Origin of the sequence: Edaphobacter aggregans DSM 19364 (assembly GCF_000745965.1) — a bacterium.
GTDB classification, from domain to species: domain Bacteria; phylum Acidobacteriota; class Terriglobia; order Terriglobales; family Acidobacteriaceae; genus Edaphobacter; species Edaphobacter aggregans.
In genome coordinates this window covers 57,672-173,014 of record NZ_KN050788.1, presented here as the reverse complement: position 1 = coordinate 173,014, position 115,343 = coordinate 57,672, and the positions used below count along the sequence as shown (strand labels likewise).

At 61.8% G+C, this 115,343-nt stretch carries 99 protein-coding genes and 2 tRNA genes (2 of these 101 cut by a window edge); 55 read left to right on the top strand and 46 right to left on the bottom strand.

Annotation, left to right across the window (positions count from 1 at the left end; genetic code table 11):
- Positions 1–164, bottom strand: partial view of a hypothetical protein gene (locus Q363_RS32505; RefSeq protein WP_035358972.1) — the 5' portion only. 103 nt of this gene lie to the left of the window's left edge; 164 of the gene's 267 nt are visible here — the first part of the coding sequence; the start codon lies at positions 162–164; its stop codon lies off the left edge, out of view.
- Positions 165–321: 157 nt separating this feature from the next.
- Here Q363_RS32505 and Q363_RS32500 point away from each other — a divergent pair.
- From Q363_RS32500 to Q363_RS32490, 3 genes are all read left to right on the top strand, one after another.
- A tRNA-Leu gene (locus tag Q363_RS32500) sits at positions 322–408 on the top strand.
- A 105-nt stretch (positions 409–513) separates the two neighbouring features.
- Positions 514–1,326 carry an indole-3-glycerol phosphate synthase TrpC gene (trpC, locus tag Q363_RS32495; RefSeq protein WP_342667480.1) on the top strand — a complete coding sequence of 271 codons (813 nt, stop codon included), beginning with the start codon at positions 514–516 and terminating at the stop codon, positions 1,324–1,326.
- Positions 1,327–1,330: 4 nt separating this feature from the next.
- A complete protein-coding gene (locus tag Q363_RS32490) occupies positions 1,331–1,996 on the top strand; it encodes a phosphoribosylanthranilate isomerase (protein ID WP_035358970.1) in 666 nt (221 codons plus the stop codon).
- A gap of 65 nt (positions 1,997–2,061) precedes the next feature.
- Here Q363_RS32490 and Q363_RS41755 read toward each other — a convergent pair whose 3' ends face one another.
- From Q363_RS41755 to Q363_RS32470, 5 genes are all read right to left on the bottom strand, one after another.
- The gene (locus Q363_RS41755) at positions 2,062–2,217 is read right to left on the bottom strand and encodes a hypothetical protein (protein WP_157468126.1); all 156 of its coding nucleotides are present in this window, start codon (positions 2,215–2,217) and stop codon (positions 2,062–2,064) included.
- 68 nt (positions 2,218–2,285) lie between these two features.
- Positions 2,286–4,400 carry a prolyl oligopeptidase family serine peptidase gene (locus Q363_RS32485; RefSeq protein ID WP_035358969.1) on the bottom strand — a complete coding sequence of 705 codons (2,115 nt, stop codon included), beginning with the start codon at positions 4,398–4,400 and terminating at the stop codon, positions 2,286–2,288.
- A gap of 190 nt (positions 4,401–4,590) precedes the next feature.
- Positions 4,591–5,022, bottom strand: coding sequence for a YXWGXW repeat-containing protein (locus Q363_RS39775; RefSeq protein ID WP_084080994.1), 432 nt, complete (start codon positions 5,020–5,022; stop codon positions 4,591–4,593).
- Between the two features lie 266 nt (positions 5,023–5,288).
- On the bottom strand, positions 5,289–5,636 hold the full coding sequence (locus Q363_RS32475; RefSeq protein WP_051979648.1) for a YXWGXW repeat-containing protein: 348 nt from the start codon (positions 5,634–5,636) through the stop codon (positions 5,289–5,291).
- Between the two features lie 221 nt (positions 5,637–5,857).
- Entirely contained in the window at positions 5,858–6,250 is a 393-nt protein-coding gene (locus Q363_RS32470; RefSeq protein WP_035358966.1) for a LysM peptidoglycan-binding domain-containing protein, read from the bottom strand.
- Between the two features lie 271 nt (positions 6,251–6,521).
- Here Q363_RS32470 and Q363_RS32465 point away from each other — a divergent pair, with 271 nt between their 5' ends.
- The gene (locus Q363_RS32465) at positions 6,522–6,920 is read left to right on the top strand and encodes a RidA family protein (RefSeq protein ID WP_035358965.1); all 399 of its coding nucleotides are present in this window, start codon (positions 6,522–6,524) and stop codon (positions 6,918–6,920) included.
- A 142-nt stretch (positions 6,921–7,062) separates the two neighbouring features.
- Complete coding sequence (gene msrB / locus Q363_RS32460) at positions 7,063–7,491, top strand: peptide-methionine (R)-S-oxide reductase MsrB (RefSeq protein ID WP_035358964.1); 429 nt, start codon at positions 7,063–7,065, stop codon at positions 7,489–7,491.
- Positions 7,492–7,696: 205 nt separating this feature from the next.
- On the opposite strand, the gene rpmB is transcribed toward msrB, so the two are convergent.
- The gene (gene rpmB, locus Q363_RS32455; protein ID WP_035358963.1) at positions 7,697–7,885 is read right to left on the bottom strand and encodes a 50S ribosomal protein L28; all 189 of its coding nucleotides are present in this window, start codon (positions 7,883–7,885) and stop codon (positions 7,697–7,699) included.
- A 108-nt stretch (positions 7,886–7,993) separates the two neighbouring features.
- Positions 7,994–8,070 (bottom strand) — tRNA-Val (locus Q363_RS32450).
- 387 nt (positions 8,071–8,457) lie between these two features.
- On the opposite strand from Q363_RS32450, the gene Q363_RS32445 reads away from it, so the two are divergent.
- Positions 8,458–8,979, top strand: a complete 522-nt coding sequence (locus Q363_RS32445) for a CDP-alcohol phosphatidyltransferase family protein (RefSeq protein WP_051979670.1) — start codon at positions 8,458–8,460, stop codon at positions 8,977–8,979.
- Between the two features lie 77 nt (positions 8,980–9,056).
- On the opposite strand, the gene Q363_RS32440 is transcribed toward Q363_RS32445, so the two are convergent.
- Positions 9,057–9,242: a hypothetical protein gene (locus tag Q363_RS32440; protein ID WP_035358960.1), complete on the bottom strand. Its 186-nt coding sequence runs from the start codon at positions 9,240–9,242 to the stop codon at positions 9,057–9,059.
- 116 nt (positions 9,243–9,358) lie between these two features.
- Between Q363_RS32440 and Q363_RS41750 the strand changes: the two genes are divergently transcribed.
- Together Q363_RS41750 and Q363_RS41745 are read left to right on the top strand one after the other, a co-directional pair.
- The gene (locus tag Q363_RS41750) at positions 9,359–9,496 is read left to right on the top strand and encodes a hypothetical protein (RefSeq protein WP_157468124.1); all 138 of its coding nucleotides are present in this window, start codon (positions 9,359–9,361) and stop codon (positions 9,494–9,496) included.
- Complete coding sequence (locus Q363_RS41745; protein ID WP_157468121.1) at positions 9,475–9,750, top strand: hypothetical protein; 276 nt, start codon at positions 9,475–9,477, stop codon at positions 9,748–9,750. Before Q363_RS41750 ends, Q363_RS41745 begins: the two co-directional genes overlap by 22 nt.
- A gap of 519 nt (positions 9,751–10,269) precedes the next feature.
- Here the strand turns inward: Q363_RS41745 and hscB are convergent.
- The 4 genes from hscB to Q363_RS32410 form a co-directional block, all read right to left on the bottom strand.
- Positions 10,270–10,878, bottom strand: coding sequence for a Fe-S protein assembly co-chaperone HscB (hscB, locus tag Q363_RS32425; RefSeq protein ID WP_035359091.1), 609 nt, complete (start codon positions 10,876–10,878; stop codon positions 10,270–10,272).
- Between the two features lie 174 nt (positions 10,879–11,052).
- The gene (miaA, locus tag Q363_RS32420) at positions 11,053–12,006 is read right to left on the bottom strand and encodes a tRNA (adenosine(37)-N6)-dimethylallyltransferase MiaA (RefSeq protein ID WP_035358956.1); all 954 of its coding nucleotides are present in this window, start codon (positions 12,004–12,006) and stop codon (positions 11,053–11,055) included.
- Positions 11,988–12,167 carry a hypothetical protein gene (locus Q363_RS32415; protein WP_035358953.1) on the bottom strand — a complete coding sequence of 60 codons (180 nt, stop codon included), beginning with the start codon at positions 12,165–12,167 and terminating at the stop codon, positions 11,988–11,990. Before Q363_RS32415 ends, miaA begins: the two co-directional genes overlap by 19 nt.
- Positions 12,168–12,176: 9 nt before the next feature.
- Positions 12,177–13,259, bottom strand: coding sequence for a TonB family protein (locus Q363_RS32410; protein WP_245632624.1), 1,083 nt, complete (start codon positions 13,257–13,259; stop codon positions 12,177–12,179).
- A 133-nt stretch (positions 13,260–13,392) separates the two neighbouring features.
- Here Q363_RS32410 and Q363_RS32405 point away from each other — a divergent pair, with 133 nt between their 5' ends.
- The gene (locus tag Q363_RS32405) at positions 13,393–13,929 is read left to right on the top strand and encodes a MogA/MoaB family molybdenum cofactor biosynthesis protein (protein WP_051979647.1); all 537 of its coding nucleotides are present in this window, start codon (positions 13,393–13,395) and stop codon (positions 13,927–13,929) included.
- Between the two features lie 10 nt (positions 13,930–13,939).
- Positions 13,940–14,596: a YqaA family protein gene (locus tag Q363_RS32400; RefSeq protein ID WP_035358950.1), complete on the top strand. Its 657-nt coding sequence runs from the start codon at positions 13,940–13,942 to the stop codon at positions 14,594–14,596.
- A gap of 77 nt (positions 14,597–14,673) precedes the next feature.
- Here the strand turns inward: Q363_RS32400 and Q363_RS32395 are convergent, their stop codons facing one another.
- Together Q363_RS32395 and Q363_RS32390 are read right to left on the bottom strand one after the other, a co-directional pair.
- Positions 14,674–15,225 (bottom strand): DUF6580 family putative transport protein, encoded by a 552-nt coding sequence (locus tag Q363_RS32395; protein ID WP_035358947.1) that lies wholly within the window; start codon positions 15,223–15,225, stop codon positions 14,674–14,676.
- Between the two features lie 46 nt (positions 15,226–15,271).
- Positions 15,272–16,348, bottom strand: a complete 1,077-nt coding sequence (locus tag Q363_RS32390) for a metal-dependent hydrolase (RefSeq protein WP_035358945.1) — start codon at positions 16,346–16,348, stop codon at positions 15,272–15,274.
- 49 nt (positions 16,349–16,397) lie between these two features.
- On the opposite strand from Q363_RS32390, the gene Q363_RS37200 reads away from it, so the two are divergent.
- Both Q363_RS37200 and ligA read left to right on the top strand, forming a co-directional pair.
- The gene (locus tag Q363_RS37200) at positions 16,398–16,829 is read left to right on the top strand and encodes a hypothetical protein (RefSeq protein WP_157468118.1); all 432 of its coding nucleotides are present in this window, start codon (positions 16,398–16,400) and stop codon (positions 16,827–16,829) included.
- Between the two features lie 30 nt (positions 16,830–16,859).
- Positions 16,860–18,980, top strand: coding sequence for an NAD-dependent DNA ligase LigA (gene ligA / locus Q363_RS32380; protein WP_035358944.1), 2,121 nt, complete (start codon positions 16,860–16,862; stop codon positions 18,978–18,980).
- 786 nt (positions 18,981–19,766) lie between these two features.
- Here the strand turns inward: ligA and Q363_RS32370 are convergent.
- Together Q363_RS32370 and Q363_RS32365 are read right to left on the bottom strand one after the other, a co-directional pair.
- The gene (locus Q363_RS32370) at positions 19,767–20,645 is read right to left on the bottom strand and encodes an aldo/keto reductase (protein ID WP_035358941.1); all 879 of its coding nucleotides are present in this window, start codon (positions 20,643–20,645) and stop codon (positions 19,767–19,769) included.
- Positions 20,646–20,817: 172 nt separating this feature from the next.
- A complete protein-coding gene (locus Q363_RS32365; protein ID WP_035358939.1) occupies positions 20,818–21,744 on the bottom strand; it encodes an MBL fold metallo-hydrolase in 927 nt (308 codons plus the stop codon).
- A gap of 131 nt (positions 21,745–21,875) precedes the next feature.
- On the opposite strand from Q363_RS32365, the gene Q363_RS32360 reads away from it, so the two are divergent.
- From Q363_RS32360 to Q363_RS37195, 3 genes are all read left to right on the top strand, one after another.
- Positions 21,876–22,934 carry a YihY/virulence factor BrkB family protein gene (locus tag Q363_RS32360; protein WP_064742769.1) on the top strand — a complete coding sequence of 353 codons (1,059 nt, stop codon included), beginning with the start codon at positions 21,876–21,878 and terminating at the stop codon, positions 22,932–22,934.
- 109 nt (positions 22,935–23,043) lie between these two features.
- The gene (locus tag Q363_RS32355; RefSeq protein ID WP_035358937.1) at positions 23,044–24,489 is read left to right on the top strand and encodes a sodium:solute symporter family protein; all 1,446 of its coding nucleotides are present in this window, start codon (positions 23,044–23,046) and stop codon (positions 24,487–24,489) included.
- 172 nt (positions 24,490–24,661) lie between these two features.
- Complete coding sequence (locus Q363_RS37195; protein WP_169747229.1) at positions 24,662–25,951, top strand: GGDEF domain-containing protein; 1,290 nt, start codon at positions 24,662–24,664, stop codon at positions 25,949–25,951.
- Here the strand turns inward: Q363_RS37195 and Q363_RS32345 are convergent.
- On the bottom strand, positions 25,948–26,148 hold the full coding sequence (locus tag Q363_RS32345; RefSeq protein WP_035359086.1) for a hypothetical protein: 201 nt from the start codon (positions 26,146–26,148) through the stop codon (positions 25,948–25,950). The two genes, Q363_RS37195 and Q363_RS32345, sit on opposite strands and share 4 nt — an antisense overlap.
- Before the next feature lie 94 nt (positions 26,149–26,242).
- On the opposite strand from Q363_RS32345, the gene trxB reads away from it, so the two are divergent.
- Positions 26,243–27,196: a thioredoxin-disulfide reductase gene (trxB, locus tag Q363_RS32340; protein ID WP_035359085.1), complete on the top strand. Its 954-nt coding sequence runs from the start codon at positions 26,243–26,245 to the stop codon at positions 27,194–27,196.
- A gap of 27 nt (positions 27,197–27,223) precedes the next feature.
- Here trxB and Q363_RS32335 read toward each other — a convergent pair whose 3' ends face one another.
- From Q363_RS32335 to Q363_RS32325, 3 genes are all read right to left on the bottom strand, one after another.
- A complete protein-coding gene (locus Q363_RS32335) occupies positions 27,224–27,742 on the bottom strand; it encodes a GNAT family N-acetyltransferase (protein ID WP_035358935.1) in 519 nt (172 codons plus the stop codon).
- A complete protein-coding gene (locus Q363_RS32330) occupies positions 27,742–28,029 on the bottom strand; it encodes a type II toxin-antitoxin system TacA family antitoxin (RefSeq protein WP_035359084.1) in 288 nt (95 codons plus the stop codon). The genes Q363_RS32335 and Q363_RS32330 overlap by 1 nt, the downstream gene beginning before the upstream one ends.
- A gap of 70 nt (positions 28,030–28,099) precedes the next feature.
- Positions 28,100–28,429: a DMT family protein gene (locus Q363_RS32325; RefSeq protein ID WP_035358933.1), complete on the bottom strand. Its 330-nt coding sequence runs from the start codon at positions 28,427–28,429 to the stop codon at positions 28,100–28,102.
- Positions 28,430–28,481: 52 nt separating this feature from the next.
- On the opposite strand from Q363_RS32325, the gene Q363_RS32320 reads away from it, so the two are divergent.
- Together Q363_RS32320 and Q363_RS32315 are read left to right on the top strand one after the other, a co-directional pair.
- Positions 28,482–29,177 (top strand): YggS family pyridoxal phosphate-dependent enzyme, encoded by a 696-nt coding sequence (locus tag Q363_RS32320; RefSeq protein WP_035358931.1) that lies wholly within the window; start codon positions 28,482–28,484, stop codon positions 29,175–29,177.
- 89 nt (positions 29,178–29,266) lie between these two features.
- On the top strand, positions 29,267–29,575 hold the full coding sequence (locus tag Q363_RS32315; RefSeq protein WP_035359083.1) for a DUF167 domain-containing protein: 309 nt from the start codon (positions 29,267–29,269) through the stop codon (positions 29,573–29,575).
- 233 nt (positions 29,576–29,808) lie between these two features.
- On the opposite strand, the gene Q363_RS32310 is transcribed toward Q363_RS32315, so the two are convergent.
- Positions 29,809–31,074, bottom strand: coding sequence for a glycoside hydrolase family 28 protein (locus Q363_RS32310; RefSeq protein WP_035358929.1), 1,266 nt, complete (start codon positions 31,072–31,074; stop codon positions 29,809–29,811).
- Between the two features lie 112 nt (positions 31,075–31,186).
- Between Q363_RS32310 and Q363_RS32305 the strand changes: the two genes are divergently transcribed.
- The 4 genes from Q363_RS32305 to Q363_RS32290 all read left to right on the top strand — a co-directional run bounded on the left by Q363_RS32305 (position 31,187) and on the right by Q363_RS32290 (position 36,956).
- Complete coding sequence (locus Q363_RS32305; RefSeq protein ID WP_035358927.1) at positions 31,187–33,031, top strand: M2 family metallopeptidase; 1,845 nt, start codon at positions 31,187–31,189, stop codon at positions 33,029–33,031.
- Positions 33,032–33,153: 122 nt separating this feature from the next.
- Positions 33,154–34,656, top strand: a complete 1,503-nt coding sequence (gene glpK, locus Q363_RS32300) for a glycerol kinase GlpK (protein WP_035358925.1) — start codon at positions 33,154–33,156, stop codon at positions 34,654–34,656.
- Entirely contained in the window at positions 34,653–36,212 is a 1,560-nt protein-coding gene (locus Q363_RS45790) for a glycerol-3-phosphate dehydrogenase/oxidase (RefSeq protein WP_035358923.1), read from the top strand. The genes glpK and Q363_RS45790 overlap by 4 nt, the downstream gene beginning before the upstream one ends.
- 6 nt (positions 36,213–36,218) lie before the next feature.
- Positions 36,219–36,956: an MIP/aquaporin family protein gene (locus Q363_RS32290; protein WP_035358921.1), complete on the top strand. Its 738-nt coding sequence runs from the start codon at positions 36,219–36,221 to the stop codon at positions 36,954–36,956.
- A gap of 467 nt (positions 36,957–37,423) precedes the next feature.
- Here Q363_RS32290 and Q363_RS32285 read toward each other — a convergent pair whose 3' ends face one another.
- The 6 genes from Q363_RS32285 to Q363_RS32265 form a co-directional block, all read right to left on the bottom strand.
- The gene (locus tag Q363_RS32285; RefSeq protein ID WP_211256479.1) at positions 37,424–37,723 is read right to left on the bottom strand and encodes a MoaD/ThiS family protein; all 300 of its coding nucleotides are present in this window, start codon (positions 37,721–37,723) and stop codon (positions 37,424–37,426) included.
- Positions 37,720–38,835, bottom strand: a complete 1,116-nt coding sequence (locus Q363_RS32280) for a WD40/YVTN/BNR-like repeat-containing protein (RefSeq protein WP_035358919.1) — start codon at positions 38,833–38,835, stop codon at positions 37,720–37,722. Before Q363_RS32280 ends, Q363_RS32285 begins: the two co-directional genes overlap by 4 nt.
- A gap of 30 nt (positions 38,836–38,865) precedes the next feature.
- Positions 38,866–39,885 (bottom strand): LacI family DNA-binding transcriptional regulator, encoded by a 1,020-nt coding sequence (locus Q363_RS32275; RefSeq protein WP_035358917.1) that lies wholly within the window; start codon positions 39,883–39,885, stop codon positions 38,866–38,868.
- Between the two features lie 63 nt (positions 39,886–39,948).
- Positions 39,949–41,247 (bottom strand): EamA family transporter, encoded by a 1,299-nt coding sequence (locus tag Q363_RS32270; RefSeq protein WP_245632623.1) that lies wholly within the window; start codon positions 41,245–41,247, stop codon positions 39,949–39,951.
- Positions 41,248–41,297: 50 nt separating this feature from the next.
- The gene (locus tag Q363_RS41740; RefSeq protein WP_157468113.1) at positions 41,298–41,432 is read right to left on the bottom strand and encodes a translocated intimin receptor Tir; all 135 of its coding nucleotides are present in this window, start codon (positions 41,430–41,432) and stop codon (positions 41,298–41,300) included.
- Between the two features lie 46 nt (positions 41,433–41,478).
- Entirely contained in the window at positions 41,479–43,137 is a 1,659-nt protein-coding gene (locus Q363_RS32265) for a mechanosensitive ion channel family protein (RefSeq protein ID WP_245632622.1), read from the bottom strand.
- 225 nt (positions 43,138–43,362) lie between these two features.
- Here Q363_RS32265 and Q363_RS32260 point away from each other — a divergent pair, with 225 nt between their 5' ends.
- From Q363_RS32260 to Q363_RS32235, 6 genes are all read left to right on the top strand, one after another.
- Entirely contained in the window at positions 43,363–43,935 is a 573-nt protein-coding gene (locus Q363_RS32260; RefSeq protein WP_035358913.1) for an RNA polymerase sigma factor, read from the top strand.
- Positions 43,932–44,717 (top strand): anti-sigma factor, encoded by a 786-nt coding sequence (locus Q363_RS32255; RefSeq protein WP_035358911.1) that lies wholly within the window; start codon positions 43,932–43,934, stop codon positions 44,715–44,717. Before Q363_RS32260 ends, Q363_RS32255 begins: the two co-directional genes overlap by 4 nt.
- A complete protein-coding gene (locus Q363_RS32250) occupies positions 44,717–45,964 on the top strand; it encodes a HEAT repeat domain-containing protein (RefSeq protein ID WP_035358909.1) in 1,248 nt (415 codons plus the stop codon). The genes Q363_RS32255 and Q363_RS32250 overlap by 1 nt, the downstream gene beginning before the upstream one ends.
- Positions 45,965–45,992: 28 nt before the next feature.
- Positions 45,993–47,042, top strand: a complete 1,050-nt coding sequence (locus tag Q363_RS32245; protein WP_035358908.1) for a HEAT repeat domain-containing protein — start codon at positions 45,993–45,995, stop codon at positions 47,040–47,042.
- A 135-nt stretch (positions 47,043–47,177) separates the two neighbouring features.
- Positions 47,178–50,501: an alpha-mannosidase gene (locus Q363_RS32240; RefSeq protein WP_245632621.1), complete on the top strand. Its 3,324-nt coding sequence runs from the start codon at positions 47,178–47,180 to the stop codon at positions 50,499–50,501.
- Between the two features lie 99 nt (positions 50,502–50,600).
- Positions 50,601–50,954: a cupin domain-containing protein gene (locus Q363_RS32235; protein WP_035358906.1), complete on the top strand. Its 354-nt coding sequence runs from the start codon at positions 50,601–50,603 to the stop codon at positions 50,952–50,954.
- 58 nt (positions 50,955–51,012) lie between these two features.
- Here the strand turns inward: Q363_RS32235 and Q363_RS32230 are convergent, their stop codons facing one another.
- The 4 genes from Q363_RS32230 to Q363_RS32215 form a co-directional block, all read right to left on the bottom strand.
- Positions 51,013–52,461 (bottom strand): APC family permease, encoded by a 1,449-nt coding sequence (locus Q363_RS32230; protein WP_051979643.1) that lies wholly within the window; start codon positions 52,459–52,461, stop codon positions 51,013–51,015.
- Complete coding sequence (argH, locus tag Q363_RS32225; RefSeq protein WP_035358904.1) at positions 52,451–53,941, bottom strand: argininosuccinate lyase; 1,491 nt, start codon at positions 53,939–53,941, stop codon at positions 52,451–52,453. The genes Q363_RS32230 and argH overlap by 11 nt, the downstream gene beginning before the upstream one ends.
- Positions 53,942–54,021: 80 nt before the next feature.
- On the bottom strand, positions 54,022–56,946 hold the full coding sequence (locus tag Q363_RS32220; RefSeq protein WP_084080991.1) for a TonB-dependent receptor: 2,925 nt from the start codon (positions 56,944–56,946) through the stop codon (positions 54,022–54,024).
- Between the two features lie 184 nt (positions 56,947–57,130).
- Positions 57,131–58,333 (bottom strand): ROK family protein, encoded by a 1,203-nt coding sequence (locus Q363_RS32215; RefSeq protein ID WP_425387826.1) that lies wholly within the window; start codon positions 58,331–58,333, stop codon positions 57,131–57,133.
- A 161-nt stretch (positions 58,334–58,494) separates the two neighbouring features.
- On the opposite strand from Q363_RS32215, the gene Q363_RS32210 reads away from it, so the two are divergent.
- Complete coding sequence (locus Q363_RS32210) at positions 58,495–61,362, top strand: PIG-L family deacetylase (RefSeq protein ID WP_051979642.1); 2,868 nt, start codon at positions 58,495–58,497, stop codon at positions 61,360–61,362.
- Positions 61,363–61,649: 287 nt separating this feature from the next.
- Complete coding sequence (locus Q363_RS32205) at positions 61,650–62,777, top strand: SIS domain-containing protein (RefSeq protein WP_035358901.1); 1,128 nt, start codon at positions 61,650–61,652, stop codon at positions 62,775–62,777.
- A gap of 261 nt (positions 62,778–63,038) precedes the next feature.
- Here Q363_RS32205 and Q363_RS32200 read toward each other — a convergent pair whose 3' ends face one another.
- On the bottom strand, positions 63,039–63,584 hold the full coding sequence (locus tag Q363_RS32200) for a DinB family protein (protein ID WP_035358899.1): 546 nt from the start codon (positions 63,582–63,584) through the stop codon (positions 63,039–63,041).
- A 334-nt stretch (positions 63,585–63,918) separates the two neighbouring features.
- On the opposite strand from Q363_RS32200, the gene bla reads away from it, so the two are divergent.
- The 4 genes from bla to Q363_RS32180 all read left to right on the top strand — a co-directional run bounded on the left by bla (position 63,919) and on the right by Q363_RS32180 (position 70,963).
- Positions 63,919–64,800 carry a subclass B3 metallo-beta-lactamase gene (gene bla, locus Q363_RS32195; protein ID WP_035359076.1) on the top strand — a complete coding sequence of 294 codons (882 nt, stop codon included), beginning with the start codon at positions 63,919–63,921 and terminating at the stop codon, positions 64,798–64,800.
- 150 nt (positions 64,801–64,950) lie between these two features.
- Complete coding sequence (locus Q363_RS32190; protein ID WP_035358898.1) at positions 64,951–65,814, top strand: inositol oxygenase family protein; 864 nt, start codon at positions 64,951–64,953, stop codon at positions 65,812–65,814.
- A gap of 519 nt (positions 65,815–66,333) precedes the next feature.
- Positions 66,334–69,687 (top strand): TonB-dependent receptor, encoded by a 3,354-nt coding sequence (locus Q363_RS32185; protein ID WP_035359075.1) that lies wholly within the window; start codon positions 66,334–66,336, stop codon positions 69,685–69,687.
- A gap of 127 nt (positions 69,688–69,814) precedes the next feature.
- Entirely contained in the window at positions 69,815–70,963 is a 1,149-nt protein-coding gene (locus Q363_RS32180) for a phosphatidylinositol-specific phospholipase C1-like protein (RefSeq protein ID WP_035359074.1), read from the top strand.
- A 117-nt stretch (positions 70,964–71,080) separates the two neighbouring features.
- Here Q363_RS32180 and Q363_RS32175 read toward each other — a convergent pair whose 3' ends face one another.
- The 4 genes from Q363_RS32175 to Q363_RS32160 all read right to left on the bottom strand — a co-directional run bounded on the left by Q363_RS32175 (position 71,081) and on the right by Q363_RS32160 (position 75,564).
- Positions 71,081–71,833 (bottom strand): LytR/AlgR family response regulator transcription factor, encoded by a 753-nt coding sequence (locus Q363_RS32175; RefSeq protein WP_035358897.1) that lies wholly within the window; start codon positions 71,831–71,833, stop codon positions 71,081–71,083.
- Entirely contained in the window at positions 71,833–72,936 is a 1,104-nt protein-coding gene (locus Q363_RS32170; RefSeq protein WP_035358896.1) for a sensor histidine kinase, read from the bottom strand. The genes Q363_RS32175 and Q363_RS32170 overlap by 1 nt, the downstream gene beginning before the upstream one ends.
- Before the next feature lie 73 nt (positions 72,937–73,009).
- Entirely contained in the window at positions 73,010–74,167 is a 1,158-nt protein-coding gene (locus Q363_RS32165; RefSeq protein WP_035358894.1) for a tetratricopeptide repeat protein, read from the bottom strand.
- Between the two features lie 260 nt (positions 74,168–74,427).
- On the bottom strand, positions 74,428–75,564 hold the full coding sequence (locus Q363_RS32160) for a cellulase family glycosylhydrolase (RefSeq protein ID WP_035358892.1): 1,137 nt from the start codon (positions 75,562–75,564) through the stop codon (positions 74,428–74,430).
- A gap of 163 nt (positions 75,565–75,727) precedes the next feature.
- On the opposite strand from Q363_RS32160, the gene Q363_RS32155 reads away from it, so the two are divergent.
- From Q363_RS32155 to Q363_RS32145, 3 genes are read left to right on the top strand one after another with little or no spacing between them, the layout of a single operon-like run.
- Positions 75,728–76,786 carry a galactitol-1-phosphate 5-dehydrogenase gene (locus Q363_RS32155; protein WP_245632619.1) on the top strand — a complete coding sequence of 353 codons (1,059 nt, stop codon included), beginning with the start codon at positions 75,728–75,730 and terminating at the stop codon, positions 76,784–76,786.
- Positions 76,783–77,595, top strand: coding sequence for an SDR family NAD(P)-dependent oxidoreductase (locus tag Q363_RS32150; protein ID WP_035358891.1), 813 nt, complete (start codon positions 76,783–76,785; stop codon positions 77,593–77,595). The genes Q363_RS32155 and Q363_RS32150 overlap by 4 nt, the downstream gene beginning before the upstream one ends.
- 14 nt (positions 77,596–77,609) lie before the next feature.
- Positions 77,610–78,656 carry a ComEC/Rec2 family competence protein gene (locus Q363_RS32145; RefSeq protein ID WP_245632618.1) on the top strand — a complete coding sequence of 349 codons (1,047 nt, stop codon included), beginning with the start codon at positions 77,610–77,612 and terminating at the stop codon, positions 78,654–78,656.
- On the opposite strand, the gene Q363_RS32140 is transcribed toward Q363_RS32145, so the two are convergent.
- Positions 78,653–79,972 (bottom strand): MFS transporter, encoded by a 1,320-nt coding sequence (locus tag Q363_RS32140; protein ID WP_245632617.1) that lies wholly within the window; start codon positions 79,970–79,972, stop codon positions 78,653–78,655. The genes Q363_RS32145 and Q363_RS32140 overlap by 4 nt on opposite strands.
- A gap of 224 nt (positions 79,973–80,196) precedes the next feature.
- Here Q363_RS32140 and Q363_RS32135 point away from each other — a divergent pair, with 224 nt between their 5' ends.
- On the top strand, positions 80,197–81,015 hold the full coding sequence (locus tag Q363_RS32135; protein WP_245632616.1) for an IclR family transcriptional regulator: 819 nt from the start codon (positions 80,197–80,199) through the stop codon (positions 81,013–81,015).
- 56 nt (positions 81,016–81,071) lie between these two features.
- Here Q363_RS32135 and Q363_RS32130 read toward each other — a convergent pair whose 3' ends face one another.
- Positions 81,072–82,433 (bottom strand): alpha-L-fucosidase, encoded by a 1,362-nt coding sequence (locus tag Q363_RS32130; protein WP_245632615.1) that lies wholly within the window; start codon positions 82,431–82,433, stop codon positions 81,072–81,074.
- A gap of 312 nt (positions 82,434–82,745) precedes the next feature.
- Between Q363_RS32130 and Q363_RS32125 the strand changes: the two genes are divergently transcribed.
- The 14 genes from Q363_RS32125 (at position 82,746) to Q363_RS32060 (ending at position 101,406) form a co-directional block, all read left to right on the top strand.
- Positions 82,746–84,071 (top strand): enolase C-terminal domain-like protein, encoded by a 1,326-nt coding sequence (locus Q363_RS32125; protein WP_211256478.1) that lies wholly within the window; start codon positions 82,746–82,748, stop codon positions 84,069–84,071.
- Positions 84,068–85,645: a hypothetical protein gene (locus tag Q363_RS32120; protein WP_051979639.1), complete on the top strand. Its 1,578-nt coding sequence runs from the start codon at positions 84,068–84,070 to the stop codon at positions 85,643–85,645. Before Q363_RS32125 ends, Q363_RS32120 begins: the two co-directional genes overlap by 4 nt.
- A 693-nt stretch (positions 85,646–86,338) precedes the next feature.
- Positions 86,339–87,598: an HlyD family secretion protein gene (locus Q363_RS32115; RefSeq protein ID WP_035358886.1), complete on the top strand. Its 1,260-nt coding sequence runs from the start codon at positions 86,339–86,341 to the stop codon at positions 87,596–87,598.
- 32 nt (positions 87,599–87,630) lie between these two features.
- Positions 87,631–88,341 carry an ABC transporter ATP-binding protein gene (locus tag Q363_RS32110; protein ID WP_035358884.1) on the top strand — a complete coding sequence of 237 codons (711 nt, stop codon included), beginning with the start codon at positions 87,631–87,633 and terminating at the stop codon, positions 88,339–88,341.
- Positions 88,342–88,343: 2 nt separating this feature from the next.
- Positions 88,344–88,730, top strand: a complete 387-nt coding sequence (locus tag Q363_RS32105; protein WP_035358883.1) for a hypothetical protein — start codon at positions 88,344–88,346, stop codon at positions 88,728–88,730.
- Between the two features lie 43 nt (positions 88,731–88,773).
- The gene (locus tag Q363_RS32100; RefSeq protein ID WP_245632614.1) at positions 88,774–91,326 is read left to right on the top strand and encodes an ABC transporter permease; all 2,553 of its coding nucleotides are present in this window, start codon (positions 88,774–88,776) and stop codon (positions 91,324–91,326) included.
- Between the two features lie 9 nt (positions 91,327–91,335).
- Complete coding sequence (locus Q363_RS32095) at positions 91,336–92,043, top strand: ABC transporter ATP-binding protein (RefSeq protein ID WP_035358882.1); 708 nt, start codon at positions 91,336–91,338, stop codon at positions 92,041–92,043.
- Positions 92,040–93,941, top strand: coding sequence for a TolC family protein (locus Q363_RS32090; protein ID WP_035358880.1), 1,902 nt, complete (start codon positions 92,040–92,042; stop codon positions 93,939–93,941). Before Q363_RS32095 ends, Q363_RS32090 begins: the two co-directional genes overlap by 4 nt.
- Before the next feature lie 14 nt (positions 93,942–93,955).
- Positions 93,956–95,359, top strand: coding sequence for a sigma-54-dependent transcriptional regulator (locus Q363_RS32085; RefSeq protein ID WP_051979638.1), 1,404 nt, complete (start codon positions 93,956–93,958; stop codon positions 95,357–95,359).
- The gene (locus tag Q363_RS32080; protein WP_051979637.1) at positions 95,349–96,764 is read left to right on the top strand and encodes a sensor histidine kinase; all 1,416 of its coding nucleotides are present in this window, start codon (positions 95,349–95,351) and stop codon (positions 96,762–96,764) included. Before Q363_RS32085 ends, Q363_RS32080 begins: the two co-directional genes overlap by 11 nt.
- Positions 96,765–97,109: 345 nt before the next feature.
- The gene (locus Q363_RS32075; RefSeq protein WP_084080989.1) at positions 97,110–97,763 is read left to right on the top strand and encodes a (2Fe-2S)-binding protein; all 654 of its coding nucleotides are present in this window, start codon (positions 97,110–97,112) and stop codon (positions 97,761–97,763) included.
- Position 97,764: 1 nt separating this feature from the next.
- The gene (locus Q363_RS32070) at positions 97,765–100,164 is read left to right on the top strand and encodes a xanthine dehydrogenase family protein molybdopterin-binding subunit (RefSeq protein ID WP_084080988.1); all 2,400 of its coding nucleotides are present in this window, start codon (positions 97,765–97,767) and stop codon (positions 100,162–100,164) included.
- Positions 100,161–101,165, top strand: a complete 1,005-nt coding sequence (locus Q363_RS32065) for an FAD binding domain-containing protein (protein WP_035358879.1) — start codon at positions 100,161–100,163, stop codon at positions 101,163–101,165. The genes Q363_RS32070 and Q363_RS32065 overlap by 4 nt, the downstream gene beginning before the upstream one ends.
- A 10-nt stretch (positions 101,166–101,175) precedes the next feature.
- Positions 101,176–101,406, top strand: a complete 231-nt coding sequence (locus tag Q363_RS32060; protein ID WP_035358877.1) for a hypothetical protein — start codon at positions 101,176–101,178, stop codon at positions 101,404–101,406.
- A gap of 2 nt (positions 101,407–101,408) precedes the next feature.
- On the opposite strand, the gene Q363_RS32055 is transcribed toward Q363_RS32060, so the two are convergent.
- Positions 101,409–102,662: a dipeptidase gene (locus Q363_RS32055; protein ID WP_035358875.1), complete on the bottom strand. Its 1,254-nt coding sequence runs from the start codon at positions 102,660–102,662 to the stop codon at positions 101,409–101,411.
- 195 nt (positions 102,663–102,857) lie between these two features.
- Here Q363_RS32055 and Q363_RS32050 point away from each other — a divergent pair, with 195 nt between their 5' ends.
- Together Q363_RS32050 and Q363_RS32045 are read left to right on the top strand one after the other, a co-directional pair.
- Positions 102,858–104,069: a hypothetical protein gene (locus tag Q363_RS32050; RefSeq protein WP_035358873.1), complete on the top strand. Its 1,212-nt coding sequence runs from the start codon at positions 102,858–102,860 to the stop codon at positions 104,067–104,069.
- The gene (locus Q363_RS32045; protein ID WP_035358872.1) at positions 104,069–105,523 is read left to right on the top strand and encodes a hypothetical protein; all 1,455 of its coding nucleotides are present in this window, start codon (positions 104,069–104,071) and stop codon (positions 105,521–105,523) included. The genes Q363_RS32050 and Q363_RS32045 overlap by 1 nt, the downstream gene beginning before the upstream one ends.
- Before the next feature lie 337 nt (positions 105,524–105,860).
- Here the strand turns inward: Q363_RS32045 and Q363_RS32040 are convergent, their stop codons facing one another.
- Positions 105,861–106,862 carry a sigma-54 interaction domain-containing protein gene (locus Q363_RS32040; protein ID WP_051979636.1) on the bottom strand — a complete coding sequence of 334 codons (1,002 nt, stop codon included), beginning with the start codon at positions 106,860–106,862 and terminating at the stop codon, positions 105,861–105,863.
- A gap of 37 nt (positions 106,863–106,899) precedes the next feature.
- On the bottom strand, positions 106,900–107,298 hold the full coding sequence (locus Q363_RS32035; RefSeq protein ID WP_245632639.1) for a response regulator transcription factor: 399 nt from the start codon (positions 107,296–107,298) through the stop codon (positions 106,900–106,902).
- 485 nt (positions 107,299–107,783) lie between these two features.
- On the opposite strand from Q363_RS32035, the gene Q363_RS37190 reads away from it, so the two are divergent.
- The gene (locus Q363_RS37190; RefSeq protein ID WP_051979635.1) at positions 107,784–108,452 is read left to right on the top strand and encodes an RNA polymerase sigma factor; all 669 of its coding nucleotides are present in this window, start codon (positions 107,784–107,786) and stop codon (positions 108,450–108,452) included.
- Between the two features lie 231 nt (positions 108,453–108,683).
- Here Q363_RS37190 and Q363_RS32025 read toward each other — a convergent pair whose 3' ends face one another.
- The 4 genes from Q363_RS32025 to Q363_RS32005 form a co-directional block, all read right to left on the bottom strand.
- Positions 108,684–109,172 (bottom strand): hypothetical protein, encoded by a 489-nt coding sequence (locus Q363_RS32025; RefSeq protein ID WP_245632613.1) that lies wholly within the window; start codon positions 109,170–109,172, stop codon positions 108,684–108,686.
- Positions 109,173–109,910: 738 nt separating this feature from the next.
- Positions 109,911–112,352 carry a phosphoketolase family protein gene (locus Q363_RS32015; protein ID WP_084080986.1) on the bottom strand — a complete coding sequence of 814 codons (2,442 nt, stop codon included), beginning with the start codon at positions 112,350–112,352 and terminating at the stop codon, positions 109,911–109,913.
- Positions 112,353–112,410: 58 nt separating this feature from the next.
- The gene (locus Q363_RS32010; RefSeq protein WP_035358868.1) at positions 112,411–113,616 is read right to left on the bottom strand and encodes an acetate/propionate family kinase; all 1,206 of its coding nucleotides are present in this window, start codon (positions 113,614–113,616) and stop codon (positions 112,411–112,413) included.
- 24 nt (positions 113,617–113,640) lie between these two features.
- Positions 113,641–115,343, bottom strand: partial view of a mechanosensitive ion channel family protein gene (locus Q363_RS32005; protein ID WP_035358867.1) — the 3' portion only. 79 nt of this gene lie beyond the right edge of the window; 1,703 of the gene's 1,782 nt are visible here — the last part of the coding sequence; the start codon falls outside the window, past its right edge; it ends in the stop codon at positions 113,641–113,643.

Sequence of the window (115,343 nt, the reverse complement as noted above, 5' to 3'; positions counted from 1 at the left end):
TCCTTGAGACCGACGGTTCCGAGCAGATAGCTGGTCTGGGCGATGATCTCGAGCGCATTGCTCAGCTCGTGGGCGAGCTTGCGAATCTCGACGGCCACGTCTTCGGGGATCGACTCCGTGGTGACGGTTTTGGAGACAGGCTGGACCTTGAGGGATTCATCCATGGCGGCTATTCTCGGGGCTTCACTGGTGTAGAGACGCTGGCGATGAGGAATAAGTCTAGATCGCCGCTGCTGAATTGACACTGGGGACTGTTTTTGAAAGACTAAAGACTCGCGGTTGCGGTGTTCGGCCTCGATGGGCAGGGCGTGTACGACCGTTGCCGAAGTGGCGGAATTGGCAGACGCGCATGGTTCAGGTCCATGTACTCGCAAGGGTGTGGGGGTTCGAGTCCCCCCTTCGGCACCAAAGTTTCTCAGATGTCAGTGAGCACCTCGGCGAGGTGCTCATTTTATTTGTCAACGAGATCCGCCTGCAGCGGACTCGAACCAGGCCCAGTAGCGAGGCCGTAGAATGAGAGACATGCCGACGCAGCTCGATCAGATTCTTGCCCACACGCTGTTGCAGGTGAATGCTCGCAAGGCGGTGGCCGACTTCGCTGCGCTGGAGCGCAAGGCGGTGAACCACACTCCGCGTGGGTTCGCAGCGCGGCTGCGCGAGGTGGGGCGCACGGGGCCTGCGATCATCTCGGAGATCAAGAAGGCTTCGCCTTCGAAGGGGCTTATCCGCAGCGACTTCTATCCGGCCGCGCTGGCAAAGGCGTTTGAGGAGTCCGGAGCGGCGGCGCTCTCGGTGCTGACGGACGAGGAGTTCTTTCAGGGTTCGCTGGCGGACCTCGAAGCGGCTTCCGCCGCGGTGAGCATTCCGTGCCTGCGCAAGGACTTTATCCTTGACCCGTTTCAGGTGCTGGAGGCTCGTGCGGCGGGCGCGGATGCGATTCTGCTGATCGTGGCTGCCCATAGCGACGATGCTTTGAGCGATCTTCGCGACGAGGCGCTGAGTATGGGGCTGGACGTGTTGTGCGAGGTCCATTCGCGTGAGGAACTGGAGCGCGCGATTGCGCTTGGCTTCGAGCTGATCGGCGTCAACAGCCGCGACCTTCGCACCTTTGTGGTGCGGTCGGAGTTGCTGTTTGAGATCGCCGCGTGGATGCCAGCCGAGGTCACGATGGTGGCCGAGAGCGGGCTTCGCTCCGCGCTGGAGATCGCGAAGCTGCGGGCCGCCGGTTACGATGCCTTCTTGATCGGCGAGGCTCTGATGCGCCAGCCTGATCCTGCGGCGGCGCTGGCGCTGCTGCTCGACCGCGAGTACTCGAAAGAGCGCTGACGCGATGTGGATCAAGATCTGCGGCAACACCAACCTTGAGGACGTGCAGCTGGCGGTTGAGCTGGGCGCAGATGCGCTGGGCTTCGTCTTCGCCGAGAGCAGGCGGCAGGTTACGGCGGAGCAGGTCGCTCGCATCTCGCCGCATCTTCCGAGCAACGTCGAGCGCGTCGGGGTCTTTGACAGCCGCGATGCAGAGGAGATCGCCGGGATCGTTCGCGAGGCTGGCCTTACTGCAGTGCAGCTGCACAGCGGACTCGATCTTGGGCTTGCGGGCAGGCTCCGCGAGCTGCTGGGCGACGGCACAGGATTGATTCAGACCTTGCATTGGACGGTGGGAGCGGACAACGGCGACCCGCTCGGCTTTGGCCTTCGGAGAATTGCAAGCGCCGGGCTGATGGACCGAGTGCTGATCGATTCGCGTGTGGGAGTGGCTGGCGGTGGTACAGGAGTGGCGTTCGACTGGAGGGCGGCGCGTGCAGTGCTTGTGGAGAATGCAGGTGATCTTCGCGTGATCGCGGCTGGGGGGCTGCGGCCGGAGAACGTTGCGGAGGCGATCCGAAAGCTGAGGCCGTGGGGTGTGGATGTCGTGAGTGGGGTTGAGACTGCGCCAGGCCGGAAGGATCCGGAGAGGCTGGCTGCGTTTCTCCGGATCGCCCGGTCTCAGCCGTGAGATGAGAAGGGCCTCCTATTGTGCAGAGGCCCGTCTATTCATACCAGAGAGAGAAGCAAGGATCGCTAGCGCTGACGCGCCTGCGGAATATGCAGATGAGCTTTCGGCGTGCGATTGCGAATCACCTGGGAGTGCATGCGCGGCTTTGTCGGTCTGGGTCTGGCCGAAGCCAGTACTGGGCTGAAAGCCAGCGCAATCAAGATGGAAGCCTTCAGTCTCATTGACCGGTCGTCCTCCTGTTGCATCTATACGACGCAGAGAAGCCGCGGTCGGATTCAATATCGAATTGTCAGGTACGCGATCTTCCCAACTCCTTGAGCAAGAAGCTGAACTGGTCGATGGCGAGCTCGACGCGTTTGGAGAGTGGTGTTCCGGCGCCGTGGCCGGCGCGGGTTTCGATGCGGATGAGCACGGGGTTCGAGCCAGACTGCATGGACTGCATGGCGGCGGCGAACTTGAAGCTGTGCGCCGGGAAGACGCGGTCGTCGTGATCGGCGGTGGTGATGAGCGTTGGGGGATAGGCGACGCCGGGCTTCAGGTTGTGCAGCGGAGAATAGCGATAGATCGCGTTGAACTCTTCTTCGTTCTCGCTGGGCGCGCCGTAGTCGGACTTCCACGCCCAACCGATGGTGAACTTGTCGAAGCGCAGCATGTCCATGACGCCGACCGACGGCAGAACGGCGCCGAAGAGGTCGGGACGCTGAATCTCGCAGGCAGCGACGAGCAGGCCTCCGTTGCTTCCTCCGGAGATGGCGAGCTTCGCGGGTGACGTGTAGCTGCTGGCGATGAGCCACTCGGCCGCGGCGATGAAGTCGTCGAAGACGTTCTGCTTGGTGAGCTTTGTTCCGGCCTGATGCCATGCCTCGCCGTACTCGCCGCCGCCGCGCAGGCTGGGCTGCGCGTAGAGGCCGCCCATCTCCATCCACAGCAGGTTGGACGAAGAGAACTCGGGGCGCAGGGAGATGTTGAAGCCGCCGTAGCCGTAGAGCAGCGTCGGGTTGGCGCCGTCGAGCTTCAGGCCACGTTTGTGGCTGAGGAACATGGGCACGCGCGTGCCGTCTTTGCTGGTGTAGAAGACCTGCTCCGTCTCGTACTGCGCGGGGTCGAACTTCAGCTTCGGCTGGCGGTAGAGGGTCGACCGGCGCGTCTTCATGTCGAGCCGGTAGACGGTGGCGGGCGTGGTGAAGTTGGTGAACTGATAGAAGGTCTCGGTGTCGGTGCGCTTGCCGGCGAAGCCTGCTGCGGTGCCGATGCCGGGAAGCGTGAGGCGCTCGCTGAGCACGCCTTCGCGCGTGTGCAACTCGACCATGCTCTGCGCGTCGGCAAGGTAGTTGGCGACCAGGGTGTCGTCGATCATGCTGACGCTGTCGAGGTTGTTCGCGCTCTCGGGGATGATGGTCTTCCAGTGTTCGCGCTCCGGGTGCGCGAGGTCGACTTCGACGACGCGGCCGTTGGGCGCGTTGAGCGTGGTCTGGATCCAGAAGCGCGTGCCATCGTTGTCGATGGGCGAGTAGAGCGCGTCGGCGACGGTGGAGATGTGCACGATGGGAGCGTCCGGATGCGCGAGGTCCTTTACGGCGAGCTCGTTGTTGGGGCTCGAGCCTTTGGTCTGGTAGAGGAGCAGGTAGCGTCCGTCGTCGGTGACTGCGGCGCCGACGTTCATCTCCTTGTCGTCGGGACGATCGAAGATGAGCTTGTCCTCGCTCTGCGGCGTGCCCAGTTTGTGAAAGAAGATCTTGTGGAAGTAGTTCGTCGCCTTGAGGGCATCGGATGCGGGGGCGTCGTAGCCCTCGTAGAAGAATCCGGAGCCGTCCTTGAGCCAGGAGGCGGAGCTGAACTTCGACCATTCGATAACGTCGGGGAGGTCCTGGCCGGTGGCGACCTCGCGGACGTGCCACTTGACCCAGTCGGAGCCGGCGTCGGCGATGGAGTAGGCGGCGAGGCGGCCGTCGTCGGAGATGCTGAGGCCGCTGATGGCGATGGTGCCGTCGGCCGACATGGTGTTGGGGTCGAGCAGGACGCTGGGCTCGCCAGTGAGGCCCTCCTGCCAGTAGACGACGTTTTGGTTCTGGAGGCCGGTGTTGTGCGAGTAGAAGTAGCGCGTGCCGCGGCGGAAGGGCGCGGTGTAGCGCTCGAAGTTAACGAGGTCCATCAGGCGGGCGTTCATGTGATCGCGGCCGGGCACGCTGTCGAGCACGCTGCGGGTGAGCTTGTTCTCTTCGTCGATCCAGACCTTCACGTCGGGGGAGTCGACGTCCTCCATCCAGCGGTAGGGGTCGCTGACCTTTGTGCCGAAGTAGTCGTCGACCTGATCGACGGTGTGGGCCTTCGGGTAGGTGAGGGGAGCGGCCTCGACTGCGGCGAGATCGGCGGAGGTCAGAGCAGGGGATGTCACTGGTTTCATGAATCGCATCTTTCGCGGTCCCGCGGGGAGTGGGTCCTGATTCGGACTATAACGCAGCTTGAGAGCGAGCGTTTTTTGGGCGCAGCAAAGAGGCCCGGCGCAGGGCCAGGCCTCTTTGTCGATACTCTGCGTTAGACCCGGGAGTGTCGAGCGCAGAGTTTTGTTGCGCTGCTAGCGCTAGGCCGGACGGCTAGTCATGGTCGTGGTGCCCGTGTCCGTGGTCATGATCTTCGTGATGTCCGTGGTCCTTGTAGTGTCCGTAGGCGTGGCCCGGGGGGCCATGAAACTCGCGCGGCGGCGGGCCGTGAAACTCACGCGGACCCCAGCCTCCCTCGTAGTAGCGCCAGCCTGGGCCCTCATGAACCCAGCGCGCAGGACGCCACGGGGCACCCTCATAGGGAGGGCGTGCCCAGTAGCCCCTGCGCCAGGCGTAGTGGCCGCCATAGGGGGCCCAATAGCCCGGGGTCCAGACGTAACCGACGGCGGGTATCGGCGGGGGAGCTTCGTATTGGATAGGCGGCGGCGGCGTGCCGATGGTGACGCCGATCGAAACCTGGCTGAATGCGGGAGCAGTAAGAGTAGAAGCGGCGAGAATGCTACCAAGGACCCATCTTGCGTTCATAGATCTCCTAAACATTTTGTTCCGGGCTTCGGCGCAGACCTGTATGCCTCCGGAACGTTTGCCGGCGACTGGCCGATCGGGAAAAAACTCCAGGAAGACGGCCCAAAGTTTCCGTTCCCGATGCGTCCAGACGCCGTTTTCACGTCTGCAAGAGGTTTCTTTGCAAGTGGTTGGCCAAACTGGGGAGAAGTGCGGCTCTGAATCAGAGCCAGGAGGGAGGCGGCCCGGTTTCAGCGAGAGCCGCCTTTCTCTGGCAGGGAAGATTCTCAGTGGTGGGGGTGTTTGTCCCAGTAATGATCGTTGTGATCTTCATGGGTCCAATAGCCTTCGTGGACGTGCCAGCCATCCGGGTAGTGGTCGTAGTGCGGGTGTGCCCAATAGGCGCCTGCATAGGGTGGACGTCGCCATTCGCCGTGTCTCCACATCCAGCGGCCGCCCTCGGCGGCCCAGTAGCCATCAGCCCATACGTAGCCGGGGCCGGGCATCGGTGTCGGAGCCTCATAGCGGAGAGGAGGAGGCGGAGTTCCAATGGTGACTCCAAAGGAGACTTGCCCAAGCGCGGGGAGCGCTAGGGACGACGCCAAGATACTTCCGAGCAGCAATTTCGTTTTCATTCTTTTCTCCGTTTGGCTAACAGATGTTTTGTTGTGGGTTGTTTGTTGTTGGTGCGATGTGAGTGATCAACTCCTCCTGGCTGTAGAGAGTGCTGGTGTGCCGATAAAGTTGCGGTCGTTTTGAGGCCACTCAAACCTCGCAAGACGCATCGCGGAGGCGCAAAAATAACAAGCCGTGACCCATGAGGGGTCACGGCGCGGAGGAGTGCGACGAGAGGGATCTAGCCGAGCGGCGGAACGTTGATCTGCGCGCCGGCCTGGATGCGATCGGGATTCGCAATGCCGTTGGCCTGCGCGATCTCGTTGTACTTGTTCGGCGTGCCGTAGAAGAGCTTGCTGATCTTCGACAGGCTGTCGCCGGACTGGATGGTGTAGGGCTGCCCAGGGGGGCCTACGGTGACGATCTCGTGCTTGAGATCGGAGTAGGTGGGATCGACCTGCTTGATCGCATCCCAGACGCGGTTGGCGATTACCTGCGAGGGCACGGTGGCCTTGAGGTGGAGCTGCGCGCCTGCGAGATCGATGCCGTCGATCCGGGCTCCGAACTCGGCAAAACTGTTGATGGTGGCGATGACCGGGCTGTACTTCTGCTTCAACTGTTCAAGATCAGCCATGTTGCTTCTCCTTGTTGCCGGTCCTTACGGGCCGGGGGTGGTTTTCGTGCGCTTTTGGGCGCGGGACACAGGGCTTGCGGTGCTGCGCTACGAGGCCCGTTCTGTTGACCTTGGTGGATATTGCCTGCCGCAATCATGGTCTCGGCGCAGGCCCGTGTGTTCGCTGACGAGAAATATTCTGGTCCTCCACTAGGAGTCTCTGCGGTTGGTTCGGGTTGCCGCAAGGGTTTCGCGGCCCCGAAGTGATTCGGTTCGGATAGACTGGGCTTCTATGAGCGATAAAAAAGTAGCAGTTGCGACCAATGAGGCCCCCGCGGCCATAGGGCCTTACTCGCAGGCGGTGCAGGTCGGGGATATGGTGTTTGCCTCGGGGCAAGTGGCGATCGATCCGGCGACCGGGCAGCTGGTTCCGGGGGGCGTTACGGAGCAGACGGTTCGGGTGCTGGAGAACGTGAAGGCCGTGCTGGCGGAGGCCGGGCTCGACCTGATGCATGTGGTGAAGACGACGGTGTTCCTGAAGAGCATGGGCGACTTCGCCGCGATGAATGCGGTGTATGAGAGCTACCTGGCTCCGGCGGGCGTGGTTCCTCCGGCGCGGTCGACGGTTGCCGTTGCCGGGCTGCCGAAGGATGCGCTGGTGGAGATCGAGGTTGTGGCCAAGGAGTGCTAGTTTGGCGCAGTGGGCTAGCTCAGCGGCTGTTACGGCTGAAGGCTCTGCGACGGCTGAGTGCTTCTGTTTACGGCTGAGTGTTCCTGTGACCGCTGCATTCTCCGGGCATCTAATCGGGATGGAAGAGACGAGAGGAGATGCTATGGCTGAGACGGTGAGGCCGGCGAAGGTTCGCAAGACTGAGGCGGAGTGGCGTGAGCTGCTGACCCCGGAGCAGTTTCAGGTGATGCGCGAGAAGGGCACCGAGCGCGCGTTTACGGGCACGCTGTTGAACAATCATGAGACAGGTGTCTACCACTGCGGGGCGTGCAATGCGCCGCTGTTTACTTCGGACAAGAAGTTCGACTCCGGGAGCGGCTGGCCTAGCTTCTGGCTGCCGGTGTCGGCGGAGGCGGTTGAGGCACATGAGGACAACTCGCACGGCATGCGGCGGATTGAGGTGACTTGCGCTGCGTGTGGGGCGCACCTGGGGCATGTGTTCCCGGATGGGCCGAAGCCTACGGGGATGCGGTATTGCATCAACAGTGCTTCGCTGGCGTTTGAGAAGAAAGACGGCAGCGAGTCGGTCTGAGGTCCAGGGCTCCGAGGTCATTCGGGCGTTGCGGGCGAAATGCGGGGGTTCTTCGCCTTCGGCTCAGAATGACGCCTCCATGGAGGCTCGGGGAGCGATTTGATGCTTGGGCAGCAATTTGTAGAAACAGGAAAAGCCCCAGTCCGCGTTGGTGCGGCTGGGGCGGTCTTGTTTCTGGGCTGTGGGCGTGATCCTGCCCAGGGGGTTAGCCCTTGACGATCTTGCCGGTCTTGATGCAGCTGGTGCAGACGCGGACGCGCTTGGAGGCGCCGTCGACGACGGCCTTGACGGACTGCAGGTTGACGTTCCAGCGACGCCGGGTGGTGTTGTGGGCGTGCGAGATGTTGTTGCCGAACTGCGGGCCCTTGCCGCAGAGATCACATTTCTGAGCCATGACTTACTCCAATCTTTTGTCGCAGAGCTTCCGTCTGGGGTTCCGTCCGGTTGGGGTTTGGAACCTCTTCTGCGGGGCTGATTTTTATTCTGTGCCCGGCTGCGGAAGTGGTAGGCACGAGCGGATTCGAACCGCTGACCTCTACCGTGTCAAGGTAGCGCTCTAACCAACTGAGCTACGCGCCTATGGTGCGTCTGTCTAGTGTAATCGGAAGGTGCGGTTTGGGGCAACCTTGGGGATGGTTGTTTCGGACGTTGACAGCCCGTGCCCTCCCGTTGCTTTCGTGGCGCTCCAGGAACAATGCAGGTTCTTCGACTGCGCGGCTTCGCCGCTTCGCTCAGGATGACACTTTTGGAGGGGTATGGCATCCGGTTGGTTTCTGTGGCTGCACGGACGAAGTGCGGGGGTTCCTCCCCTTCGACTCGTTCTGCTCGCTCAGGGTCGGAATGACGCCTCTCAAATTTGTGGCTTCGAATTGCTCCTCCTCCTAAAGGGGTTGTCGGTTAGGATGGACTGACCTTCCTGTGGCTTTGCTGACTCAAGTTCGTGCTGCGCCGAATCTGCTAACGCTGATGCGGCTGTTTATCCTGCCGTTTCTTGTGATCACGATTCTGGATGAGAGCTACTGGGTTGCGTTTGGGCTGTTTCTGCTGGCCGGGTTAAGCGACATGCTGGATGGGCTGCTGGCGCGGTGGCTGAAGCAGAAGACGACGCTTGGCCTTTACCTGGACCCCATTGCGGACAAGCTGCTGCTGAGCACGCTGTTTATCGTTCTGACCCACCAGGGGCTGATTCCGCGGTACGTGACGGTGCTGGTGTTCAGCAGGGATCTGGGGATTCTGCTGATTTCTACGCTGCTGTTTGCGACCGGGACGCTGCGGGATTTCCGGCCGAGCCTGCTGGGCAAGCTGAACACGGTGGTGCAGGTGGTGGGCATCGTCTCCGTGATGCTGGAGCGGCTTTGGCCGACGGCCTGGCTGGGCGCGATCACGAGCGGGCTGCTGCGGGTGATCGCAGTGCTGGCCCCGGTGTCGGCGGCGCAGTATGCGTGGATTGTGTTCCGGCGGATTAATGCGCCTACGGCGGCTGCCTGATCGAGAGATCGAGGCGCTCCGGCGAAATGCAGGGGTTCTTCGCCTTCGGCTCAGAATGACGTCATTTGAGGAGAAGTTCAGCGCTTCTTTTTGGTGGTGACGATGTGTTGTTCTTCGTCTTGGTCCTCGGTCTGTTCTTCGATGGCGATGTCGGTGAACTCGGCGGAGTCAAAGATCTCGCCGCAGGACTGGCACTCGACGAACTCCGCGTCCTCGTCGCGGGAGACGATCTTTACGATGGGGTGTTTGCAGTGGGTGGTCATTGGTCGCGGTATGGGTGGAATGGAATGGTTGGATTCTGCCGTGACCTCTCCGGGTTGTCAACCCATGCGGGCAAGTTGGGGGCGTATGCGCGTGAACCTCGGCCTTGAGTTCTTGGATGACGGCGGGGGCTGGGCTGGGGACTGGCTTTGGGGCCGGGGTGAGATTCTCCGGGGCGAAGCAGGAGCGGGGAATGACGATGCCGGACGAGGTGCGGACCGGGGGAGGGGCGGCGTGGCCGGTGGGCTGGGTGTGAGGGTTGGCCTGGGTGCTCGCGAGGCTCTGTTCGCGTTCGCGGAGCTTGCGCTCGCGGTCGAAGAGGTCGTCCTGCGCGCGGCGGATGTCCTGCCATTGCTCTTTGTAGGTCTTGAGGGCTTCGGCGGGCGGGGCGAGGAGGCCGTGCTCGGGGTGGGGGACGACCTCTTCGAGGGGCTGCTCGGGGAGGGGCTGGGCGTGGGAGGGGAGGTTTTTGTGGGGCGGGAGGTTGTGCTGGCGATCTGGAGGCCGTAGAGAAGGAGGCCGGCGCGGCGGGGGTCGAGCTGGTGGAGGCGATGCGCTGAAGGATGAGGCCGATGGAGAGCTGGATGGAGGCGCGGTCCTCGGGAAGGGGGAGCTGGACGGTGGAGCGGCGGGCCTGGCGTGTGCGCGGGGACTGGGCGGGGCGGCGGGTGGTGTGGTGGTAGTAGCAGAACTCCTCGTGGCGGAGCGAGGCGGAGCCGCAGCGGCGTCCGTCGACGAAGATGTGGCGGCAGCGAAGGCGCTTGGACTGTTCGGTGGTGATCTGGTCTTGCATAGTGAGTCCCCTCCCGGGGTTTGTGTGCAAAGTATTAGAAATAAAATGGTTAGGTCCGTACTTTCGTACGGACCCGGCTCAAAAGCGAAAGCCCGGCTCTTGGGCCGGGCTTTTTTGTTTCTATAAGTTTAAGACTAGCAGGGGGTGTCAAGTTTTTGGGTGTGGAAAAGGGGGTTTGGAGTAGTGGGAGCGCGGGGTTTGTGGAGTGCGTTGGATTTCTTTTGGGGGTGTCGGCTCTACTCCAAAGCCTCGTTCACATCACGGGCCAGGTTCCTGAGATAGCTTCGCTTGTTGAGCAGAGCCACCATTGCATCCCGGGCCGACGCCTTTCCCGCCTCGTCGCCGTCATCGATCGCCAGGTCCCAGCGGGCCCAGAGGCCCTCAAGCTCCGCCTGCGTCTCGACCATCCGGGCGTCGAAGGCGTCCTTTGCTGTCATCAGGTCGCGCCGCAGTTCGGGCTCGTCCTCGCCCATCTGCTTTGCCATGCGCATCTCCTGGAGCTGCATGTTCAGCTCGAAGACCTCCTCGAGCAGCTCTGGAGGGACGACCTGTTTCTTTTCAACGCCGGTGGCTCGGGCCTGGTCCGTCGCGGCCTTGGACTGTTCCTCGAGCTCCACGCCCTCGAGCTTCAGCAGATACTGCGTGCGCAGGATGGGATCCTTGAGCGCGCGATAGGCGTCGTTCAGCAGCGACGACTGCCGCAGCGCCGCCTCCTGCTCCGCTGCCGGCCGCGAGGCAAACCGGTCCGGATGCAGCTTGCGGCTCATCGTATAAAACTGTTTTTCGAGCGCCGCTGTGTCGATCGCAAGCTTTTGTGGAAGGGAAAACACCTCGAAGTAGTTCATCACCACCATTATCCCGTATTGAGGGTGCTGAAAAAGTGGCCCACGAGGGAAAAGCGCGACCTCAGCGGCTAAAGCCGCACTCATAATAAGGTAGTTACGGCACGGCTGAAGAGGGTGCCCTTAAGCAAAACAGAGTTTTCAGCATCCTCGTATTCGTTCTTCCGGATTTTCGCCTTATCCCGGATTTCCGGGGCGAAGATGCTCGGCGACCAGGCTCTCCGCCTCCGTCGCGACGGCGTCGTCGCCGCCGAGCCCGGCAAGCCAGTGCATCTCCGGCTCGCGGCGGAACCACGTCAGCTGGCGTTTGGCGTAGTTGCGATGCCCCTGCTGCGCCGCCGCAACGGCCTCTTCGCGAGTCATCTCGCCTGCGAGAACCGCCGCCGCCTGCGCGTACCCCAAGGAGCCCAGCGCCCGGCACTCGCGCCCGTAGCGCTCGATCAGCCGCGAGGTCTCCTCGATCAGCCCGCGGTCGAACATCGCCGCCGCCCGCTGGTTGATCCGGTCATACAGGAGCGCCCGCGGCGGATTGAGCCCGAGCCGTAGAATCCTGTAGCCAGAGAGCCGGTCGCGCCCGCGCTTCCACTGCTCCGTCATCGGAGCCTCGGCCAGCGAGACCTCGATGGCGCGGATTACCTTCGGGAGATCGTTCGGATGGATCGCCTCGGCCGCCCTGGCGTCCAGCCGCGTGAGCACGCGATGCAGATGTCCGGCTCCCTTCCGCTCCGCGAGTTCACGCAGGCGCTCGCGCAGCTCAGGCCGCGAGGGCGGCGCGGGAAACAGCCCGTCGATCAGCGCGCGCAGATACAGGCCCGTTCCGCCGGCGACAATCGGAAGTCTTCCTCGCTCCGTGATGCTGCTAAGGGCCTCGCGAGCGAGCCTGCTGTAGTCGCCCGCCGTGACCTGCTCGTCCGGCGAGGCCACGTCGATCAGGTGATGTGGAACGATCGCCCGCTCCTCGACGGTTGGCTTCGCGGTGCCGATCTCCATCTCGCGATAGACCGCAACCGAGTCGCAACTGACGATCTCGCCGTCGAATCGCTTCGCTAGCCGGATCGCCAGCGCTGTCTTGCCGCTTGCGGTTGGTCCGGCAAGCACAACCAGCGAGGCGCTTACCACAGCCGCCACCATCGCGGCGTAAAGTCGTTGCTGACTCCGGCGCGGAGGATGACGAACAGCAGCACCGCAAAGGCCAGCAACATCAGCCCGCGAATCTGGCGCTTGCGCTCCTGCTGGAGAGCTTCAGCGTGATTCTCACGACCGGACTGCGGCGAGCGTTGCAACCCAGCCATCGGCCAAATCTACTCCGGCCTCTTGTTGACGAGGTAGTGGATGCGTAGCTCGAGGTTCGGCCCGTGGAACTCCTTGGGCAGCGGAGGGAACTGGCCGACGCCCGTGATTGAGCCCCACGCGGCGCGGTCCAGTGCCTGGTCCTGCGTTGAGCCGTCCAGGTTCATCGAGCCGATGCGCCCGTCGGGAAGGATGGAGAAGCGGATCAGCGTCTCGCCGGACTTGTTCAGGGGCGGACGCGCCTCCTCCGGGATCAGCGGAAGCCAGGTGTTATAGATCTCCCGAAGGATCCTGCGCAGGTAGGGGTTGAAGTCGACCCCCATCGTGTCGGACAGGATATCGACTCCGGTGTTCAGGCCTTCGTGGGCGACCGGGATGTTCGCGCCGTAGTCGCCGCCCTGGCCGCGGTTCTGTGCCGCGGCCTGCGCGGCCTGGCGAATCGCATCGCCCGCCGACATGCTCTGGTTGCCGAAGTTGGGCCGCGTCGGAGCCGGGCGCGGAGCGTCAATCGTAGCCTGCTGCTGCTGCTGCGGAGGATGCTGGGGCAGAGGCTGCGGTGCAGGCGGCGGCTGCTGCGGCTGCGCGGGCTGCGGAGCCGGCGGCTGAGGCGTCGGCGCAGACGCGCCCGGAGCGCCAGCCTTGCGCATCGCCTGCAACTTCTCAAGCGTCTTTCTATCAATCGTCGGCTTTGCTGTCTGCTGCCTGCGGTCCTTGTCGCTGATGACGTCCGTCGGCTTCTTCGGAAGCTGCTTGCCGATGTCGTTCGGCATGTCGAGGTAGGTCAGCTCCTTGTCCCTCTGCTTGAGGACGTCGGCGGGATTGATGAGCCGCGGCTGGTGGAAGACGACCTGCGGGCCGTACAGGACGAACCAGGCGATGGCCAGCCAGATGATGATGGAGATGTAAACCGACTCGCGAAACCTTGCGCGTGCGCGCTCGTCATCGAGCGCATCGAGGAGGTGGATGAGCTCATGCTCCTCGAGGTCGCCGTAGCGGTTCGTGCGCACACGGACTGGAGGAGTCGGCGGCGCGGCGTTCGGCGGGGTCTCGAGGGAAGGCATCGGGTTATCTGTCTGACGGCTGGTGGGTGCCAAAGTTTCGCTTCAACAGGGAGAAGTTAAACCCGGTCTGTTGCCCCGAGTCCGAGTCGACCCTCGTTTATTTTCTCATCTTTTCCGGAGGTGAAGGGCGGTTCTGTATGGGACGAAGGTCGTAGACTGACCTTGTATGGGTACGGGATTTGGAGCCAAGATTCGGGCGGTCGTCATCACGGTCAGCGACGGCTGCTTCCATGGCAAGCGCGAGGACCGGTCGGGGCCGGCGGTCGCGGACCTGCTGGAACAGGCGGGGGTGACGTCCATCGCCTCCGCGGTCGTCCCCGACGAGGTTGAGGCGATTGCTGCGGCACTACGGCGCGGCGCCGAGGCTGCGGAACTGGTGATTACAACGGGAGGAACGGGCCTGGCTCCGCGCGACGTGACCCCGGAGGCGACCCGGCTGGTCTGCGAGCGGCTTGTGGAGGGCCTGGCCGAGCGGATGCGCTCCGAAGGACTGCGACAGACCCCGTTCGCGGCGCTGAGCAGAGCCGTGTGCGGAACGGTCGGGAGGACGCTGATCGTCAATCTCCCGGGGAGTCCGGCGGGCGTGCAGAGCTCGCTCGAGGCGATTCTGCCCGTGTTGCCTCATGCGCTGGACCTGCTGGCGGGAATCACAGCCCATGGGGCAGATGTTCATTCGGCAGGAACAATCGCAAAGGTAGAATAGAAACGACCCCGTGAAACCTCCTCTTTCTGCTGTACTTCACAAATGGGAAGTTGCGCTGTTTGCGCTGCTGAAGCCGTTCGGTGCCTGGGGCATCGGGGCTCTGGCGGTGATCGACTCGGCGGCGATTCCCATTCCGATCGACGCTCTGCTGATCGACTACGTCGTCCACGATCACGCGAAGTTCGTGCTGTACTGCTTCATGGCTGGGCTCGGCTCCGCGGTAGGAAGCCTGCTGCCGTTCTACCTGGGACGCGCTGGCGGCGAGCTCTTCCTGCTGAAGCGGATCAACCGCAAACGCTATGAGCAGCTGCGCGACCGCTTCGAACGGCAGGAGTTCCTTGCCATCATGATTCCGGCGATGATGCCGCCGCCGATGCCGGTGAAGCTGTTTGAGTTCGCCGCGGGAGTCTTCGAGATGAAGACCGTCTGGTTCTTCTCGGCGATCCTGGTGGGAAAGTTCATTCGCTTCATGATCTGGGCCGTCATCACGATCCTCTTCGGACCGGCGATCTTCCATACGGTGATCCAGACGGTGCGCGCTCACATGGGATACGTCATGGGCATCGGGGGAATCCTTGCTGTGCTGCTCGGCGTATGGGTGGTGCGCAAGCTCTTCGACCGCCGGCGTGGAACCCGGTTCCCGCTTGAGGAAGACGCGCAACGCTGAAGACACCTCGATCGGTGAGCACAAAGAGGAAGGGCTGCGAGAGTGCTCGCAGCCCTTCTTGTCTCTTGTTGTCGGAACTAAGCGGGACGCTGGCTGTGACGGGCCTCGCGCAGGGTTGCCGAGAGGTCGCGCGCCAGAACCGGAAGCCCGAAGAGCGCTCCCGCGGTGACGGCCGTCGATATGACGTCGTTGGCGTAGAACGGGATGGCCGCGACGTAGCAGGCAAAGAGCCCCGCAGCGGTGTGGGGATACATCGAGCTGCCGGCCCAGACGGCGAAGTTGCTGAGCACGAAGAACGAGGTGGAGCTTGCGAGAACGGCTCCCGCGACGCGCAGCGCCGAGGTCTTGCCCGAGAGCACCTGGTTGCCAAATAGGCAGACCGCCGCGTACCAGAACCAGGTGACGAGGTAGTCGCTGGCGTGGAAGGCGTAGCCGAAGACCTGCGTGGTCAGGTAGTAGTCGGTCGCCATCAGAGCAAGGACGGCAGGAATCGTCTGCCAGCGGCTGCGGCGTGAGCCGAAGTAGAGCAGGCCTCCGCCGATCGCGGTGAAGCCCACGCTGGTGGTGTGGAAGCCGTACGGAAGAAGGCGGCTCAGGATGGCGAGAAGAAGTATGAGATAGGCAGCCATAGGGGACCTCAGTGATTTCTTATTTTAGCTGAACGGCGTGTAAAAGCTAGGGTTGAATGCGGCCGTCCATCTCCATGTGGTCGACGCGGCGGTCGTCGTTGACGAAGACGGCTCCGGAGAGCGGCGCTCTGTCAGGCGACGGGTCGCGGCCGAGCAGCGGCGTGGCATAGAGGAAGCGCAGGTCGCGAAACCGGACTTCGGTGAGGCCATCGGAGTTGGGTCCGCTGTCGGTGACGATCGGGTACTGCGACCAGTCGAGATAGACGTGGCCGAGCCAGCTGCGCTTTGCGACCAGCGCGGCGAGCGTGGTGGGGGGCTTGTAGAAGACGTCGGCCTGCGGGCTGGAGGTGATCTCGCCCGTGTGGGTGTTGACGGCGGAGATCTGGTAGAGGAGCGGAGTCTCGACGATGGTCTGCCAGCGGAAGGGGTTGATGGGGTAGGGATTGGCGGTGACGCGGACGATATCGACGGCGTTGCCGCTCGTATTCTCGCGTGCAAGCTCAATGGCCTTATTGCGCTCGATGATTCGCCAGCCCCACAGCGCGACGATTCCAGCCAATGCGGCGATGGCCCAGCCGCGTCCGCGATAGAGCGGCTTACGCGCGCCGACCTCGCTGCCGACGAGACTGAAGAGCGCTGGTGCGAGCAGCGCGGCGAGGAGCAGGACGAATATCACCGGCTCGAAGATGAAGACGAACGAACCCGCGTACCAGCGCGGATTGAAGGGGAAGAACGGTCGCACGCCATAGTTGTTCGTCCAGTCGAGAAGCAGGTGGGAGGCCACGGCGACGAAGGAGAACAGGTAGAGTCTCGCCCAGTGGACGGGCGCGGGTATCTGACCGGCGGGATGTGAGCGCGTTGAACGCAGGCGATGGCCGAACCAGCGATGGATGAGCCAGATGACTCCTGTGACGACGGCGGCCACGATCGGCAGGCCGATGAGCGTGTGGGTCCAGCCGCGGTGGTGCTCGAAGGCCGCAACCGGGCCTTGAAAGCCCCAGAGCACATCGATGTCCGGGGTTTCGGCGGCGAGCGTCATGGCAAGCGTGGCGTAGGCGGCTTTGCGGTTGAAGCCGGCGCGGGAGAGGACTGCGCCGGTCATGAAGTGCGTCACTGGGTCCATGCGGTTCCAGCATATCGTGCCATCAACGTCGATGGCCTATGCTGGAACCATGCCCACACTTCCAGTCACAGAGCCGGAGATCGATGAATTTATTGCGGCCTTTGAAGGCTGTACCTTGCCCAAGAGCGAGTGGACGCATGCGGCGCACCTGCTTACAGGCGCCTGCTACGTGCATGAGCTTGGGCGAGAGGCCGCTCTGGCGAAGATGCGGGAGTGGGTGCGGCGGTATAACGAGTCCGTGGGCGGGAAGAACACTGAGACCAGTGGCTATCACGAGACCATCACGGCGATGTGGATTCGCCTGCTCGACGGACTGAGACGCGAGGCCGGGGCGATGGATCGCGCGGAGTTTGCGGCCCTTGCCGTGGAGCGCTTCGCGTCGCGTCGCGACGTCTTTCGCGACTACTACGACTTCGACGTGGTGGGCTCGACCGAAGCTCGGATGCGCTGGATGGAGCCGACGCTGAAGGCGTTCGAGTAGCGGCGCGGGCCGCTCTCTATAATCGTCGCTATGTCGACGAAGCAGACGGCAGAGGAACCTACGAAACAGGTCGAGGCGTTGCGCGAGGAGATTCGCCATCACGAGCATCTCTACTACGTGCTCGATGCGCCCGAGATCACGGACGCGCAGTACGACGCGCTGATGAACCGGCTGAAGAAGCTGGAACAGGATCATCCGGAGTTGGTGACTCCGGACTCGCCAACGCAGCGCGTTGGAGGCAAGCCGCGCGAGGGGTTCCCGAAGGTAGCGCACTCGCGGCCGATGCTGTCGCTCGATAACGCTTACAACGACGAGGAGCTGCGCGCGTGGGAGCAGAGGGTTCGCGGCGCGCTGGCGGCTTCGGAGACGGTGCGCTATGTCTGCGAGCTGAAGCTCGACGGGCTCTCGATGGCGTTGCAGTACGGTGCGGGAGCGCATGGTTCGTCGCAGCTGGAGCGCGGATTGACGCGCGGCAATGGAACGATCGGCGAGGACGTGACGACGAACGTCAGGACGATCCGATCGGTTCCGCTGAGCGTTGCCGCGACGAAGTTGAAGACGGCGAAGATGCCGCAGAGCTTCGAGGTTCGCGGCGAGGTGGTGCTTCCGCAGGCGGCGTTCGTGAAGATGAACGAGGAGCGCGTGGCCGCGGGAATGACGGCGGCGGCGAATCCGCGGAACGCTGCGGCGGGGACGATACGGACGCTCGAGCCGAACATCGTGGCGCAGCGGCGGCTGGACTTCTACGCGTACTTGCTGCTGCGGGATGGTGAACCGCTGCTGGCGCATCACTCGGAGTCGCTGAAGGCGCTGGATGAGGCGGGCTTCCGCGTGAATAAGTACTGGCGCGTGACTAAAAACATTGACGAGGTGCTGAAGTTCATCGCCGATGCGGAGCCGATGCGCGAGACGCTCGGCTACGAGATCGATGGTGTGGTGATCAAGGTCGATTCGATGGCGCAGCAGCGGCGGCTTGGGTTTACGGGCAAGGCTCCGCGATGGGCGATTGCTTACAAGTTCGCGGCGCGCGCGGGCATTACGAGGCTGGAGGATGTGCTGTTCCAGGTGGGACGGACAGGCAAGTTAACGCCGGTGGCTGCGCTTGCGCCGGTGTTTATCGGCGGAACGACGGTGACGCGGGCGACGCTGCACAATGCCGATGAGATCGAGCGGCTGGGCGTGAAGATTGGCGACTACGTGCAGGTGGAGCGCGGCGGCGACGTGATCCCGAAGATCGTTGAGGTGGTCGAGGACAAGGAGCATCCTCGGGGACATGGGAAGATCGTCTTCCCGGAGAAGTGTCCTCGCTGCGGAACTGCGCTGGTGCGCGAGGAGGGCGAGGTTGACTGGAGGTGCGTCAACGCTAGCTGTCCGGCTCGGCTGGCTGAGGAGCTGCGGCACTTTGCTTCGCGCGGCGTGATGAACATCGAAGGGCTGGGCGAGGCTCTGGTTGGGCAGCTGCTGGGGCATTCGCTTATCGAGATTAGCGCTGCAGCAGTTGACGGCGATGAGGAGACGACTGCGGAGGCGCCGACGCGCGAGGCGCTGGTGCACTCGATTGCGGATATCTATGAGTTGAACAAAGACGATCTGCTGAAGCTGGAGCGGATCGGCGAGAAGTCGGCCGATTCGCTGCTGGAGCAGATCGAGCGGTCGAAGAAGGCTCCGCTGAATCGCGTTCTGCTTGGGTTGGGCATTCGCTTTGTGGGCGAGCGGACGGCGCAGCTGCTGGCGTCGCACTTCGGGTCGATGGACGCGATCATGGAGGCGTCCGCCGAGGAGCTGGAGGCGGTAAACGAGGTCGGGCCGAAGGTCGCGGAGGCGATTGTGGAGTTCTTTGCTGCGAAGCGCAATCGCGAGCTGGTGGAGCGGCTGCGCAAGGCTGGGTTGACGTTTACGGCGGAGAAGAAGGTGACTTCGTCCGAGTTGGAAGGGTTGACGTTTGTGCTGACCGGGACGCTGCCGAACCTTACTCGCGAGGAGGCCAAGGAGAGGATCGAGGCTGCGGGCGGCAAGGTTTCGGGTAGTGTGAGCAAGAAGACTAGTTACGTGGTTGCGGGCGAGGAGGCCGGGTCGAAGCTCGACAAGGCGCAGTCGCTGGGGGTGAAGGTGCTGGACGAGGCCGGGTTGCTGGAGATGCTGGGGCGGTGACCCCTCCCCTCGAAAAGTATGCAAAGTATTGATTTAAGATAATTTATCGTGGAACTTCGGGCTGCGCCTCCGGGCAGGGTATTGAAAACAAATAGCTTGAATCGCGTTGCTTTTCAAAGTATTCATTCAAAAAAGTTTAGCCGTCATCGAGAAAAAGCTCCGGTTGAAGACCCGGAGCTTTTTTGTATCTGGTTCTATTTTATCGGCTTGAGTGGAATTAATCGGCACCTCCGGGTTCGGAGGTTAGTCGCTTGTTTTGTTCGGTTTGCATGGTTTTTGGGAATGGAGAGGGCTTGACAATTTTTTTGGGTGCCCTAGTGGGTCGGTGGGTCGGTTCCTCCAGCGCGTTCGACCGCGCTCGGGACGGAGTATTAGCCGCCTTCGCGGTTGGCTTGATGGCCGGGCTGAAGCCCGGCCCTACCTTAGAGGCAAAAGCAAAGGCGGCAAAGCAGATGCAAAAGCAAAAGCAAAAGCCAATGCGGGGGTTCTTCGCTTCGCTCAGAATGAGGAGCAAAAGCAAAGGCAAAGACAACGTGACGAGCAAAAGCAAAAGCAAAAGCAAAGGCAAAGGCAAAGACAACGGCAAAAGCAACCGCAGGTCCTTCGACTCTGCGCTGCGCGCTTCGCTCAGGATGACGCGGTCGGAGGCTGAGCGCTTCGCTCGAGGGGACAGCTTCGCTTGAGGTCGCAGCTTCGCTCGAGGTCGTAGCGTCGCTCGAGGTCGCAGCTGCGCTCGCAATGACCCCTTGCTGAAGCAGGTGGCTCGACGATGCCGCCCGTTAGGAGCTACTTTGCGGAGTCTTCGATCTCCTTCCACTCGGCGGCGCTTAGCTGTACGTCTGCTGCGGCGATGTTCTCTTCGAGGTGTTCGATGGAGGTGGTGCCGGGGATGGGCAGCATCACGGGGGAGTGGTGGAGGAGCCAGGCGAGCGAGAGCTGGGAGACGGTCGCTTTGTGGCGTTTGGCTGCGGTGTCGAGCTTTCCGCCGGGCTGGGCGAGCTTGCCGGAGGCGACGGGGAACCAGGGGATGAAGGCGATGTTGTGCTTCTCGCAGTACTGGAGGACGTCCTCGTGCTGGCGGTCGGAGAGGTTGTACTGGTTCTGGACGCTGACGATGTCGATGACCTTGCGGGCCTGGTCGATCTCGTGAGGCTTGACCTCGCTGAGGCCGACGTGGCGGATCTTGCCCTGCTCCTGGAGGCGCTTGATGACGCCGAGGGACTCTTCGACGGGGACCTTGGGGTCGATGCGGTGGAGCTGCCAGAGGTCGAGGCGCTCGAGCTTGAGGAGGCGGAGGCTCATCTCGACCTGCTGGTGGAGGTACTCGGGACGGCCGACGGGGAGCCAGCGGTCGGGGCCCTGGCGGGTGAGGCCGGCCTTGGTGGCGATGACGACGCCTTTGGCGTAGTAGGGGGCGAGGGCCTCGCCGATGAGGCGCTCAGAGACCTCGGGGCCGTAGGAGTCGGCGGTGTCGATGAAGTTTACGCCTAGTTCGACGGCGCGGCGGAGGACTTTCCTGGCGGCTTCGAGGTCCTTGGGCTCGCCCCAGATGCCTTTGCCGGTGATGCGCATGGCTCCGTAACCGAGGCGGTGGATGGGGAGATCGCCGCCGAGCTTGAAGGTTCCGCTGGACGCTGCGTTAACGGGAGAGGTCCTGGTTGTCATGGGGGATTGGATGCAGCGGAGTGGGTTGGGGATTGTGAAGGGGTGGTTGGTGCGGGGGGAGGCAGGCATGCCCCAGGGGAGACCCGATGCTAAAGCATCGGGCTACCAGCCCAGGCCTACTTCGGAAGCAAGAGCAGTACGTTCGGGGCTTTGCTCGAGTGATTCCAGGGGCTCAATAGGGGGAGGATGGAGGGAGGCGGAGGGTTCCGCCCTCTTCGAGGACGTGGAGTTGGTCGGCGATGCCGAGGCGGTGGGCCTCGGCGTGGAGGCGCTGGATAGGCTCTTCCATGGGCTCGCGGCCCAGGGGGAAGGTTCCGTAGTGCATGGGGACCATCCAGCGGGCGCGGGTCTCGACGAAGGCCTGGACGGCCTCTTCAGGGCTGGTGTGGACGGTGCGGTAGGCGTCGGGGAAGTAGGCTCCGATGGGAAGGAGCGCGACGTGGGGGGCGAGGCGCTGGCCGATCTCGGTGAAGCCGTCGAAGTAGGCGGTGTCGCCGGAGTGATAGACGGAGTGCTGGGGTGAGGCGATGACGTAGCCGCCGTAGCCGCGATGGGTGTCGTTGAACATGCGGGCTCCCCAGTGGCGGCAGGGGGTCATGGTGATGCGGAGGCCGCCGAGGTCGATCTGCTGCCACCACTTCATGGAGTGGTGGCGGCGGAAGCCGAGGTGGGAGACGAGGTCCTCGACGCCGCGAGGGATGACGACCTCGGGGGCTCGGCCGCGGAGCCGGCGGGCGGCTCGGATGACGCGGCGGAGTGAGGGGATGTTGAGGTGGTCCATGTGGGCGTGGGTGATGAGGACCAGGTCGATGGGGGGCATCTGCTCGACGAGGAGGCCAGGGCGACGCTGGCGGCGGAGGACGACGAGGCGAGTGGCGAAGACGGGGTCGACGAGGATGTTGCGGGCGCCGATCTGGAGGAAGAAGGAGGAGTGGCCGATGAAGGTGACGCCAAGCTCAGAGGGAGAGACGAGTTCGGCGGGGCGCGGCTGGCCGGTGATGGGGTTCTGGTGGCTCTCCTGGACGACGCGGAGAAGTTGGCCAACCTTCCGTACGGGGAAGGGTCTTCGCTCCCAAAGTCTTCTTACAGGGCTTGCCATCGGTCGCACACTCATTGTAGATGCGTGAGGGGGTGCCCGGGAATGAAGACTGTGAGAATCGTTTCGGCATCTTAACCCCTTTGGAGCAGGTTGCCGTGAGTCGACGCAGGCCCCCGGAAGGAGCACCGATCGTGCCCTCGGACCACAGACTCGATCATCCTTCGGATACGCGGCAGCAGAGGGTCTGGGACTACGTGTCGCAGTCGCCGCTGCGTTCGCTGTGGGATTTGCAGGGAGTTCCGGTAAAAGTGGTGGCGGCTCGGACCTGGCGGGCAATGCTGGCGGACAATCTGCTGGGGCGGGCGGCGGAGTTGGCGTTCTATTTTCTGTTTGCGCTTTTTCCGACGCTGTTCAGCGCGAGCTCGATCCTGGGGCTGGCGGCGAGGTCGGCATCGACGATCTATATGCGACTGCTGGAGTACTTGGCGCTGGTCGTTCCGACCTCGGCCCTGGGGGCGGTGCTGACGACGTTTGAGGAGACGACGGCGCATGCGACGACGGGGAAGCTGACGTTCGGGCTGATTGCGGCGGTGTGGTCGGCGTCGGTGGGGGTTTCGGCGATCCAGGATTCGCTGAACATGGTGTACAAGGTGCGGGACCCGCGATCGTATTTTCACGCGCGGATCTCGGCGATCGGGCTGACGATCGTGTTGTCTGCGCTGGCGACGCTGACGCTGGCGGTGATGCTGGGCGGGGATGTGTTCGCGGTGTTTACGCGGGCGCGGATCGAGAGCCCTTTTGCAGCTGCGGTGGTTGCGATGACGGGCCGCGTGGTGGCGTGGATTGCTGCGACGGGATTGCTGGCGCTGTGTTTTGCAGTGATCTACTACTGGGCCCCAGGGGTGAGGAAGAGATGCTGGAGATGGCTGACGCCGGGCGGGGCGGTGGGCATCTTCGGCTGGCTGTTCGCTTCGCTGCTGCTGAGGGTGTACCTGCACTTCTTCAACTTCTATTCGTTGACGTATGGGTCGCTGGGGGCGGTGATCATTCTGCTGACGTGGTTTTACCTAACGGGGTTCATGATGCTGCTGGGGGCGGAGATCAACAGCGAGATTGAGGCGGCGGAGGCGGAGATGAAGCTGGCGGGGCGGACGCCTTCGGCGAGCGAGCCGGCGAATGTTCCGGACGTTAATGTTGCGCCATCGCCTGCTGAGCTGCCACCGTCTTCTTCGTCCATGCCTCGTAGGTGAGACGGTCTTTGTTGGCCTGCCAGTCGGGGTCGGGGAGGACGGTGAGCTGGGCGCGGGTGAGAGGTCAGGGGAGGTCCATGGGCAACAGGCTACAATCTGTTGACGCCCCATGAATCTTTACGCCGCTGTTATCGCCGTTATCGTTCTTGTTCTGCTTACTGTTTCGCTGGCACGTCTGGGCAAGGTGAAGACCAAGGCCGACTACCTGGTGGCCGGGCGCTCACTGCCTGCTTTTGTGTTGGTCTTTACGCTGCTGTCGTCGTGGATCGGATCGGGCTCGCTGCTGGGTGGAGCGGAGAACGCGTACAAGCATGGCTTTGTGGCGCTGTGGCAGGCGGGAGGAGGCTGGGCGGGACTGCTGCTGATCTACTTCATCGCTCCGCGGGCGAGGAAGTTTGCGCAGTACACAATTCCCGATCTGCTGGAGACGCGGTACAACCAGACGGCGCGGGTGCTGGGTGTGATCGCGATTCTGCTGACGTACACGGCGATTACGAGCTACCAGTTCATCGGCGGGGGAGACATTCTGCACCTGATCTTTCCGGATGTGATCACGCCGATTCTGGGGCGCTACATTCTGGCGGCGTTCGTGATTGTGTTCACGGCGATTGCGGGAATGTCTTCGGTGGCGTACATGGATCTTTTCATCGGGCTGCTGGCGACGGGGACGATGTGCCTGGCGCTGCCGGTGCTGATCCACAGGGCCGGGGGGTGGGGCGCGGTTCATGCGGCGCTGCCGGCGTCGCACTTTACGGTGTTCGACGACCTGGGCTTTATGAAGTCCCTGGAGCTGTTTCTGCCGACGTGTTTGCTGCTGCTGGGGAACCAGTCGATGTATCAGAAGTTCTTCTCGGCGAAGTCGGAGAAGGATGCACGGCGGGCAGTGGTGGGGTGGATTATCGGCACGGTGATTCTGGAGACGGTGATTGTGGCGATCGCGGTGACGGGGTCGGCGCTGTTTCCTACGGGCGAGGTGAGCAAGGCTCCGCGGGAGATTCTGGCTTACTGCGGACTGCATGGGTTTGGAGATAGCTCAGCGCCGCTGCGGCTGCTGGGGGCGCTGCTGATGGGGGCGATCTTCGCGAAGATCATCTCGACGGCGAATAACTGGCTGTTCTCGCCGGCGACGAACCTGGTGAACGATATCTATGCGCGGTACATCAATCCGGAGGCTTCGAACAAGAAGATTCTGATTGTGAGCCGGTTGATGGTGGTGCTGCTGGGGCTGTGGGCGCTGTTTCAGTCGCTCGGGACGGAGTCGGTGTTGAAGAAGGCGCTGTATGCGTACACGATCTACTCGGCTGCGCTGACGCCGGTGATTCTGGCGGCGTTCTTCTGGAAGCGAGCGACGGCAGCGGCGGCGGTGGCGAGTATCGCCGTGGGGACAGCGGTGACGGTGTCGTGGGAGTGGGTTGCGCCGCATCTGCCGCTGGCGCTGGGCGAGCGGGACGCGATCTTTCCGGCGCTGGTTGCGTCACTGATCTGCCTGTTTGCGGTGAGCCGGGTGACCTCCGCGCCGCGGCGGGAGCAGCTGGAGCAGCTGGAAAAGGCCTGATGGTTGCGCAGATTCCCGAGATGGGAATGCCGTTGCGCAGAATTGACGTCCAGCCGACAATCGTTCGCACTCCCGTAATGTTGTTGCTGCACGATCAATGTTTCTGGAATTAACAGCCACGGAGCGCTGAGATTCTGACGACGAACGCACGATGCCGCCCGGGTGCTGTGAGATGAACATCCAGCTCCTTCCTGATCTGGCCGCGATGGCCACACTGCTTACGATTCTGTACTTCCTGAGGCGACGCCATCTGCAGGAGGGCGTGGGGCTTTGGATCGTCGGACTTGTCTTTATCTTTCTCGAGGCGATCGCGCACTTCCTCTACATGCCTTCGGGGCCGCGTCATCTGCCGATGCACGTGGTGGCGCTCGATTCGTATCTGGCGGCGGGGGCTATCTTTCTGCTGGCGGCGGCGCGGGGACTGTTCCCGCAGCGGCTGACGCTGATTTACCTGCTGGTGAACACAGCTCCGCTTGCGGCGATTGAGACGATCTATGGGCTGGACCTGCGCAATCGAGCGCTGTATCACCTTGTGGCGGCCTGCGGGCTGGCGCTCGGGCTGGTGACCCCATTCTTTCTCTGCAGTACAGTGCGACTGCGAAAGGCGTGGTGGCTGGTGCTGGTTCAGGCGGCGATCTGGATTCCGGTGTGGAGCTTCGCCTCGAACCAGATGTTCCGGGACACGGCGTACTATTCGCTGTTTGTGATGTACCTGACGGCTGCTGTTGTGTTTCAGCTCAGCCTGCCAAAGAAGAGCCTGGGAAAGATCTCCATTGTTGCGGGCTTCACACTGTGGTCGCTGGTGTTTCTGGCGCACTCGTGGGTGTCGAACAACCCGCAGTATGTCGGCGTGGCCGCGGCGGTGTGGGACTGGCAGAAGTTTCTGGTGACGATTGGGATGCTGCTTGTGATGCTGGAGCGGCAGGTCTCCTGCAACGAGTGGAATGCTCTGCATGACCAGCTGACGGGACTGCCGAATCGAAGGCTGTTCGAGGACCGGCTGGAGCAGGCGCTGGAGCACTCGCGGCGCAACGGGACTCGCACGGCGTTAACAATGATCGACCTAAATGGCTTCAAGAGCATCAACGATCAGCAGGGGCACGACACGGGCGACCGCCTGCTGGAGCACATCGCAAACAATCTTCGCCACGCAGTGCGGTCGCCGGATACGCTGGCGCGGCTGGGCGGGGACGAGTTCATCATTATTGCCACTGACCTGCCGAGCGAGATGCCGGCCTCGTTGCTGGTTGAGGCGAGCACGGCGAGGGTGAGGGATGCTCTGAAGAAGCCGCTTCAGGTTGGCGGCAGGAGTCTTTCGGTGAGTGGAAGCGTCGGGGTGGCCATCTTCCCGGACGATACGACCGATGAGGTGCTGCTGCGGCGGCTGGCGGACCAGCGGATGTATCAGCAGAAGCGGCAGATTCCGCTTCCGCTGGGAGACGCCGCCTCTCTCGGGTTCTAGATCTCGGGGTAGAAGTCGAAGAAGGCGTCGAGGCTCATCTTGAGCTGGGCCTCGATCTGCTCGCGGGAGCCCTCGAGGACGTGCATGGTGACGTGGGCCTGGTTGCCGTTTTTGAGCTCGATGGGGGCGTCGCCTACGCTGGCGATCTCGTCGGCAGGGAGAAGGCGCATTCCGTAGACAAGGGTTAGGTTGGCCATGGTTTGATTGTAGATGGGCCGAGGAAGGCCTGAAGAGGAGACTGGCACGATGAATCCTTTTGAACGGCCACGCATTTACACTATTGAGACTGATATGAGTGAAAACACGACGCGCGATACTGTCATCCTCGGCTCCGGATGCGCGGGGCTGACTGCGGCTATTTACACGGCACGGGCGAACCTGAAGCCGCTGGTGCTGGAGGGCCATGAGCCGGGCGGGCAACTTTCGATTACGACGCTGGTGGAGAACTTTCCCGGCTGGCCGGAGGGGATCCAGGGGCCGGAGCTGATCGAGAACATGAAGAAGCAGGCGGTGCGGTTCGGCGCGGAGCTGAAGATGGCGCACCTGCACTCGATCGACCTGACGAAGCACCCATATGAGCTGAACATCGGCAAAGAGACGATCCGCACGCGGACGCTGATTATCGCCTCGGGCGCGAGTGCGCGGTGGCTGAATCTGCCGAGCGAGCAGGCGCTGATCGGCCATGGCGTGAGCTCGTGCGCGACGTGCGATGGGTTCTTTTTTTCGGGCAAGGAGATTGCGGTGATCGGGGGCGGCGACTCGGCGATGGAGGAGGCGCTGTTTCTGACGCGGTTTGCGACGAAGGTGACGCTGATCAATCGCAGCGAGAAGTTTCGCGCGTCGAAGATCATGCTGGAGCGGGCGATGGCGCATCCGCAGATCGAGTTCATGACGAGCACGGTGGTGGAAGAGGTGCTCGGCGTGGAAGATAAGGATGTGAAGGGGCTGAAGCTGAAGAACAGGGCGACGGGCAAGGAGTCGACGCTGCCGGTGTCGGCGATGTTTCTGGGGATTGGGCATGAGCCGAATGCGAAGGCGTTCACGGGACTGCTGGATCTCGATCCGGATGGCTACATTCTGACGAAGAACAATGTCTTCACGACGAAGGACGGCGAGATTATTCCGGGCGTGTTTGCTTGCGGGGATATTCAGGACCGGCGGTATCGGCAGGCGATTACGGCGGCGGGTTCGGGATGCATGGCTGCGCTTGAGGTGGAGAAGTATCTGGAGGAGCACGGGCGGTAAGTGCTCGTGCGTTGGATGCGGCAAGCATCATTCAAACATTTTTTCGATCGTCTTCATGGGTAAAAACATTCGTCCGGGTTGTTCGTGGAAGTCTTTGAACTGATGTTTGCGATAGAAGTCCCGAACCCCTTCTTTCGCGTCCAATACGACGGCCCACGAAGCGATTTGCCTCGAGTTTTCCAGCGAGAGATGCAGCGCATGCATGAGGAGCAAGGTTCCCAGATGTTTGCCTTGAAGTTTCAGGTCGACCGCCATTCGCCCAAGCAAGGTCACTCCGATAGGACTTCGTGACGGCAGCTTTTTTCCAAACCGTGTTGGCAGTTCCTGGTTCAGGATAGAAAGCGCAGAAAGTGTATAGAACCCGGCGATGTTCACCCCATCGCTAGTCAGAACAAAGGGAGCGGCAGTTCCTCTATCCCGATCCTGAGCCATCTGTTTTTGCAGATAGTTGTCCAACGCCTCGACGCCACAGGAGAAATCCTCGCGCCGATGGGATCCGTTGAGAGCTTCGATCCAATATTCGGTGGAAAACGCAACCTTCGTCACTACTTCCGGACCCACTTCTTGTAGGCGGCGGCTGCAGCCTTCACGCGCAGATTTGGCTCAGGAGGGTTCAGGCACGCTTCAACAAATCGCCTTGAGGCTTCCGCATTCAATATCCATGTCTCGTTCTGTTCGATGGTCTTCACTGCAGCTTCATCGGCCGCCTGAACGAGAAAATCGGAGAACGAAAGCCCCCGATAGTGTGCTGCGCGCTCAATTCGAGCTTTTTGTTCGGGCCGCAGCCGAGCCTCCGCCCGTTCCGTCTTCGCTTTTCTTGCGATGGTTGCCATCTGCGCCTCCAAATGTACGGCAGGTTTCCGTAAAAATAAACTATACCCTTCTCCGCGAATCAGCTCTTTGTCAGAACTTGTGGAACATGAAGAAGGCTCCGGCGACGAGGCAACAGAAGGCTACGGCGTGGTTCCAATGGAGTTTGTCGCCGAAGTAGTAGACGGAGAAGACTCCGAAGACCGAGAGGGTGATGACCTCCTGGATGACCTTGAGCTGGTCGGGGGTGAAGGTGCGGACGCCGATGCGGTTGGCGGGGACCTGGAGGCAGTACTCGAAGAAGGCGATGGACCAGCTGACGAGGATGACCTTCCAGAGGGAGACCTCCTTGTACTTGAGGTGGCCGTACCAGGCGAAGGTCATGAAGATGTTCGAGGCGGTGAGCAGAAGGATGGTGCGCATGAGTTTGGGGGAGGTCTCCGAAGAATGGCCGATGCCATAAGATTTATGTTAAATGACGATTGCAGAGAACATTGCTCGACTGAAAGAAGAGATGGCAGCGGCCTGCCGCAGGGCGGGTCGCGATGAGCGCGAGGTGGCGCTGATGGCGGTGAGCAAGGTGCATCCGGTTGAGGCGATTCTGGAGGCGTATGCGGCGGGGCAGCATCTGTTTGGCGAGAACAAGGTGCAGGAGTTCGAGGGGAAGCGTCCGCGGCTTGTGGGGCTGGAGGCGGCGGAGTTTCACCTGATTGGGCCGCTGCAGTCGAACAAGACGAACAAGGCGGCGGAGCTTTTTGATGCGGTGGATGCGGTGGACTCGCTGAAGATCGCGGAGCGGTTGGAGAGGGCGGCGAAGGCGCTGGGGAAGCGGCTTCCGGTGCTGATTGAGGTGAAGCTGTCGCATGAGGAGTCGAAGCATGGCTTGGGGCCGGAGGAGCTGCCGGCGCTGCTGGATGGGATGCGTGGGTTCGAAGCGGTGGAGGCTGTGGGGTTGATGACGGTGCCTCCGTGGTCGGAGGATGCGGAAGTGGCGCGGCCTTACTTTCGCGAGTTGCGACGGCTGCGGGATGAGGCGGTGAAGGCGCATCCGAAGTTGGTCGGGCTTTCGATGGGGATGTCGAATGACTTTGCGGTGGCGATTGAAGAGGGAAGCACCTGTGTGAGGGTGGGGACGGCGATCTTTGGGAGGCGGGTTTATGCGGGGGCGTGAGGGGTTTGTGGCAGCGCGAGCGAAATGCAGGTCCTTCGACTGCGCGCTACGCGCTCCGCTCAGGATGACAGTGTTTGGGTGAGTGGGATATGAGTGAAGCGGCGGAGTTCGTGCGGGATGTTGCGGATGGATGCACGGTGAGCGTGCGGGTGCAGCCGGGGGCTCGTAAGGACGCGGTAGTGGGGCTGCATGGCGGGGCGGTGAAGATTGCGCTGAGTGCTCCTCCGGTGGATGGGAAGGCGAACGAGGCGCTGATTGCGTTTGTCGCGGAGAAGGTGGGGCTGCCGCGGGCTCGGGTGTCGCTGGTGAGTGGGGCCGCGAACAGGAGCAAGGTGTTGCGTGTTACGGGGAAGAGTGCGGCTGAGGTGCGGGCGGCGCTGTTGGAGGAACTCGCCTAAGGCGGATCGCGCTGGTGCGCGATGGCCCACCTTAGCGACGATAAGACCGTCGCGAAGATGGGGCACCCGGCATCCGACGTGGGCGGATTGTTTTTGCGCCTCGCGACTGCGAGGGTGGCCTGTGTGGCGAAATACAGGGGGTTCTCCACTGCGCAACGGACGATGAGACCGTCCGTTGCTCCGGTCGAAATGACGTCTTCAAAAGAGCGACGAAGTGACGCCTGTTCAAAGAGCTATTTGATGTCTATAGCAGCGGCAGGGCCTTTGGTTATGGCTTCGCCGTTGGCGATGACGAGGTGGACGTCGGAGCCGGAGACGTTGGCGTAGGCGATGGTCATGCCCTTTTCGGCGGCGATGTTGATGTTTTTCAGGACGACGTTCTTCACCGGCGATTCGGGCAGGCCGACGATGACGCCTGCGGTGCCGCTCTTGACGGAGTTCACGTTCTCGATGGTGATGTCGTGGAAGAAGGGTGTGAGGCGGGTGATGGGGGCGGCGGCTACGTCGCCTTCAGGCAGCACCTTGGGGTAGTACTCGCTGATGAGGATGGCGGTCTTTACGTCCTCCATGGTGATGTCCTTGAAGGAGATGTTGAAGACATGGTTGCCGCGGTCGCGGTTGGCCTTGATACGTATGGCCTGGTCGGTGCCCTTGAAGTGGATGCGCTCGGCGTGGATGTTGTTGGCGCCGCCGGCGATCTCGGAGCCGATGGAGAGGCCGTGGCCGTGCATGAAGTCGCAGTCAGTGATGGTGATGTTGGTGCTGGGGGAGTCGGGGCCAGGAGAGTTGATGATGCCGCTCTTGATGGCGATGTTGTCGTCGCCTACGTCGGCGTAGACGTGGTCGATGATCATGTTGGAGGAGCTGAAGGGATCGATGGCGTCGGTGTTGGGCGAGTGCTGCGGCGCGAGGATGCGGACGTTACGGATGACGGTGTCGTCAGTGTAGTAAGGCACGACCTGCCAGGATGGCGAGTTCTGGATGGTGACTCCTTCGATGCGGACATGTTTGCAGTGGTCGAAGACGACGAGGCGTGGGCGGAAGTCGACGGCGCCGACGACCCCGGCGTTCTTGGTCTTGCGGGCCTCCTCCCACCAGGACTCGCCGTTGCCGTCGATGGTGCCCGGGCCGGTTATAGCGATGTTCTCGGCGTTGGTGGCGCTGACGAGCGACTGGGTGCCGGCCGCGCGGAACTCGGTCTTCTTGGGATAGTCGGCGTGGTCGGGCGAGCCGAGGAGAGTCGTGCCCTTGGCGAGGTCGAGCGTGACGTTGCTCTTGAGGACAATCGGGCCGGAGACGAAGACTCCACCGGAGAGTTGCACGGTGCCTCCACCGACCTTGGCACAGTCGTCGATGGCGGACTGGATGGCGGCGGTGTTCTTCGTCGTACCGTCGGGCTTTGCGCCGTAAGTGCGCGCTTCGCAGACCTTGGCGGCGGCGGGGAGCGAGGCGGCGAGAAGCAGAGCGGCGGCAAGCGAGAGTGCAGTGGTGGGTTTCATGAGGTCCTTCCGGGGTGTTTTCGGTTCGGAGGAATAGTAACGAAAATTGGTCAGAGCCCACCCACCTTAATGTTGCCGAGAGCTGGAACGGGATTCTGTGTAAACTCCGGCCATGAAGAGATTGCGTGTTGTCTTGTGTCTGTCGTTGATGCCGGTGTGTATGTTTGCGCAGAGGCATGCGGGTCCTCCGACGGTTGAAGAGGCGAGGGCGTTTCTGGATCGCGCCAATGCGGAGCTGCTGGCGTTGGGGAATGAGGCGGCGCGGGCGGGGTGGGTGCAGGCGACCTACATCACCGACGACACGGAGGCTCTGGCGGCGAAGGCGAATGAGCGGCTGCTGACGAAGACGAACGAGCTGGTGATTGCTTCGCGGCGGTTTCAGGGGCTGAAGATGCCGCCGGAGATGGAGCGGCAGTTCAAGCTGCTGCGGCTGAACGGATCGCCGACGGACCCGAAGCTGGTCGCGGAGCTGACGCAGGTGAACACGGCTCTGGACGGGATGTATGGCAAGGGGAAGTTCTGTCCGCCGGGGAAGAGCGGCGAGGACTGCCTGGGGATCGAGCAGATCGACGTGCTGATGGCGAAGTCGCGTGACCCGAAGGAGCTGGAGCAGTTGTGGGAGGGCTGGCACGAGATCTCACCGCCGATGCGGGCGAAGTATGCGCGGCTGGTGGAGCTGTCGAACCAGGGCGCGAAGGAGTTCGGCTTCAAGGACACGGGCGATCTGTGGCGCTCAGGGTATGACATGACTCCGGCGGAGTTTTCGGCAGAGCTGGAGCGCACATGGGCGCAGCTGGAGCCTCTGTACAAGGAGCTGCATGCGTATGTGCGGTTCAAGTTGATCCAGAAGTATGGTGCGGCTGCGGAGAGGCCGGACGGGATGATTCCTGCGCATCTGCTGGGGAATATGTGGGCGCAGGAGTGGGGGAATGTATACGACATTGTGGCTCCGGCGCCGACGGGGAGCTACACGATGTACGACCTGGAGGCTGCGCTGAAGCAGCAGATCGGGCCGGTGTCGGAGCTTGAGGCGGGCAAGAAGATGGCGAAGTATGGCGAGGGTTTCTTTACTTCGCTGGGCTTCGACCCGCTGCCGGCGACCTTCTGGGAGAGGTCGCAGTTCATCAAGCCACGTGATCGCGATGTGGTGTGCCATGCGAGTGCGTGGGATGTGGACAACGACCAGGATCTACGCATCAAGATGTGCATCAAGGTGAATGCGGACGACTTCACGACGGTGCATCACGAGGAGGGGCATAATTTTTATCAGCGGGCATATCACAAGCAGCCATTTATCTTCCGGGGCGGCGCGAACGACGGGTTTCATGAGGCGATTGGGGACTCGATCGCGCTGTCGATTACTCCGGATTATCTGCAGCAGCTGAAGCTGATCGATACGGCTCCTCCGGTGGAAGCGGACATTCCTCTGCAGTTGCGCACGGCGCTGGACAAGATTGCGTTTCTTCCGTTTGGGCTGCTGATTGATAAGTGGCGGTGGGAGGTCTTCAGCGGGGAGGTGAAGCCGGCGGACTACAACAAGGCGTGGTGGGAGCTGCGGGAGAAGTATCAGGGGGTGGCTCCGCCGATTGCGCGGACGGATGCTGAGTTCGATCCGGGAGCGAAGTATCACATTCCGGCGAATGTTCCGTATGCCCGGTACTTCTTGGCACGGATCTATCAGTTTCAGTTCTACAAGGCGATGTGCGATGCGTCGGGGTACAAGGGGCCGCTGAACCGGTGCAGCTTCTACGGAAGCAAGGAGGCCGGCGCGAAGCTGAACGCGATGCTGGAGGCGGGGCAGTCGAAGCCATGGCAGGAGACGCTGAAGACGATGACGGGCGAGGATCACCTGGATGCGGGACCGATGCTGGAGTACTTCGCTCCGCTGTACCAGTGGCTGAAGCAGCAGAATGCTGCGAACAAGGTGAATGTGGGTTGGACGGCTGGTAAGCCGTAGTGCTGTTGCGTTAACTCGAAGCGGACGGCGTTGGTTTTTAGCCCACTGTTAGCGGTAAATCCGATTACATTGGCTAGTGGCTCTGTGGCGTGTTTTTGCTGCAGCGATGAGGAGGCGGCCTGGTGGCGAAGCGATTCATTCTGGCTCTGGATCAGGGGACGACGAGTTCGCGGGCGATGGTGGTGGATGAGGCGGGCTCGGTGGTGTCGATTGCGCACCGTCCGTTCAAGCAGATCTTTCCTGAGCCGGGATGGGTGGAGCACTCGCCGACGGAGATATGGTCGTCGCAGAGCGGCGTTGCGACGGAGGCGCTGGCGAAGGCCGATCTGACGGGCAGGGACCTGGTTGCGGTCGGGATTACGAATCAGCGTGAGACGACGGTGGTTTGGGACCGTGAGACGGGCGAGCCGGTGTACAACGCGATCGTGTGGCAGGACCGGCGGACGGCGGCGTTCTGCGATGCGCTGCGCGAGAGCGAGGGCGCGGCGATTCAGGCGAAGACGGGGCTGATTCCTGATGCGTACTTCTCGGGGAGTAAGGTCAACTGGATTCTGGAGAACGTTGCAGGAGCGCGTGCGCGCGCGGAGGCAGGCAAGCTGGCGTTCGGCACTGTGGATAGCTGGCTGATCTGGAAGCTGACACACGGTAAGCGGCATGTGACGGATGTTACGAACGCTTCGCGCACCATGCTGTTCAACATCCACACGATGGAGTGGGATGAGGATCTGCTGCAGCTGATGAAGGTGCCGCGGTCGATGCTTCCGGAGGTGGTGGCTTCGAGCGGTGAGTGCGGCGTGAGCGAGGGGTTGATTGCGGGAGTTCCGATTGCGGGGATCGCGGGTGATCAGCAAGCGGCGCTATTCGGGCAGATGTGTACCTCTCCGGGGATGGCGAAGTGCACGTATGGCACGGGCGCGTTCATGCTGATGAACACGGGCACCCAGCCGATGGCTTCGAAGAACCGGCTGCTGACGACGGTGGCCTGGAAGGTTGGCGGCACGGTGGAGTATGCGCTTGAGGGCTCGATGCTGATGGCGGGAGCTGTGGTGCAGTGGCTGCGCGATGAGCTGCAGTTAATTCGCAGATCGGCAGATGTGGAGAAGCTGGCGGCGACGGTGGAGAGCTCGAATGGCGTGGTGATGGTTCCGGCGTTTGCGGGGCTGGGCGCGCCGCATTGGGACCAGTATGCGCGGGGCGCACTGGTGGGGATGACACGCGGGACCTCGCGGGCGCATATTGCAAGGGCGGCGCTTGAGGGGATCGCGCTGCAGGCGACCGATGTGCTGGAGGCGATGCAGGCGGACTCGGGGCTGCCGCTGGCGCAGTTGCGTGTTGACGGCGGCGCCGCTGCGAATAATCTGCTGATGCAGATTCAGGCCGATGTGCTGGGCATCGAAGTCGTGAGGCCGAAGAACGCGGAGGCTACGGTGATGGGGGCCGCTTATCTTGCGGGGCTGGCGGTTGGGTATTGGCCGGACAAGGAGACGATTGCGCTGCAGTGGCAGGTGGATCAGGTGTTCAGGCCGGCGATGGAGAAGGCTGCTCGCGATAAGGTGCGGACGACGTGGAAGAGAGCGCTGGGGCGCGCGCGGGACTGGACGCGCGAGGAGGAGGTTGAGGGTTGAGCGAACGCGCTGGGATTCTGCGCAGGCTGGGCGAGCAGGCGGAGTGGGACGTGCTCGTGATTGGCGGAGGCGCGACCGGTTTGGGCGCGGCGGTGGAGGCTGCGTCGCGTGGCTACAGGACCGTGCTGGTGGAGCGCGCGGACTTCGCCAAGGGGACTTCGAGCCGGAGCACGAAGCTGGTGCATGGCGGCGTGCGTTATCTGGAGCAGATGAACATCACGCTGGTGCTCGATGCGCTGAAGGAGCGCGGGCACATGCTGGAGAACGCTCCGCATATCGTGCACAACCTTTCGTTTGTGGTTCCGATCTTCGACTACTTCGGGCTGCCTTACTACGGCTTCGGGTTGAAGGTGTATGAGTGGCTGTCTGGCAAGCTGTCGTTTGGCGAGTCTCGGATGCTGTCGCCGGAGAAGACGCGGGAGATGCTGCCTGGGGTTGCGGCAAGCGGGCTGCGCGGCGGCGTGCTGTATCACGACGGACAGTTCGATGATGCAAGATATGGGGTCTCGCTGCTGCGGACGTTCGAGGAGCTTGGCGGCGTTGCGATCAACTACGTCGAGGCGACGGGGCTGATCGAGCGCAGTGGGAAGCTCGTCGGAGTTCAGGTGCGCGATTTGGAGGGTGACGCCAGGTTCGAGCTGCTGGCGAAGGTGACGATCAACGCAGCGGGCGCCTTCTCGGAACAGATTCTGGTGATGGATGGCGACCGCGAGACGCTGCTGTCGGTGAGCCAGGGATCGCACTTCGTTCTGCCGCGTGATTTTCTTCCGGGCGCGAACGCGATGATGATTCCGAAGACCTCGGACGGACGTGTGCTTTTTGCGATTCCGTGGCACGGGGCGACGGTTGTGGGGACTACGGACGAGGCGGTGGAGCGCGCGTCGGCGGAGCCGCGGGCGATGGAGGTGGAGCGGCGGTTTCTGATGCAGCATATTGCGAAGTATCTCGGACGAAGACCGGAGATCGGCGAGGTTCTGAGCGTGTGGTCGGGGCTGCGGCCGCTGGTTCGCAAGGGCGGAGGCGCGACGTCGAAGCTGTCGCGGGATCATACGATTCTGGTCCGGCCGTCGGGGCTGGTGACGATTACGGGCGGCAAGTGGACGACGTACCGGCGCATGGGCGAGGACGTGATCAACCGCGCGGCCGAGATCGGCGGATTGAAGCAGGAGCCTTCGCGGACGCGGGCGCTGCGGCTGCATGGATGGACCCGCGAGGTTGCGGCGGTCGAGTCCGAGAGGGTGTATGGATCGGATCTTCCGCTGATCGAGCGGCTTTCGCAGCAGGACGCTTCGCTGAACGAGTTGTTGCATCCGCGGCTTCCGTATCGGATGCGCGAGGTGGTCTGGGCGGCTCGGCAGGAGATGGCGCGGACGGTTGAGGATGTGCTGGCGCGACGGCTGCGGGCGCTGTTTCTGGATGCTCGGGCGGCGATCGAGGCGGCGCCGAAGGTGGCGGATGTTCTGGCGCGGGAGCTTGGACGTAGCGAGGAGTGGAAGGCTCGGGATCTCGAGAACTTCTATTCCGTTGCGCGTGGTTATGTGTACGAGGGTGAGTGAGGTTGCATGGTCGATTGGTCTCCGGTGATTGGTGAGTTGGTGGGAACGTTTGTGCTGATTGTGCTGGGCAACGGTGTGGTTGCCGGCACGCTTTTGAATAAGTCGAAGGCGCAGGGGGCCGGGTGGATCTCGATTACGGCGGGCTGGGGGCTGGCGGTGTTTGCGGGCGTTGCGGTGAGCGCGGCGCTGGGCGATCCGGACGGGCATCTGAACCCGGCGGTAACGGTGGCCTCGGTGATGATGTCAGGCCATGCGGAGCGGCTGCTGACGTATCTTCCGGCGCAGGTGCTGGGGGCGTTTCTGGGCGCGGCGGCGGTTTGGATGCAGTATCGGCCGCACTGGGAGCTGACCGAGGATCGGGGGGCGAAGTTTGCTTGTTTTGCTACGGCTCCGGCGGTGTATTCGCCGGTCTGGAACCTCTTCAGCGAGGTGCTGGGGACGTTTGTGCTGGTTCTGGTGGCGACGGCGTTGTTTTCACGGCGCGTGTCGCCGGCGGGCGTGGCGTCGGGGATGGGACCGACGCTGGTGGGGGCGCTGGTTTGGGGCATCGGGCTGTCGCTGGGCGGAACGACTGGGTACGCGATCAATCCGGCGCGCGATTTGGGGCCTCGGCTGGCTCATTCGGTGCTGCCGATTGCGGGTAAGGGAGAGTCCGGGTGGGGGTATGCCTGGATTCCTATCCTCGGGCCGCTGGTGGGCGCTGTCCTGGCGGCGACGGTGATTCGGGCTTTGGGAGCGACGTAGTCCCCTCCCTAAAAAAGTGTGCAAAGTATTCAATACATGAAGGTTAGGTTGGTACCTTGATTTTGGTTGTAATGCAAGGTATTGAAAATGAATACTTTGCGTCGATGATTTGGTAAGGTATTCATTCTGTTTGGTTTTGGAAAAGAAAAGCTCCGGCCTGTGACCGGAGCTTTTCTTGTTTCTAGTTCTATTTTATCGGATGGGTGGAAATTGATCGGCAGTTTTTGCTTGGGATGTTAGTGCCTTGGTTTGTTCGGTTTGGCAGGATTTCTGGAGGTTTGGGGGCTTGACATCAGGATTTCGGGGGGAAACGCGACCTCAGCGGCTAAAGCCGTGTTCGAAACAGGACACTTACGGCACGGCTGAAGCCGTGCCCTTAAGCAAGACGATTTTTCAGCACCCTAATAAGTCAGGCTCAAAATTAGCGCACGTGGGCCCACTGCCGCACACAGCCATAGGGGAAGGGCTCACCCGCCCGCCACCGCCCCAATCACCAGCAGAGGCTCCTTGCCCTCAGCCACAACGTCCGGCAGCGGAGCGTCCACCGGCTCGTGCGAAAGGTCCTGCTCACACGCAAAAAACCGCAGGAACGCCCTCCGCTCCCGCGTCACATGGTCGCGGATCGTCCCACCCAGCATCGGGTAGTCTCGCTCGACGCCGTCCATCACCGACCGGATCGTCGCCAGACCGTCCACCTCCACGCGCACCTCGCCCTCCACCCGGGCCAGAGCGCGAAGGTGCGCCGGAAGCAGTACCCGCACCGTCACGGCAGCGTCTGCGCCTCCACCGAGAGCACCGCCGGAAGATCGTGTACGATCGCCGTCCAGCTATCGCCTCCATCGCGAGAGGCGTACACCTGGCCACCCGTCGTTCCGAAATAAACTCCGCAGTTATCGAGTTGATCGATGGACATCGCGTCGCGCAGCACGTTGACGTAGCAGTTCTCCTGCGGAAGCCCCTTCGTCAGCGGCTCCCACTCGTTGCCGCCCGACCGGCTGCGATACACCCGCAGCTTCCCCTCCGGAGGAAAGTGCTCCCCATCGCTCTTGATCGGGACCACGTAGATCGTCTCCGGCTCATGCGCGTGCACGTCGATCACGAATCCGAAGTCCGTCGGAAGGTTCCCGCTCACCTCGGTCCACAGATCGCCCGCATTGTCCGACCGCATCACGTCCCAGTGCTTCTGCATGAACAGGGTCCCGGGACGCGAGGGATGCATCGCGATGTGGTGGACGCAGTGGCCGACCTCGGCCGTCGGGTCCGGAATATGCTCCGACCGCAGGCCCTGGTTGATTGGCTTCCAGGTCGCGCCGCCGTCGTCGGTGCGGAACGCCCCCGCCGACGAGATGGCGATATACATCCGCTGCGCATCGCTCGGGTCCAGGATGATCGTGTGCAGGCACATCCCTCCCGCTCCCGGAGCCCAGTGTGGCCCCGAACCATGCTTTCTCAGCCCCGAAAGCTCCTCCCAGTTCGCGCCGGCATCGGTCGAGCGGAACAGCGCAGCGTCCTCGACGCCCGCATACACGGTCTCCGAATCGGTCAGCGAGGGCTCCAGGTGCCAGGCCCGCTTGAACTCCCACGGGTGCGGCGTCCCGTCGTACCACTGGTGCGTCCCCGGCACCCCGTCGTAAGCAAACTTGTTCCCCACTGGGTTCCACGTCGCGCCACCGTCGTCGGAGCGCTGTACGACCTGCCCGAACCAGCCGCTCGTCTGAGACGCGTAGATCCGGTTCGGCTCCACGGGAGACCCCTTCATGTGGTAGATCTCCCAGCCCGCGAAGTGGGGGCCACTGACCTCCCAGCTCTCCCGCTTGCCGTCCGAGGTTAAGAGAAACGCGCCCTTGCGCGTGCCAACCAGCAGCCTGACCTTGCTCATCGTTGGAATCCTCCAGTTGCTCCCGCGGAACTAACGTGCCTTTCTCGCACCGGTCGACGCCCGCTCAACCAGCGTAGGCGGCACCAGAATACTCCTCGGCGGTTGCTCCGGCTTGCCGGCAAGCTCGAGCGCCAGTTCGCCTGCAATCCGTCCCAGCTCCGCCGTGCCGTGATCGATCGAACTCAACGGAACGCGCAGATAATCGTTATATCGCATGTTGCCGCATCCGATGAATGCGATGTCCTCCGGGACACGCAGCCCGGCCTCAAGCGTTGCCTCGATGGCTCCGATGGCGGTCGGATCGTTGTAGCAGAACACCGCATCCGGCCGCTGATCCAGCTTCAGCAGCTTCTGCATCGCCTTGTGACCCGTCGCGACGCCGGCCTCTTCCAGGTGGTCGCACGGAACGACGTAGTTCTCCGGTGCCGGGAGCCGATGCTCCGCCAGCATGTTCTTATAGCCGCGCAGGCGGTCGTGCGCAGGACTGGTGCTCTGCCCGGCGATGTGCGCGATGCGTTTGTGTCCTCTCTCAATCAGGTGGCGCGTGGCCATCTCTCCCACCAGCACATCGTCCGAACCGACGAAGTGAGCCGCCAGGTGAGGGAAGTTGCGGTCGAACAGCAGGTATGGCGTCCGCTCATCTCCCAGCTCGTAGAAGTTGCGCAGACTCGGCTGGCACGACGCGATCAGCAGAACATCGATGCCGCGGCGCAGCAGCGTGCGGATCTCCTGCCGCTCAATCTCCGGGTCCTCCTCCGAGGAGGCCAGAATCAGCGCCCGGTTACTCGCACGAAGCACGCCGCCCAGCGACTTGGCGAACTCGGCGAAGAACGGATGCACCAGATCCGGAACAACCAGCCCGACCGTATACGTCTTGCCGCTCGCCAGCCCCCGGGCCAGCATGTTGGGCTGATAGTTCAGCTCCTTCATGCGCTTCAGAACGCGTTTGCGAGTCTCCTCGCCAATGTCGCTGTTCCCCCGCAGTACCTTCGACACGGTAACCACCGAGACCCCAAGATCGCGCGCAATGTCCTTCAGCCTGACTGCCATATAGAAAGCATCATCCTATAGCCAACGCCGGTCCGGAGGAACAATCTCCTCCGGGGAGGCGGGTTAGCAGAATCTCGTTCTACGCCATAGACTCCATCCGCCGGCAATAAGACTCAACAGCAGCACAACCGCAAGCGCGGCGACCCATCGCATATTCATCTCAAGCGGTGGCACCACAGCGTGCACGCCAAGCCAGATAAAGACCCCGGTAGCCGTCGCCACAATAGCGTAGTCCCACCAGCGGCGTTTCTCGTTGCCTCCAAACTCGTCCCCGGCCTGGGCGGCGAGCGTGCGGTTGTAGTCCAGGCGGTAGCGCTCGCACTCGCGCAGCACGGCCTCATTGTTCGAGGTGACCTCGCGCGCCGAGGCCACAGCCGTCCCAATCGCCAGGGCGCCAAGGATCATGATGATCGACCCAGCGACGACCAGCAGCCGGGGCTTCGAATCCGCACCCGCAAGTTCGCCGAAGACCAGCGCGCCCCACGCCAGCCCCCAGAGCTGATTGGTGTTCGACAGCGGAATCCCGCGGCCAATGCCGAGATATTTTGCAGCAAACTGCTGGAACAGATCGCCGATGACCCACACAAAACCGCCCAGAAAGAGCCAGAAGACCAGTCCCGGCTGGTGAATCAGCGAGAACGCCGGGGAGTTCATCCCCCCGTCGAGCACCAGTGTGAGGGCAAGCACCGTTCCCAGTTCGCCGATCGTAAACGCCGTCACGAACGACAGCGGGTTCATCCCGCTGATGTACGCCTTGCGATATGGAACATACATCGTTCCCCACATGAAGCTCGCGCCGATTGCTGCCAGGATTCCGCGCACCGCGTGCTGGCCCGCCGCCGTGTCGCCGTGGATCGTGCTGAACCCGAGCATCACCGCGGCGATGACGATCGCGACACCGCCCAGCACCACCTTGCTGATGTTCCCCGCGCTCGCTCCCTCAAGCTCCTTGAAGAGCACGCGGCCCCAGAACAGCCCGATCAGCGAGTTCGCGTTCCACAGCGGGAAGGCCACCGCAAGACCAACATCGCGGATCGCAAAGACGGTCAGCGTATTCGCCACGGCCCACAGCGCGCCGGCCAGCAGCGCCCACACGATAAGGTGCTTCTTCTCGGCAAGATCGGCACAGACATACCCCGTCCCCTTCAGCAGGGTAGGGAAGGTCCACCGCGCCGTGAATACGCCTGCGACCATGCACAGCGAGACGGCAAACGGCGATAGCCCCACATTCACCAGCTTCGTCGGAGCCTCGGCCGCCCCCAGCCATACCCCTGCCGCCAGGCCGCAGATCACTCCCAGGCCATGCAGCGACAGGCGCTGCTGCTTCCCCATCTTCGGAACCACTGCTGCCATCCGTGTCATTCCCTGATCTCGTCGATCCCTGATTTCCTGCTTCCTGATTTGTCGATCCGTTAAGCCTTGTGCAGAACGGCAAGCAGGGCGATCCCCGCCACCAGCGCCAGAAACGGCACCCAGAAGTGGCTGTCCGTCAGCACCGCACGCGTCGTGCCTCCCGTGCGCACCGATCTCTCTCTCTCGTCGTTCATGATGTCCTTGCCTGCCTGATCCGTAAGCGGTAACGCCGCGCTAACCCTATACGTCGCGTCCGGCGCTGTCAACCGGCTTCGCTTCGCTCATCTGCACCACGCCGATTGGGGCGGCGAAGCTGGTGCCTTCTGACTCCACGATACCCATCATCTTCAGAATGATCTTCTCCTGCACGCCGAGGAACATCGCCCAGTCTGCTCCCGGACGGCGGAAGTAGGCAAACACCTCGATCTGCGGACCCGAAGGCGTGAGGCCGATCAGCCGCGCACGCGCCGATTCCTTATCGATCTCCGGCTCCGACGCTAGCAACTGAACCGTCCTGTCCAGCACGGTCTTTACCGTCGTGTGCGGAGTGTCGAACCGCAGCGTGAAGACCTGGTGCACCCAGAACTGATCCCTCATGGAATAGTTTTCGAGCTTTCCCTCAGCGACCTTCGCGTTCGGAATCGAGACCAACGAGCGGTCCAGAGTGCGCAGCTGCAGCGAGCTGATGCCCACATCCTCCGCGGTCCCTTGCACGCCGTCGACCTGGCAGAAGTCGCCCACACGCACTGCTCCGCGCATCACAACCGAGAGCCCGCCGAAGAGATCCGCGAGCGTTCTCTGCGCTGCCAGCGCAAGGGCGATGCCGCCGATCCCCAGGCCCGCCAGCAGGGCCGAGACGTCTACCCCGGCGACCGAGAGCAGGCCCACCACCAGCACGATGCCGACGAGTATCTTGAACAGCCTGCCGACGAGTCCGACAAAGGTGGCACGTTCCACTTGCAGGCGCACCAGCAGTCTGTGCCGTACGAACAAGACGACGATATCTGTAAGCCGGATCAGCAGCCACCCACCGCTGATCCACGCCACCAACAGCCCCGCCATCTCCCAGAAGTGCCGTGCCAGCGCCGTAATGGCGTACCCGCCGACAGCACGGAGCAGCAGTGCAAGCATCAGGCCGAGGATGGGTCCCTTTAATGCAAGCACCATCTCTTTGACTCTTGGCGTCAGTCGTGTTCGAAAGACAACCTTCAGAAGCCACAGGATGATCCTCGTCAAAAGCGAGGCTACGACCAGCAGCGCAAGCGTAGTGAGCAGGATGAGGGTCCATCGCCACAGCGGAACCGAAAGAAAACGAACGCGCGCCATCCACTCCGGGAAGTAACTCGCGTAGTCCTTATGCTGCAAACCGGAGTAAATGCCGGGAACGCGGTTGAGCGTCTCCTGCGAGAAGAGCCAGATGGGGGGAACGCCCGGCCGCTTCACCAGATCGAGAAAAATCTCCAGGTCTCCGTTCGGCGTCTTGACCACGCCGATACGCTCTCGCGAGACCCGAACCTGGTCCTCCAAGTCTCCCTTGGGCGAGCGTGAGATGGCATCGATGTTGGTGGATAGTCTGAGGTCCAGCAGGTACTTCAGCTGGAGGGCAAGCTGCTCTGCCTGCTGCTGCGGGCGTCTGCCGTCGAGATACTCCGCCGCCTTCGCGTAGTCCTTTGCCTCCGCTGCGCGCAGAAAGCCAAGCACGCAGCCGCGCGGTGAGGTCCGCCCCAGCGGATCTTCGGGAGGGGGCGGAGGCGTGGGCGTAGGAGCAGCCGTGGCGCTCGAATCAGCGGCTGCGGGGCTGGCTGGCTGTTTCGTCTGCTTGCCCGTGGCTTTCTTGATCGCGGAGGACACACCCTGCGTCCACACCAAGCCGTGGGTGGGTATCAGCAGCAACAGCACCCATAGAAGCCGGCACCTGAGACCAGTGCCATACCGCATCGCTCTGTTTTGTGGATTCCCGTTCAGGGCCAGCCTCCAGGGAAACGATATTGGTGGGCCTTCTGGCTGCCCGGGTGACGCAAGTGTAGCTCGAAACTGCCTCTTTTCGAGCGTCAGCGTTCTCCGTCGAGCCCTGCGAAAAAAATCTTCCTAACCGCACGCCTCTTTCCTTGTCTAATGCGCTGAATGGAAGGAAACGACCACGCGATCGTCCGGGCGGTGCTTGCCGGAGACAAAGAGGCCTACGGCGCGCTCGTCGCTCGCCATAGCCAGAACGTCTTTCGTGTCGCCTTTCGCATCACCGGCGACGAGGCCGACGCCGACGAGGTCGTGCAGGAGGCATTCCTTCGCGGCTACCAGCGGCTGGAGAGCTTCGAGTCGCGCTCCGAGTTCGGAACCTGGATCTATCGCATCGCCGTTAATTGTGCCCTCAACATGATCAGCAAACGCAAAGTCGAAGCAACGTACCAGATCGGCGAAGCGACCGACCTCGCGCCGCAGCAGGTGCAGGTCGCCGACACCGCAGCCAGCCCCGAGCGCTCTCTGCTGAGCCGCGAGATCGAGGCCCTGCAGAAGACCGCGATGCGCAGCCTTACAGCAACCGAGAAGACAGCCTTCATCCTGCGCCACATGGAGGGCCGCGACACCACCGAGATCGCCGAGGCGCTCCACATCGCTCCCAACGCCGCCAAGCAGGCCGTCTTTCGCGCCGTGCAGAAGCTGCGCCGCAGCCTCGCTCCACTTCGGGTGACACCATGAAGCACTGCAACGAAGAAGACCTCATCGACTACCACTACGGCGAGTCCGGCGACGCGCAGGATATCGCCCAGCACCTGCGCGATTGCCCCGACTGTGCTCGCGCCTACTCCGCAATCATGCGCGACCTTGCCGAGATCACAGCACCGGCAACGCCTCCCCGGAATGCCGATTACAGCGAACAGGTGTGGCAGTCCATCCGCAACTCACTCCATGCCTATCAACCACCGAAGAAGCAGCGCTTCGCCTGGCTCCGGCTCCATCTGTTCGGTGGATTCGCGGCCGCGGCGGCTTGCCTCCTGATAGTCGCTGCCGCGGCCTTCTTTGCGGGACGCCAGTGGGAGCACCGCAACCCTCAGACACCGTCCGTCGCAGGCAACGCCAGCGACAGCCAGGGCCGCGAACGCGTCGTGCTCGTCGTACTCGGCGATCACCTCGACCGCTCCGAGCGCCTGCTGGTCGAACTCAAGCACGCCGAGCCCTCGACCGAGGTGCCCATGCAGGCCGAGGCGCGCGATCTACTCTCGGCAAACCGCCTCTATCGCGAGAGCGTAAAGCAGTCCGGCGATCCTGTGCTCGCGGCTGCACTCGACCACCTCGAGCGCGTGCTGATCGAAGTCGCAAACGAGCCCGCTGGTCTCTCGCAGGCTCGCCTCGACGAACTTCAAAAAGAGATGAACACCGACGGCCTTCTCTTCGAGGTCCGCGTCCTCCGCTCCCGGGTGCAGGGCGGCGTGGAACAGAAGGGGATTGTCGGAACAGCAACTAAAGGGGTATCCATCTAATGAAAGTTACATCCATTCTTCCCGCAGCACTGATTGCTTCCACTCTGTTTGCACCCGCGGCTCTCTGCCTTCAACCCATCGTCTTTGCAGGGCCGACTCATCTCGGCGAAGTGCCGGAAGAAGGGGAGCAGAACAGCTCGTACGCGGACGGTACCCGCGCCATCAACGAGGGCCGCTGGACCGACGCCGAGTCCATCTTCGGGAACATCGCTGCGCAGCATGGCGATCGCTCCGATGCTGCTCTCTATTGGAAGGCCTATGCGCAGAACAAGGAGGGACAGCCGGCACGGGCGCTCGAGACCTGTGTCGAGCTAGGCCACACCTATCGGAAGAGTCGGTACATCAGTGAGTGCGACGCGATGGGCATCGAGATTCGCGGCGCCGGCGGAAATTCCGTGCAGCCGCAGGGCGCCCCCGACGACGAACTGAAACTGCTCGCACTGAATGCCTTGATGCATACGGATGAGGGACGCGCGATGCCGGCCATCCAGCAGATCCTCAACGGCAACGGATCCGAGAAACTGAAGGAGCGTGCGCTGTTTGTGCTGGCGAACAGCAACACTGCCGAGGCGCAGAACGCGATTGGCCAGATTGCGCGCGGTCAATCCAATCCGCAGTTGCAGATCAAGGCGATTCGCATGTATGCGGCTATCAAGGGCAAGAAGTCTGTCGATATGCTCGCCGATGTCTACCAGCACTCCAACGATGAAGGCGTGAAGCGCGCGATCCTGCAGTCGTACCTCGTAACAGGATCGCCGGACAAGCTTGTCGACGCCGCACGCAACGAGCAGAATCCCGTCCTGGTGAAATCAGCCGTGCAGTCGCTGGGAGCCATGGGTGCAACCTCGGAACTGGCCACGCTATATCGCGATGCGAAGAGCGAAGAGACGAAGTCAGCGATCATCGGGGCTCTTGTCGCCGCCGGGTCGAAGGGCAGTGAAATGCTTGGCAACATTGCCAAGACGGAACAGAATCCAGTGTTGCGCAGCAAGGCGATTCGCAACCTGGGAGTGACGGGCGGTGCTGCCGCAGCGCCCACGCTGGTGGCCACTTATCAGAGCAGCTCTGACGCCGCGTCAAAGAAGGCCGCTCTCGATGGTCTCTTTATCTCGGGGGATGCACACGACCTGATAGCGCTGGCACGCGCTGAGAAGGACCCTGTGCTGAAGCAGATGATCGTCTCGAAGCTCAGCGTCATGCGCAACAAGGAAGCCACCGACTACATGATGGAGATCCTTAACAAGTAACAGCGTCTTCACCAAAGGAGAACGTCCCGTGAACAAGCATCTTCTCGTTGCTCTAGCCCTTAGTGCGTCTGCGATCGCGTACTCCGCGCAGCAGCCGCGAGTCTCCGAAACGCAGTTCAGCACTGAGCCCGCAGGCGCAGGACTGTCCGCGACGGTGACGCGATTTCAGCACTCCACCGAACAGCTATGGATTGGATATGAGGTTCCATCTCTTCCGCGACACCATTCGTCTTCGTGTTCTGATTCAAACGGATCGTCTGACGATGGATGCTGCGGTGAATATCGACTCGAGGATTCCGAGCACGGCGTAAACACCTCCAGCCAGAGCACCGAGCCCGGAAAGATGTACGTGCTGCTTCGTCTCGATCACAGCGCGGTCATCAGGGTCCGAGCTGTGAACGCCGGCTGTCGTCTCAACGCGGGAGGCGTGCCCTTCACCTGGCTCACCGGAGTTCAGCCCGAAGACAGCGTCCACTACCTTGCGCAGCTCGCCACGCAGGGAACCGAAAAGCAACCGGCGGACAGCGCTCTTGCCGCGCTGGCCATGCACGCCTCACCTGCAGCTACGTCAGAGCTCGCATCCATCGCCTCTTCGTCAAACTCGCCGAAACTGCGCGAGAAGGCCGCCTTCTGGCTCGGAGCCGAGCGTGGCCACGATGGTTTCCTCGCACTACAAAAGCTCATCAAGAGCGAACAAGACCCCAAGCTCCGCGAGAAGCTCGCCTTCGACCTCTCGATCAACAAGGACCCCGCTGCGACCGATGAACTCATCGCGCTCGCAAAGTCCGACACGAATGTCGGCGTTCGCAGCCAGGCGATCTTCTGGCTCGCGCAAAAGGCCGGCAAGAAGGCATCCGCGGCTATCACCAACGCCATCGAGAACGACCCCGATCAGCAGGTGAAGAAGAAAGCCGTCTTCGCGCTTAGCCAGCTGCCGAAGGAGGAAGGCGTACCACAGTTGATCCACGTCGCCGAGACCAACCAGAACCCCGCCGTCCGCAAGGACGCCTTCTTCTGGCTCGCCCAGTCCGGCGATCCCCGCGCCCTCGCCTTTCTCGAGTCGGTCCTCAAGCGCTGAGCTCGTCCGCCTCAAGACACACAACCCTCGCCCTCCGACAAGGAGGGCGATTCTGCGTTAGACTCCCTGTGTTCAGCTTTAGCGCTAAACCTCGTCCAGAATCGACGCCGCACAGACCATAAGGAGCCGCCCCCGTTGATCGTCTCTCTTCGCCCCTCAGCACTGCGCACCACAGCAAGAATCCTCTTCGCTCTTCTCTTTACCGCAATCCCTGCTACTCATCTCACCGCGCAACGAGGAGCCAGAACGATCGCCGAGATCGTCAAGCCGCTCCCGCCGGAATCGCAGAAGACCATCGAGCGCCTCGGCAACTTCAGCGAGCTTCCAGCCACCGACTGGCGCTATCATCCCGGCGACCTTGCCCACGGCGAAGATCCCGCGCTCAACGACTCCTCCTGGGAGACCGTCCAGCCGCGCAGCAAGGCCCCCAACGACGCCGTCTGGTATCGCCGTCTCATTGAAATCCCCAAGACACTCAACGGCTATGACCTCACCGGCGCGCGCATCTGGTTTCAGTTCCGCGCCGGAGCCAACGGGCCTGTCCCAGAGATCATCTACTTCAACGGCCGCCGCGTGGCGCTCGGCGATGACCTTGAGCCGATCATTCTCTTCGACCAGGCCAAACCCGGCGACAAGATCCTCGTCGCGGTCAAGCTTCTGCACACCGTCGACGTGAAGAACTTCAACGGCGTCTCCACCCGCATCGAGTTCGCCGCGAACCGGCCCAACCCCTCCGACCTGCGGCTTGAGTTCATCTCGAGCGCCGCGCTCCTCCCATCGCTCTCAAAAAATCCTGAAAAAGACATGGCGACACTGAATGAGTCGATCGCAACAGTCGATCTTGCCGCGCTCGACAGCGCCAATCAGTCGAAGTTCGATGCCTCGCTTACCGCTGCTTGTCAGAGGCTTGAGACGCTTCGCCCCACGCTGCAGCAGGCAACAATTTACCTCACCGGCAACTCGCACATTGACGCCGCCTGGCTCTGGCCGGTCTCTGAGACAGTCGATGTCGTCAAGCGCACCTTCTCCACTGCGCTGCAGTTGATGAACGAGTACCCCAACTACACTTACACGCAGTCCGCCGCCGCCTACAACGAGTGGATCGCCACGAAGTATCCCGCCATCAACGATGAGATTAAGAAGCGCATCAAGGAAGGCCGCTGGGAGATCGTAGGCGGCATGTGGGTCGAACCTGACCTCAACATGCCCGACGGCGAATCGCAGGTCCGCTCGCTGCTCATCGGCAAGCGCTGGTTCCAGAAGGAGTACGGCGTCGACGTCCGCATCGGCTGGAACCCCGACTCTTTCGGTTACAACTGGCAGCTTCCCCAGATCTACAAGCGCTCCGGTATGGACTACTTCGTCACGCAGAAGATGCAGTGGAACGACACCAACCAGCTTCCGTTCAAACTCTTCTGGTGGAAGTCGCCTGACGGCAGCAAGGTCCTCACGTACTTCCCGCACGACTACGCCAACACGAACCTCAACCCCGTGCGTCTCTCTGGCGACCTAGCCATGGCGCGTGAGCACGTGCCCGGGATGGACGAGATGATGGACCTCTACGGCGTCGGCGATCACGGCGGCGGTCCCACGCGCGCCATCCTCGACGAGGGCAACCACTGGGCGCAGCCCGGCATGGTCATGCCGAAGCTCGAGTTCGGAACCGCACAGAGCTACTTCACGGATGTCGAGAAGAAGATCGCTCCCGACTCGCCCGAGTGGAACTACGTCTCCATCGCAAAGGGCTACAAAGTCTCCACACCCGAAGCCGGCAAGATCGACATCCCCACATGGGATAGCGAGCTCTACTTCGAGTATCACCGCGGCGTCATGACCTCGCAGGCACAGCACAAGCGCAACATGCGCGAGAGCGAGGAACAGACCCTCAACGCCGAGAAGTACGCCTCGCTCGCCTGGCTCAACGGCGACCGCTATCCCAACGACCAATTCACCGATGCGTGGAAGAAGGTCACCTTCAACGGCTTCCACGACCTTGCTGCAGGCTCCGGCATCGGCATCATCTACAAGGAAGCCCAGGAAGAGTTCGACCACGTCCGCTACGAGACCAACGAGATCACCTCGCACTCGCTCCACACGCTCGCAGCGAACATCAACACCAAAGCGGCTGGCGACGTTCCCGTGCTCATCTTCAATCCACTGGCATGGGCGCACACCGGCGTCACCACTGTGACCGTGCAGATGCCGTCGCCGACAACCAACAGCGTCTCCCTCCTCGACGAGCACAATAACGTGCTTCCCACCAAGGTCCTCTCCAGTGATCCAAAGACCAGCACCTACAAGCTGCTCGTGCAGGCGCACGATGTCCCCTCGCTCGGCTACCAGGTGCTTCACGCCGTCGCCGGAGAAAAGCCCTTCAAAACCGACCTGAAGGCCAGCGGCACTACGATGGAGAACGGCTTCCTCCGCGTCGAGGTCGACCCGAAGACCGGCTGCATCACCAGCCTCTACGACAAGAAGTCGAACTTCGAGTCGCTCGCAAAAGGCGCCTGCGGCAACCAGCTCCAGACCTTCCATGATCTTCCGAAGCAGTACGACGCCTGGAACATCGATCCCGGCACACTCGATCACATGACCCCTATCGACAAGGTCGACTCCGTCGAACTCGTCGAGAAGGGCCCCCTGCGCGCCGTCATCCGAGTCTCGCGCACCTGGCAGTCCTCGAAGTTCGTTCAGGACATCCAGCTCTACGCCAACACCGACACCGTCGACGTCATCAACGACATCGACTGGCAGGAAACTCACGTCCTCCTCAAGGCAGCCTTCCCGCTCGCGGCCTCCGGCCCCATGGCCACCTACGAGATTCCCTACGGAACCATCGAGCGGCCCACCACACGCAACAACTCATGGGAGAAGGCGCAGTTTGAAGTGCCCGCGATGCGCTGGGCCGACCTCGGTGACGAGCACCACGGCTTCTCGCTCCTCAACGAAGCCAAGTATGGCTACGACGCCGAGGGCAACACGCTCCGCCTCACGCTGCTGCGCTCGCCCACCTGGCCCGATCCAGTCGCCGACAAGGGCCACCAGCGCTTCAGCTACGCTCTCTACCCACACGCCGGAACCTGGAAGCAGGCCATGACCGAGCGCCGCGGCTACCAGTACAACTACGAGCTTCGCGCCCAGCAGGTCGCCGCGCACACTGGCTCACTGCCGCTTGAGCACTCCTACGCCTCGGTCGCGCAGGACAACGTCGTCCTCACAGCGATGAAGAAGGCCGAGGATGACAACGGCATCATCTTCCGCGTCTTCGAATGGGCCGGCAAGCAGGGCGACGCCACCTTCACCGTACCGCCAGGCGCAACCGCAGCCACCGAAACCAACCTGATGGAGAAGCCCGTCGGCTCGCCGCTCGCTCTCTCTGGCGACAAAATAACAGCACACATCACACCGTACGAGATTCTCTCCATTCGCGTCGACTATCCACAGCCTGCGAAACAATAGTGCTACTCCAACCACTGGAGGCGAGCCCGCGCGGCTCGCCTCTTCTGTTTCATCACACCGCTCCATCCATTACTCTGGAGAAAAGGAACAGAAACCACCATGAGCTTCGTTCGGAACAACGACCCCGAGACCTTTACCCCTGAGCCCGGCATGCGCCGCCAGGTGCTCGCAAACACCGATCAACTCATGCTGATCCGCCACTACTTCGATGCCGACTGGGTCGGCGCCCGCCACAGCCATCCGCATTACCAACTCGTCTACGTCATCAGCGGAGCCATCCGCGTAGACGTCGGCGGCAAAGTCTTCGATGCTCGCGCCGGCGACAGCTTCATCGTCGACGGAGGCGTCGAGCACCAGGCCTCTGCGCTGGAGACCTCAGAGGTCCTCGACGTCTTCACCCCCACCCGCGAAGACTATCGTGCACTTATCCAGCCGCTCACGGATAAATCGTAAACGGCGGAACCACGCGGCTGATCACTCCGCTCGGGCTCGGCGAGTACGTCTTCTTCAATCAGATTGACCCGTTCACCGAACGATTCCTGCCCGCGAAGAAGCGCACCCCAAAAACAATCAGCCCGGCAAGCAGAATGATGCCGGCAGTCCGAATCTCACGGTGAAAGTTCGGCCGCGAAAAGAGGATGAAGAGGAATCCGCTCAGCGCAAGAAGCGCTGGAATCGGATAGAACGGCATCCTGTAGCCGCGAACCCTGCGTTCGCGGCGGTGCTTCGGAAGCAGCACCGCGACGCCCTGCAGCAGAAACTGGAAGAGGATGCGAATCACCACCAGCGCCGTGATCACCTCCTGCAGCCGGAAGATGCAGCAGATCATGGTGATCGTTCCCAGCCACAGCAGCGAATGGTACGGCATGCGAAGCTTCGGATGGACCGCACCAAACCAGCCCGGAAAATTTCCGTCTCGCGCAGCGGCAAAGGGAATCCGCGACTGCCCAAGCAGCAGCGCAAAGACCGAGCACAGCGCCGCCACTGCGATCAGCACCACGATGACCGCAGCCGCGCCATGGCCGTAGATCCTCTCCATGAATACGGCGATCGTAAACATTCGCGCGTGACTTTCATTCTCCTGCGCCAGCTCCTGCCACGGCAGCACGCCCAGCACACTCACATTCATCAGCAGGTACAGCGCGCCCACAATCACCACCGAGCCCAGCACCGCCCGCGGAATTGTGCGCTGCGGATCGCGCACCTCCGCCCCAAGAAAGCAGACGCTGTAGTAGCCGCCGTAGTCATACGCCGCTACCAGCAGTCCCGCTCCCAGGCCCATGAAGAAGCTGCTGTTCAGCGTCCAAGCGCCCGCCGGGAACCCGAAGGCCATCTTCGGATCGAAGTGCGTAAAGCCGGCGAAGATGACGAAAACCAGTGTGAACACCACCGCAACACCCAGCCAGCGTACGATCTTGTCGATCGCCACGATGCTCCGGTAGAGAACCGCCAACGCCAGTGCACAAGCCCCCATCGCAATCAGCGTCTGGCCGCTCAGCACAAACGGAACTCCCAGCAGCCTCACGGAAAAGATTGGCTGAGCCGAGTTCGGAGCGAAGAACGACACATACTGCGCAAACCCGATACACCCCGAAGCGATCGAAAGAGGCGAGCTGAACAGAATCTGCCACGCGTAGAGAAACGAGAAGACTCGCCCCAGCTTGCGCTCGCCATAGAGATGCTTCAGGTAGGCGTAGGATCCACCCGCCTCCGGATACGTCGTTCCCAACTCGCTCCACACCATCCCGTCGCACAGCGAAAGCGCCGCACCCAGCACCCATCCCAGCATCGCCTGCGGCCCGCCCATCGCTGCGACGATCAGCGGCAGCGTGACGAACGGCCCAATCCCCACCATACCGATCACGTTCAGCCCCAGCGCCGACAGGGTCGAAAGCCCGCGCTCAAGCTCCGGCTGCTTTGGCGTCGCCGGCTCAGTCAGCGGCAATCGACTAACGTCCATCCATCCCTCGTATCAGCGAATCGCACTCGCGCCTCATCGCCTGCCGTGCATCGTCCAGTCTCTGCTCCGACTCCTTCAGCCAGCGCTCGTCTTCCGCAATCCTCTCACGCGCACGTTCGATCTCCGGCTCCAGAGCCTCCGCCGCCGGGCCGCCCGGAACCCTCCGCACCGCCACAAAGTTCTCCGCACTCAGTGCGCCGCGAATCGTCTCCCTCGCAATCCTGTACCCACCGCCAAGCTCACGCTGCACAATCGCGGTCATCGCATCGGCGTCGTACTTGCCATTCAACTCGCGCACCGCCCTGCTCACGACCGCGTGTGCCGCGTGAAAGCTCATGCCTGTCGCACGAACCAGCGTGTCGGCCAGCTCCGTCACGGGGAGAAAGTTCCCATCGGCGGCTTCCGCCATTCTCGTCGTGTCGAACTCCGCCTCGCCCAGCGCTCCCGTCAGCAACCGAACCGCCCGCTCCGCATCATCAAACGCCGTGTAGACCAGCGGCTGCAAATCGTCCTCCGCATCGTTCATATCGGCGAACGGCGTATTGTGCAGAGTTCCCAACACGCCCTGCGCCTCCACCAGGGCCCGGCTCGCCAGCACGCGCACATGCTCGAACGGAACCGGGTTTCGCTTCTGCGGCATGATGCTCGAGATCTGCACATACCCATCGCTCAGCCGCACATAGCCAAACTCCACCGTGCTCCACAGCAACAGGTCCTGCGTAAAGCGCCCCATGCTCAGCATTGCCGTCGCCAGAACGGAGCAGCTCTCCGCAACATAGTCCACCGCCGCAATCGCGCCGTACGAGTTCACCTGCAAGCCCTCGAACCCCAGCAGCCGCTCCGTGAAATTCCGGTCGATCGGAAATCCCGTCGTCGTGATCGCGCACGCTCCCAGAGGATTCCGATTCACCCGTGCATACGCCTCGCGTAATCTCTCCGTGTCGCGCTCCACCACCTCGACGTACGCCATCAGATAGTGGCCCAGCGTCGTCGGCTGCGCCGGCTGGTTGTGCGTATAGGCCGGCATCAGCGCCGCGCGATGCTCCCAGGCCAGTGCCACCAGCAGCCGCCGAAGCTCCAGCAAACCATCAAGCATCCGCAACAGCCGGCCGCGTAGCACCATGCGATACATCGTCAGGTCGATGTCGTTGCGGCTGCGCGCCGTATGCATCTTGCCCGCGATCTCTTCCCCACACACCGCTGCCAGCTTCTTCTCGATGTAGAAGAACAGGTCTTCAAACGTCCCGTCATACTTCGTCGCCCGTATCTCGGCGACATCCAGCCCATTGAGCCCGCGAAGACACAACGCCGCCTCTTCCCTGGGCATGATTCCTTGCCGCGCCAGCATCAGCGTGTGCGCATACTCAATCTTCAGCAGCGGCTCAAGAAAATAACGCTTCGCATCCGCAAACACCGGAGCAAGCACCGTATCGCGATAAACCGGAGCCGGAAATTCTGACGCCTGCACAGGGGTCTTCATCCATCGTCCTCATCTGCCGCTTCTTCAAGACAAAAAAATAGGTGGCACAAACCATTATCGGTTCGCGCCACCACGGTTGACTACCAGCGCGCCGCAACACCGATCTGCACAATGCGCGCCTCCAGCACCGACCCGCGAGTGATCGTCGGACTGCCGATAGCAGTTCCAATCGGGCCCCGCGAGTCGTTAGGCGTCTGCACCACGGTTTGCGGCACCGAGTTGTTTGTTCCTCCCAAGTACGTCACGTTTGTGTGGTTGAAGATGTTGTTCGCCTCCAGTAGGAACGACGGCGCGATGCGCTCAAACAGCTTCGGGAAGGTCCGCGTGTAGCGTCCATCGATCTGGTACACACTCGGCGAACGCAACGAGTTCCTTCCTGCATACAGCGGGCGAGTCACCGAGGCCACCGACGAATCTCCGTTGAGCGACACGTTGGTGATGATGTTCTGCTGATCGCCCGAGCTGACGTTCGCCAGCAGGGCCACCATGTTGTGATTGGCCAGTGTGTTCAGGAAGCCGTGGCTCAGACTGAACGTCGGCTCCATCACCGCCGTCAGGTTGAACGCGTTGGGATGATTGACAAGGCTTGGCCCCCGATCACGCTTCAGATAGGTCGTATCCTCAATCCCCACACTCTGCTCGAAAGTGTTGACCTCAGGACCATCCGAGATCGTGTGCGACCAGGTGTAGTTCGCGTTGATCTGAATACCCCGCGACAGCGAACGAGTGTAGTTCACAATCAACGCATTGAAGCTTGTATTCGCGCCCGACTCCACCTGGTTGATCTGATTGAACCGCGTATCAAGCCGCGTCGAAGCGTTCGAGGCTGAACTGAACACTGGCCGGCCATCCGCAAGCCGGCCAATAGGATTGATCGGATTGATGTTGTGCAGGTACTGGAGGTTGCGGCCGTTCGTCATGATGTAACCGATCATGAATGTGTCGTTGCGGCTGAACTCATGCGAGATCTGCATCGTGGCATTCCACGTGTACTCGTTCTTGAACTTGGGCGATACCGTCGTCACATTCTGCGCCGCCGTCGTGCCGCTTGCCGGAATATTCGGAAACGCCAGGACGCCGGTGGTAGCGTTTGCAGGCTGCGTGATTGTAAAGCTGTTCGTACGGTTGGAACCATCGAGGTTCAGTGCGTTGAACCAGAGGTTCGTCGGAGTCGCCTGATAGAAGATACCGCCCGAGGCCTTCAGTACCGTGTGATCGTCCAGCCGGTAGGTAAAGCCAACGCGCGGAGCGAAGTTCGTGTTCGGCGTATTGAAGCTGCGCGAGTTCACAAAGGGAGCGTTCGGGTTCGCCTCCGGTCCCGTGAACCGGTCATAGCGGCCGCCATAGACCACCAGGAACCGTGGCGTCACCTGCCAGGTGTCCTGCAGGTACGCACCAAAGTACATGGACGCATAACCGATACCGTTCACGTCCTGCTGGGTTCTGAACTGGCTGTAGCCATAGCGATTGACGCCATTCTTCGCGTCCAGATACTTCTGCAGAGAACTAAACGTGTACTCGTTGAAGCTGACCAGGCGCTGACGATTGATCAGCTGCGCCAGGTTGAAGCCGCCCTTGATCGTATGCTTCCCGCGCAGGTAGCTGACATTGTCGCTTCCGCTGGGAACCTTGTCCGTGTACTGGTCGCCCGCATTGCTACCTGCGCCGATGTTCGCGACTTGCGAGATGATGATCGCTGGATCAGCTCCCGCGTTCGGCCCACGGAAGTGCGAGTTGTTGCGGAACGGCCAGGAGAAGCGAAGCTCGTTCAGCAGATGATCATTGATCGTCGAGGTCAGCTGGCCGCCGATCACGTGCGCACGGTCCAGGAAGTCCGATGCCGTGCTGCGCGCATTCAATCCGCCAACCTGCGTGTTGTAGGGAAAGTTGTTCTTGAAGTAGTTGTAGCGAATGAACAGCGAGTTCTTGCTGTTGATGTTCCAATCTCCGCGGCCCAGTACGAAGGTGCCATGCAGCAGGCCGGGCGCAGGAGCAACCTGGTCCGGCGGCAGCCCCAGTGCCGCGATATTTGCAGGAGTAATCGTGACCGGCGCAGGCTGTCCGCGCACCACATGCTCATACGATCCGAAGAAGAACAGCTTGTCCTTGATGATCCTTCCACCAGCATTGGCAGAGTAATCCTCAAGTTCAAGATTCGGCTTCGGCTGGCTCTTGTTCGAGAAAAATGGATACGCTGTCGCATCCTGCCACCGGCGAATCCACTGGAACAGGCCGTGGAAGCTGTTTGTTCCGTTGTTCGAGATCACGTTATACACATCGCCCGACGTCCACCCAAACTCCGGGCTGAAGCTGTTTGAGACTGTTTGAACCTCTTTCACGAAGATGTCGCCGATCGGGAACAGGCGAAGTCCAATACGATCGCTTTGCGTGTTCACCATGCCGTCCATCTGGTAGTTAATGCGGTCCAGGAGGCCGTTCGTGTTGATCGTCCGCGGAATGCCCAGTTCCGGATTGGGATGGCCGCTCACGCCCGGCTGAAACAGGATGAAGTTATACGGATTCCTCGACGTCAGCGGCAGGTTCTCCACCTCGCGCGAATCCAGCGTACGCTGAACGTTCAGAGAGGTGGGATCGATGTTCGTGACCGTGGAACTCACGTCGATCTGTTCGGTCGCGCTGCCCACCTTCAGCGAAGGATCGAGGACAGCTTCCTTGCCGGCGGTCAAAACAATCTGGTCATAGGTCGCGGTCGAGAAGCCTTCTTTCGACACCAGGACCTTGTACGTTCCCAGCGGAAGATTCACCAGCACGTAGTAGCCGTCCGCTTCGGTCGCAAGTGTCCTGCTGTAGCCCATCTCAGCATTGGTCACCGTCACCGTTGCACCGGCCACCGAGGCTCCGGTCGCGTCCGTCACGTGCCCGCGAATCGTGCCGTTGATCGACTGCGACTGGCCCCACGCCGGTGCGGTCGAGACGAGGGCAGGGAGGCCCGCAAACAGCGCGGCTCCAAGAAGAGGGATTCGAACACTGCGAAGGGTCAACACGGTGTGCCTCCTGGAAAACGTCGAAACAGATCGATCGAATCTGGAACTCTCAGCTAGGTATCACGAAAGCCGCCAACAGGCGGGAACTTAGTAAAACCTATTTAGGAAGTCGTAAGGTGCACTAACACTAGTGAAATATTTATGTGCTTGTCAATATGATTCTTGGTATTCGGATTTCGTTTGCTTAAGCCAGCAGCCGCGCTGCCGTCGCCGCCAGGCTCAATGAGATCGCACCGTGAAGCTGCGCCTGGGTCCCCAGTGAGCTCGACCGGACCTCCGGTTTCGCGAACTCGTTGCGCCCCAGCAGCCTCGCCGTGACTCTACAAAGCTCCGGGTGCGAGCCCACGCCGCCGCCCAGAATCACCATCTCCGGGTCCAGCGCCAGCGCAAGGTCAACGATGCAATCGGCGAGAATCTGTGCCATCGTCTGCACCACCTGCCCCGCCAGCCGATCGCCGTCCACGGCCAGGTCAAAGATCTCCGTCGCCCGCAGCTTTCCTAGCTCGCTCATGCTGGCCCGCCGCTCTCGTGCCAGCAGGCGCTGCCACTCAGCCTCGATCCCCAGCCCGCCGATCGACCGTTCCATCTGGCCCGTCTCATGAACCTCCAGCGGTTGCCGCGGCCGTCCGTTCACGCCGGCGTAGCCAATCTCACCCGCGCTCCAGTTCGCTCCGTGATGCAGCCTGCCGCTGATAAAGATGCCCGCGCCAACGCCCGTTCCCAGCGCCACGAAGATGAAGTCCTCAACCCCCGAGGCCGAACCGCGCCAGTGCTCGCCCACCGCGGCCAGGTTCGTATCGTTCTCCACCAGCGCCGGAATCCCCAACTCGCGCTCGATCATCATGCGCAGCGGAACGTCGTTCCACTCCCGCAGATTCGGCGCCGACATCACCACACCCGACTCCACGTTCGTGATCCCCGGTGCACCCGCCGTCACGTGCAGCACGCGCCGCAGCGAGGTCGATGCCTCCTGACACATCACCTTCAGGCCATCGCGAATCAACCCGCAGACCGCCTTCGGCATCCTCTGCCGCTCCGTAAACCGTGTCGCCCACTGCGTCACCACGCGGCCATTCAGATCAGCCAGCACCATCCGCAGCCGCGTGCCGCCAATATCCACGCCCGCCACGTACCCGTGACCTGCGTTGAAGCGCAGCATCTCCGGCGGCCGCCCACCGCTGGACTCGCCGTCCCCGAGCTTCTCCACCAACCCCAAAGACTCGAGATATCCAACCGCGCTCGAAACCGTCGGCGCGCTCAACCCCGACAGCCGCACCAGGTCCGCCTTCGAGCACGGGTTGTGCTCCCGCAGCAGCCGCAGCAGCCCGCGCGCATTCGCCTGACGAAGATGCGACGGCCGCGAAGGCTGCGTCTCGCCTTCATTCAGGTATTGTGTTGGCAGGGGGGTTTGATAGTCGCATCGGTGCTCGGCTTCCGCTGGGACACATCATACCCTATATTTGTAAATATTCTTTACAAAGCTTGGAACTCTCATGTATCTCTTACCAGCAAAGCTCAAAAAAGCCGATTCCAGGAGCATCTTCGTTCATGAGACCTGACGTCTGCCGCGGGACCATCGCCACACTCCTCACTCTTTCGCTCGCCTTTAGCGGTCCCCTCGCAGCCGCACAGCAGCCCGCGCCCGCGCACTATCAGTCCGCCTACGCCCGGCCGCTTCCTATCGATCGCGCCTCCATCGGCCTCGCTCAGACCCTCCAGAAGCTCCACACCCGCGCTTCGCTCGCCATGGTCACCGCGCACCCCGACGACGAGGACGGCGGCATGCTCACCTATATGAGCCGCGGCCAGGGCGTCGACACCACGCTCCTCACCCTCAACCGCGGCGAAGGCGGCCAGAACGTCATCACCGGCGACTACTGGGACCAGCTCGGAACCCTCCGCACCCAGGAACTCCTCGCCGCCGATAACTACTACGGCGTGCACCAATACTTCGCCCGCGTCGCCGACTTTGGCTTCTCCAAGACCATCGAAGAAGCCCTCAAGACCTGGGGCGAGGACCGCGTCCTCTACGACGCCATCCGCGCCATCCGCATCCAGCGCCCCCTCGTCGTCACCAGCGTATTCGCCGGCAACGTCTCCGACGGCCACGGCCACCATCAGGTCTCTGGCTACACCGCACAGAAGGCGTACGTCATGGCCGGCGATCCCAACGTCTTCCCTGACCAGATCAAGGCCGGCCTCCTCCCCTGGTCTCCCCTCAAGGTCTACGCCCGCGTCCCCTTCGCCCGCGTCACCGACAAGGGCATCTACGACTACGCCACCGGCCACTGGGAGCCCGTCCGCTTCCGTAACTACGTCGACAACACCTGGATCGAAGGCGTCCCATCCACCACCCTCGAGGTCCCCAGCGGAACCTACAATCCCCTGCTCGGCGAGTCCTATCTGCAGCTCTCGCGCGAAGGCCTCGCCGAGCAGAAGACCCAGAACGGTGGCATCGGAATCCCTCTGCCTCGCCCCTTCTCCAGCCCCTACCACCTCTACGCCTCTCGCGTCTCCACCTCGCAGCACGAGAAGTCCTTCTTCGACGGCATCGACATCACCCTGGCCGGCATCGCCTCCTACGCTCCCAAATCCGAGCAGGCCCCGTGGGTTGAGAAGCTAAACGCACTCAATGCCACCGTGGAGTCCGCCATCTCGAGCTACGACGCCGCCAACCCCGCGACCATCGCGCCCACGCTCGCCAAGGGCCTCGCCCAAACCAACGCACTCCTCGCCGACCTCGCCGCCAGCAAACTCCCCGCCGAGGCTTGCTACAACATGACGCACGAGCTCACGGTCAAGCAGCAGCAGTTCAACCTCGCCCTCCAGCAATCCCTCGGCCTCGCCTTCATGGCCAACACCACCGAAGGCACAGCAGCCGCCCCGGCGCGCCTCAGCCCCTTCGGCGATCTCTCCACCCAGATCCCCACCTCGCAGACCGTCGTCCCCGGCAACCGCGTCAACGTCGCCGTCCACGTCGCCAACCAGGGCCTCGAGCCCGTCACCCTCTCCGCCGTCGAGGTCGCCTCGCAGGCCGGCCCCGGCTTCACCATCACTCCCGACAAGCCCATCACCGGCCCACTCGCCCCCGGCGCCGCGCGCGACCAGTCCTTCACCGTCGCCGTTCCCCGCACCGCCGAGCTCACCAAACCCTACTTCTCCCGCCCTTCGCTCGAGCAGTCCTACTACGACATCAACGACCCCCGCTACCTCAACCTCCCCACGCGCCCCTATCCGCTTCTTGCAAGAGCGACCGTTACATATCACGACGTTGCCATCACCCTCTCCGGCATCGTCCAAACCGTCCATCGCGTCAACGGCGAAGGCCCCGTCCTCGAACCGCTCCTCGTCGCGCCCGCCATCTCGCTGCTCGTCTCTCCTACCGCCGGAGTCGTGCCGCTCACCAGCGCCACGCTCGAACTACACGTCGCCCTCCACAGCTCCGTCAAAGGCCCCGCCAAAGGCACCGTTCGCCTCGACCTCCCCGCCGGCTGGAAGTCCACCCCCGAGGTCGCCGACTTCGCCACCATGCGTGAAGGCGAAGACCAGAACCTCACCTTCCGCGTCACGCCCCAGCAGGTGCAGCCCAAGCCGTACACCATCACCGCCGTCGCCGAATACAACGGTGAAAAGTTCACCCAGGGCTTTGAGACCGTCGGCTATCCCGGCCTTCGCCCCTACCCGCACTATCGCCCCGCCACCTACAAGACCACCGGCGTCGACGTAAAGACCGCGCCCAACCTCAACATCGGCTACGTCATGGGAACCGGCGACGACACCGCGACCACCCTCGAAGACATCGGCATCCACCCCACCATGCTCACCGCCGCCGACATCGCGTCTGGCGACCTCTCCCGCTACGACGCCATCATCCTCGGCATCCGCGCCTACGCTGCCCGCCCCGAACTCAAGACCTTCAACAACCGCCTCCTCGACTACGTCCACAACGGCGGAACCGTCATCGTCCAGTACCAGACCCAGGAGTACGACCACAACTACGGTCCCTACCCGCTCACCTTGTCCGGCGATCCCGAAAAGGTCGTCGAAGAGGACAACAAGGTCACCATCCTCCAGCCCAACGACCCCGTCCTCAACTGGCCTAACAAGATCACCACCGCCGACTTCGACAACTGGGTCGAAGAGCGCGGCCACGGCTTCATGCGCCAGTGGGACCCCCACTACATCGCCCTCACCGAGATGCACGACGCTGGCCAGGACCCGCAGAAGGGCGGCCTCCTCTACACGCGCTACGGCAAAGGAGCCTACGTCTACATGGCCTACGCCTTCTTCCGCCAGATGCCCGACGGAGTCCCCGGCTCCTTCCGCATCATGGCCAACCTCATGAGCATGGCCAAAAACCCGTCACTCGCCCTCGGCAAGGATGCCCCACCCGCCACCGCAGTCGGCACGAAATAACCTCTCCCACCGGTCGGAACAGTTCTCAGCAGCAGCTGATGCCGCAACACGCCGTACCGCAACATCCCGCAGAAAGCGTCGCAGCGTGCGCCGCCGCCGCGCCCAGCGTGAACAGAACAACCAAAGCAAACTTCTTCATAACATCCTCCTAATACCGCCGATTCTACGCCCGCCCGGGCACATACAGCGTTCAGGATGCGATCATGTTCTTGTAGATGGCTCATGCTTTGCTCGACCGTAAAATCGCGCACACACAGCTAAACTCGTAGAGAGGCACACACAAACCCATGCAAGCCCCCTCCCGCAACTTCCCCCACGCCATGCTCCGTGAGATCTTCGAGCAGCCCGTCGCCCTCTCCGACACCCTCGCCGCCTACGCCGACGGTACCAGCCTCCGCGAGGACGTCTTCCAGCCCGCCCGCCAGGCCCTCGTCGGCCGCGACTCCATCCTCATCTCCGCCTCCGGCTCCAGCCGCCACGCCGGCCTCGCCGGTGAGATCCTCTTCGAAGACCTCGCCGGAATCGCCGTCGACGTCGAGTACGCCAGCGAGTACATCTACCGCTCCACCCAGACCCTTCGCAATCCCTGCTTCCTCGTCATCTCCCAGTCCGGCGAGACCGCCGACACCTCCGAGGCCCTCCGCGAGGCCATCGCCCGCGGCTCCTCCACCATCGCCATCACCAACAAGCCCGAGTCATCGATGGCCAAACTCGCCGGTTGCTCGCTCCCCACCCATGCCGGCACCGAGCGCGCCGTCCCCGCCACCAAAAGCTTCACCACCCAGCTCCTCGTCCTCTCCCTGCTCTCGCTCTACGCCGCGCGCGTCCGCGGACGCATGACCCGAGCCGTCGTCGAATCCCACCTCCACAAGCTGCACGACGTCCCCGCTGCCCTCGAGTCCTTCCTCCCCCGCTGGGAAAAGCAGGTCTCCGCCCTCTGCGAATCCCTTCAGAAGGCCGAATCCTTCCTCTTCCTCGGCCGCGGCGTCCACTACCCCATCGCCCGCGAAGGAGCCCTCAAGCTAAAGGAGTCCGCCTACATCCAAGCCGAAGGCTACCCCACCGGCGAGCTCAAGCACGGCCCCAACGCCCTCGTCAGCGGCAACAACCCCCTCGTCGTTCTCGCCACCTGCGACAACCGCGCCCCCGACTCCGTCCTCCGCTACGAGAAGACCTTCAACCTCGTCCGCGACATGCACAAGCAGGGAGCCGAGATCATCTCCATCGTCACAGAAGGCGACACCCGCATCGCCGCCCTCAGCAACCACACCATCCCCGTCCCCCGAGCCGCCGAGTACATCTCCCCCCTCTACGAGGTCGTCCCCCTCCAGCTCCTCTCCTACTTCATGGCCACCGCCCGCCACATCGACGTAGACAACCCCCGCAACCTCGTCAAAGCCGTAGTCCAGGAGTAGCTGGGAAGAGTCACTGACAGTCCCAGGGAACCTTCACCGAGACCGGAACGCCCACTGCGCCATCTCGACCGGAGCGAAGCGTAGTGGAGAGACCCCTGTATTCCACGTGCGGCCGCCATACCCTCTCGCTTGCGACGAACGCGTCCTTACCTTCGCCAAGAAAGTGTCATCCTGAGCGAAGCGCAGTGGAGTCGAAGGACCTGCATTTGCTTTTGCCGCCCTCTTAGTTTGGGCAGTCCACCGTCATGCTAAACGCCGGGGCTACTTCACGCCTTTGGCTGGGTCCCAGGAGCCTTGTTCTTTGCGGACGTAGACGATCTGGCCGATATGGTAGGCGTTGTGGGTTCCGATGTGGGCGATCATGCTGGCGTTTTTGGCGAGGGTGGCGTCGTCGGCGTGCTCGACGGCCTGCTCCCAGTCGGTCATGCCCTTATCGAACTGCTTGACGAGGTCGGCCCACTGCTCGGCGGTGAAGTTGTTGAAGGTCTCTTCGTTGTTGCCGCTGAAGACCTTCTGCTTTTCGTCCTTGAACTTGGCGAGCATCTCACGGTTCCAGAAGACGAGGTGGTAGGTGAGCTGGCCGACGGAGTGATTGCCTTTGCCGTCGGTCCACTTCGCCTGCTCGGCGGTGAGGCCGGCGATGGCGGTGTTGCCGGAGGCGAACCAGTCCTGGGCGTTGTGGGTGGTGCGGAGCTGCTCGAGGAGGACGCCTTTGAGGGTGGTTGGCGGGGGCTTAGGCGGGGCGTTCTGGGCGTGGGCGGTTGCGACGGCGAGGGACAGGGCGAGGGCGAGGATGAATTTGTTCATGCGGGTGTGCCTCCTGAAGAGCGCGGATGAGTTTGTCGGTGGTGCGAGAGCCAGTTTAGTTAGAGAGCACCAGACCTGAGATGGGATTTGTGAGAGTTTGCCGATAGATTGTGACGAGCGGCGGCTGGCAGGCATACGAACCGCAGACCTTCGGCTCCGCCCTTCGGGCTCCGCTCAGGATGACACCTTCTCGTTTTGCTTTATGACATCGTCTCCTTTTTGCTTGATCACACCTTCTGGGTTGGTTTACTGAGAGGATTCGCGGTTGGTGCAAGGTGTGATCTTGGTGCATTACACGGGGAAATCCTCAAGAGGGAGTGCCATGCTTGGTGGCATGAGCCTGCGCCTTTCTTCCTTTCTGCGAGTTGTCCTGAGTGTGGTTGTTTTGTTCAACTCGTATGCTGTCGCGGGCCGCGCGCAGAATCCTGAGTGGACGGAGCCGTTTCCTCCGCACAAGGTGGTGGGGAATGTGTACTACGTGGGGAGCAGGGATCTGGCGGCGTTTCTGGTGGTGACGCCGGAGGGGAACATCCTGATCAATTCGAATCTGGAGAACTCGGTGGCGCAGATCAGGGCTAGCGTGGAGAGGCTGGGGTTCAGGTTCAGCGATACCAAGATTCTGCTGATCAGTCATGCGCACTGGGACCATGATGCGGGGAGCGCGACGGTGAAGCGGCTGACGGACGCGAAGTACATGGTGATGGACGCCGATGTTCCCGTGGTGGAGGACGGAGGGAAGAGCGATTTCTTCTACGGCAAGAAGAAGGAAAACTGGTACAAGCCGGCAAAGGTTGATCGCGTGCTGCACGACGGGGACGAGGTGCGGTTGGGAGGCGTGGTTCTGGTGGCGCATAAGACGGCCGGGCATACGAAGGGATGCACGACGTGGACGATGAAGGTGACGGACAACGGCAAGACGTATGACGTGGTGATCGTGGGGAGCCCGAACGTGAATCCCGGGTACAGGCTGGTGGGGAATGCGAGCTATCTGGGGATTGCGGACGACTTCCAGCACACGTTTGAGGTGCTGCGGGGGTTGCACTGCGATGTATTTCTGGGAGCGCATGGTGGGTACTACGGGATGGCGGCGAAGTATGCGCGGCTGAAGGCGGGGGATCGGGAGGCGTTCGTCGATCCGGAGGGCTACCGGGCGTATGTACTGGATCGAGAGTCGGCTTTCCAGGAGGAGTTGGTGCGGCAGCGACGGGGGCAATAGGGTTCAGGGGCGGCGGGTTGGGGACCGGATCTTCGCTCATTAGGAGAGAGTTGAGGATTTCTCTTGCCAACGGTGGTTGTTTGGGCCTACAGTTACCGCTAACTTGACATGGCACTGCACTGTTCGCATAGCGCTGCCTGGAGGATGCATATGAACACAACGACGACTGCACCGAACGCTCCGCTTGGAAGGGACATGGAGGAGTGGGACGAGTTTCTTCAGGGCCGCTACAAGGAAGGCAAGAGCGAGGAAGAGTTTCGCGTGTATGACGAGCATGCGAACCCGGGCGTGGCGGAGTTCTACCGGCTGAATCATCAGCACCAGAGCTTCGATTATGTGATGGCGAAGGAGAAGGAGTACTTTGGCCTGAGCAAGGGGATGAAGACGATCTGGGAGGCGGCGGAGTTTCTGAACACGCTGGTGGATGACAGCGATCCGGATACGGACCTGACGCAGATCGAGCACCTGCTGCAGACCTCGGAGGCGATGCGCAGGGATGGGCATCCGCGATGGTTTGTGCTGACCGGGTTCGTGCATGATCTGGGCAAGGTGCTATGCCTGTACGGCGAGCCGCAGTGGGGCGTGGTGGGCGATACGTTCCCGGTGGGCTGCGCGTACTCGGACCAGATTGTGTTTCCGGAGTACTTCAAGGCGAATCCGGATTACAACCATCCGGTGTACAGCACGAAGTACGGGATCTATGAGCCGAACTGCGGGCTGGATAAGGTGCACATGTCGTTCGGGCACGACGGGTACATCTACGAGGTGATGAAGAACTATCTGCCGGAGGAAGCGCTGTACATGCTGCGGTACCACTCGTTCTACGCGGCGCACAAGCATGGGGCGTACCGGCACCTGATGAGCGACCACGATGTGAAGATGTTCGAGTGGGTGAATAAGTTCAATCCGTATGACCTGTACTCGAAGGGGCATACGAAGCCGAATATGCAGGAACTGAAGCCTTACTATGACGATCTCTTTGCGGAGTTTTTTCCGGAGAAGATCGCCTGGTAGTCTTTTGATCGATTGTCCGAGAAGGAACCCGGCGTAACGGCCGGGTTTTTTCCTTGGGTTTTTGGGACGAACGGTAGTGAGCGTTAGTGGTGATTTACCTGTGTTTCACGTGGGGTGGGCAAAATAACCCATAAGCGCTCAATTTGTTAGCACGATTGTTGGTGAGCAGGGGGCGTTTTGCACGGTCCCAGTTTACGGTAAATAGGTTTTGCTTCAGTCGATAACCTACTGTTTTCAGTTGGTGATGTATTGCTGTGCGGAGGATTGCGTAAGCGATACCGTAACAGGTCGGAATTGACAATCGTGTCGCGGCCTGCGTACGTTTTGGCCGTCCGTAAAAATTACGATGCACCCGCAAGCGAGCAACAGCTCGGCGTGGAGTGCTGGATTGATAACGGGAAATGGCGTGGAGTGCTGGATTGATAACGGGAAATACAGAAGATGCAGATTAGAGAGAGGCATGCAATGGACAGGAATTACCGAGGGTCTGTGATGCAGAAGAAGAGTCGAGGAGCCACGATGAGATGGCTCGTAGCGATGGTTGCAGTGCTGCTGATGCTGCCGGGAGTGAGCGCCTGGGCGCAGTTTGAGTCGGCGGCGGTGCTGGGGTATGTGCGGGACGCTTCAGGCGCGGCAGTGCCTGGCGCGACAGTGACGCTGACCAACATGGCGACGGGCATCACGCAGGCGAAGACGACGGACGGCGAGGGCAAATACGAGTTTCCGAGCGTGCAGATTGGAAGCTACCAGATCGTTGCGGAGGCGCAGGGCTTCGATAAGGCGCGCACGGACGCCTTCACGGTGCTGACGAATGCACGTCAGCGCGTGGACGTGAACCTGAAGGCCGGTTCGGTGTCGCAGGAGGTGACGGTGACCTCGGCGGCGCAGCTGCTGGACACGGAGACGAGCTCGCACTCGACGGTGATCGGGACGCGTCAGGTGGAGGACCTTCCGCTGAATGGCCGCTCGTATGCGGACCTGGTGCTGCTGGTTCCGGGCGCGAGGAAGTCCCTGCTGGAGAATAACGGAACGTCGAGCCGCGAGGGATCGTTCAACATCAACGGCCAGCGGTCGGCGTTCAACAACTACATGCTGGACGGCCTGGACAACAACAACTACGGCACGTCGAACCAGGGTTTTGCGAACGAGAACATTCCGCCTTCGCCGGACGCAGTAAGCGAGTTCCGTGTTGAGACGAACAACTATTCGGCCGAGTACGGACGTACGACGGGCGCGGTGATCAACGCTTCAGTACGTCGCGGCACGAACCAGTTCCACGGACGGGCGTGGGACTACAACCGCAACACGATCTTCAACGCGATCGGGCCGTTCCTGGCTCCCGGCGCGACGAAGCCGAAGTTCATCCAGAACCAGTTTGGCGGAACGTTTGGCGGTCCGATCTGGAAGGACCACACGTTCTTCTTCGTGGACTATGAGGGTCTGCGTCGCATCTTCAACAATGCGAGTACCAGCTCGACGTTGCCGACGGCGAACCAGCGCGCCGGCAACTTTGGCATCCCTCTGCGAAATCCGATCACGGGCGTGAATTATCCGACGGGTCAGATTCCGGCGAGCGCCATCACACCCTTTGCCGGCGCTGTTCTGAATGAGCTTCCGTTGCCGAACCAGAGCGGAATTTCCAACAACTACGCGATTACACCTCGCGGAACGATCAACGATGACAAGGGCGACGCGCGTGTCGATCACACGTTCAACGAGCACTGGATCATCTTCGGACGCTACAGCGAGCACCGTCAGTCTCTCTTCGATCCTCCGGGAATTCCTGGACGAGCGGGCGGAAACTCGAACGGCAATGTGAACATTCAGAACCGCAACATCGCAGGCGGCATGACGTGGACGATCTCATCCAACAAGCTGTTTGACCTTCGCTTCGGCTGGTCTCGCAACTTGGGCGGCAAGTTCCCGATTGGACAGGGCCAGAGCTCGCTGCTGGTGGAGAATGGCATCACGGACGGTCTGCCAACGGATCCGCTGGTGGTCCGTTCGCTGAACGCCCAATCGATAACGGGCTTCACGCAGTTCGGCGCGCAGCCTTCAAACCCACAGTTCCAGAACCCAACGATCTACAATCCGAAGGCGAACTTCACGTGGATCAAGAGCAAGCACTCGATGAAGTTCGGTTATGAGTGGCAGGCGGTGAACACGGAGGTCAACGACTTCAACCCCAGCTACGGCCAGGACAACTACCTAGGACAGTTCTCTCGTCCGTTTGTTGCTGGAAGCACGACCACGTTGGTGCCGACCTCCAACGACCAGGCGACCCAGCAGGCGCGCAACCTTGCTGACTTCATGATGGGCAATCGGTCGCAGTACTCGCTCACGACGTACGCGATCGTGCATCTACGTCAGCGCTACAACTTCATGTACTTCCAGGACGACATGAAGCTGACGCCAAAGCTGACGATCAACGCCGGACTGCGGTACGAGATTGTGACGCCGCAGTATGAGAAGGACAACCGCCTGGCGAACTTCGATCCCACCACGAGCTCGCTGATCCAGGCCCGCTCCGGCGGCGTCTTCAGCCGTTCGCGCGTGAACACGCCTCTGAACAACTTCGGTCCTCGCTTGGGCTTTGCCTACTCCGCTACGGACAAGACGGTCCTACGCGGTGGCTACGGCATCGTCTATTCGCAGTGGAACCGCGCGGGTGGCGAGAACAATCTGACCTACAACGGTCCGAACGTGGTCAACGCGAGCATCACGCAGAACAATCCGACGGCGGCCGCGCTTTGCACGAACGACACGCAGTTACAGTCGGCCTGCTTCCGTCAGACGCAGCAGGGTTATGCTGCCAACCTGACGACGCCTGCCTACTTCAACCCTCTGAATGTGCTTTCGCGTTATATTCCGCCCAGCTTCAAGACAGGCTACGTGCAGCAGTACCAGGTTGGCATTCAGCAGCAGCTTCCATATGGAATTCTTGCTGACCTTTCCTACGTAGGCAACAAGTCCACCCATCTTCAGGTGCTTGCGGACTACAACCAGGCGACGCCTTGCACTGCGGCGACGGGCTGCGGTAGCTTGCAGGCGCGGCGTCCTGTCTCGAACTTCGCCGGTATTGAGATCGCTTACGGTGCTGGTTCGGCAAACTACAACTCGCTGCAGTTCAAACTGGAGAAGCGCGCCTCACACGGGCTTTACCTGCTCAACTCGTTTACGTGGGGCCGCATCTTCGACATTTCTTCGGGTCACCTGGAGACGTCGAACGGCGACAACTCGCGTGTCAATTATGCGAACCCCAGCCGCGACTATGGCCCGGGCGGATACGACCAGCCGGTGGCCGACACGTTCTCAGCTGTGTATGACCTGCCGTATGGACACGGACGTCACTGGGGCAACGATTCCGGACGCCTGATGAATACGATCGTGGGCGGATGGCAGCTTACGCTGATCAACACGATGACCAGCGGTCTTCCGGTAAACCTCAACTACTCGCTGTCGTCATCGTCAGGTTTGTATGTTTCCGATTTGGTGACATATCGCCCGGATCGCGTTGCTGGCCTGAAGGTCAAGAATCCTTCTTCAGCTCGCGTGAAGACGGCAACGACGGTAAACAACTACTACAACGTGCTGGCGTTGCAGGCTCCTACAACGAATGCATGGGGTAATGTCAGCCGCAACTCGGAACGGTCGAACGCCTTCTATCAGGCCGATCTCGGATTGCACAAGGCGTTTCCGCTGTGGAGCGATAGCTCGAACTTCGACTTCCGTGCCGAGGCGTTCAACGTTCTGAACAAAGTGAACTACGCAGGGCCGAACACGACGTGGACGACCGGAAGCTCAAGCTTCGGTCAGATCACGACCGCGTTTCCGGCTCGTCAGCTGCAGCTTGCTGCGAAGATCATCTTCTAAGCGAGCGTAACTACATAAACTGTGAGGGCGCTGTGTCCAGTGGAGCGGCGCCCTTGTACTTTCGAGCCACAATTTTCGTCACGACAATAGCAGAACAGTGAGAGGAGCAATGATGTTTCGAGGTGCGATGAGGGCAGCGACAGCCGCGGCGGTGACCATGGCCGGCTATGCGGGAGTGGCGCAGCAGATGACCCAGGCCCAGCAGGACCGCGTGGTGAAGATCGATCAGATTCAGGTGATCGGATCGCACAACAGCTATCACTCGGGGTTCGCGCCGAGCGAGCGGAAGTACCTGGAGATGAAGAATCCGAAGGCGCTGTACAGCCTGGACTACAAGCATGCTCCGCTGCCGGATCAGCTGAACGGCGGCGTGCGGCAGATCGAGATCGATGTGTTTGCCGATGCGAAGGGCGGGCGGTATGCGCACCTTCCGATCGACGATGCCGCGACCAAGGCGGGCCTTCCACCTGATCCGGACTTCGATCCCCAGCATGAGATGGAGAAGCCGGGCTTCAAGGTGATGCACGTGCAGGGCGTGGATGAGCGAAGCACATGCCACACCTTTGTGCGTTGTCTGACGGTCGTGCGCGATTGGTCGAAGCAGCATCCGCAGGCTCTGCCGATCTTCATCCTTGTGGAGTCGAAGGAGGACGACGGCACGGAGAGGCCGGGCATGATCAAGACGGAGCCGTTTACGCCGGCGGTGTTCGATGCGCTGGATGCGGAGATTCGGTCGGTGTTCAAGCCGGGCGAGTACATCACGCCGGATGAGGTTCGGGGGAAGGCGGAGACGCTGGAGGCTGCGGTGCTGGCTGGAGGATGGCCGACGCTTGCGAAGGCTCGTGGGCGCGTGGTGTTCCTGATGGATCAGCACAAGCATGGGCCGGTGTATGCGGAGGGGCATCCTTCGCTGAAGGGGAGGATTCTGTTTACGAACTCCGATCCGGGAAGGCCGGAGACGGCGTTCGTGGAGCAGAACGACGGCACGAAGGAGGCGATCGACGCTCTGGTGAAGAAGGGCTACCTGGTTCGCACGCGCACCGATGAGGGAACGAAGCAGGCGCGAACGAACGATACGACTCGGCGCGACCTTGCGCTTTCGACAGGTGCGCAGATGATCAGCACGGACTATCCGGCTTCGGAGCCTTCGGAGTGGACGGGCTTCAAGGTGGAGCTGCCGGATGGGCTGGTGGCGCGGTGCAATCCTGTGAACAAGCCTGCGGGGTGTGTGGACTCTTTGCTGGAGCCGAAGGCGATGACTACGGCGGCTAAGTAGGCGTCGATAGAGAAGAGGTCTCTCCGCTGCGCGGCTCACTGGCGTGAGCCGCGGTCGAGATGACAGATCGTAAAGTCGAGAATGACAGAGCAGGAAGGAATCAACTGGCTCGGGTGCTTAGCGCTCGAGCCAGTTCTTTATGCGCGAGCGGTAGCTGCGGCTCATGGGGATCTTCTGGCCGTTGAGCAGGTGGACTCCGTACTCGCCGTCGACCTCGGGGCGGACCTCTTTGACGTACTGGAGGTTGACGATGGAGGAACGGTGGACGCGAAGGAAGGTGTTGGGGTCGAGCTTCTCTTCGAGGTGCGTCATGGTCTCGCGGAGGAGGTGGGTCTCCGATTGTGTGCAGATGCGGACGTAGTTTTCTTCGGCGCCGATCCAGCAGATCTCGGAGACAGGAAGGAAGAGGATGCGGCCTTTGGACTTGAAGACGATGCGCGTGGTGTAGGGCGTGCCGTTGGCGCTCTTCGGCACATCGCTGTGCGGGGCCTGCTTGCCGGCCTTGATCTGGTCGAGTGCGCGCTGCGTTGCGGAGCGGAAGCGCTCGAGGGTGAAGGGCTTGAGCAGGTAGTCGACGGCGTGAATCTCAAAGGCACGCAGGGCGTAGCGATCGTACGCCGTGGTGAAGATGATGCAGGGCATGGCAGGCGTGCCGGCGGCAGAGAGCTCGCCGACGATGTCGAAGCCGTCCATGTCTGGCATGCGGACGTCGAGGTAGAGGAGGTCCGGCCTGGTGGCGCGGACCAGGTCGATGGTTTCGGCAGCGGTCGCTCCTTCCCCGACGACCTCGATCTCAGGAATTTCGCGCAGCAACTGACGTAACTTCTGCCGGGCAAGGACTTCATCATCTGCTAACACAGCCTGAATCATCACGCACCGTACCCTGTTGTGTTTTCTGTTGGACGCTCCGCAAAGTGCAGGGGAAGCGTCATGACAACCTGAACGCGGTTGTCGCCTATCTCGGAGATGGAAAATGTATGGTCGTCACCGTAGTGCATCCTCAGGCGGTCTTTGACGTTAGCCAGGCCGACGCCCTTGCTGCTGCTGCCGTTACCGTTGCTGAGTGGAAGATGCAGTCCGGTTCCGCTGTTGGTGACGCTGAGGCGAAGCATGGAGCCCGCGGAGGAGACTTCGATGGAGAGGACGCCGGCGGAGGTAAGACGCGAGAGACCGTGGGCGTAGGCGTTTTCGACGATGGGCTGGAGGATCATGGTGGGGACGATCGCATCGTGTAAGTGCGGATCGACGGTCATCTCCTGCCGTACACGTCCTGCGAACCTGCGGTCCTGCATGGCCAGGTACATCTCGATGAACTCCATCTCGTCACTCAATGGGATGAACTGCGCGTCGCCGCGATGCAAAGTGATACGGAGGAGACGGCTGAGTTGTTCCAGCATGAGATCGGCCGCTGCGATATCGGTTCGCATGAGGCTTGAGATGCCGTTCATGGTGTTGAAGAGAAAGTGGGGGTTGAGCTGCATGCGAAGAGCACGCATCTGTGCCTGAATAAGCTGTGATTTCAATTGAATAGCGACGCGTTCCTTTTCGCGGTAGCGCTGGTAGTACCCGACGCCGCGAAAGAGAAAGAACGCTGACCAGAAGAGGACCAGGCTGTCGACGAGTTCGGCGTCGACATGGAACGACAGGCGTTGCCAAAACGGCATGGGTGGCCTCCCCATCGGAAGACGAGGGAAGAGGACGACCCAGATGACTTCTTCGAGGACGCAGACGAAGAGGCTGAGCGGAAAGAAGAAGAGCAGCATGGACTTGATGGAGGCGCTGTTGATCTGGGGACGTAGCGTCCACCAGAGAATCCAGCAAAGCACGCCCCAGATGAAGTACTGGACACCCCAGGCCTGCATGAGAAGGCTGAGGTCGACGTGGTAGTTCCAAAAGCGCGAGCTGATCCACTCCTGCAGGGCGAAGAGGAGCCCGAGCGAAGTAGCCCCTGTGATGAAGAGGAACGGGTGCATGAACAGGGGCTGGTTGGTTTCTTCCTTCCACTTGGCGAACGTCAGTTGGCTAGCCCTCGTCTTTCTGTCTTACTCAGGATGGTTGGTGAGTGATGGTACAGGGCGCCTCCTTTGCGGAGGTTTGTGCGGTCTGGCCCGGAGCGAGATTGTCGCGGATGATGTCTGTGCTCTGGGGCAGGGGGAAGAGTTTCTGTGCCCTGATGTTCTTGGCGATGAACTTCGTTGACTGTGAGTGTTGGGTATACCACGCCTGCGCCTCGCGGAGTATTGCCTCTCGCTGGGCTGCGTCGAAGATTGCATCGAGCGTGGCGAGATCTTTCATGAGCAGGTCCCCGGCCGGCTTGCCTCCCTGAAGGAGCGCAACGTGGAAGTAGACGTCGGCCGCTCGCTTGTCGACGGGTACGCCTCTGCCGTCGCGGGCGAGAATTCCGAGGATGATGGAGGACTTCCACTCTCCTGCGGCTGAGGCTGTTTCGAGCAGCGAGCGCGCCTCGCCGCTAGTTTGCTCCTCCTGAGGATGATTGATCAACAGCAGGGCGAGGGAGTGTATGGCGGGGACGTATCCGTCGGCTGTGGAACGACGCATGAGGGAGACGGCCTTGTGGGTGTCATGGGGGTGGGCGGGGTCTACGGAGTAGAGCGAACCGAGGTTATAGGCGGCGATGGGGTCGTGCATGCGGGCGCCGGCCTCGAACCACTTCTCGGCTGCGGCGATATCTGCGGGGCCGAGAAGGCCGAAGTAGTAGATATCTCCGAGGTAAGCCGCAGCGGTTCCATTTCCCTTGCGTGCTGCGTTCTCAAAGATGCTGGCGGCGTGAGCTACGTCTTTCTTGACGCCGGTTCCGGTGATGTAGAGCACGCCCATGTTGACGAGCGCGGAGGCGTCTCCGTTGGCGGCCGAGAGCTGGTACCAGTGCATGGCGCGCCCGAGATCCTGGGGAACTCCGATGCCGGCCTGGTAGAAGTAGCCGATCTGGTTTTGCGCGTTCGGTTCGCCGCGCTGGGCGGCCTTCTCGTACCAGTGCGCGGCGGCGGTGAGGTCGCGCGGAACGCCGTCGCCGGTCATGTAACGGGCGCCCAGCTCGATCTCGGCGGAGAGGGAGCCGTGTTCGGCGTCGGAGGTGATCTTCATGAGATTCTCCTGGGGAGAGAGCGCGTGAAGGCTGGGAAGATAGAGTACGCACGCGAGCAGTGCGATTGACAGCGAGGTGGGGATTCTTAGGAGTTGCATCGTCGTTTCTCCGGACAAAGATGGAGCCCGGTTGATGCGATGGGGAGGGGTCGTTGTTCACATCGATTCGCCTCGACCGTTGCAGCAAATGGCTGTCGAGGAGATGCGGGAGTGATCGTGCCGATTCCGCGCAAAACGCCGTGCCGTCTCAGGAAGAGACGGAAGGATTGCGCGATTCAACGGCTCGCCGCTTGGTAACAGCAGTTCGTCACGAATTCAGAAATGATGTGACCGGTAGCGTAGCTGGGGTGAATTGACCCTCAGTTTTGTTTCGAAGCAGCAGTGCCGCGGCCGGTGAGCCGGCGGATGAGATCGACCTCGCGCTGACGGTAGGGAGTGCCGTCATGACGGAAGACCTCGTGGAACCAGATGGTGGGCTGGGAGAGGACGTAGGGGTGCTGCCAGGAGTCCCAGGGGAGCCAGGTCTGGGTCTTGCCGGCGACGAGGCCCCAGTTGATGGCGGCGACGTTGAGCTGCTTTGCGAGGGGAAGGATGGTATCGAAGGTGCTGCCGTTGCCACGTGCCATGTACTCGGTGCAGAGGATGGGCCGGTGGAGCGGCTGGAGTTCGCGGACGCGGGCCTCGAACTCCTCGGGCCAGCCGTAGTTGTGGAAGGTGATGACGTCGCTCTCGGCGAGCTGGATCCTGGTTACGGGAGCTTCTTTGGCGGGGTCGCTCCAGTTGCCGTGCCAGACGCCGCTGGTGAGGGGCTGGGTGGGGTGCGCGGAGCGGGCCCAGGCAAAGACTTTGGGGAGCAGCGCGGCGACGAGCTCGGGTTTGTTCGCGGGCTCGTCGAAGCGCTTGTCGTTGGTGTTGTCGGGCTCGTTCCAGATGTCCCAGGCGAGGACGCGCTCGTCTTTGGCGAAGTGGGAGACGACGCCGGTGACGTAGTCCTTGAGCTTCGGCTCGTAAGCGGGGTTGGAGAGCTCGGCGGCGCCGGGGCTCTGGACCCAGCCGGAGTTGTGGACGCCGGGGATAGGCGGGTGCTGGGGGCCGAGGTGCGGGTTGGACTCCCAGCAGGAGTCGAAGAGGACCAGGATGGGCCGGATGTGATGACGCGCAGCGATGGCGAGGAAGGCGTCGAGGCGCTGGAGGAAACCCTTGGGGTCTTCGGTGTAGAGCTGGTCCTGAAGGAAGACGCGCATGGTGTTCATGCCGATGGACTCGGCGAGGGCGAGCTCACGGTCGTTGATGGCAGGGTTGAAAGTGGCGGCCTGGAACATCTCGAACTGATTGATGGCGTCGGAGGGGATGTAGTTGGCGCCGACGAGCCAGGGCTGGCGCGCGTACCAGGCGTTGGCGGCCTCTTCGGTCCAGCGGGCGGGGTTGCCGGACTGGCCGTGGAGCATGGGGGAGAGGCAGAGGGTCAGGGCGAGGGAGAGGGCTCGGAGTCGCATCAGCGGAATGATACTTGAAGATAGGTGGGCTTCTGCGGGTGCAGCAAGGGATACAGGGCATGCGAGGTTGCGTCTCGATTTCGTGCGATTTCTCTTCGCTTATTTTCTTGAGTGAGAACGGCACCTGCGATGTACTCTTGAGCATCGAGGTGACCCTGTGGAGATGATGAAGGCCCTCCTTCTTGAGGAGTACCGCCACCTTGCGGTCGTGGATCTTCCTGTGCCGGAGGCGGGGCCGGGCGAGGTTCTGGTTCGCGTGGCCGCATGCGGGATCTGCGGGAGCGATGTGCATGGATACGACGGCTCGTCGGGGCGACGGATTCCGCCGGTGGTGATGGGGCATGAGGCTGCAGGGGTGGTCGCGGCGGTTGGCGAGGGTGTTGACGAGTTCGCCGTGGGCGATCGCGTGACGTTCGACTCGACGGTGTTCTGCGGGGAGTGCAGCTTCTGCATGCGAGGCGAGGTGAACCTTTGCGAGCAGCGGCAGGTGATGGGCGTCTCGTGCGGAGAGTACCGGAGGGCTGGGGCGTTTGCCGAGTACATCGCGGTTCCGGCGAGGATCGTTTACGCGCTGCCGGACGCGCTAGGCTTCTCGGAGGCGGCGATGCTGGAGGCGGTGTCGGTGGCGCTGCATGCCGTGCGCCTGGCGGAGATGCGCGGCGGCGAGACGGTGATGGTGATTGGAGCGGGGATGATCGGGCTGCTGGTACTGCAGGCGGCGCGGGCGGCGGACAGCGCGCGAGTGATCTCGGCTGATATCGACGCAACTCGGCTGAAGCTTGCGGCGGATGTAGGCGCGGATGAGGCGATCGAGGCCTCTGGCGAGGCGCTGGTGAGCGAGGTGATGCGGCTGACCGGGGGACGCGGCGTGGATGTGGTGTTTGAGGCGGTGGGGCGTGATGAGACGGTAGGATCCGCGATCGAGTGCGTGCGGAAGGGCGGAACGGTGGTGCTGGTGGGCAATATTGCTCCGACGGTGACGCTGCCGCTGCAAAAGGTAGTGACGCGGCAGATACGGCTGCAGGGGTCGTGCGCGTCGGCCGGGGAGTATCCGGAGGCGATACGGCTGATTGCGGAGGGAACGATCAAGGTTGCGCCGCTGATTACGGCAGTGGCTCCGTTGACGGACGGGCCGCGATGGTTTGAGCGGCTGTATGGTCGCGAGCCGAATGTGATGAAGGTAGTGCTGGATCCGCGGGAGGGGGCGGGCAGCGAACGATGAGCTCGACCGACGAAGTTTCAAAAAAGAAACTGTTTGACCTGACTGGCCAGACTGCCCTGGTAACTGGGGCAAGCCGGGGACTTGGGCAGTACTTTGGCCGCGCGCTGGCCAGTGCTGGAGCGGACCTGATTGTGACCAGCCGCAGGAAGGATGATCTGACGCCGTTTGTGCGGGAGATCGAGGCTCTGGGCAGGAGAGCGGTTCCCTTGGAGCTGGACGTGCGGGAGCTGGGGAGCATCGAGCGGATGGCGGAGGCGGCGGAGGCGGCCTGCGGACAGATTCACATCCTGGTGAACAATGCCGGATGCAACGTGCGCAAGCCGGCGCTTGAGGTGACGTGGGAGGACTGGAACCTGGTGGTCAACACGAATCTGCGCGGGAGCTTCTTTGTAGCGCAGCAGGTGGCGCGGCGGATGATGATGTACGGGTATGGGCGGATCGTCAACATCGGGTCGGTGACGAGCGTGTTTGGCTACGCGGGGCTTGCTCCGTATGGCGCCAGCCGCGGCGGCGTGCGGCAGATGACGATGAGTCTTGCCGATGACTGGGGACGGTATGGGATTACGGTGAACTGCCTGGCTCCGGGATGGTTCCGCACGGAACAGAACAAAGTACTGTACGAGAACAAGGACTGGGTTGATTATCTGGTGGACCGCATTCCAATGAAACGTCCGGGGGAGCCTCACGATCTGGACGGGGCAGTTGTGTTTCTGGCCTCAGAGGCAAGCCGGTACATAACGGGACAGACGTTGCTGGTGGATGGCGGTATTTCGACAGGCGCAACACGCGCAACGGTGGGGACACGATGAGATGGCAACGGCTTTTGAGCACGATCGCGGTTGCTGGATTGCTAGCGGGGACCAGCGGATGGATGCAGAGCCCGAAGGGTGGCGGAGGAAAGCTGAAGGTTTACTTCGTGGACGTGGAGGGCGGGCAGGCGACTCTGTTTGTCACTCCGGCAGGACAGGCGCTGCTGATCGATACGGGCTGGGCCGGCAATGATGGCAGGGACGCAGACAGGATCGTTGCCGCGGCAAAAGACGCGGGGATCAAGAAGATCGACTACGTGCTGATCACGCATTACCACGATGACCACGTGGGAGGGGTGCCGCAGCTCCTGGACAGGATGCCGGTGGGCGCGTTCATCGACCATGGCCCGAACCGCGAGGAGGGCGGGGCCGCTGAAAAGAACTACGCCACTTATGAGAAGACCCTTGCCGCAGCGAAGGCGAAGCGGATTCGGGCAAAACCGGGAGACGTGCTTCCGATCGTGGGGATGAAGGCCACCGTGGTGAGCGCCGACGGCAAGCTGATCGAGAGTGCGCTGGAGGGCGGTGGAGAGGCGAACCAGTACTGCAAGGACACGGAGACGAGGCCGGCCGATCCGACAGAGAACGCGCGCTCGGTGGGGGTGGCGATCACGTTCGGCAAGCTGAAGGTGCTGGACCTGGGCGACCTGACGTGGGCCAAGGAGATGGAGTTGATGTGCCCGGTGAACCGGCTGGGCAAGGTGGACGTGTACATCGTGTCGCACCACGGGTGGAACCAGAGCTCGAGTCCAGCGCTTGTGCAGGCGATCAAAGCGCGAGTGGCCATTATGGACAACGGAGCCAAGAAGGGGGGCTCTCCTTCGGTGATCGAAACGGTTCAGCGTGCTCTTGGTCTTGAGACGCTGTGGCAGCTGCACTTCTCCGAAGAGAGCGGCGAGGACGACAACACGGCAGACGAGTACATCGCCAATCTCGAGAGGCCGGGCGATGGGAATTTTATTGAGCTGGTGGGAAGCGGCGATGGCAGCTTCGATGTGGAGAACTCGCGGACGGGCAGAGTCAAGCACTATGGGCCCTCCTCTCAAGCAACCTCGCACTAGAACTCGGAGGGGCGGGGCTGCGGAGGAACCGGCTCGATTCTCCCGACCATGAAGATGTAGGCGGCGATTCCGACAAGCAGGTAGACACCGGAGACCGCAAATGCCAGCGCAAAGGAATGGTAGCGGGCGACCAGGTATCCGGTGACGATGGGCGCGGCGATTCCTGAGAGCTGGTTGGAGAAGTTGATGATGCCGCCGACGGTTCCGACGCTGGAGCGCGGCGCGATCAGCGAAAGAATGGACCAGCCTACGGGCGCGGCGGCGGCGAGTCCGCCGAGCGAGAGACTGATCCAGGCGAGGGCGCGCGCGGCGGTGTGAGCGTTGGCCGCTCCGATGATTCCAAGACCGCAGGCCGTTCCGCCGATGAGTACGATCTTGCGGACGCGGTTGCCGTCGAAGCCGCGACGGACAAGCTCATCAACCAGCCACCCGCCGATGACGAGGTCCGTAAACGTCGCGAAGAGCCAGGGGACGCCGGTGTACAGGAAGGAGTGGAGCAGGTCGATGCCGAGGGCACTCGAAAGGTAATTGGGGAGCCAGGTGAGCAGGAGATAGAAGACGTAGTTGTAGGCGCCGAAGCCGAGCGCCATGCCGAGGACCTTGCGCTGGCGGAGCAGGTAGCCGAGCGAAGCTCTGTCCTCTGGATTGGTTTCCCTAGCAATCGACGCGGAGCCAGCGATGTAGGCTCGTTCTGCTTCGGAAAGCTGCGGGTCTTCGGCGGGATCGCGGTAGATGCGCCAGAAGAGGAAGAAGTAAAGCAGGCTGACGACTCCGGTAGCGGCGAAGCTGAGCCGCCATCCGACGCGGAGAAGAAGCATACCGATGAGCGGGACGCCGATGGCGGAGGCGAACTTGGCGGCTGCGTCGAAGACAGAGGTGGCGAAGCTGCGCTCCTGGGGCGGGAACCAGTAGCCGATGGCCTTGGCGTTGGCCGGGAAGGTGGAGGCTTCGCCGATTCCAAGCAGGAAACGTGCGGCAAAGAAGCCACCGATGCTGGGGGTGAGGGCGGCGGCGAAGGAGGCGACGCTCCAGAGAATGATGGACAGGCGGCCGACGCGGCGGATGCCGAAGCGATCGAGGATGACGCCGATGGGAAGCTGGCAGAGCGCGTAGGTCCAGTTGTAGGCGCCGGAGAGATAACCGAAGGTGACGGCGGTGATGCCGAAGGTTGTCGTGAGGGCGGCGTACGAGACCGAGAGATTGACGCGGTCGAAGTAGTTGACCAGCACGCCGAGGCCAAGGAGCCAGGCGATCCTCCAGCGGCGGCGCGGGATGGCCCGGGCGGTTTGCGGAGGGGGATGTGGGGTGATGGCCACGCGTCCCCATGCTACTAGCTGGTACTGCTCTGCGTGGAATTTGTTTTGAGCGTCCGGGCAGCGTCTGACCGAGACGGACGAAGGGTTCGTCCTCGAAGCTCGATTGCAGGCTGCGGCTCACGCATGCCATTCCGCTTAGAGACGGTTTTACATGCAAAAGTCCTTTTGTTACCTTGTGTGGAATGCGATCGACTGCGCCTCGACCTGTGACAACCAAACCGCAAGTGAAACGCTACTATCCGACTCCTGCGCTCGAAAAGGGCCTGGACATCCTGGAACTCTTCGCGGCGACGCCGGAGGGCATGACGGTAAGCGAGGTGGCGCGCCGGCTGAACCGCACGATGTCGGAGATCTTCCGCATGCTGTTGTGTCTGGAGCATCGCGGCTACCTGGCGCAGTCGGCGAACAAGGATCGCTACCACCTGACGCTGCGGCTGTTCCGCCTGGGGCAGGAGCATCCGCCGACCAAGCGCATGGTGACCGAGGCGACGCCGATCATGCACTGGCTTGCGCATCAGCTACGTCAGTCGTGCCATCTTGGCGTGCTCGACGGCGGACACGTCGTGATTCTCGCGCAGGTGGACTCGCCGGAGTCCACCGGCTTCTACGTCAAGGTCGGCTCCAAGGTAGACCTGATGCACGCGGCGACAGGCCACGTCATCCTCGCTCACCAGACCGAGGACGCCACCGAACGCGCGATCCAGGAGTGGGTCCGCGAGACGCAGAAGAAGAAGCCCGCCGATCTGGACGATCACCTGGCGAAGATTCGCGCTCGCGGGTACGAGCGCCGCGCCAGCTACGAGGTCACGGGCGTGGTGAACATCAGTTTCCCGGTGCTGAACTCGCAGGGCAACGCGATCGCCGGATTGACGGTGCCTTATGTGAAGCGCATCGAGGACACGATCGGGGTTCCGCAGGTGGTCGACGCGCTGGCCGAGGCGAGCAGGCAGATCTCCGAGGCGATGGGAGCCCTGACGGAGTCAACGGACATCGAGGCCTCAGCTGTCCCGAAGAGGCGGCGCGCCGCAAAGAGCAAAAAATAAGCCCTGCCGGAATGCTGCTTCGGCAGGGTCTCTGGAGAGGCTGAAACCGTCAGGAGCTAGACGCCATCGCGCGGCTTATTGATGCGCACAAAGTTGGTGTCCTGCTTGGGCTCGCCGTCGCATTCGATCGCGATGGTGGTCAAGGGCGAGTCAGGCGCCTCGGCCGGGAAGCTGGTGATGTGCACTCGGTAGGGGTCCTGGGTGAACTTGAGCTGCTGGCCGCTCTTGTAGAAGCACGCGGACTTGACCTTGACGGTGAGGCCGGAGATTGCAACATCGCCGCCGGGCCAGAAGTGTACGTGCATGAAGAGCGTGTTGCCGGTGCGGGTGAAGCTGGCGTAGTTGGAGCGTCGCGGCTCGCAGATGTCGGATTTGTAGATGGTCTCGCCGTTCGCATCCATCCATTTGCCCACCTCGGTGAGAATGCGGACCGACTCCTCGGGGATGGAGCCGTCGCCGCGCGGTCCGATGTTGAGCAGGTAGTTGCCGCCGTCGCGCACGCAAGTGATGAGATTACGCAGAACGGTGCGTGCCGACTTCCAGTTGTCGTCGGCGCGCTGAAAGCCCCAGGAGTCGTTGAGCGTCATGCAGGACTCCCAGGCGCGGCCGCCGGTCTCGGCGACGATCTTCTGCTCGGGCGTGGAGAAGTCGCCGGGGAGCTTGTTGCGGTTGTTGACGATGATGTCCGGCTGCAGCTCGAAGACCATCTTGTTCATCTTCTCGGACTCCCAGCCGGCGGCGTCGAGCGGCCAGGAGACGTCGTACCAGAGGATGTCGATCTTGCCGTAGTTGGTGAGCAGTTCGCGGATGAGGCCGTGGGTGTAGGCGACGAAGCGCTTGCGCGCCTCCTCATCTTGGGCGCAGCGGGCGCCGTCGGGGTGGTGCCAGTCCATCAGGGAGTAGTAGAACCCGACGTGGAGGCCCTCAGCGCGAGCGGCATCGACGTACTCACGGACGAGGTCGCGGCCGGGGCCTTGCTTGGTGGCGCAGTAGTCGGTGAGCTTGGTGTCCCAGTTGCAGAAGCCTTCGTGGTGCTTGGTGGTCATGACCATGTACTTCATGCCGGCGGCTTTTGCCAGCTTCGCCCAAGCGAGCGCGAAGCCGGGCTTGGGGTGGAACTCTTTGGGGAACTGCTGGTACTCGGCTAGCGGAATTGCTTGTGTCTCCATGGCCCACTCGTGGCGGCCGTACTGGCTGTAGGACCCGAAGTGGATGAACATGCCGAACTTTGCGGCGTGCCACCACTGCATGCGGCGGAGCTGGTCCGGCGTGGGGGCGACGGGATAGGGGTCGCGCTCGCCTGCGGGAGGCGTTGCGGGCCTGGCGGGAGCCTGGGCGTTTCCACTGACAGCGAGCGAGGCGAGGGAGGCTCCTGTGCCGAGCAGCATATTGCGCCGGCTCACTTTGATTGCATTCATCGTTCGTTCGAGTCCTTTGCTGGTTAGGAACAGGAGGAGAGGGAGGATTGCCTCTGGCATTTTTTCGTGCAAGGAGGTTTGTACGAGTTGAAGAATCAGTTGTCAAGAATGAAACTTATTTTTTACATAACAAACTCAGGAAATTGGGCGGACTTTTGCGGATAGTTTAGAGCTAGGGTTAGGTGTTTCATTGACAAATGCTCTATTCCGCGAATAGAAATGCAGTGGGTCGGTCGGAACGCTTATCTCCGGGGACTGCTTCTCTGCTAAGCAGCGCGCTTAAGACTTGTCGAAAGGATGCGTCCACTCGAAGTGAGCCCAATCACCGTTACCAGGATGAGAGTTGTAGACCTCAGGTTTCCGACTTCAAGAGAGAGCATTGGCTCTGATGCAGTCAATAAGGATCCGGACTACTCGGCTGCGTACTGCGTGCTCGAGACCAACGCTGGCCTGGAGGGTCATGGGTTGACGTTTACGCTGGGGCGGGGCACGGAGCTTTGTGTTGCGGCGCTCGAGTATCTTGGCCGGTTTGTGAAGGGGCGGACGCTGGACTCGATGACGGCCGATATGGCTGCGTTCTGCCGGCAGTTGACGGACGAGAGCCAGTTCCGCTGGCTGGGTCCGGAGAAGGGCGTCATTCATCTGGCGACGGGCGCGCTGATCAACGCTGTGTGGGATCTGTATGCGAAGGCCGAGGGCAAGCCGCTGTGGAAGCTTCTGGCGTCGTTGGAGCCGGAGCGGATTCTTTCGGCGGTTGAGTTTCGTTACATCGACGACGCTCTGTCGCGCGGTGCGGCTCGCGAGATTCTGGAGGAAGGCCAGCACGGGAAGGCGGAGCGGATTGCTCTGCTCGAGCGTGAAGGTTATCCGGCGTATACGACTTCGGTGGGGTGGTTTGGGTTCAGCGACGAGAAGATTCGTGCGCTGAGCCATGAGGCGCTGGCGGCGGGCTGGACGCACTTCAAGCTGAAGGTGGGCGGCGATGCGGCCGACGACCTGCGTCGCGGAAGGATTGTTCGCGAGGAAATCGGGTGGACGAACAGGCTGATGGTCGATGCGAACCAGAAGTGGGGCGTTGAGGAGGCCATCGCGAGGACGCGCGCGCTTGGCGAACTCGATCCGTGGTGGATGGAGGAGCCGACGAGTCCGGACGACATTGTTGGGCATGCGCGGATTCGTGCGGCGGTTGCGCCGATACGGATTGCGACGGGCGAGCACTGCCACAATCGGGTGATGTTCAAGCAGCTGTTTCAGGCGAAGGCGATCGATGTGTGCCAGATCGACAGCTGCAGGGTTGCGGGCGTGAATGAGAACCTGGCGATCCTCCTGATGGCCGCGAAGTTCAGGGTTCCGGTGTGTCCGCATGCTGGAGGCATTGGGCTTTGCGAGCACGTGCAGCATCTGTCGGCGTTCGACTTTGTGTCGGTGTCGCGGACGATGGAGAACCGCGTGATCGAGTACGTCGATCATCTGCACGAGCACTTCGTCGATCCGGTGCGAATCAGCCGCGGAGGTTATCGGATGCCGGAGAAGCCGGGTTACAGCATTGAGATGAAGCCTGAGTCACTGGAGCGTTACAGCTTCCCGGACGGCGAGGCTTGGCAGACGGAGCAGGTTGAGGAGGAGGTCGCGCGATGACGCCTGTCTTCTCTTCTGCCATACGCTCTTCTGCGTTGCGGGTCTCGGCTGGACTGGCGCTTGCGGTGGCTGCGGTGGCGCAGCAGCCTTCGGGACGGAGCGATTGGGCGCATCTGGACCGCTTGGGCAAGCTGACGTATAAGACTACGGACCGGGGCGATCGCATCCTCGACTTCTCTTATGCCGGTTATATGGGCGGCGGCGTTCGGATTCCGGATGTTGCGGTGAAGAAGAGGGTGTCTCCTTCGGGCGCTGATGATAGTGTGGCGATCCAGGCGGCTGTGGATGAGGTCTCGCAGCTGCCGCTTGTGGGTGGATTTCGTGCTGCTGTGCTGCTTGCGCCGGGAACGTATCACGTCAGCTCGACGGTGAAGATCGCGGCGAATGGCGTTGTTGTTCGCGGCAGCGGCGCGGGCGAGAAGGAGACCGTTGTTGAGATGACAGGCGATCCGCATGTGGCGTTTCTGCTGGCTGGTGAGAGCAGAATCTCGACGGTTGGAGCGGCGACGACGGTTGCGGATGCTTATGTTCCGGCGGGCGCGAAGTCGTTTGCAGTTCGCGATGCCTCGGGCTTTCGTGCGGGCGATCTGGTCCAGATTGTTCGGCCTTCGACGGAGAAGTGGGTCCACTTTATGGATATGGACTCGATGGTTCGTGGCGGCAAGAAGCAGACCTGGGTTGGCGGCGACATCAAGGCGGAGCGCAGGATCGCTGCTGTGAAGGGCAAGCAGCTGGTGTTCGAGGTTCCGCTTGCGGATTCTTACGATGCGAATCTTCTTGGCGCCGATGGAACTACGGTCGCGAAGGTCTCCGAGACTGGTTTGCTGGAGCAGGTTGGTGTTGAGAACCTGCGGATTGTTGCTCCTGCTCGCAAGGTTACGTTGAACGACAAGCACTTCAACGGGATTTCGATGAAGTCTGTGAAGGACGGCTGGGTTCGCAACGTTCGGATTCTAAACACGACTGGGCCGGTGAATATGGACCACGAGACGCAGCGGGTTACGGTGACGCGGGTCGATATTACGCAGGCTGAGCCGCTGATTGGGGCGGCGAAGTCGGCGGATTTTTCGATCGACGGGTCGCAGATTCTTGTCGACCGGTCGACGGTCACGGAGAGCAATGTTTTTTACATTGCGACCGGAGCGCGGAAGCAGGGGCCAAATGTGGTGCTGAACTGCGTGTTTCACGGCGACGGGCATGTGCAGCCGCATCAGCGGTGGTCAACCGGACTGTTGGTGGACAGCACGGAGGTTCCGGAGGGCGGAATCGATCTGATGAACCGGGGCGCGATGGGTTCGGGCCACGGATGGACGATGGGTTGGGGCGTGGCGTGGAACAATACCGCGCAGTCGTTTGTGATCCAGTCGCCGCCGGGAGCGACGAACTGGGGGATTGGGAATCGCGGGGAGCAGCAGAGGAAGCCGCGGCCGACGTTCGATCCGGGGCCTCCGATGCCCCTGCTTCCACAGGGAGTTCTGGATTCTGACGGTGTCGCGGTTGCGCCGGCTAGTCTCTATCTGGAGCAGTTGAAGGAGCGGCTTGGGGAGAAGGCTCTGAGAGACATCGGGTACTGACCCCCCTCCCCCCCCTTGTTCCGATAAGTTACTTTGTTTCAATCGTTTATGCGATTTAAACAGGATAAAATATAGATTCCAGATGGCTTAAGTATCAAAATCTTGATTCTAAAGGAGAAAGCCCCGGCGTTAAGTCCGGGGCTTTCCTGAGTCTGTTTAAAGTATAGCGACCGGAAGGTCATTAATCGGCGCTTTTTGCGGGTTTTATTTTTTCGATGTAACCTATTTATTTTGTTTGACTTACTGGAGAGGGTCGATTCGGCAGTGGCTTGACAAAGATTTCGGGCTCGTGTCGCCCTCGCCTGGATCGAATGGACGCCGAACAAGGCGTGGCCCAGACATTTGTACCTTTCGGCTCGGTCGGGGATTCACTGGATGAGGCTCGTGGCTCGCGGACAAAAATGCAGGTCCTTTCGACTGCGCCTGCGCCGCTTCGCGGCTTCGCTCAGGATGACAAGGGTAAGGTTACAACGGGTCAACCAGGGACCACCGCAGGACGGGTATTGCCCGTCCTGAGGTGTGTTGGTTGTGGTTGATGAGTTAGGTGAGCGGGCCGAGTGTCCCAAGTGTCCACGGCTGTCCGGTACCGGACAGTGGATTTCGATTGCGGACAGCGGGAAGGAGTGGGCTTGCCGCAAGTGATTGAAATCTGGTGCGCGAGGTTGGCAGAACACGTGCGAATCCTTACAGCGCATGGACATACAGAGACCAGATATCAAGAAGAGGAAGATTCGGCGGCAGTGGATCGCCGGAGGCATTGCGGTGGTGGTGTTGGGGGCGGCGGCGTGGTTTGTGTCGCGGCTGAAGCCGGCGGCACCGACAGTGGATCGCGCGACGGTGTGGACGGATGCGGTGAAGCAGGGCCCGCTGCTGCGGCAGGTGCGGGGGCCGGGCTCGCTGGTTCCGCGCGAGGACAGGATTCGGCTGATTCCGGCGGAGACGGAGGCGACGGTGGTTCGCATTCGTGTGCTGCCGGGCGCGAAGGTGGAGCCGGATACGGTGGTGATGGACCTAGTGGATCCGACGGTGCAGCAGGAGCTGCTGGATGCGCAGTTGCAGTTGAAGGCGGCGCAGACGGATTTGATGAACGTGAAGGCGAAGCTGGACAGCGATTTGATGACCCAGAAGGCCGCGGCGGCGACGGTGAGCGCGGACTACAACCAGGCGAAGCTGCAGGCGCAGACGGACAAGAGCTTGTATGACCTGGGCGTGATCAGCGGGCTGACGTACAGTGCTTCGAAGGGCAAGGCCGATGAGCTGACGACGCGCACCGATATCGAGAAGCAGCGGCTGGCGGTGAACGAGAAGGCGATCGAAACGCAGATTGCGGTACAGCAGACGAAGGTGGCGCAGGCGCAGGCTCTGCTGGCGTTGAAGCAGAAGCAGCAGGATGCGCTGAGTGTGAAGGCGGGGATCAGCGGCGTGCTGGTGGATCTTCCGCATCAGGTGGGAGAGCACGTTGCTCCGGGAACGACGCTGGCGAAGGTGGTGCAGCCGGATCAGCTGAAGGCGAGTTTGAAGATTGCGGAGACGCAGGCGCGGGATATTCAGATTGGGCAGCCGTCGGAGATCGACACGCATAACGGGGTGATTGACGGCAAGGTGATACGAATTGATCCCGCGGTCGTGAACGGAACGGTGACTGTGGACGTAGAACTGGAAGGCGCGCTGCCGCAAGGGGCGAGGCCTGACCTGAGCGTGGACGGAACGATCGACCTGGATCGCATGGCGAATGTGTTGTACGTGGGCAGGCCAGCGTTCGGGAACGAGAACAGCACGATCACGCTGTTCAAGCTGAGCCCGGATGGGAAGACGGCGGTTCGGGTTCCGGTGAAGGTTGGCAAGGCATCGGTGAATGCGATCCAGGTGATCGAGGGATTGCAGAGCGGGGACACGGTCATCCTTTCGGACATGAGCCGTTGGGACAACACAGACAGGATTCGCCTCGAGTAGGCGCATAGCCGGGAACGATAAGGAGAGAGCAGATGGTAGAGACGATTATCGAGATCGAGCAGCTGACGAAGGTGTTCTACACGGATGAGATCGAGACGCATGCTCTGTCGGGCGTGCACCTGCAGATTGAGCGGGGGGAGTATGTGGCGATGTCGGGGCCTTCGGGCTGCGGGAAGTCGACGCTGCTTTCGATCATCGGGCTGCTGGATACGCCGACGGCGGGAAGGTACCAGCTGAATGGCAACGAGGTCGCGAATCTGGATTTTGCGGACCGCTCGCGGATTCGCAACCAGGAGATTGGGTTCATCTTCCAGAGCTTCAACCTGATTGGCGACCTGAGCGTTGCGGAAAATGTCGAGCTGCCGCTGACGTATCGCACGGGGATGCCGGCGGCGGAGCGGAAGAAGAGGGTGCAGGAGTCGCTGGAGCGCGTGAATATGGCGCACCGGATGCGGCACTATCCGGCGCAGCTCTCGGGCGGTCAGCAGCAGCGCGTGGCTGTGGCGCGTGCATTGGCGGGGTCGCCTTCGATTCTGCTGGCGGACGAGCCTACGGGAAACCTGGACTCGAAGAACGGCGAGGCGGTGATGAAGCTGCTGAAAGAGCTGCATGACGAGGGCGCGACGATCTGCATGGTGACGCACGATCCGCGGTTTGCGGCGCATGCGGAGCGGCAGATCCATCTGTTCGACGGGAAGGTGGTTGCAGAAGGGGAGCTGAGCCAGTTGATGGCGGAGGTGTAGCCGTGATGCAGGGAGTGATCGATGAGGCGAGAGAGGTGCTGCGAGAGATGCCGTTCTTTGCGGCGGCGGTGATGGTGATGGTTGCGTTGGGCGCGGGGGTTCGCGCGGCTGTCTTCTACGAGGCCGACGGCGAGGATCTGCGGCTGATTGCGGATCGCAGCGAGCCGAGCGATGCAGAGGAAGTGAGCGAGGCGAGGGATCCGATGATGCGGATGGGTGCGCGGCTGGAGTGTGCGGAGAAGATTCCGGGGTTCACGGTCATCGTCGGACTGAGCCACTACAACGTGGAGCTGAGCGTTCCGGTGCGAGGAATGCAACAGATGTTTGAAGAGGTGCGGCCGGATGTTGCCCGGGCGATGGAGATGCGGGAGCTGCGGCGCGCAGCCTGATAACGCGGGGAAAGCTCAGTTTGCGCGGGAGAGGGAGCAAGAGATGAATCGACTGATGCAGGATGTGACGTTTGCGCTGCGCCAGCTGCGGAAGGCGCCGGGATTCACGATTACGGCGATTGTGACGCTGGCGCTTGGGATTGGAGCGAACGCGGCGATCTTCACGCTGGTGCACGCGGTGCTGCTGAAGAACCTTCCTGTGGCCGATCCGAAGATGCTGGTGCGGGTGGGCGATAAGGACGACTGCTGCGTGAACGGCGGCACTCCTGACGGGAACAACTACTCGCTGTTCGCTTCGGAGCTGTACACGCATCTTCGCGATAACACGCCGGAGTTCGAGAGCCTGGCGGCGATGCAGTCGGGGTATGGGCTTGGAGGCATCACGGCGAGGAGCAGCCGTCCGGGCGATCTGCCGAAGGCAGCGCGCGGAGAGATGGTGAGTGGGAACTACTTCCAGGTCTTCGGACTGAAGCCGTATGCAGGACGGCTGCTCATCCTCTCGGATGACGTGATTGGAGCTCCGATGGGCGTGGTGATGAGCTACCAGGCGTGGCAGCGCGATTATGCGGGAGATCCTTCGATTGTGGGAAGCACGTTTGTGCTAAACACGTACCCGGTGACGATTCTTGGGATTACGCCACCGGGATTTTATGGCGACCGGATGACGGACACGCCGCCGGACTTCTATATTCCGCTGTCGCTGGAGTCGCAGTTTGGGCCGGCGCATCCGGAGAGCCTGCTGCACAGGAGGGGAGCGAACTGGCTTTACGTGCTGGGCAGAGTAAAGCCGGGAACGGATCTGGCGCAGCTTCAGGCGAAGATGAGTGCATCGCTTCGCAACTATCTTGCGACGCTGCCTCTGTATCAAAAGAAGGATCAGGGGAAGAATCTTGCAGAGTCGCACGTAGTGCTGACGCCGGGCGGCGCGGGGATCGAGAACATGCAGCAGGAGTTCGGGACGGGGCTGAAGCTGCTGATTACGGTCTCGGCACTGGTGCTGCTGATTGCATGCGCAAACATTGCGAACCTGGTGCTGGTGCGCGGGATGGCGCGGAGAGCGGAGACGTCGATCCGGATGGCGCTGGGCGCGCAGCGCGGGCGCCTGATACGGCAGATGCTGACAGAGAGCGTGGTGCTTTCGTGTCTGGGAGGGATTGCGGGGCTGGCGGTGGCGTATGGAGGGAGCAGGCTGCTGATGGCGATGGCGTTTCCTAACGCGACGAGCCTGCCGATCGACGCAAGTCCGTCGCTGCCGGTGCTGGCGTTTGCGTTTGGGCTGTCGCTGGTGACGGGGCTGATCTTCGGCGTGGCTCCGGCGTGGGTGACGTCGCACTCGCAGCCGGCGGAGGCGTTGCGTGGATCGAACAGGACGACGGCTGACCGCTCGGGATGGGTGCAGCGGTCGCTGGTGATTCTGCAGGCTGCGCTGTCGCTGGTGCTGCTGGTGGGTGCGGGGCTAATGGCAAAGAGCCTGAACAAGCTGGAGAACCAGGACTTCGGCGTCGTCACCGAGAATCGCGTGGTGGCGCACTTCAGTCCGGAGAATGCGGGGTATAAGACGGAGCAACTGCAGGCGCTGTATGACAAGATCGACCAGGATATGCACGCTCTTCCGGGAGTGGAGAAGGCGTCGCTGTCGCTGTATACGCCTCTGGAAGGAAACAACTGGGGCGAGGGCGTCTTTCTGCAGGGGCGGCCGGAGCCTGGGGTGAACTCAAACATCGGAGCCTCGTGGCTGCGGGTTGGGCCGGAGTACTTCGACATCGTGGGGCATCGTATGCTTCGCGGGCGAGGAATCACGGTGCATGATACGGCCAGCTCAACTCCAGTGGTTGTGGTGAACGAGGCGTTTGTGAAGAAGTTCTTTCCCAAAGGGGAAGACCCGATCGGGGCGCACTTCGGCATCTCGGGGATGGAGAGCGCGGGCGACTGGGAGATTGTGGGTGTGATCTCGGACATCAAGTACAACAATCTGCGACAGCCTGTGCGGGCGATGTACTTCCGGCCGCTGCTGCAGGTTGCGCATACGAAGCCGGAGGACGATACGCGGTCGCTGTATGCCGGTGCGATCATGCTGCAGACGAAGGGCTCGGTGGATGGGCTGGAGTCGCAGATACGGCGCACGCTGGCGAGTATCAATCCGAACCTGACGGTGACGACGTACAACACGTTCGCGGGCCAGATTCATGGACAGTTCAATCAGGAGCGGCTGATTGCGCGGCTGACGCTGATGTTCGGGCTGCTGGCGCTGGTGCTGGCGGCGGTTGGATTGTATGGAGTGACGGCCTACTCGGTCGCGCGACGCACGCCGGAGATTGGTGTGCGGATGGCGATGGGAGCGAATCGCGGCAGCGTGGTTGCAATGGTGCTGCGCGAGGCGATGATGCAGGCGGGAATAGGACTGGCCATCGGGATTCCGGTGGCGTGGATGTGCGCGCGGTTCGTGCAGTCGCAGCTTTACAACGTTGGCGGCCACGATGCGGTGGTGCTGATGGGAGCGGTCGCCGTGCTGGCGTTCGCGGCTTGCACGGCAGGTTTGATTCCGGCACAGAGAGCGGCGTCGACCGATCCGGTAAAGGCGCTGCGAACGGAATAGAGGAGAATCATGATCGAGCTGAGAGATATCGAGCGCAGCTATCGGGCTGGGCATACGGAGACGTGGGTTCTGCGGCGTGTGACGCTGACGATACGGCCGTGGGAGTTTGTGACGATCATGGGGCCTTCGGGCGCGGGTAAGTCTTCGCTGCTGAATGTGCTGGGCATGCTGGACGATCAGTGGCGGGGCGAGTTCGACTTCTACGACGAGGCTGTGCACCGGATGAACCGCAAGCATCGCGCGGACCTGGCGCGGCGGAGGATCGGCATGGTGTTCCAGAGCTATCACCTGCTGGACGACCTGACGGTCGCGGAAAACATCGATCTTCCGCTGTCGTACAAGGACATTCCGCGCGCGGAGCGGCAGGCGCTGGTGGCCGATACGTTGGACCGCTTCAACATTGTGGGGAAGAAGGATCTGTATCCGCACCAACTCTCGGGCGGGCAGCAGCAACTGGTGGGGATTGCGCGGGCGATGATTCACAAGCCGTCGCTACTGCTGGCCGATGAGCCGACAGGGAACCTGCAGTCGAAGCAGGCGAAGGAGATTATGGAGATGTTCCGGGAGTTGAACGAACAGGGCACGACGATTGTGCAGGTGACGCACTCGGAGGCGAACGCGGCCTATGGCACGCGAACGATCGAGCTGCGGGATGGATGGATCTACTCCGACAGCGCGGGGGTGGCCGTGAACGCGCCGAGGGAGGTGCAGCAGTGAGGGTTTTCCCCATAGGCTGTGTTGGCGCGGCGGTACTGGCGGGTACGGCTTGCCTGGCGCAGACCGCGCCTGCGACGGCGTCGGCGACGATGCAGGCTCCGGCGCTACGGCTGGATGTGCCGCACTCGAACAATCCGTTCAATGCGTATCGCGCGACGCTGGTGCCGCAGCCGAACCTGGCGAATTCGCCACGCCTGGATATGCTGATTCACGAGGGCGTGCTGGAGCTGAGCCTGAAGGATGCAATTATGCTGTCGCTCGAGAACAATCTCGATCTGGCAATTGCGCGGTACAACATTCCGATTGCGGAGGCAGATATTCTGCGCACGCAGGCCGGCGGATCGTTTCGCGGCGTGAACACGGGCGTGGTGCAGAACACGCCGGGGGGCGGGGTGGGAGGGTTCGGCCCGAGCGCGAGCGGCGCGGGCGCGGGCGGAACCTCGGGCGGCGCGGGCGGCGCGGGATCAGGCGCGAGCGGCCTGGTGCAGTCGACGCTGGGTACAGGAACGAACGTTGCTTCCTATGATCCTGCGATCACGGGCGGCTTCAACAATGAGCACTATACGCAGCCGCTTTCGAACATCTCGATTTACGGCGTGCAGACGCTGCAGCAGAATACGACAGTGGGAAACATCAGCTACTCGCAGGCGTTTCCGACCGGAACCTCGTTTTCGTTTGTCTTCGACAACAATCGCGAATCGACCAACAGCCCACGAAGCTATCTGAACCCGACACTCAACAGCTACTATCACGTGGCTCTGCAGCAGCAGTTGCTGGCGGGGTTTGGATTTGGACCGAATCTGCGCTTTCTGCGGATTGCGAAGAACAATCAGCGGATCTCTGACGAGGCGTTCAAGCTGCAGGTGATTACGACGATTACGCAGATCGCAAATATGTACTGGGACCTGGTGGCGGCGTATGAGGATGAGGGCGTGAAGACCCGCGCGCTCGATTTTGCGAGGCAGACGCTGGACAGCGGACGCAAGCAGCTTGCGCTCGAGGCGATTCCCGCGATGGATGTGATGAAGGATGAGGCTGAGGTGGCGAATCGCGAGCAGGACCTGACGATCGCCAAGACGACGCTGCAGTTTCAGGAGCTGCTGATCAAGAATGCGCTGACGAAGAATCTGGACGATCCGACTCTGGAGGCGATGCCGGTGAAGCCTACGGATTCGAGCGCGGCGGATGGTGCGGGGCCGACAGGGGGATCGACCGAGGACTCGATTGCGCTGGCGCTGCGCGATCGGATCGAGCTGAGCGAATCGACGATCGATCTGGAGAGCCGGCGCATCAGCCGGGATTCAGCGCGCAATGCCCTGCTGCCGACGGTCGCCCTGACGGCGTACTACGGCGGCACGGGGCTGGCGGGACCGGAGAATCCGGCAGCGGGAATTCCTTCAATGTTGCCGACGGACTGGGGCGGTGCTGTGCGGAATGCCTTCAACAAAACGGCTCCCGACTACTATGTGGGGATATCGGTGAACGTTCCGATTCGCAATCGCGTGGCGAAGTCGGACCAGTACCGTTCGGAGCTGGAGACGCGGCAGGCGGAGCTGCGCATGCAGCAGCTGAAGAAGCAGATTCGCATCGAGGTTCGCAACGCGCAGTATGCGCTGGAGCAGAGCAGGGCGCGGGTGGAGTCGGCACGGAAGGCGCGCGAGCTGGCGCAGAAGACCTTCGAGATTACGACGAAGGAGCAGGAGCTGGGGGCGGGCTCGAACCTGCAGACGCTGACGGCGCGGCGGGATCTTTCGGCGGCGGAGTCGGCGCTGGTGGCGGCGCTGACGGCGTATGAGAAGGCGAAGATCGAACTGGATCGTTCGGTTGGGACGACGCTGGATGCAAACCGGATTTCGATAGAATCGGCGAGGACGGGCGTAGCCCCGAACGGGCAGTAGCGGGGGAGGCTTCCATGGTTACGGAGATGATGGCGAAGGATGTGCGGCTGGCGGGGGATGGAGGGCCGTACAGGCTTCTTGTCGCCGATGACCAGGCGCATATTCTGGAGGCTCTGCGACTGCTACTGAAGCCGGAGGGGTATGAGCTGGAGCTGGTGCGAACTCCGACACTGGCGCTGGAGGCGTTGACGCGAGAGAGCTTCGACGGCGTGTTGGTGGATCTGAACTACACGCGCGATACGACCTCGGGCCAGGAGGGTCTGGAGCTGGTGGCGCGGATACGCGAGATCGATGGGCAGATTCCGATCGTCGTGATGACGGCGTGGGGCAACATTGACCTGGCTGTGGAGGCGATGCGGCGCGGGGCGGGGGACTTTATCCAGAAGCCGTGGGAGAACGCGCGGCTGCTGAGCGTTCTGCGCACGCAGATGGAGCTGCATCGGAGTCAGCGGCGGGCGCAGTGGCTGGAGGCGGAGAACCGCATTCTGCGTGCGGCTGGAACGCCGGACTTTATTGCGTCGGCTGCGGCGATGCGTCCGGTGGTGGAGACGATGTCGCGGGTGGGCCCTTCGGACGCAAATGTGCTGATCACGGGCGAGCATGGGACAGGCAAGGAGGTGGTGGCGCAGACGCTGCATCGGCTGTCGTCGCGCGCCGACCGCGCGATGGTGGCTGTGAATACGGGAGCGCTGCCGGAGGGGACCTTCGAGAGCGAGCTGTTCGGCCATGTAAAGGGAGCGTTCACGGACGCGCGCGCGGATCGCATCGGGCGGTTTGAGCTGGCGAGCAACGGGACGCTGTTTCTGGATGAGATTGCCAACATCCCGGTGCGGCAGCAGGCGAAGCTGCTGCGCGTGCTGGAGACGGGTGAGATGGAGCGTGTGGGCTCGTCGAAGACGACAAAGGTGAATGTGCGGATGCTGTCGGCGACGAACGCCGATCTGCGCGCGGAGTGTGCGGCGGGGCGGTTTCGTGAGGACCTGCTCTTCCGGCTGAATACGGTGGAGATCAGCATTCCTCCGCTGCGGGAGAGGCGTGAGGATATTCCTGCTCTGGCGGGTCACTTTCTGGCGCGCTATGCGGGGCGATACCGGAGGACGATTCAGGGGCTGGAGCCGGCGGCGATGCAGCAGATGCTGCAGTACGGCTGGCCGGGAAATGTTCGCGAGCTGGACCATACGATTGAGCGTGCGGTGTTGATGGCGCGGGGCGAGCGGATTGAGGCGGCCGATCTGGGACTCCATATGCAGCGCAACGGAGCACCGCAGAGCCTGGACGAGATGAGCCTGGAGACGGTGGAGGCGATCCTGATCCGCAAGGCGCTGGCGCGTGCCGGCGGCAATGTGAGCCACGCCGCCGATGCGCTGGGGTTGAGCCGCGGGGCGTTGTATCGGCGCATCGAGAAGTATGGACTCTGAGCCACAGTCCGGGCTGCAGCCGCCGGGGACGCGTCAAATCAAGCGCGTTCCGCTGGGAAGGACGCGAAGGCGGTTGAGCTTCGAACGGCGGCTGCGTCTGTGGCTGTGGCTGATGGGGCTGCCCGCGTTGGCGCTGTGCTGGGTTCTGCTTCGCGCGCAGAAGGTCGATGCGACGATCCTCGCGATTCTGCTGGCGGTGGCGGCGGCCGGATGGGCGTTTGCGGTGTCGCTGGTAATTGAGCAGATTACGCGGCCGCTGCAGACGCTGGCGAACGTGGTGGCGGCGCTGCGCGAGGACGACTACTCGTTTCGCGCAAGGGGGGCGCGGCGCAACGATGCGATGGGAGACCTGGCGATCGAGATCAACGCACTGGCGACGATGCTTCAGACGCAGCGCGCGGGAGCGATCGAGGCGATGGCGCTGGTGGAGCGCGTGATGAGCTCGATGCAGTCGCCGGTGCTGGCGTTCGATCCCGGAGGCAGGTTGAAGCTGATCAACGCGGCGGCGGCGCGGGAGCTGGGAGTGGACTCCGAGAAGGCATTGGGCAAGGCAGCGGAGGAACTGAAGCTAACGTATTTGCTCGATGCGGATGACGACGAGTTGTTGTCGTTGAGCAAGGGACAGCAGGCGACGCGATGGATGGTGAAGCGGGCGGGCTTCCGGCTGCGTGGCGTTCCGCACACGCTGGTAGTGCTGGCGGATGTGAGCGCGGCGCTGCGGGAGGAGGAGCGGCAGGCGTGGGAGCGGCTGATTCGCGTGCTGGGGCACGAGATCAACAACTCGCTGGCGCCGATCAAGTCGATTGCGGAGAGCCTGCGCGGACGCATTCAGGCCTCGGTCGGGGAGGAGCAGAGAGTCGATTTCGAGCGTGGGCTGGAGGTGATCGAGAGCCGCGCCGAGTCGCTGAACCGCTTTCTGCAGGCGTATCGGCAGCTGATGGGGCTGCCTGCTCCGCGGCTCGCGACCGTGTCGCTGACGATGCTGGCGGAGCGCGTGGCGCGGCTGGAGATGAGGGTGGACGTGAGGGTTGCAGGCGGCGCGGAGCTGACGCTGCTGGCCGATCCGGACCAGATCCAGCAGGCGCTGATCAATCTGGTGCGCAACGCGGCCGAGGCGGCGCTGAGTCCGGATGCGGCGAACGGAGGAGCGGCGTGCGTCGAGATCGGATGGGAGCGGGTGGGGAACGAGGCCGTGATCGCGATTGCGGATAATGGAACCGGGCTTACGAATGCGACCAATCTGTTTGTGCCGTTTTACACGACGAAGCCGAGCGGGACGGGCATCGGGCTGGTTCTGGCGCAGCAGATCGCGCAGGCACACCGCGGAGCGGTCGAGCTGCGGAACAGGAACGATGGCGTGATCGGCTGCAGAGCCGAATTGCGCTTGCCATTGGTTGAACTATAATTTTTTACCGATTGTTTTTAATTTTCACCGATGGTTTTCAAAAAGAGCCGGGGATGGCTGTGGGCTCACAGGAGAGATTCTCCAGTGGGCGACGCGGCTTTGGCTCATCGACAAGGGGTTTGGCAGCAATGGGATAACGGAGACATTCGCTTTTCTTCGGACAGATTGACGTTCTTGCATAGCAGATGCGGACGTCCCTTTGAGACTTTCGTCCGTCTAATCCGTTAACAAGCTATCGGTGGCGCGCCGTGCGCGGACGGTTGTAGAGTGTCCGTGTGGGTTCGGAGTGTTCTATGTTCTACCTCTCGAACCAGGTCAGTCCCGATTTCGCGAAAGGCGATCGTTATGACAGACGTTTCGAAGACTACGTTCTCTCGTCGTGGGTTTCTGAAGGGCGCAGGTGTCACGGCTGCGACGACCGTGATCGAGTCTGCCAATGCGCTGGCGCGTGAGACGAAGAGTGCATTGCAGCAGGAGCGGGCGGTTGGGCCTGACGCCCTGCCGGTCAAGCTGCACATCAACGGGCAGGAGCATTCCGTAACGATCGAGCCGCGCTATACTCTGGCCGAGACGCTGCGGGATAACCTTGGCCTGACGGGGACCAAGGTGGTCTGCGATCGCGGCTCGTGTTCGGCCTGCACGGTGTGGATCGATGACACGCCGGCGCTTGCATGTATGACGCTGGCGATCGACGCCGTGGGCCGCAAGATCACGACGATCGAAGGGCTGTCACACGGCGACACGATGCACGAGGTTCAGGCGGCGTTCGTGAAGCACGATGCGATGCAGTGCGGATTTTGCACTCCGGGCATGGTGATGAGCTGCGCCGCTCTGCTGAAGCGGAATCCTAATCCCAGTTTGGACGACGTGAAGCAAGCCGTCAGCGGCAATCTGTGCCGCTGCGGAACCTACCCGAAGATCTTCGAGGCGACGCTGAATGTCGCGCAGCAGCGCAATAGCGCTGCCAGCCTGGTCACGCTGACCGGAAGAGAGGCATGAGATGGCACTCGATTCACTGACCCTTACGAACGATAGCGAGCAGTCTGCAAGCCCGGAAAAGCCGGCGCCTGCGACGCGCACAGAGAGCCTGGTGTGGGGGATTCCGCAGGACGGCCTGCAACGGAAGGAGCGCACGGTTCCGGTGGATGAGCCTCCGCCGCTTCCGCCAAATGCGGAGCTCGCGTACATCGGCAAGCCAACCGCCCGCTACGATGGGCCCGCCAAGGCGATGGGGAAGGGCAAGTACACCGCCGACATCCACCTGCCCGGCATGCTGTACGCGACCATGGTCAACGCGACGATTCCGCATGGCCGCATTGTTTCGATCGACACAAGCGCTGCGGAGAAATTGCCGGGCGTGCGCGCCGTACACGTGATCGAGCATGTGTATGGCGTCGCAGAGCTTCGCGATCCCGGCCAGGAGATTGCTTCACGCTATCCGGTGGTTCGTTATGCGGGCCAACCCATCGCAGGTGTTGCTGCGGTCTCGCAGCAGATTGCGAACGACGCGGCGAAGCTGGTGAAGGTGCAGTACGACACGATGCCTTTCGTGGTCGACCGTGCGACAGCGCGGGCCGAGGACGCTCCGGTGGTCTTTCCTGGGCCAGCGGATGCTGCCGGAAGCGCCGGTGGAGGCGGCGGCCCGAAGAATGTTCCACAAAAGGGCAACGTTCATGGGCCACAGCGCAAGACAGCCGGCGATGTGCAGAAGGGATTCGCCGAGGCGGATGCGATTGTGGAGAGCGAGTACTTCACCCAGGTGCAGACGCACTCGGCGCTGGAGACCCATGGTTTTGTCGTCGACTGGAAGCCTGACGAAGTGACGGTGTACGCGTCGACCCAGGGCACGTCCAGCGTTCGCGATGAGTTTTCCGCCGTCTTCAAACTGCCGAAGAGCAAGGTTCGGGTGATCACCGAGTACATGGGCGGGGGCTTTGGAGCGAAGTTCGGAGCGGGCAATGAGGGCGTGGTGGCGGCGAATCTTTCGCGCAAGGCGAATGCTCCCGTGAAGCTGATGCTTGACCGGCGGCAGGAGCACCTGGTTGCGAACCGGCCGGACTCGCATCAGACGTTGAAGATTGGAGCGAAGGCTGACGGGACGCTGACCGCGATCCAGCTGACCAGTTACGGCACGGCAGGTGTGGGAACGGGCGCTGGAACGGCGGGCCCGGCGACGAATCTGTACAAGTGCCCGAACCTTCTTACGGAGGAGTACGACGTCTTCATCAACGCGGGGCCTGGCGCGGCGTTTCGCGCTCCGGGTCATCCGCAGGGCTGCTTTGCGTTCGAACAGACCATCGATGAGCTTGCGGTGAAGCTGAACATGGACCCGCTGGCGCTTCGCGAAAAGATCGATGAGAGTCCGGCGCGCAGGGCGGAGCGGCAGTTGATCCTGGAGCGGACGAACTGGAAGAACCGAAGACCTGCCGGAGCCGATACGGGGCCGATCAAGCGCGGGATGGGGATTGCGCAGTCGGTATGGTATCGCTTCGTCAACATGAACTCGTCGTGCGAGGTGAGGTTGTCGCGGGACGGCTCGGTGGAGTTGATGTCGGCGGTTCAGGACCTGGGGACGGGGACCAAGACGATGCTCGCGATCGTCGTCGCGGAGGAGTTCGGCATTCCTCCTTCTGACGTCGTGATTCGGATCGGGGATACGCGGTTTCCGATCGGGCCGGACTCTGGCGGCAGCGTGACCACTGGCTCGATCTCACCGGCGGCGCGCAACGCGGCGTACGAGGTGAAGCAGAAGTTCTTCACCGCGATTGCCCCGGGGCTGGGGACTACGGCGGACAATCTGGTGCTGCGAGACGGACGCCTGACGCTGAAGAATGATGCGTCGCGGTCCTACACGCTGAAGCAGGCTGCGGCAAAGCTTCCTACGGCGGAGATCTCAGCCAGGGCGACGCGCGTAGCGGACTATGCGAAGGAGCGCATCACGTATGGAGGTGTGGACTACGTCGAACTAGCCGTAGATACGGAGACGGGAAGGGTCCACGTGGAGAAGGTATTCGCGGCGCATGATTGCGGGCGGCCGATCAATCCGATGGGAGTGATCAGCCAGATCAACGGCGGCATCCTGCAGGGAATCTCGTACGCGTTGTTTGAGCAACGGATTATGGATCGCAGCGGCGGCTACATGCTGAACGCGAACCTGGAAAATTATAAGATTCTCGGGGCTCGCGAGACGCCGGAGATTGAGGTTGTCCTGATTGAGAATTACATTGCGCAGAGCTCGACCGACGCGGCGGGCATTGGCGAGTCGGCGGGAATCATCACGCTGGCGGCGGCCATCGGCAATGCGTTTTACAACGCAACCGGGGTTCGCATGCGAAGGATTCCGATGACTCCGGCGAGTGTGCTTGCCGCGCTGGGGAAGGTGCAGGAGGTGCAGGCATGAACAAGTTTTCGTTCGTCGATTGCACGACGGTTGATCAGGCTCTTGGCCAGTTCAGCGATGGAGCCTGTTTCAAGGCGGGCGGGATCGATCTGCTGGACCTGATGAAGGATGGCATCGTATCGCCACCGAAGCTGGTCAACATCCGCAACATCAGCACGCTGCATGGCATCACCGCCGAAAAGGACGGCCTGCGCCTGGGACCGCTTTCTACGCTGAGCGAGATCGCGGCGCATCCTGAGATCCAGAAGAGCTACACCGCGCTTGCAGATGCGGCCGGTCATGCAGCGACGCCGCAGATTCGCAATATGGCGACGCTCGGCGGAAATCTGATGCAGCGGCCTCGCTGCTGGTACTTCCGTTCCAGCGACTTCGATTGCAAGAAGAAGGGGACCACCAGCGACGATTGCCACGCGCATGCGGGCGAGAATCAGTATCACGCGATTATGAACAACGGCACCTGTGCGATGGTGCATCCTTCTTCGACGGCGGTGCCACTGCTGGCGATGAATGCGCAGATCGAGCTGACGTCGAAGCAGGGCAAGCGCACGGTGGCGATGAGCGAGTTCTATGTTCCACCGGAGAAGAGCCTGCTCAATGAGACGGTGGTACGGCCGGGTGAGTTGATTACGGCGGTCTTCGTTCCAGCGCCGGAACGGGGTACACGTTCGGCCTACCAGAAATATGGCGAGAAGGAGAGCTTCGACTGGCCGATTGCCGATGCCGGCGTTGTGCTGGTAATGGACGGAGATGTTTGCCGGAAGGCGACGATCGCGCTTGGCGTCGCCGCACCGACGCCGATCCGCTCTGCAGCAGCGGAGAGCATTCTGGCGGGCAAGACGATTGACGAGGCCACCGCGCGCGCGGCGGCAAAGGCGGCGATGCAAGGCGCGACGCCGCTCTCGCAGAACGGTTATAAGACGCAGCTCTTTCAGACGGCAATCTACCGCACGGTGTTGTTAGCGGCAGGCCAGATGAAACGAGATCCAAGTGCCGCCGGTTAGGAGACTTGATATGACGACATCCCTCGTACCACTTCGTTGTGCCTCACTCCGCAGCAAGTCTTCGTATGCCGCCTTCGGTGAGTTTCATGAGGACCATGCAGAGCTGATGGGAGCGACGGCGACGTACTGGTGCCTGAAGACCATGAGCAAGGCCGGCCCGGACGATCACTTCGTCCATCAGTCGGTATGTCAGCCCGGGCGAGCGTGCTGGGAAGCACATGACGACGACTCGTCGTCGTAGGCTCAGGCGCGCTGCTGGCTGATCTGGTGGAAGAAGCGCAGCAGGTTGCCGCCCCAGAACTTCTGGATGCGCTCTTCTGAATAGCCGCGGCGCAGCATGGCGTCGGTGACCATGGGGAGGTCGCGTACATCGCGCATGCCGCGGGCGAGTGTGGGGCCACCATCGAAGTCGGTGCCGAGCGCGACGTGATCCTCTCCGACGATCTGGATCGCCCTGTCGACTACGCCAACCCAGTCGTCGACCGCCATCATGACGGAGTCCGGCACGCGGGCACCGAGCATGGGGAACTGCGGCGCCACCAGCTGGTCTACCTCATAGATCGTCTTGCCCTTGACGCGGTCGGGAATGCTGGCGGTGTCGAAGAATGTTTTGCCTCGCTGCGCCGTGATCCACTCGTACTCTTTGGGGTAGCTGAACTCGCTGCCGATCTGGAAACCCATGATGCCGCCCTTTGCTGCCAGCTTCTTCAGCAGGGCATCGGGCATGTTCCTGGGAATGTTGTTCACACTGCGCAGACCGTGGTGGGTTGCGATGACGGGGACGTCACTGACGTCGATGACCTGGGAGATGGTCTCGTCGGAGGAGTGGGAGACGTTGATCATCATGCCGAGGCGATTCATCTCCCGGATGAGATCGCGCCCATGGGCCGTGATGCCGTTCCACTGCGGCGTCGAGCAACATGAGTCGGCGTAGTTCTGGTTCCAGTTGTGCGCCGAGATCTGTGCGGAGCGCAGGCCCATGCGGTGGAGGTCGCGCAGAATTCCCAGGTCGCCGTCGAGATCGTAGCTGCCTTCAATATCGAGCACCACAGCCATCTTGCCTTGGGCACGGATGCGCTCTACGTCCTCAGCGTTGAGCGCCAGCTCGACCAGGTTGCGATTCTCGTCGAGCTGGCGGAGCGCGTGATCGACGCGGCGCAGTGTCTGCCTGGTTTCGAACCTGCTGGGGTAGTACTCCTCGGGGATGTAGATGGAGAGAAAGAAGGCGCCTTCTCCGCCTTCGCGGGCTCGTGGCAGGTCCCACTGTCCGTCGGTGTACCGCGTGCCCATGCTGCCGCCGTGGTAGAACTCGCGGTCGAGGGCATGGACGTGGGCGTCAAAGATGAAGGCGCGGCGGTGGATCTCGAGCGCTCGCGCTGAGATATGCGGGGGCGCTTGATCGGTGGCAGACGACTGCGAGGTATTTTGAGCCCACTCTAAAGGATCGAACGCGCCGGCCAGTGCGCTGTAACCGAGGAATCGGCGACGGGTCAGCAAAGAACTTCTCCGTGGGCAAAAGGGATTCTGGTTGAGGGAAGCTTCATAGGCGAGTGAGCCGCGGGGGAAGTATATCGCAGCGTTCGAAGCTATCCCAGAGGCAGACAAGACATTTGACCTATAGAAAAAACGACTTCGATAGGTAAGATTTCGCCATCGCAGATCGCCGTGAAATAACGATCGTCAAGGATTGCCATGGTTCCCAACGGAACAACTGCCAAACGTCCGCGGCTTGCGGGCATCGTCACCTCGTACAAGAAGTATCTTCATCCGCAGCATGTCATCGACCGATTCCTCGATGGCTACGGTTGGAACGGGACCTATCACCAGCCTGCGATGGACGTGGTGACGCTGTACGTCGATCAGCACGGCGAAGGCGACTTGTTCCAGGAGCGTGCCGACCGGCATCCGGGGATGAAGCTCTGCTCGACGATCGAAGAGGCTCTGACGCTCGGGACGGGCAAGCTGGCTGTTGACGGAGTTGTCGTGGTGGCGGAGCACGGCGTTTATCCGCTGAGCCCGAATGGCATCATGATGCGGCCACACTACGAGTTCTTCGAGCAGATCATGAAGGTCTTCCGCGCCAGCGGGCGCTCGGTTCCTTACTTCAACGACAAAGAGCTCTCGTGGAACTGGGACTGGTCGAAGAAGATGGTGGACGTCTCGCACGAGCTGAACTTTCCGCTGCAGGGCGGCTCGAGCCTCGCAGTCACGTGGAGAGTTCCGTCGGTTGAGTTCCCCTTGGGTGCTGTCGCGAAGGAGGCCGTCTCGGTTGGCTATGGAGGGATGACCAGCTACGACTTTCACGGCCTGGAGACGATCCAGTGCATGGTGGAGCGGCGCAAGGGCGGAGAGAGCGGTGTGGAGTGGATCGAGACCTACCGCGGCGAAAGGTTCTGGAAGGCCTATCAGGATGGCGTCTGGTCGCAGGCGTTAGTGAAGGCCGCGCTGAGCCGAAGCGCTACGTTGAGACCTGGCGATCCGAACTTCACGGACATCTTTCCGACGATCGAACAGATGAAGGCTATGGTGCCTGATCCGGTGGCTTATCACTATCGGCATCGCGACGGCTTGATGAGCACGATGATCCTGATGAATGGAATGGTGCGTGACTTCACGTTCGCTGCGACGATCGAGGGCCAGGCGAAGCCCTTCTCCACGCAGATGTATCTGCCGATGCCGGACGGTCGCACGACGCTGGCGAGCTTCTTCAGCCCGCTGGTCTACAACGCCGAAGAGATGTTTCTGACGGGCAAGGCGCAGTATCCGATTGAGCGGACATTGATGACCAGCGGGCTGCTGATTGCGGGCGTCGAGAGTGATAAGAAGGGGCAACGCCTGGAAACCCCGAACCTCGCGGCTGTGATCTACCAGCCTAATCCCAAGTCCACCTTCTGGAGGAGCTAATGCTCACACGTCGCCGTTTTGTAGGCTATTCCGCGCTGTCCTCCTCCATGCTGGCGTACCCGCCGTTGCTGCGCTCTGCCTTGGGCCAGACGCAATCGGGGCAGCAGCCGATCCGTCTCGCGATTCTGGGGAGCACCTATCGTCGTGGTTCGAACATGCAGACGATCGCCGACCGCTTTCTCGTTGGCTTTCTTTATGAGGGCGACTGGCGTATGCCGAATGTGAAGGTGGTCTCGGTTTATGTCGACGAGCGGATTCGCAGAGCCAGCGCGGCTCCGAATGAGTTCCAGCTGGCCATCACCGGAAGGTCACGACGCCAGCAGCCGAGGCCGCCGGCAGCTTCGAGTTCGCCTGCAGACGCCAAGCGGACTCCCGAAGAGCGCTGGGAGCCGATGGCGCCTTCGTCGGAAGAACAGGGACTTAGTAGCGATCTGAGCCAGGCGCGCGCACAGCAGTTCGGCTTTCGCCTGTGCCACAACATTCCTGAAGCACTGCGTTGCGGAGGCGATAGGATTGCCGTCGATGCGGTTCTCGCGATCGTTGAACAGTGCAACGACTTTCCCTATCCCACGAACGACAGGGGGCAGGTTCTGCTGCCGCGCTACGACTTCTTCGAGCAGTGTGCGCAGGTCTTCGAGACGGAGAAGCACTCGATTCCCTACTTCAACCACAAGCAGCTCTCCTTCAGCTTCTCCGAGGCAGAGAGGATGGTGAAGACTGCTGAGCGACTGAAGTTTCCGCTGATGGCTGGATCGTCGATGCCCGTTACGTGGCGGCTGCCTGACGTGGACGTTCCGCTGGGCGCGCGGGTCGAGGAGGCGGTGATGGTCGGGGTGGGAGGGTTTGATGGCACGGACTTTGACGCGCTCGAAGCCATGCAGTGCATGCTGGAGCGCCGCAAGGGTGGCGAGAGCGGAGTGAAGTCGGTGCAGCTGCTTGAGGGGGATGAGGTGTGGGCCGCCGGGCAGGCGTGGCGCTGGTCCAAAGAGCTGCTGAGCTCGGCGCTCTCGCGCAGCGATACGCCCTTGGGTCTGTCGTTGCTGGATGGCCGTCCACAGGATCTTGTCGGCGACGGCGTTCTGCCGCAGCTGGTCAAAGATCCCGCTGCTTATTGCATCGAGTACACGGACGGGACCAAGGGGACGCTGCTGATGCTGAACGGAGCGATTCGCGATTTCAACATCTCCGCGCGTCTCGCGGGCCAAGAGATTGTGTCCACGCAGTTCTTCATGCCGGTGGCTCCGAACGAGACGTACTCGGCCTGCCTCACGGCGAAGATCGACCAGATGTATCAGGAGCGAAAGACGCCGTATCCCGTTCGGCGTACTCTGCTGACCACGGGGATGCTGGAGGCCTGCCTGAACTCACGACACCGGCTGAACCAAAGGCTGGAGACGCCACACCTCGGCGTCAGCTACCAGGCGCCGGCGGAATCGCAGTATGTTCGGAGTTGAACTGAGCTAGTAGTACCGGCTGGCTATCACATTGGCCTGGGGAGCATTCGAGGCGAAGCATTGCGCAGGCCCGTAATGGAGCGCTTCAGAACGGTAACAGCAACCAGTTTTCAGAGCTAATCTTCCGGGGTGGCGGATCGGATTATGATGTACTCGTCGTATGGAAATAGCGCAGCGGGCGATACTCTGGTTGACCGTTCTGCCGGCGTGGTGGGGTTGAGCTTTTGGCCTTGATCCCTCGCTCGATGTCAGTCAATACGCGCACACGTCGTGGAAGATTCGCGAGGGCTTTGCCACGGGAACTATCCAGAAAGGGAAACCGACTCCGGCATTGGATTCATAATATTCTCCCCTCGGCGCCCGGCCGGAAGATGCCCAGCTTCTGCATCTTGCAGATCAGAGTCGTGCGCTTCAAGCCTAGTTTGGTCGCTGCGCCTTTTGGGCCGCCGATCACCCAGCCAACTGCTTCGAGCGTCCTCAGAATCAAGGAGCGTTCGGAGTCTTTCATGGTAGTTGTAGCAGGGAATACGAGGGGATCCTTAGGTGCTGCGGGCAGAGGATTGATTAGTACTCCAAGGTTAGAAAGGATCACGGCCCGTTCGATCAGATTCTGCAACTCGCGGACGTTCCCCGGCCACGAGTACGAGCGGAGAGCAAACATTGTCTCCGGAGGAATATGTTCGATCTGTTTACCCATCCGGCGGCAGAAGATCTCGACGAAGTGATTTACCAGGGCGGGAATGTCTTCGCGGCGCGCCCGCAGGGGCGGCAGTGAGATTGGAAATACGTTGAGACGATAGTAGAGGTCACTGCGAAACTCGCACCGTTGCACCATGTCCGTCAGGTCGCGATTCGTTGCGGCCACCAGGCGAACGTCGACGTGGTGAGTCTGCGTGCTGCCCAAACGCTCGAACTCCTGTTCCTGCAGCACGCGCAGCAGTTTAGGCTGCAGCGCCAACGGAATATCGCCCACTTCGTCCAGGAAGAGAGTTCCTTTATTGGCGAGGTCGAAACGACCAATTCTTTGCGCGATGGCTCCGGTAAAGGCGCCCTTCTCGTGGCCAAAAAGCTCACTCTCCAGTAGATCGAGCGGAATTGCAGCGCAATTCAGTTTTACGAATGAGCGACCGCACCGCGAACTGATATTGTGAATCGCTCGCGCTATCAGCTCCTTGCCGGTACCCGTTTCACCCTGGATCAGGACGGTGGAATCCGTAGGGGCGACGCGTTCGACTTGTTCGAGCACTGCCTCCAAAGCCGGGCTGTTGCCTATGAGTTGCTGGAACCTTCGCTCCGGAGAGGTCTGGTCGCCAGCTTCGATATTTCCGAAAGCTCTCACGTTACCTCCTCGGCCCGGTGCATGCTCCTTATCGGGCTCAACTCTCCAGAGCAGCTCGAACAGTTTCGATCAGGGCTTCATCGTCGAATGGCTTTGCGAGAAATTCCACGGCTCCAGCTCTCAACGCTCGCATCCGCATTTGTGCGTCGCCGTGCGCTGTGATGAAGATGGTTGGAATTCTGCAATGCTCAGCATTCAGCCTTTCCTGCAATTCAAGACCGGAGATTCCTGGCATGCGGATATCCGCGATCAGGCAGGCAGTGTGATGTTGTTGGCCGGACTTGAGAAAGTCCTCTGCCGATGCAAACGCTTGCGACTGCACTCCGGCTGCTTTCAGGAGACCCTCCACCGCGCCGCGTATCGAATGATCGTCATCGACAATCGCCACGAGTTTCGTCTTCCCTTGCATAGCCATGCCGAAAGTGTAATAGAACACGACCAATGGCACCATTATTCTTTGGTATAGGTGCCCCTTTATACGGCCATGGATAGGCGGGCTTCGGCATCGCTCCAATGAAGAAGGGCCATGGGGCCTTCCGGCTCATTCATTTGCTTCGAGTTGAATGGGTAAAGTGAAACAATAAGTCGCGCCAAGTCGCGCCGCGTGGGGATTTGCCGGTGACCCACAGGCGCCGCCTTTCGTTCCACGCTGGATCGGCTGATCCGAAGTCCCATGCCAGTTCTGTCTGGTTTTTTGGCAGAGGACGTTTCAGATGTTCATTCTCTGCTCGGTGGTAATAGAGAGATCGTCCCGTCGAAATTCGGACACCTGTCGATTCCATGACGCTATGTTCGGAGTTGAATGAGGTCATCGTCAACTCATCGGCTCACGTATACCACTGAAAAGGCGCCACTAATTCATCCGACGATTGGTTGGCTGTCGGCGTGCATATCGCAGTGGAACCGAGAGGTGACAGCAACATGCAAGAGACAGGGTCAAATATCGCAAGCGGGCAGCGTCTCGATGTCTGCATTTTTGAACAGGAAATTCAAGAGATGCAGGACGTTCTTGCCCGGAGCATGCCGTCGTTTTACAGAAGGGCTTATCGATACCTGGGGAATGCTGCCGATGCCGAGGATGCGGTCCAGGATGCACTGCTGTCCGCATGCAGGCATTTAGGGCAATTCAAGGGGCGCTCGAAGATGTCGACCTGGTTGACCACCATCGTTATCAACGCTGCGCTGACGAAGTTGCGCAGACGGCGAGGTCAGATCCATACACCGCTTGATGAGCGTTTTCGGGATGAGGAGCAGGGCTATTCCCTGTCAGAACGATTGGCAGACGGCAAGCCAGGTCCAGAAGCTGATTATATGAAGTCGGAATTGTTTGGACATCTCACGCGACACGTAGCGAAACTTCCTCCTTCGTTGCGCAGGGCATTCCAGTTGCGTGAACTGGATGGGATGACCATAAGCGAAGCAGCGCACATCCTGGGAGTGTCAGACGTAACGGTCAGGGCTCAAGTATCCCGTGCACGCGCCAAGCTTAGGCGGATGATAGGCCAAGAGCTTAATGCGCACAGATCAAGGCTGGTTCTCAGAGCCAATTCAGACAGTGCCTGCGGGATCAAGGCTACCGCTGATTGCTGATTATTGCCTATAGCTCGTCTTAGTGTCCTGCCGACGGGAACCTCCGAGATCGGGTTCCAGGGAGTACGATGTTTCCTATTCCCAACGCAGGGACGCCGACGATAGCGCCCATCAATTCTGATTCTTTGCACTGGCTGGCGAAACTGGGGATTCCATCAAGAGTCTGGTGGCGGTGTAAAGACTTCAATTGAATGTGAATCCCATTCGTCCGCGCGGAAGGTGATTTGCACGTCAGGCGCAATGACTCGCGAACATTGCTGGCCAGGCCCCCACGGCCTCAACAGGTTGATTGTAGGTATTGTATGCGGTTGCCAGCCGTTCGAGTGCCAGTGCGCGTGCAACGATGACATCCCGCCGCGAGCATCTCAAGAGAGTCGAGCATTCGTCATCGGACTGCTTTTCGAGAACCGACATCACATAGACAAAGCGCTCGAACGCATTGAGTCCAAGAATCGCTTCAAAGAGATTGATTGCGCCAGATGCTGCGGATGGTCTGAAAGGAGTGAACGAAAACTCATCTGCACGCTCCGGTGCAGGCGTGATCATCCAGATCGCATGCTTGAGAATCGTGCGTCGAGCCCGCGCTCGTGCCCGAGCCATGAAGACACCGATCTCCTCTTCATATTCTCCCATCCCGCTGAAAAGGCACTGCCCGGCTTTATCGAGGTCAGCGGTGAGGAGAAACGACAACAGGTACAGGCTGTTCATCTCGTCAGTCAAGACATTCCAGAAGTCCGCTCCGGTTGCGTAGCTTGTAGCTTTCTCGTCAAAGATGTGAGTGGGGTCCAACATATTCATCCTCTTTCTTGTAGCTTGCGCAGTGCAACCGAATGGCTGCCGGTTGCGGGGTTTATCACACGGTGGATATCGGGCTCGACCGGCTGAAGTACATAAGCACATCGTTCGTCGTGTCCTGAATGCGAGTGTTTGGCCTGTGAAATTTGCGGGTTGCCTTAGCGGCAAGTTTGATAAGCAGGTAACGATTTGAAACGTGGGTTATTGCGCCGAAAATCAGTTCAGATCGCATTTTGTCCTCCTTCGGTCTCGAAGGCTGCTTTAGCTCTTCGATAGCCTTCAATAGTGCATTTGCGTTGCCAAAAACGAAATCTGCAAATGCAACTGATTTCAGAAGCGTTGTTCCGTGGAGGTCTTAGAATGTTTGGAACGCGTCAGGGTCTCCGTCGAAATACCGACAGAACCGAATGTTTTCGACATTGGTCTTTATCGCGCGTAGGGCGACGATCGGGAGAGAGCTATGGCGCTGCGTGCAGCTGTTCCTTAGGGATCTTCGATCGGCGATTGCAATGGAGCGGCTGGCCTTAGGGCGCTTGCGGGGCCTTCAACATGCAGCCTGCTTTAAAGAGATCTTCTCGCTGTATCTGCATAATTCTCAGGGACGAAGAAGCCTCACCCCTTGCCTGCGGGTGTGGCTTTGCGTTTTGACAGTGAGGAAGGAATCTAGAAGGGCCACTTCCAGTCAGTGATCTCTTTGCGATCGATGCCGTGTTCGTGGGCGTAGTTGACGCTGTCGATGATCTGGTCCTTGAGCCAGTCTTTGAGATGGGCTGCGGTGGCCTGGAGGCGCGGGACGCGGTCAATCACGTCGATGGCGATGTCGAAGCGATCGATCTGGTTGACGATGGCGAGCTCGAGCGGCGTGTTGATGTTGCCCTGCTCCTTGTAGCCGCGGACGTGGATGTTGGCGTGGTTGCGGCGGCGGTAGGTGAACTTGTGGATGAGGTTGGCGTAGGCGTGATAGTTGAAGATGACGGGCTTGTCGATGGTGAAGAGTGAGTCGAATTCGCGGTCGGAGAGGCCGTGCGGGTGTTCGGCCTCGGGCATGAGGCGGAAGAGATCGACGACGTTGATGAAGCGGATTTTGAGGTCGCTGCAATTCTCGCGGAGGATCGCGGTGGCGGCGAGGGCTTCGGCGGTGGGGATGTCGCCAGCGCAGGCGATGACGACGTCAGGCTCGTGGCCGGCGTCGGTGGAGGCGAAGTCCCAGATGCCGATGCCCTTGGTGCAGTGGCGGATGGCTTCGTCCATGGTGAGGTATTGGAGGTGGGGCGCCTTGTCGGCGACGATGACGTTGACGTAGTTGGTGCTGCGGAGGCAGTGGTCGGCGACGGAGAGCAGGCAGTTGGCATCGGGAGGAAGGTAGATGCGGGTGACGTGCGGGCTCTTGTTGGAGACGACGTCGATGAAGCCGGGGTCCTGGTGGGTGAAGCCGTTGTGGTCCTGGCGCCAGACAAGTGAGGTGATGAGGAGGTTGATGGAGGAGACGGGGGCGCGCCAGCGGAGCTCGAGCTTGCTCTTCTCGAGCCACTTAGCGTGCTGGTTGAACATGGAGTCGATGATGTGGACGAAGGCCTCGTAGGAGGAGAGGAAGCCGTGGCGGCCGGTGAGGACGTAGCCTTCGAACCAGCCTTCGAGGGTGTGCTCGGAGAGCATCTCCATGACGCGGCCGTCGTGGGAGATCTCGGTGCCGTCGGCGTCGGCGGGGATGATGGGTTCGACCCAGGTCTTCTTGCTGGCTTCGTAGATGACCTGGAGGCGGTTGGAGGCGGTCTCATCGGGGCCGAAGACGCGGAAGCTGGTCATGTTATTGCGCATGACGTCGCGGAGGAAGCCGCCGAGGGTGAAGGTGGAGGAGACTTCGACCTGTCCGGGCTTCTTAACGTCGATGGCGTAACTGCGGAAGTCGGGGAGGTCGAGTGGCTTGCGCAGGAGGCCGCCGTTGGCGTGCGGGTTGGCGGTGATGCGTCGGGTGCCTTTGGGAGCGAGTTCGCGCAGATCTTCGATGAGGCGGCCTGATTTGTCGAAGAGCTCTTCGGGCTTGTAGCTCTTCATCCACTGCTCGAGCTGCTTGAGGCTCTTGGGATTGGTCTTGGGGTCGAGGATGGGAATCTGGTGGGCTCGCCAGAAGTCTTCGACCTTGTGGCCTTCGACCTCTTTGGGGCCGGTCCAGCCTTTGGGAGTGCGGAGGACGATCATGGGCCAGCGGGGGCGCTCGACGGTCTTTGCGGATTTGCTGCGGGCCCTGGACTGGATGTCGCGAATCTCGTTGATGCAGCGCTCGGTGACCTCGGCCATCGTCTGGTGCATGATGGCGGGGTCGTCGCCTTCGACGAAGTATGGGGTCCAGCCGTAGCCCCGGAAGAGGGCTTCGAGCTCCTCGTGGGGAATGCGGGCGAGGATGGTGGGGTTGGCGATCTTGTAGCCGTTGAGGTGGAGGACAGGAAGAACGGCGCCGTCGCGCACGGGGTTGAGGAACTTGTTGGCGTGCCAGCTGGTGGCGAGCGGGCCGGTCTCGGCTTCGCCATCGCCCACCACGACGGTGACGATGAGGTCGGGGTTGTCGAAGGCCGCGCCGAAGCCGTGGGAGAGCGAGTAGCCGAGCTCGCCGCCCTCGTGGATGGAGCCGGGAGTTTCAGGCGTACAGTGGCTTCCGATTCCACCGGGGAAGGAGAACTGCTTGAAGAACTTCTGCATTCCGGCTTCGTCTTCGCTCTTGTCGGGGTAGACCTCGGAGTAGACGCCTTCGAGATAACAGTTGGAGAGCGTGGCGGGAGCGCCGTGTCCGGGACCAGAGAGGAAGATCAGGTCGAGGTCGTATTTCTTGATGAGGCGGTTGAGGTGAACCCAGGTGAACGACTGGCCGGGATCGGAGCCCCAGTGCCCGAGGAGGCGGTTCTTGATGTGCTCGGGCTTGAGGGGCTGACGCAGGAGTGGGTTCTGCTGGAGGTAGAGCATGCCGACCGAGAGATAGTTGCAGGCTCGCCAGTAGGCGTCCATCTTGCGAAGTTCGTCTTTGGTGAGGACGCCAGAGGTTTGGGAACCGTTGCTGGGGAGTGCGGCTGGTTTCTTGGTCTTCTCGGGGGCGGCGGTGGATACCGGCATGGTGTTCTCCTTGAGGGGCGATCGACTGCTTTCGACGTGTCATGGAGGTTGCGGCGGTTCATGAGTCGCCGAGCATGCATTGAACATGCCGGGCGATCATCCAGTCTTCTTTGGCTGGGATGAGGAAGATTGCTGTACTAGAGTTAGACGCGGAGATTCGCCAGAGTTCGTTCTGGCGGGCGGACTTTTCAGCATCATTTAATGTGGCGTCGAGGATGATTCCAAGGGGCTGGAGGCCGGCGAGGATCTCGGCGCGTGATCTGGCGTCGTGTTCGCCGATGCCTCCGGTGAAGACGATGGCGTCGAGGCCGCCGAGGAGAAAGGCGAAGCTGCCGATGGCCTTGCGAACGCTGCGGGTGAAGACGTCGATGGCAAGCTGCGCGCTGGTGTTGCCCTCAGCGGCGGCTTTGCGCGTGGAGCGCATGTCGTTGGGAAGCCCGGAGAGCGCGGCGATCCCGGAGGAGTGGTTCAGGAGGTTCTCGACGGCTCTGAAGGCCTGGGTGCGGTCGCCCTGCATCTGGCGGAGGAGGTAGAGGACGAGCCCAGGGTCGAGGTCGCCGGGACGCGTGCCCATGACGACGCCTCCGGTGGGTGTGAGGCCCATGGTGGTGTCGACGGAGCGGCCGTCGAGGAGCGCGCTGACGCTCGATCCGCTGCCGAGGTGCGCGATGACCATACGGCGAGGGAGGTAGACGGAGGCCTCGCGCATCTCGGTGACGATGGACTCGCAGGAGAGGCCGTGGAAGCCGTAGCGGCGCACGCCCTGCTGACGGTACTCGAGCGGGATGGCGTAGGTCGAGGCGGTCTCGGGCATGGTGTGGTGAAAGATGGTGTCGAAGCAGGCAAAGTGCGGGATGGTGGGGAAGCTCGCCATGGTGTCGCGGATGATCTCGATGGCGGAGGGGTCGTGCAGCGGGGCAAAGGCGACGGCGTGATCGAGCTGGTGGAGAACTTCAGGAGTGATGAGAGTGTGACTGTCGAGCTTTGCGCCGGGGTGAACGACGCGGTAGCCTACGGCGTCGATCTGCGGGATGCCCGGCTGCGTGACTGCGGCGACGACCTGGCCGATGGCCTCGACGGGATCGTCGGCTTGGATGGTGCGAGAGGGTTGATCCCGATCGGAGCCGTGAAAACGGAAGGTGGCGTGGCCGGAGCCGATTCCGGAAACCTCACCCTCGTAGAGCGAGCCGGGCGAGTGAGTGCCGGAGGCGAAGATGGAGAACTTGATGGAGGACGATCCGCTGTTGATAACGAGCAGGTGCAAGTTTCCTCCTGAGTTGTACTAAGCTTACCTTTCTCCTGCGGTGACTGCGGGTGCTTCTTCTTCGTTGTACATCAGTTCGAGCACAGCCTGATAAAGACGGTTGCGAGTGGCGAAGCGGTCGGATGCGCGGGTGACGTAGCGGGCGACGACTTCGACGCCTGAGGCGGCGGGGCGGAGATCGATGGAGGGCTCGGCGGTGAACTGGCTCAGGCCTTGATCGCGTGTGGCGCGCTGCCATTCGGCTTTAGCCTGCTGGGCGTCTTTGGCGCCCTCCTGCTCGAGGGCTTTCTGGATGGCGTCGATGACACGATAGGTGTGGGGATTGGAGGGCAGGGTGAGGCGGATCTCATCCCACAGCCATTGGCCGGAGGTAGAGAAGTTGAAGTACTGGCCGGAGATGGCGAAGCTGTTCATGAAGATGACGCGTCGGCCGGTGGGATGGCCGCGATCGGTCCAGTTGCCGGTCTCGAGCAGCGAGGTTCGGAAGAGGCCGATCTCGACGACCTCGCCGCCGACGCCGTTGATCTCGACCCAGTCGCCGACGCGGATGCCGTGTTTTCCCATAAGGATGAACCAGCCGAAGAAGGCGAGGATGAAGCCCTGAAAGACGACGGTGAGGCCTGCGGTGGCGATGCCGAGGATCGTGGCCAGCTGGCTGGGCGCTCCGAAGATGACCAGAAGGACGAGGAGGATCGTGATGGTCTGCACAGCCAGGGCAGCGATAGTGCGCAGTGTGATGAGATTGCGGCGATCGAGATGGAGGCGGTCGAGAAGTTTGCGTATGCCCGCGGAGAGGAGAGCACCGCACAGGAGAAGAAATGCGATGAACGCGATGGACTGCAGGATGAGATGTAGAACGATCCCGTGCTGGCGCTGAACCTGGGCGAGCCATCGGCCGTAGACGACGGAGAGCTGCTGCTGGGTCTGGACGCGGTCGTCGACGATGGAGTGAATCTGCGCGAGGGAGTGCATCTGCGCGAGGCGCGCGACGCGGCTCTTTCCTTCGGTGTCCTGGCTGTTGGCGGCGTTGGCGCTGTTCAGCTTCGCCTCGATTCCGGCGTGCTGGGCGGTGAGCGACGCGGCATCAGCGCCTGCCTGGGCCTGCGCCTGCGCGATGGAGTCCATGCGGCTGCGCTGATCAAACCAGGCTGAGACGCGGCCGGCGAGGGTGCCGTAGCGCCTGGCCGACTGCACGGCGGAGGGGCCGGCGACGTCGGCCTGCTCGTCGAATTTTTTCATCGCGGCCTCGCGCGCGGTGAGCTCCTGCTGGATCTGGCCGCGCTTGTCTCCGCTGAGGCGGGCGAGGTCTTCATTGGCGTCGTTGAGCTGGTCGGTGTCGAGTTGGAGCTGGGCCTTGGCGATGTCGAGGTCGTCGGTGCCGGGAGGGTTGACGCCTTTGTAGGCCGTGTTGAGACTGTCGACCTTCGCCTGGTCGTCCTTGATGACGGGTTGCCACTCGGTGACCTTCTGCTGGAGGGCGAGGGCCTGGCCGGTGAGTGTGTGCGTGTCGAGCGAGGCCTGGCGAAGGGCCTGCGCGAAGGCCTTGTCGACCTCGTGGTCGGCGAGACGCTGGGCCTCGCGCGCCAGGCGCTTCTCTTCGGCGGAGACGGCGAGCGGGGCGAGGGCTTCGATGGTCTGCCAGGGCCGCTGGTCGACGAGGTCGTTGTTTGCCCGGCTTTGCATGCGTCCCTTGCCGGGGAGGAAGGGAAGGTTGGTCATGGAGCCGC

What these genes read in the sequence shown, in the direction of transcription:
- Q363_RS41750 (WP_157468124.1), top strand. Translation starts at nt 9,359, where the DNA reads ATGACGGCGGGGGCTGGGCTGGGGACTGGCTTTGGGGCCGGGGTGAGA.
- Q363_RS37190 (WP_051979635.1), top strand. Translation starts at nt 107,784, where the DNA reads ATGCAAGAGACAGGGTCAAATATCGCAAGCGGGCAGCGTCTCGATGTC.
- Q363_RS32185 (WP_035359075.1), top strand. Translation starts at nt 66,334, where the DNA reads ATGAGATGGCTCGTAGCGATGGTTGCAGTGCTGCTGATGCTGCCGGGA.
- Q363_RS41740 (WP_157468113.1), bottom strand. Translation starts at nt 41,432, where the DNA reads ATGAACGACGAGAGAGAGAGATCGGTGCGCACGGGAGGCACGACGCGT.
- trpC (WP_342667480.1), top strand. Translation starts at nt 514, where the DNA reads ATGAGAGACATGCCGACGCAGCTCGATCAGATTCTTGCCCACACGCTG.
- Q363_RS32370 (WP_035358941.1), bottom strand. Translation starts at nt 20,645, where the DNA reads ATGACAACCAGGACCTCTCCCGTTAACGCAGCGTCCAGCGGAACCTTC.
- Q363_RS32110 (WP_035358884.1), top strand. Translation starts at nt 87,631, where the DNA reads ATGGTAGAGACGATTATCGAGATCGAGCAGCTGACGAAGGTGTTCTAC.
- miaA (WP_035358956.1), bottom strand. Translation starts at nt 12,006, where the DNA reads ATGGTGGCGGCTGTGGTAAGCGCCTCGCTGGTTGTGCTTGCCGGACCA.
- Q363_RS32150 (WP_035358891.1), top strand. Translation starts at nt 76,783, where the DNA reads ATGAGCTCGACCGACGAAGTTTCAAAAAAGAAACTGTTTGACCTGACT.
- Q363_RS32015 (WP_084080986.1), bottom strand. Translation starts at nt 112,352, where the DNA reads ATGCCGGTATCCACCGCCGCCCCCGAGAAGACCAAGAAACCAGCCGCA.
- Q363_RS32310 (WP_035358929.1), bottom strand. Translation starts at nt 31,074, where the DNA reads ATGAAACCCACCACTGCACTCTCGCTTGCCGCCGCTCTGCTTCTCGCC.
- Q363_RS39775 (WP_084080994.1), bottom strand. Translation starts at nt 5,022, where the DNA reads ATGAACGCAAGATGGGTCCTTGGTAGCATTCTCGCCGCTTCTACTCTT.
- Q363_RS32080 (WP_051979637.1), top strand. Translation starts at nt 95,349, where the DNA reads ATGGACTCTGAGCCACAGTCCGGGCTGCAGCCGCCGGGGACGCGTCAA.
- Q363_RS32470 (WP_035358966.1), bottom strand. Translation starts at nt 6,250, where the DNA reads ATGGCTGATCTTGAACAGTTGAAGCAGAAGTACAGCCCGGTCATCGCC.
- Q363_RS32395 (WP_035358947.1), bottom strand. Translation starts at nt 15,225, where the DNA reads ATGGCTGCCTATCTCATACTTCTTCTCGCCATCCTGAGCCGCCTTCTT.
- Q363_RS32485 (WP_035358969.1), bottom strand. Translation starts at nt 4,400, where the DNA reads ATGAAACCAGTGACATCCCCTGCTCTGACCTCCGCCGATCTCGCCGCA.
- Q363_RS32345 (WP_035359086.1), bottom strand. Translation starts at nt 26,148, where the DNA reads ATGGCCAACCTAACCCTTGTCTACGGAATGCGCCTTCTCCCTGCCGAC.
- msrB (WP_035358964.1), top strand. Translation starts at nt 7,063, where the DNA reads ATGGCTGAGACGGTGAGGCCGGCGAAGGTTCGCAAGACTGAGGCGGAG.
- ligA (WP_035358944.1), top strand. Translation starts at nt 16,860, where the DNA reads ATGTCGACGAAGCAGACGGCAGAGGAACCTACGAAACAGGTCGAGGCG.
- Q363_RS37200 (WP_157468118.1), top strand. Translation starts at nt 16,398, where the DNA reads ATGCCCACACTTCCAGTCACAGAGCCGGAGATCGATGAATTTATTGCG.
- hscB (WP_035359091.1), bottom strand. Translation starts at nt 10,878, where the DNA reads ATGAACTACTTCGAGGTGTTTTCCCTTCCACAAAAGCTTGCGATCGAC.
- Q363_RS32130 (WP_245632615.1), bottom strand. Translation starts at nt 82,433, where the DNA reads ATGAATGCAATCAAAGTGAGCCGGCGCAATATGCTGCTCGGCACAGGA.
- Q363_RS32315 (WP_035359083.1), top strand. Translation starts at nt 29,267, where the DNA reads ATGAGTGAAGCGGCGGAGTTCGTGCGGGATGTTGCGGATGGATGCACG.
- Q363_RS32070 (WP_084080988.1), top strand. Translation starts at nt 97,765, where the DNA reads ATGGCACTCGATTCACTGACCCTTACGAACGATAGCGAGCAGTCTGCA.
- Q363_RS32355 (WP_035358937.1), top strand. Translation starts at nt 23,044, where the DNA reads ATGAATCTTTACGCCGCTGTTATCGCCGTTATCGTTCTTGTTCTGCTT.
- Q363_RS32235 (WP_035358906.1), top strand. Translation starts at nt 50,601, where the DNA reads ATGAGCTTCGTTCGGAACAACGACCCCGAGACCTTTACCCCTGAGCCC.
- Q363_RS32075 (WP_084080989.1), top strand. Translation starts at nt 97,110, where the DNA reads ATGACAGACGTTTCGAAGACTACGTTCTCTCGTCGTGGGTTTCTGAAG.
- Q363_RS41755 (WP_157468126.1), bottom strand. Translation starts at nt 2,217, where the DNA reads ATGAGACTGAAGGCTTCCATCTTGATTGCGCTGGCTTTCAGCCCAGTA.
- Q363_RS32415 (WP_035358953.1), bottom strand. Translation starts at nt 12,167, where the DNA reads ATGGCTGGGTTGCAACGCTCGCCGCAGTCCGGTCGTGAGAATCACGCT.
- Q363_RS32250 (WP_035358909.1), top strand. Translation starts at nt 44,717, where the DNA reads ATGAAAGTTACATCCATTCTTCCCGCAGCACTGATTGCTTCCACTCTG.
- Q363_RS32465 (WP_035358965.1), top strand. Translation starts at nt 6,522, where the DNA reads ATGAGCGATAAAAAAGTAGCAGTTGCGACCAATGAGGCCCCCGCGGCC.
- trxB (WP_035359085.1), top strand. Translation starts at nt 26,243, where the DNA reads ATGAGTGAAAACACGACGCGCGATACTGTCATCCTCGGCTCCGGATGC.
- Q363_RS32045 (WP_035358872.1), top strand. Translation starts at nt 104,069, where the DNA reads ATGCTCACACGTCGCCGTTTTGTAGGCTATTCCGCGCTGTCCTCCTCC.
- Q363_RS32305 (WP_035358927.1), top strand. Translation starts at nt 31,187, where the DNA reads ATGAAGAGATTGCGTGTTGTCTTGTGTCTGTCGTTGATGCCGGTGTGT.
- Q363_RS32445 (WP_051979670.1), top strand. Translation starts at nt 8,458, where the DNA reads ATGCGGCTGTTTATCCTGCCGTTTCTTGTGATCACGATTCTGGATGAG.
- Q363_RS32490 (WP_035358970.1), top strand. Translation starts at nt 1,331, where the DNA reads ATGTGGATCAAGATCTGCGGCAACACCAACCTTGAGGACGTGCAGCTG.
- Q363_RS32085 (WP_051979638.1), top strand. Translation starts at nt 93,956, where the DNA reads ATGGTTACGGAGATGATGGCGAAGGATGTGCGGCTGGCGGGGGATGGA.
- Q363_RS32060 (WP_035358877.1), top strand. Translation starts at nt 101,176, where the DNA reads ATGACGACATCCCTCGTACCACTTCGTTGTGCCTCACTCCGCAGCAAG.
- bla (WP_035359076.1), top strand. Translation starts at nt 63,919, where the DNA reads ATGAGCCTGCGCCTTTCTTCCTTTCTGCGAGTTGTCCTGAGTGTGGTT.
- Q363_RS32100 (WP_245632614.1), top strand. Translation starts at nt 88,774, where the DNA reads ATGAATCGACTGATGCAGGATGTGACGTTTGCGCTGCGCCAGCTGCGG.
- Q363_RS32155 (WP_245632619.1), top strand. Translation starts at nt 75,728, where the DNA reads ATGATGAAGGCCCTCCTTCTTGAGGAGTACCGCCACCTTGCGGTCGTG.
- Q363_RS32160 (WP_035358892.1), bottom strand. Translation starts at nt 75,564, where the DNA reads ATGCGACTCCGAGCCCTCTCCCTCGCCCTGACCCTCTGCCTCTCCCCC.
- Q363_RS32365 (WP_035358939.1), bottom strand. Translation starts at nt 21,744, where the DNA reads ATGGCAAGCCCTGTAAGAAGACTTTGGGAGCGAAGACCCTTCCCCGTA.
- Q363_RS32120 (WP_051979639.1), top strand. Translation starts at nt 84,068, where the DNA reads ATGACGCCTGTCTTCTCTTCTGCCATACGCTCTTCTGCGTTGCGGGTC.
- Q363_RS32170 (WP_035358896.1), bottom strand. Translation starts at nt 72,936, where the DNA reads ATGCACCCGTTCCTCTTCATCACAGGGGCTACTTCGCTCGGGCTCCTC.
- Q363_RS32165 (WP_035358894.1), bottom strand. Translation starts at nt 74,167, where the DNA reads ATGCAACTCCTAAGAATCCCCACCTCGCTGTCAATCGCACTGCTCGCG.
- Q363_RS32390 (WP_035358945.1), bottom strand. Translation starts at nt 16,348, where the DNA reads ATGGACCCAGTGACGCACTTCATGACCGGCGCAGTCCTCTCCCGCGCC.
- Q363_RS32175 (WP_035358897.1), bottom strand. Translation starts at nt 71,833, where the DNA reads ATGATTCAGGCTGTGTTAGCAGATGATGAAGTCCTTGCCCGGCAGAAG.
- Q363_RS32255 (WP_035358911.1), top strand. Translation starts at nt 43,932, where the DNA reads ATGAAGCACTGCAACGAAGAAGACCTCATCGACTACCACTACGGCGAG.
- Q363_RS32050 (WP_035358873.1), top strand. Translation starts at nt 102,858, where the DNA reads ATGGTTCCCAACGGAACAACTGCCAAACGTCCGCGGCTTGCGGGCATC.
- Q363_RS32180 (WP_035359074.1), top strand. Translation starts at nt 69,815, where the DNA reads ATGAGGGCAGCGACAGCCGCGGCGGTGACCATGGCCGGCTATGCGGGA.
- Q363_RS32230 (WP_051979643.1), bottom strand. Translation starts at nt 52,461, where the DNA reads ATGGACGTTAGTCGATTGCCGCTGACTGAGCCGGCGACGCCAAAGCAG.
- Q363_RS32330 (WP_035359084.1), bottom strand. Translation starts at nt 28,029, where the DNA reads ATGGCAACCATCGCAAGAAAAGCGAAGACGGAACGGGCGGAGGCTCGG.
- argH (WP_035358904.1), bottom strand. Translation starts at nt 53,941, where the DNA reads ATGAAGACCCCTGTGCAGGCGTCAGAATTTCCGGCTCCGGTTTATCGC.
- Q363_RS32200 (WP_035358899.1), bottom strand. Translation starts at nt 63,584, where the DNA reads ATGAACAAATTCATCCTCGCCCTCGCCCTGTCCCTCGCCGTCGCAACC.
- Q363_RS32210 (WP_051979642.1), top strand. Translation starts at nt 58,495, where the DNA reads ATGAGACCTGACGTCTGCCGCGGGACCATCGCCACACTCCTCACTCTT.
- Q363_RS32440 (WP_035358960.1), bottom strand. Translation starts at nt 9,242, where the DNA reads ATGACCACCCACTGCAAACACCCCATCGTAAAGATCGTCTCCCGCGAC.
- Q363_RS32095 (WP_035358882.1), top strand. Translation starts at nt 91,336, where the DNA reads ATGATCGAGCTGAGAGATATCGAGCGCAGCTATCGGGCTGGGCATACG.
- Q363_RS32325 (WP_035358933.1), bottom strand. Translation starts at nt 28,429, where the DNA reads ATGCGCACCATCCTTCTGCTCACCGCCTCGAACATCTTCATGACCTTC.
- Q363_RS32475 (WP_051979648.1), bottom strand. Translation starts at nt 5,636, where the DNA reads ATGAAAACGAAATTGCTGCTCGGAAGTATCTTGGCGTCGTCCCTAGCG.
- Q363_RS32320 (WP_035358931.1), top strand. Translation starts at nt 28,482, where the DNA reads ATGACGATTGCAGAGAACATTGCTCGACTGAAAGAAGAGATGGCAGCG.
- Q363_RS32405 (WP_051979647.1), top strand. Translation starts at nt 13,393, where the DNA reads ATGGGTACGGGATTTGGAGCCAAGATTCGGGCGGTCGTCATCACGGTC.
- Q363_RS37195 (WP_169747229.1), top strand. Translation starts at nt 24,662, where the DNA reads ATGAACATCCAGCTCCTTCCTGATCTGGCCGCGATGGCCACACTGCTT.
- Q363_RS32065 (WP_035358879.1), top strand. Translation starts at nt 100,161, where the DNA reads ATGAACAAGTTTTCGTTCGTCGATTGCACGACGGTTGATCAGGCTCTT.
- Q363_RS32115 (WP_035358886.1), top strand. Translation starts at nt 86,339, where the DNA reads ATGGACATACAGAGACCAGATATCAAGAAGAGGAAGATTCGGCGGCAG.
- Q363_RS32275 (WP_035358917.1), bottom strand. Translation starts at nt 39,885, where the DNA reads ATGGCAGTCAGGCTGAAGGACATTGCGCGCGATCTTGGGGTCTCGGTG.
- Q363_RS32190 (WP_035358898.1), top strand. Translation starts at nt 64,951, where the DNA reads ATGAACACAACGACGACTGCACCGAACGCTCCGCTTGGAAGGGACATG.
- Q363_RS32205 (WP_035358901.1), top strand. Translation starts at nt 61,650, where the DNA reads ATGCAAGCCCCCTCCCGCAACTTCCCCCACGCCATGCTCCGTGAGATC.
- Q363_RS32260 (WP_035358913.1), top strand. Translation starts at nt 43,363, where the DNA reads ATGGAAGGAAACGACCACGCGATCGTCCGGGCGGTGCTTGCCGGAGAC.
- Q363_RS32270 (WP_245632623.1), bottom strand. Translation starts at nt 41,247, where the DNA reads ATGACACGGATGGCAGCAGTGGTTCCGAAGATGGGGAAGCAGCAGCGC.
- Q363_RS32280 (WP_035358919.1), bottom strand. Translation starts at nt 38,835, where the DNA reads ATGAGCAAGGTCAGGCTGCTGGTTGGCACGCGCAAGGGCGCGTTTCTC.
- Q363_RS32290 (WP_035358921.1), top strand. Translation starts at nt 36,219, where the DNA reads ATGGTCGATTGGTCTCCGGTGATTGGTGAGTTGGTGGGAACGTTTGTG.
- rpmB (WP_035358963.1), bottom strand. Translation starts at nt 7,885, where the DNA reads ATGGCTCAGAAATGTGATCTCTGCGGCAAGGGCCCGCAGTTCGGCAAC.